General features: G+C 74.1%; 109 protein-coding genes and 1 tRNA gene (1 of these 110 only partly in view). 58 read left to right on the plus strand and 52 right to left on the minus strand.

Annotated features, from left to right (window positions below; genetic code table 11):
• Positions 1-108 precede the first annotated feature (108 nt).
• Both IFT90_RS14240 and IFT90_RS14245 read right to left on the minus strand, forming a co-directional pair.
• On the minus strand, positions 109-708 hold the full coding sequence (locus IFT90_RS14240) for a hypothetical protein (RefSeq protein ID WP_192042891.1): 600 nt from the start codon (positions 706-708) through the stop codon (positions 109-111).
• 93 nt (positions 709-801) lie between these two features.
• Positions 802-1,107, minus strand: a complete 306-nt coding sequence (locus IFT90_RS14245) for a Dabb family protein (protein WP_192042892.1) — start codon at positions 1,105-1,107, stop codon at positions 802-804.
• A 304-nt stretch (positions 1,108-1,411) separates the two neighbouring features.
• Between IFT90_RS14245 and IFT90_RS17660 the strand changes: the two genes are divergently transcribed.
• The 4 genes from IFT90_RS17660 to IFT90_RS14265 all read left to right on the plus strand — a co-directional run bounded on the left by IFT90_RS17660 (position 1,412) and on the right by IFT90_RS14265 (position 4,657).
• A complete protein-coding gene (locus tag IFT90_RS17660; RefSeq protein WP_192042893.1) occupies positions 1,412-1,876 on the plus strand; it encodes a phage holin family protein in 465 nt (154 codons plus the stop codon).
• 82 nt (positions 1,877-1,958) lie between these two features.
• Complete coding sequence (aqpZ, locus tag IFT90_RS14255; RefSeq protein WP_192042894.1) at positions 1,959-2,750, plus strand: aquaporin Z; 792 nt, start codon at positions 1,959-1,961, stop codon at positions 2,748-2,750.
• Positions 2,751-2,878: 128 nt separating this feature from the next.
• A complete protein-coding gene (locus IFT90_RS14260; protein WP_192042895.1) occupies positions 2,879-3,289 on the plus strand; it encodes a hypothetical protein in 411 nt (136 codons plus the stop codon).
• Between the two features lie 336 nt (positions 3,290-3,625).
• Positions 3,626-4,657: a hypothetical protein gene (locus tag IFT90_RS14265; RefSeq protein ID WP_192042896.1), complete on the plus strand. Its 1,032-nt coding sequence runs from the start codon at positions 3,626-3,628 to the stop codon at positions 4,655-4,657.
• Positions 4,658-4,812: 155 nt separating this feature from the next.
• Here the strand turns inward: IFT90_RS14265 and IFT90_RS14270 are convergent, their stop codons facing one another.
• The 5 genes from IFT90_RS14270 to IFT90_RS14290 all read right to left on the minus strand — a co-directional run bounded on the left by IFT90_RS14270 (position 4,813) and on the right by IFT90_RS14290 (position 11,420).
• Positions 4,813-5,658, minus strand: coding sequence for an ATP-binding cassette domain-containing protein (locus IFT90_RS14270; RefSeq protein ID WP_192042897.1), 846 nt, complete (start codon positions 5,656-5,658; stop codon positions 4,813-4,815).
• Positions 5,655-6,686 (minus strand): iron chelate uptake ABC transporter family permease subunit, encoded by a 1,032-nt coding sequence (locus IFT90_RS14275; RefSeq protein ID WP_192043002.1) that lies wholly within the window; start codon positions 6,684-6,686, stop codon positions 5,655-5,657. Before IFT90_RS14275 ends, IFT90_RS14270 begins: the two co-directional genes overlap by 4 nt.
• Positions 6,687-6,781: 95 nt before the next feature.
• The gene (locus IFT90_RS14280) at positions 6,782-7,750 is read right to left on the minus strand and encodes an iron ABC transporter permease (RefSeq protein ID WP_244644989.1); all 969 of its coding nucleotides are present in this window, start codon (positions 7,748-7,750) and stop codon (positions 6,782-6,784) included.
• 52 nt (positions 7,751-7,802) lie between these two features.
• Positions 7,803-8,840 carry an iron-siderophore ABC transporter substrate-binding protein gene (locus IFT90_RS14285; protein ID WP_192042898.1) on the minus strand — a complete coding sequence of 346 codons (1,038 nt, stop codon included), beginning with the start codon at positions 8,838-8,840 and terminating at the stop codon, positions 7,803-7,805.
• Positions 8,841-9,179: 339 nt separating this feature from the next.
• Positions 9,180-11,420 carry a transketolase gene (locus IFT90_RS14290; RefSeq protein ID WP_192042899.1) on the minus strand — a complete coding sequence of 747 codons (2,241 nt, stop codon included), beginning with the start codon at positions 11,418-11,420 and terminating at the stop codon, positions 9,180-9,182.
• A 91-nt stretch (positions 11,421-11,511) separates the two neighbouring features.
• On the opposite strand from IFT90_RS14290, the gene IFT90_RS14295 reads away from it, so the two are divergent.
• From IFT90_RS14295 to IFT90_RS14310, 4 genes are all read left to right on the plus strand, one after another.
• On the plus strand, positions 11,512-12,672 hold the full coding sequence (locus IFT90_RS14295; protein ID WP_192043004.1) for an ROK family transcriptional regulator: 1,161 nt from the start codon (positions 11,512-11,514) through the stop codon (positions 12,670-12,672).
• A gap of 152 nt (positions 12,673-12,824) precedes the next feature.
• On the plus strand, positions 12,825-13,295 hold the full coding sequence (locus IFT90_RS14300) for a PTS sugar transporter subunit IIA (protein WP_192042900.1): 471 nt from the start codon (positions 12,825-12,827) through the stop codon (positions 13,293-13,295).
• Between the two features lie 112 nt (positions 13,296-13,407).
• Entirely contained in the window at positions 13,408-13,680 is a 273-nt protein-coding gene (locus IFT90_RS14305; RefSeq protein WP_123548377.1) for a PTS sugar transporter subunit IIB, read from the plus strand.
• 44 nt (positions 13,681-13,724) lie between these two features.
• Positions 13,725-15,227 (plus strand): PTS ascorbate transporter subunit IIC, encoded by a 1,503-nt coding sequence (locus tag IFT90_RS14310; RefSeq protein WP_192042901.1) that lies wholly within the window; start codon positions 13,725-13,727, stop codon positions 15,225-15,227.
• A gap of 343 nt (positions 15,228-15,570) precedes the next feature.
• Here IFT90_RS14310 and IFT90_RS14315 read toward each other — a convergent pair whose 3' ends face one another.
• A complete protein-coding gene (locus IFT90_RS14315) occupies positions 15,571-16,626 on the minus strand; it encodes a TerC/Alx family metal homeostasis membrane protein (protein ID WP_192042902.1) in 1,056 nt (351 codons plus the stop codon).
• A gap of 187 nt (positions 16,627-16,813) precedes the next feature.
• Entirely contained in the window at positions 16,814-17,335 is a 522-nt protein-coding gene (locus tag IFT90_RS14320; RefSeq protein WP_133738895.1) for an SRPBCC family protein, read from the minus strand.
• A gap of 220 nt (positions 17,336-17,555) precedes the next feature.
• On the opposite strand from IFT90_RS14320, the gene IFT90_RS14325 reads away from it, so the two are divergent.
• The 3 genes from IFT90_RS14325 (at position 17,556) to IFT90_RS17665 (ending at position 20,635) form a co-directional block, all read left to right on the plus strand.
• Positions 17,556-18,479, plus strand: a complete 924-nt coding sequence (locus IFT90_RS14325) for a PfkB family carbohydrate kinase (protein ID WP_192042903.1) — start codon at positions 17,556-17,558, stop codon at positions 18,477-18,479.
• A gap of 368 nt (positions 18,480-18,847) precedes the next feature.
• Positions 18,848-19,477 (plus strand): DUF1992 domain-containing protein, encoded by a 630-nt coding sequence (locus IFT90_RS14330; RefSeq protein ID WP_192042904.1) that lies wholly within the window; start codon positions 18,848-18,850, stop codon positions 19,475-19,477.
• 117 nt (positions 19,478-19,594) lie between these two features.
• The gene (locus IFT90_RS17665) at positions 19,595-20,635 is read left to right on the plus strand and encodes a C40 family peptidase (protein WP_192042905.1); all 1,041 of its coding nucleotides are present in this window, start codon (positions 19,595-19,597) and stop codon (positions 20,633-20,635) included.
• 27 nt (positions 20,636-20,662) lie between these two features.
• On the opposite strand, the gene IFT90_RS14340 is transcribed toward IFT90_RS17665, so the two are convergent.
• Positions 20,663-22,357, minus strand: coding sequence for a SulP family inorganic anion transporter (locus IFT90_RS14340; protein ID WP_192042906.1), 1,695 nt, complete (start codon positions 22,355-22,357; stop codon positions 20,663-20,665).
• 100 nt (positions 22,358-22,457) lie between these two features.
• Here IFT90_RS14340 and IFT90_RS14345 point away from each other — a divergent pair, with 100 nt between their 5' ends.
• Entirely contained in the window at positions 22,458-22,871 is a 414-nt protein-coding gene (locus IFT90_RS14345) for a MerR family transcriptional regulator (protein WP_192043005.1), read from the plus strand.
• Positions 22,872-22,907: 36 nt separating this feature from the next.
• Here IFT90_RS14345 and IFT90_RS14350 read toward each other — a convergent pair whose 3' ends face one another.
• The gene (locus tag IFT90_RS14350) at positions 22,908-24,026 is read right to left on the minus strand and encodes a glycoside hydrolase family 6 protein (protein ID WP_192042907.1); all 1,119 of its coding nucleotides are present in this window, start codon (positions 24,024-24,026) and stop codon (positions 22,908-22,910) included.
• 398 nt (positions 24,027-24,424) lie between these two features.
• On the opposite strand from IFT90_RS14350, the gene IFT90_RS14355 reads away from it, so the two are divergent.
• Positions 24,425-25,774, plus strand: coding sequence for a M23 family metallopeptidase (locus tag IFT90_RS14355; RefSeq protein WP_192042908.1), 1,350 nt, complete (start codon positions 24,425-24,427; stop codon positions 25,772-25,774).
• A gap of 169 nt (positions 25,775-25,943) precedes the next feature.
• On the opposite strand, the gene IFT90_RS14360 is transcribed toward IFT90_RS14355, so the two are convergent.
• Entirely contained in the window at positions 25,944-26,876 is a 933-nt protein-coding gene (locus tag IFT90_RS14360; protein WP_192042909.1) for a LysR family transcriptional regulator, read from the minus strand.
• A 71-nt stretch (positions 26,877-26,947) separates the two neighbouring features.
• Between IFT90_RS14360 and IFT90_RS14365 the strand changes: the two genes are divergently transcribed.
• Positions 26,948-27,985: an EamA family transporter gene (locus tag IFT90_RS14365; RefSeq protein WP_192042910.1), complete on the plus strand. Its 1,038-nt coding sequence runs from the start codon at positions 26,948-26,950 to the stop codon at positions 27,983-27,985.
• A gap of 100 nt (positions 27,986-28,085) precedes the next feature.
• Here the strand turns inward: IFT90_RS14365 and IFT90_RS14370 are convergent, their stop codons facing one another.
• Entirely contained in the window at positions 28,086-28,652 is a 567-nt protein-coding gene (locus IFT90_RS14370) for an N-acetyltransferase (protein ID WP_192042911.1), read from the minus strand.
• A gap of 35 nt (positions 28,653-28,687) precedes the next feature.
• On the opposite strand from IFT90_RS14370, the gene IFT90_RS14375 reads away from it, so the two are divergent.
• Positions 28,688-29,452: a ScbR family autoregulator-binding transcription factor gene (locus IFT90_RS14375; RefSeq protein ID WP_192042912.1), complete on the plus strand. Its 765-nt coding sequence runs from the start codon at positions 28,688-28,690 to the stop codon at positions 29,450-29,452.
• 118 nt (positions 29,453-29,570) lie between these two features.
• Here the strand turns inward: IFT90_RS14375 and IFT90_RS14380 are convergent, their stop codons facing one another.
• The 4 genes from IFT90_RS14380 to IFT90_RS14395 form a co-directional block, all read right to left on the minus strand.
• Complete coding sequence (locus IFT90_RS14380) at positions 29,571-30,521, minus strand: hypothetical protein (protein ID WP_192042913.1); 951 nt, start codon at positions 30,519-30,521, stop codon at positions 29,571-29,573.
• 40 nt (positions 30,522-30,561) lie between these two features.
• Positions 30,562-31,284, minus strand: a complete 723-nt coding sequence (locus IFT90_RS14385; RefSeq protein ID WP_123548391.1) for a response regulator transcription factor — start codon at positions 31,282-31,284, stop codon at positions 30,562-30,564.
• Positions 31,281-32,609, minus strand: coding sequence for a sensor histidine kinase (locus IFT90_RS14390; RefSeq protein WP_192042914.1), 1,329 nt, complete (start codon positions 32,607-32,609; stop codon positions 31,281-31,283). The genes IFT90_RS14385 and IFT90_RS14390 overlap by 4 nt, the downstream gene beginning before the upstream one ends.
• 263 nt (positions 32,610-32,872) lie before the next feature.
• Complete coding sequence (locus tag IFT90_RS14395; RefSeq protein WP_192042915.1) at positions 32,873-33,493, minus strand: superoxide dismutase; 621 nt, start codon at positions 33,491-33,493, stop codon at positions 32,873-32,875.
• A gap of 142 nt (positions 33,494-33,635) precedes the next feature.
• Here IFT90_RS14395 and IFT90_RS14400 point away from each other — a divergent pair, with 142 nt between their 5' ends.
• The 4 genes from IFT90_RS14400 to IFT90_RS14415 all read left to right on the plus strand — a co-directional run bounded on the left by IFT90_RS14400 (position 33,636) and on the right by IFT90_RS14415 (position 36,778).
• Positions 33,636-34,589 (plus strand): hypothetical protein, encoded by a 954-nt coding sequence (locus tag IFT90_RS14400; RefSeq protein ID WP_192042916.1) that lies wholly within the window; start codon positions 33,636-33,638, stop codon positions 34,587-34,589.
• Between the two features lie 85 nt (positions 34,590-34,674).
• Positions 34,675-35,160 carry a hypothetical protein gene (locus IFT90_RS14405; protein WP_192042917.1) on the plus strand — a complete coding sequence of 162 codons (486 nt, stop codon included), beginning with the start codon at positions 34,675-34,677 and terminating at the stop codon, positions 35,158-35,160.
• Between the two features lie 80 nt (positions 35,161-35,240).
• Complete coding sequence (locus tag IFT90_RS14410) at positions 35,241-35,819, plus strand: molybdopterin-dependent oxidoreductase (RefSeq protein ID WP_123548396.1); 579 nt, start codon at positions 35,241-35,243, stop codon at positions 35,817-35,819.
• A complete protein-coding gene (locus IFT90_RS14415) occupies positions 35,816-36,778 on the plus strand; it encodes an FAD-binding oxidoreductase (RefSeq protein WP_371812326.1) in 963 nt (320 codons plus the stop codon). The genes IFT90_RS14410 and IFT90_RS14415 overlap by 4 nt, the downstream gene beginning before the upstream one ends.
• A gap of 119 nt (positions 36,779-36,897) precedes the next feature.
• Here the strand turns inward: IFT90_RS14415 and IFT90_RS14420 are convergent, their stop codons facing one another.
• Positions 36,898-37,617 carry an SDR family oxidoreductase gene (locus IFT90_RS14420; protein ID WP_192043007.1) on the minus strand — a complete coding sequence of 240 codons (720 nt, stop codon included), beginning with the start codon at positions 37,615-37,617 and terminating at the stop codon, positions 36,898-36,900.
• A 152-nt stretch (positions 37,618-37,769) separates the two neighbouring features.
• Between IFT90_RS14420 and IFT90_RS14425 the strand changes: the two genes are divergently transcribed.
• A complete protein-coding gene (locus IFT90_RS14425; RefSeq protein WP_192042918.1) occupies positions 37,770-38,168 on the plus strand; it encodes a MerR family transcriptional regulator in 399 nt (132 codons plus the stop codon).
• A gap of 126 nt (positions 38,169-38,294) precedes the next feature.
• On the opposite strand, the gene IFT90_RS14430 is transcribed toward IFT90_RS14425, so the two are convergent.
• On the minus strand, positions 38,295-38,651 hold the full coding sequence (locus IFT90_RS14430; protein ID WP_192042919.1) for a hypothetical protein: 357 nt from the start codon (positions 38,649-38,651) through the stop codon (positions 38,295-38,297).
• 231 nt (positions 38,652-38,882) lie between these two features.
• Here IFT90_RS14430 and IFT90_RS14435 point away from each other — a divergent pair, with 231 nt between their 5' ends.
• From IFT90_RS14435 to IFT90_RS14445, 3 genes are all read left to right on the plus strand, one after another.
• Positions 38,883-39,341, plus strand: a complete 459-nt coding sequence (locus IFT90_RS14435; RefSeq protein WP_192042920.1) for a DUF3817 domain-containing protein — start codon at positions 38,883-38,885, stop codon at positions 39,339-39,341.
• 96 nt (positions 39,342-39,437) lie between these two features.
• A complete protein-coding gene (locus IFT90_RS14440; RefSeq protein WP_192042921.1) occupies positions 39,438-41,669 on the plus strand; it encodes a heavy metal translocating P-type ATPase in 2,232 nt (743 codons plus the stop codon).
• 241 nt (positions 41,670-41,910) lie between these two features.
• Positions 41,911-42,774, plus strand: a complete 864-nt coding sequence (locus IFT90_RS14445) for a tryptophan-rich sensory protein (protein WP_192042922.1) — start codon at positions 41,911-41,913, stop codon at positions 42,772-42,774.
• Between the two features lie 104 nt (positions 42,775-42,878).
• Here IFT90_RS14445 and IFT90_RS14450 read toward each other — a convergent pair whose 3' ends face one another.
• Complete coding sequence (locus IFT90_RS14450; RefSeq protein ID WP_192042923.1) at positions 42,879-43,916, minus strand: aldo/keto reductase; 1,038 nt, start codon at positions 43,914-43,916, stop codon at positions 42,879-42,881.
• Positions 43,917-44,141: 225 nt separating this feature from the next.
• Here IFT90_RS14450 and IFT90_RS14455 point away from each other — a divergent pair, with 225 nt between their 5' ends.
• Entirely contained in the window at positions 44,142-45,161 is a 1,020-nt protein-coding gene (locus IFT90_RS14455; protein ID WP_192042924.1) for a helix-turn-helix transcriptional regulator, read from the plus strand.
• Positions 45,162-45,472: 311 nt separating this feature from the next.
• Positions 45,473-46,558, plus strand: a complete 1,086-nt coding sequence (gene aroC / locus IFT90_RS14460; RefSeq protein ID WP_192042925.1) for a chorismate synthase — start codon at positions 45,473-45,475, stop codon at positions 46,556-46,558.
• A gap of 68 nt (positions 46,559-46,626) precedes the next feature.
• Here aroC and dcd read toward each other — a convergent pair whose 3' ends face one another.
• Positions 46,627-47,214: a dCTP deaminase gene (gene dcd / locus IFT90_RS14465; RefSeq protein ID WP_192042926.1), complete on the minus strand. Its 588-nt coding sequence runs from the start codon at positions 47,212-47,214 to the stop codon at positions 46,627-46,629.
• A gap of 9 nt (positions 47,215-47,223) precedes the next feature.
• The gene (locus IFT90_RS14470) at positions 47,224-47,961 is read right to left on the minus strand and encodes a FadR/GntR family transcriptional regulator (protein WP_244638795.1); all 738 of its coding nucleotides are present in this window, start codon (positions 47,959-47,961) and stop codon (positions 47,224-47,226) included.
• A gap of 154 nt (positions 47,962-48,115) precedes the next feature.
• Between IFT90_RS14470 and IFT90_RS14475 the strand changes: the two genes are divergently transcribed.
• From IFT90_RS14475 to IFT90_RS14490, 4 genes are all read left to right on the plus strand, one after another.
• Complete coding sequence (locus IFT90_RS14475) at positions 48,116-49,507, plus strand: GntP family permease (protein WP_192042928.1); 1,392 nt, start codon at positions 48,116-48,118, stop codon at positions 49,505-49,507.
• A gap of 29 nt (positions 49,508-49,536) precedes the next feature.
• Positions 49,537-50,307 (plus strand): SDR family oxidoreductase, encoded by a 771-nt coding sequence (locus IFT90_RS14480; RefSeq protein ID WP_192042929.1) that lies wholly within the window; start codon positions 49,537-49,539, stop codon positions 50,305-50,307.
• Positions 50,308-50,361: 54 nt separating this feature from the next.
• On the plus strand, positions 50,362-51,381 hold the full coding sequence (locus IFT90_RS14485) for a zinc-binding dehydrogenase (protein WP_192042930.1): 1,020 nt from the start codon (positions 50,362-50,364) through the stop codon (positions 51,379-51,381).
• 69 nt (positions 51,382-51,450) lie between these two features.
• Positions 51,451-52,431 carry an NAD(P)H-quinone oxidoreductase gene (locus tag IFT90_RS14490; protein ID WP_192042931.1) on the plus strand — a complete coding sequence of 327 codons (981 nt, stop codon included), beginning with the start codon at positions 51,451-51,453 and terminating at the stop codon, positions 52,429-52,431.
• A gap of 104 nt (positions 52,432-52,535) precedes the next feature.
• Here the strand turns inward: IFT90_RS14490 and IFT90_RS14495 are convergent, their stop codons facing one another.
• Entirely contained in the window at positions 52,536-52,988 is a 453-nt protein-coding gene (locus IFT90_RS14495; protein WP_192042932.1) for an Asp23/Gls24 family envelope stress response protein, read from the minus strand.
• A 128-nt stretch (positions 52,989-53,116) separates the two neighbouring features.
• Between IFT90_RS14495 and IFT90_RS14500 the strand changes: the two genes are divergently transcribed.
• The 3 genes from IFT90_RS14500 to IFT90_RS14510 are packed head-to-tail and all read left to right on the plus strand — an operon-like array spanning position 53,117 to position 54,773.
• A complete protein-coding gene (locus tag IFT90_RS14500) occupies positions 53,117-53,674 on the plus strand; it encodes an RNA polymerase sigma factor (protein ID WP_192042933.1) in 558 nt (185 codons plus the stop codon).
• Positions 53,671-54,303, plus strand: coding sequence for an Asp23/Gls24 family envelope stress response protein (locus tag IFT90_RS14505; RefSeq protein WP_192042934.1), 633 nt, complete (start codon positions 53,671-53,673; stop codon positions 54,301-54,303). Before IFT90_RS14500 ends, IFT90_RS14505 begins: the two co-directional genes overlap by 4 nt.
• Positions 54,303-54,773, plus strand: coding sequence for a hypothetical protein (locus tag IFT90_RS14510; protein ID WP_192042935.1), 471 nt, complete (start codon positions 54,303-54,305; stop codon positions 54,771-54,773). The genes IFT90_RS14505 and IFT90_RS14510 overlap by 1 nt, the downstream gene beginning before the upstream one ends.
• 115 nt (positions 54,774-54,888) lie before the next feature.
• On the opposite strand, the gene IFT90_RS14515 is transcribed toward IFT90_RS14510, so the two are convergent.
• The 4 genes from IFT90_RS14515 to IFT90_RS14530 form a co-directional block, all read right to left on the minus strand.
• Complete coding sequence (locus IFT90_RS14515; protein WP_192042936.1) at positions 54,889-55,794, minus strand: NAD(P)-dependent oxidoreductase; 906 nt, start codon at positions 55,792-55,794, stop codon at positions 54,889-54,891.
• Between the two features lie 288 nt (positions 55,795-56,082).
• A complete protein-coding gene (locus IFT90_RS14520; RefSeq protein ID WP_123548416.1) occupies positions 56,083-56,256 on the minus strand; it encodes a CsbD family protein in 174 nt (57 codons plus the stop codon).
• Positions 56,257-56,423: 167 nt separating this feature from the next.
• Entirely contained in the window at positions 56,424-57,428 is a 1,005-nt protein-coding gene (locus IFT90_RS14525) for an aldo/keto reductase family protein (RefSeq protein WP_192042937.1), read from the minus strand.
• 273 nt (positions 57,429-57,701) lie between these two features.
• Complete coding sequence (locus IFT90_RS14530) at positions 57,702-57,854, minus strand: hypothetical protein (RefSeq protein ID WP_158614689.1); 153 nt, start codon at positions 57,852-57,854, stop codon at positions 57,702-57,704.
• 242 nt (positions 57,855-58,096) lie between these two features.
• Here IFT90_RS14530 and IFT90_RS14535 point away from each other — a divergent pair, with 242 nt between their 5' ends.
• Both IFT90_RS14535 and IFT90_RS14540 read left to right on the plus strand, forming a co-directional pair.
• On the plus strand, positions 58,097-58,432 hold the full coding sequence (locus IFT90_RS14535) for a PadR family transcriptional regulator (RefSeq protein ID WP_192042938.1): 336 nt from the start codon (positions 58,097-58,099) through the stop codon (positions 58,430-58,432).
• Positions 58,425-58,997, plus strand: coding sequence for a hypothetical protein (locus IFT90_RS14540; RefSeq protein ID WP_192042939.1), 573 nt, complete (start codon positions 58,425-58,427; stop codon positions 58,995-58,997). Before IFT90_RS14535 ends, IFT90_RS14540 begins: the two co-directional genes overlap by 8 nt.
• 254 nt (positions 58,998-59,251) lie before the next feature.
• Here IFT90_RS14540 and IFT90_RS14545 read toward each other — a convergent pair whose 3' ends face one another.
• Positions 59,252-59,731, minus strand: a complete 480-nt coding sequence (locus tag IFT90_RS14545; protein WP_192042940.1) for a hypothetical protein — start codon at positions 59,729-59,731, stop codon at positions 59,252-59,254.
• A gap of 150 nt (positions 59,732-59,881) precedes the next feature.
• Between IFT90_RS14545 and IFT90_RS14550 the strand changes: the two genes are divergently transcribed.
• The 3 genes from IFT90_RS14550 to IFT90_RS14560 all read left to right on the plus strand — a co-directional run bounded on the left by IFT90_RS14550 (position 59,882) and on the right by IFT90_RS14560 (position 61,553).
• Positions 59,882-59,955 (plus strand) — tRNA-Gly (locus IFT90_RS14550).
• A 159-nt stretch (positions 59,956-60,114) separates the two neighbouring features.
• On the plus strand, positions 60,115-60,891 hold the full coding sequence (locus IFT90_RS14555; RefSeq protein WP_192042941.1) for an alpha/beta hydrolase: 777 nt from the start codon (positions 60,115-60,117) through the stop codon (positions 60,889-60,891).
• Complete coding sequence (locus IFT90_RS14560) at positions 60,888-61,553, plus strand: hypothetical protein (protein WP_192042942.1); 666 nt, start codon at positions 60,888-60,890, stop codon at positions 61,551-61,553. The genes IFT90_RS14555 and IFT90_RS14560 overlap by 4 nt, the downstream gene beginning before the upstream one ends.
• Positions 61,554-61,595: 42 nt before the next feature.
• On the opposite strand, the gene IFT90_RS14565 is transcribed toward IFT90_RS14560, so the two are convergent.
• Positions 61,596-62,231: a TetR family transcriptional regulator C-terminal domain-containing protein gene (locus tag IFT90_RS14565; protein ID WP_192042943.1), complete on the minus strand. Its 636-nt coding sequence runs from the start codon at positions 62,229-62,231 to the stop codon at positions 61,596-61,598.
• Between the two features lie 77 nt (positions 62,232-62,308).
• On the opposite strand from IFT90_RS14565, the gene IFT90_RS14570 reads away from it, so the two are divergent.
• Both IFT90_RS14570 and IFT90_RS17430 read left to right on the plus strand, forming a co-directional pair.
• Positions 62,309-62,779 (plus strand): GNAT family N-acetyltransferase, encoded by a 471-nt coding sequence (locus IFT90_RS14570; RefSeq protein ID WP_192042944.1) that lies wholly within the window; start codon positions 62,309-62,311, stop codon positions 62,777-62,779.
• A gap of 274 nt (positions 62,780-63,053) precedes the next feature.
• The gene (locus IFT90_RS17430) at positions 63,054-63,818 is read left to right on the plus strand and encodes a DUF805 domain-containing protein (RefSeq protein WP_192042945.1); all 765 of its coding nucleotides are present in this window, start codon (positions 63,054-63,056) and stop codon (positions 63,816-63,818) included.
• A 126-nt stretch (positions 63,819-63,944) separates the two neighbouring features.
• On the opposite strand, the gene IFT90_RS17175 is transcribed toward IFT90_RS17430, so the two are convergent.
• Both IFT90_RS17175 and IFT90_RS17670 read right to left on the minus strand, forming a co-directional pair.
• Positions 63,945-65,741 carry an ATP-binding protein gene (locus tag IFT90_RS17175; RefSeq protein WP_371812327.1) on the minus strand — a complete coding sequence of 599 codons (1,797 nt, stop codon included), beginning with the start codon at positions 65,739-65,741 and terminating at the stop codon, positions 63,945-63,947.
• Positions 65,738-66,406, minus strand: a complete 669-nt coding sequence (locus tag IFT90_RS17670; RefSeq protein ID WP_192042946.1) for a response regulator — start codon at positions 66,404-66,406, stop codon at positions 65,738-65,740. Before IFT90_RS17670 ends, IFT90_RS17175 begins: the two co-directional genes overlap by 4 nt.
• A gap of 162 nt (positions 66,407-66,568) precedes the next feature.
• Here IFT90_RS17670 and IFT90_RS14590 point away from each other — a divergent pair, with 162 nt between their 5' ends.
• Complete coding sequence (locus tag IFT90_RS14590) at positions 66,569-67,339, plus strand: hypothetical protein (protein WP_192042947.1); 771 nt, start codon at positions 66,569-66,571, stop codon at positions 67,337-67,339.
• Positions 67,340-67,624: 285 nt separating this feature from the next.
• Positions 67,625-68,476: a GDSL-type esterase/lipase family protein gene (locus IFT90_RS14595; RefSeq protein WP_192042948.1), complete on the plus strand. Its 852-nt coding sequence runs from the start codon at positions 67,625-67,627 to the stop codon at positions 68,474-68,476.
• Positions 68,477-68,573: 97 nt separating this feature from the next.
• Here the strand turns inward: IFT90_RS14595 and IFT90_RS14600 are convergent, their stop codons facing one another.
• Complete coding sequence (locus IFT90_RS14600) at positions 68,574-69,362, minus strand: ZIP family zinc transporter (RefSeq protein WP_192042949.1); 789 nt, start codon at positions 69,360-69,362, stop codon at positions 68,574-68,576.
• Between the two features lie 303 nt (positions 69,363-69,665).
• Between IFT90_RS14600 and IFT90_RS14605 the strand changes: the two genes are divergently transcribed.
• Positions 69,666-69,848, plus strand: coding sequence for a hypothetical protein (locus IFT90_RS14605; protein ID WP_192042950.1), 183 nt, complete (start codon positions 69,666-69,668; stop codon positions 69,846-69,848).
• A gap of 136 nt (positions 69,849-69,984) precedes the next feature.
• Here the strand turns inward: IFT90_RS14605 and IFT90_RS14610 are convergent, their stop codons facing one another.
• The 6 genes from IFT90_RS14610 to otnK form a co-directional block, all read right to left on the minus strand.
• Complete coding sequence (locus tag IFT90_RS14610) at positions 69,985-71,214, minus strand: Bcr/CflA family efflux MFS transporter (RefSeq protein WP_192042951.1); 1,230 nt, start codon at positions 71,212-71,214, stop codon at positions 69,985-69,987.
• A gap of 207 nt (positions 71,215-71,421) precedes the next feature.
• A complete protein-coding gene (gene nhaA, locus IFT90_RS14615) occupies positions 71,422-72,762 on the minus strand; it encodes a Na+/H+ antiporter NhaA (protein ID WP_192042952.1) in 1,341 nt (446 codons plus the stop codon).
• 73 nt (positions 72,763-72,835) lie between these two features.
• Positions 72,836-73,006, minus strand: coding sequence for a hypothetical protein (locus IFT90_RS14620; RefSeq protein WP_192042953.1), 171 nt, complete (start codon positions 73,004-73,006; stop codon positions 72,836-72,838).
• 173 nt (positions 73,007-73,179) lie between these two features.
• Complete coding sequence (locus IFT90_RS14625; RefSeq protein ID WP_371812328.1) at positions 73,180-73,959, minus strand: DeoR/GlpR family DNA-binding transcription regulator; 780 nt, start codon at positions 73,957-73,959, stop codon at positions 73,180-73,182.
• A gap of 10 nt (positions 73,960-73,969) precedes the next feature.
• On the minus strand, positions 73,970-74,767 hold the full coding sequence (locus IFT90_RS14630; protein WP_192042954.1) for a class II aldolase/adducin family protein: 798 nt from the start codon (positions 74,765-74,767) through the stop codon (positions 73,970-73,972).
• Positions 74,764-76,062, minus strand: coding sequence for a 3-oxo-tetronate kinase (gene otnK, locus IFT90_RS14635; RefSeq protein WP_199861886.1), 1,299 nt, complete (start codon positions 76,060-76,062; stop codon positions 74,764-74,766). The genes IFT90_RS14630 and otnK overlap by 4 nt, the downstream gene beginning before the upstream one ends.
• A 178-nt stretch (positions 76,063-76,240) precedes the next feature.
• Here otnK and IFT90_RS14640 point away from each other — a divergent pair, with 178 nt between their 5' ends.
• Positions 76,241-77,617: a homoserine dehydrogenase gene (locus tag IFT90_RS14640; RefSeq protein ID WP_371812329.1), complete on the plus strand. Its 1,377-nt coding sequence runs from the start codon at positions 76,241-76,243 to the stop codon at positions 77,615-77,617.
• Positions 77,618-77,736: 119 nt separating this feature from the next.
• Positions 77,737-79,230, plus strand: a complete 1,494-nt coding sequence (locus IFT90_RS14645; RefSeq protein ID WP_192042956.1) for an SLC13 family permease — start codon at positions 77,737-77,739, stop codon at positions 79,228-79,230.
• Positions 79,231-79,552: 322 nt separating this feature from the next.
• On the opposite strand, the gene IFT90_RS14650 is transcribed toward IFT90_RS14645, so the two are convergent.
• Positions 79,553-80,185: a TetR/AcrR family transcriptional regulator gene (locus IFT90_RS14650; protein WP_192042957.1), complete on the minus strand. Its 633-nt coding sequence runs from the start codon at positions 80,183-80,185 to the stop codon at positions 79,553-79,555.
• Positions 80,186-80,724: 539 nt separating this feature from the next.
• On the opposite strand from IFT90_RS14650, the gene IFT90_RS14655 reads away from it, so the two are divergent.
• Positions 80,725-81,156, plus strand: a complete 432-nt coding sequence (locus IFT90_RS14655; protein WP_371812330.1) for a PLDc N-terminal domain-containing protein — start codon at positions 80,725-80,727, stop codon at positions 81,154-81,156.
• A 47-nt stretch (positions 81,157-81,203) separates the two neighbouring features.
• Here IFT90_RS14655 and IFT90_RS14660 read toward each other — a convergent pair whose 3' ends face one another.
• A complete protein-coding gene (locus tag IFT90_RS14660) occupies positions 81,204-81,476 on the minus strand; it encodes a hypothetical protein (protein WP_123548591.1) in 273 nt (90 codons plus the stop codon).
• Positions 81,477-81,564: 88 nt separating this feature from the next.
• Positions 81,565-82,677, minus strand: coding sequence for an alanine dehydrogenase (ald, locus tag IFT90_RS14665; RefSeq protein ID WP_192042958.1), 1,113 nt, complete (start codon positions 82,675-82,677; stop codon positions 81,565-81,567).
• Positions 82,678-82,799: 122 nt separating this feature from the next.
• Here ald and IFT90_RS14670 point away from each other — a divergent pair, with 122 nt between their 5' ends.
• From IFT90_RS14670 to IFT90_RS14700, 7 genes are all read left to right on the plus strand, one after another.
• Complete coding sequence (locus tag IFT90_RS14670; RefSeq protein WP_192042959.1) at positions 82,800-83,330, plus strand: Lrp/AsnC family transcriptional regulator; 531 nt, start codon at positions 82,800-82,802, stop codon at positions 83,328-83,330.
• Positions 83,331-83,434: 104 nt separating this feature from the next.
• Positions 83,435-84,337, plus strand: a complete 903-nt coding sequence (locus IFT90_RS14675) for a hypothetical protein (protein WP_192042960.1) — start codon at positions 83,435-83,437, stop codon at positions 84,335-84,337.
• A gap of 91 nt (positions 84,338-84,428) precedes the next feature.
• Complete coding sequence (locus tag IFT90_RS14680; RefSeq protein ID WP_192042961.1) at positions 84,429-85,094, plus strand: ANTAR domain-containing protein; 666 nt, start codon at positions 84,429-84,431, stop codon at positions 85,092-85,094.
• Positions 85,091-85,828, plus strand: coding sequence for a GAF and ANTAR domain-containing protein (locus IFT90_RS14685; protein WP_192042962.1), 738 nt, complete (start codon positions 85,091-85,093; stop codon positions 85,826-85,828). Before IFT90_RS14680 ends, IFT90_RS14685 begins: the two co-directional genes overlap by 4 nt.
• A 171-nt stretch (positions 85,829-85,999) precedes the next feature.
• A complete protein-coding gene (locus IFT90_RS14690) occupies positions 86,000-87,277 on the plus strand; it encodes an acyl-CoA dehydrogenase (protein ID WP_192042963.1) in 1,278 nt (425 codons plus the stop codon).
• On the plus strand, positions 87,271-88,986 hold the full coding sequence (locus IFT90_RS14695; protein WP_192042964.1) for a bifunctional PIG-L family deacetylase/class I SAM-dependent methyltransferase: 1,716 nt from the start codon (positions 87,271-87,273) through the stop codon (positions 88,984-88,986). Before IFT90_RS14690 ends, IFT90_RS14695 begins: the two co-directional genes overlap by 7 nt.
• Positions 88,983-89,777, plus strand: coding sequence for a glycosyltransferase family 2 protein (locus IFT90_RS14700; RefSeq protein ID WP_192042965.1), 795 nt, complete (start codon positions 88,983-88,985; stop codon positions 89,775-89,777). Before IFT90_RS14695 ends, IFT90_RS14700 begins: the two co-directional genes overlap by 4 nt.
• A gap of 5 nt (positions 89,778-89,782) precedes the next feature.
• Here IFT90_RS14700 and IFT90_RS14705 read toward each other — a convergent pair whose 3' ends face one another.
• Entirely contained in the window at positions 89,783-90,271 is a 489-nt protein-coding gene (locus tag IFT90_RS14705) for a glutathione peroxidase (RefSeq protein WP_192042966.1), read from the minus strand.
• 119 nt (positions 90,272-90,390) lie between these two features.
• Here IFT90_RS14705 and IFT90_RS14710 point away from each other — a divergent pair, with 119 nt between their 5' ends.
• The 3 genes from IFT90_RS14710 to IFT90_RS14720 all read left to right on the plus strand — a co-directional run bounded on the left by IFT90_RS14710 (position 90,391) and on the right by IFT90_RS14720 (position 94,170).
• The gene (locus IFT90_RS14710) at positions 90,391-91,353 is read left to right on the plus strand and encodes a helix-turn-helix domain-containing protein (RefSeq protein ID WP_192042967.1); all 963 of its coding nucleotides are present in this window, start codon (positions 90,391-90,393) and stop codon (positions 91,351-91,353) included.
• Positions 91,354-91,444: 91 nt separating this feature from the next.
• A complete protein-coding gene (locus IFT90_RS14715; protein ID WP_192042968.1) occupies positions 91,445-91,879 on the plus strand; it encodes a hypothetical protein in 435 nt (144 codons plus the stop codon).
• Positions 91,880-91,995: 116 nt separating this feature from the next.
• Entirely contained in the window at positions 91,996-94,170 is a 2,175-nt protein-coding gene (locus IFT90_RS14720; RefSeq protein ID WP_199861888.1) for a choice-of-anchor I family protein, read from the plus strand.
• A 249-nt stretch (positions 94,171-94,419) separates the two neighbouring features.
• On the opposite strand, the gene IFT90_RS14725 is transcribed toward IFT90_RS14720, so the two are convergent.
• From IFT90_RS14725 to IFT90_RS14735, 3 genes are all read right to left on the minus strand, one after another.
• On the minus strand, positions 94,420-95,343 hold the full coding sequence (locus IFT90_RS14725; protein ID WP_192042969.1) for a diacylglycerol kinase family protein: 924 nt from the start codon (positions 95,341-95,343) through the stop codon (positions 94,420-94,422).
• 371 nt (positions 95,344-95,714) lie between these two features.
• A complete protein-coding gene (locus tag IFT90_RS14730) occupies positions 95,715-96,143 on the minus strand; it encodes a DUF4383 domain-containing protein (RefSeq protein WP_192042970.1) in 429 nt (142 codons plus the stop codon).
• Positions 96,144-96,201: 58 nt separating this feature from the next.
• Positions 96,202-97,587, minus strand: a complete 1,386-nt coding sequence (locus tag IFT90_RS14735; RefSeq protein WP_192042971.1) for an AAA family ATPase — start codon at positions 97,585-97,587, stop codon at positions 96,202-96,204.
• 102 nt (positions 97,588-97,689) lie between these two features.
• On the opposite strand from IFT90_RS14735, the gene IFT90_RS14740 reads away from it, so the two are divergent.
• Positions 97,690-98,688 carry a hypothetical protein gene (locus IFT90_RS14740; protein WP_192042972.1) on the plus strand — a complete coding sequence of 333 codons (999 nt, stop codon included), beginning with the start codon at positions 97,690-97,692 and terminating at the stop codon, positions 98,686-98,688.
• A gap of 204 nt (positions 98,689-98,892) precedes the next feature.
• Here IFT90_RS14740 and IFT90_RS14745 read toward each other — a convergent pair whose 3' ends face one another.
• The 7 genes from IFT90_RS14745 to IFT90_RS14775 form a co-directional block, all read right to left on the minus strand.
• Positions 98,893-104,733 (minus strand): GH92 family glycosyl hydrolase, encoded by a 5,841-nt coding sequence (locus tag IFT90_RS14745; protein WP_371812331.1) that lies wholly within the window; start codon positions 104,731-104,733, stop codon positions 98,893-98,895.
• A 290-nt stretch (positions 104,734-105,023) separates the two neighbouring features.
• On the minus strand, positions 105,024-105,929 hold the full coding sequence (locus IFT90_RS14750; protein WP_192042973.1) for an NmrA family NAD(P)-binding protein: 906 nt from the start codon (positions 105,927-105,929) through the stop codon (positions 105,024-105,026).
• Between the two features lie 201 nt (positions 105,930-106,130).
• Complete coding sequence (locus tag IFT90_RS14755; RefSeq protein ID WP_192042974.1) at positions 106,131-106,892, minus strand: hypothetical protein; 762 nt, start codon at positions 106,890-106,892, stop codon at positions 106,131-106,133.
• Positions 106,889-107,872 carry an ABC transporter ATP-binding protein gene (locus IFT90_RS14760; RefSeq protein WP_192042975.1) on the minus strand — a complete coding sequence of 328 codons (984 nt, stop codon included), beginning with the start codon at positions 107,870-107,872 and terminating at the stop codon, positions 106,889-106,891. The genes IFT90_RS14755 and IFT90_RS14760 overlap by 4 nt, the downstream gene beginning before the upstream one ends.
• On the minus strand, positions 107,869-108,228 hold the full coding sequence (locus tag IFT90_RS14765) for a GntR family transcriptional regulator (protein ID WP_192042976.1): 360 nt from the start codon (positions 108,226-108,228) through the stop codon (positions 107,869-107,871). The genes IFT90_RS14760 and IFT90_RS14765 overlap by 4 nt, the downstream gene beginning before the upstream one ends.
• 202 nt (positions 108,229-108,430) lie before the next feature.
• The gene (locus IFT90_RS14770) at positions 108,431-110,131 is read right to left on the minus strand and encodes a ribonuclease J (RefSeq protein WP_123548473.1); all 1,701 of its coding nucleotides are present in this window, start codon (positions 110,129-110,131) and stop codon (positions 108,431-108,433) included.
• A 440-nt stretch (positions 110,132-110,571) separates the two neighbouring features.
• Entirely contained in the window at positions 110,572-111,081 is a 510-nt protein-coding gene (locus IFT90_RS14775; protein ID WP_192042977.1) for a GNAT family N-acetyltransferase, read from the minus strand.
• Between the two features lie 43 nt (positions 111,082-111,124).
• Here IFT90_RS14775 and IFT90_RS14780 point away from each other — a divergent pair, with 43 nt between their 5' ends.
• Together IFT90_RS14780 and IFT90_RS14785 are read left to right on the plus strand one after the other, a co-directional pair.
• The gene (locus IFT90_RS14780) at positions 111,125-111,439 is read left to right on the plus strand and encodes a hypothetical protein (RefSeq protein WP_192042978.1); all 315 of its coding nucleotides are present in this window, start codon (positions 111,125-111,127) and stop codon (positions 111,437-111,439) included.
• 230 nt (positions 111,440-111,669) lie between these two features.
• Positions 111,670-112,083: the 5' portion of a PadR family transcriptional regulator gene (locus IFT90_RS14785; RefSeq protein WP_228506932.1), read on the plus strand. Its footprint extends 120 nt past the window's final position; the window shows 414 of its 534 coding nt (coding positions 1-414); it begins with the start codon at positions 111,670-111,672; its stop codon lies off the right edge, out of view.

Here is a 112,083-nt window from a genome sequence, read left to right on the forward strand (position 1 = left end):
TTCTCCTTGTCTGTGGTTCCCGGTGGGGAGTTGACAGGGGTTCGCCACCCTCGCTGGATGAGTTTGGTGCGTTACCTGACCGTGACCTCGGCGGTCCGTCTGCTCCGGTCAGGAGTCGAGCAGGACGCGCATGGCCTCGGTGAGCACGCGGTTGCCGACACGGAGCGCGGCGACCTCCGCCTCGAGGGCAGCGATCTCGCCGGTGCGGGGCGCCCGGGCGGGTGCGGCGACGGCGGTCGGGGCAGGAGGCGCGGGTCGCGAGGGGACGTTCAGCTCGGCGAGCGTGTCAGAGGTGCTCGGCTGCGATCGCGGCTCGTCCGGCTCTGCCTCGACCTCCGCGGCCGGCTGCTCCTCGTCCACATGCGCATCCGGCTCCGGCTCGACCTGCGGCTCCATCGCGACGTCCGGCTCCGCGTCCGGATCCGCCTGGATGTCCGACTCCGACTCGCGGTCCGCCTCGGGCGTCACCGCAGGCTCGATCCGCGTCGTCACGACCTGCGAGAACTTGGGGCGGGGCTTCCGGGCCGGCTTCTCGGGCTCAGGTGCCGCCTCCTCGACCCAGGCGCGCAGCGTCTGCTGCGGGATGCCGAACTCGTCGGCGACCACCGTGAGCACGTTGCGGTCGCCCGGCTTCGTGGCCCTGCGCTCGAGGACCCGCGCGGTCGCCGCCTCGCGGGTGTCGTCGTCGTACCACTCGTCGTAGGGCATGCGCCGATTCTAGGGACGGCTGCGCCCCGGCGACGGCCGCCTCTCGGCACGGCCGCACCTCGGCACGGCCGCACCGCCGGGGCCGGCCTCGCCCTACGCCGCGATGTCGAAGACGACGACCCGGGCGGCCGAGTCGCGCAGGAAGCCCGCGACCGGCAGGTGCTCGGGGTGCGGGAGGTACGCGTCGAGGGCGGCACGGTCGCGGAAGCGGACCACGAGCATCCAGTCGAAGCCTCCCTCGAGGCCCTCGCCGCTGACGGTGGGGCCGCTCGACACGGACAGCACGCCGTCGATGGTGGTCAGGTGCTCGTCCGACATCGTGGTCGCCCGGGCGGTCTCGTCGACCCCGTCGTTCCACTCCGCCAGCACCACGTGCAGCACCTCTGTCGTCTCGGCCATGTCGCGTTCCTCTCGTCGCCGACCGGCTCCCGGTCGCTCGTCCCAGCCTGGACCCCGAGGAGGCGCGGCGCCGGGAGCGCGGAGAGCCCGGACACGCAGAGAGCCCGGGCACACACAGAGAGGGGGAGCGACGCACCGGCCGGACGCGGCTGGCCAGGGGGCGAGTCCCGGCCCGCGCGAAGCTGGGAGCCAGCCGGAGGTGCGTGACGGCAGGGGGAGCGGGACACGACTTGATGGGGAGCCCTGCACCGCGCCTCCCCCGGGGAGCTGCGGGCGAGCAGGGCCGAGACCAGGAGGAGCCCCCGTGGCCGAGAAGGACACCACCGACACCGGCGCAGCCGAGCCGCGCACCGAGGACGGCCGCACCGGAGCGCGCCTGCGCGACCAGCTGAGCAGCCGGGCCGACCAGCTGGGCAGCCGCGCGATCGAGCCGATCGTGAAGGCCGTGCGCGGCGAGATCGGCAAGGCGAAGGCCGAGGTCGCCGACCGTGCCCGGAGCGCGCGGACGGGACTCGTCCTCGTGGGGGTCGGCGCCGTGCTGGCCGTCGTCACCGTCGGGCTGCTCGCGGCCGTCGTCGTCGTGGCCCTCGCCGTGGCGCTGCCGCTCTGGGCCGCGACCCTCATCGCCTTCGCCGTGTTCGCGGTCACCGCGGCGGTCGTCGTCAAGGTCGGCGTCTCCGCCCTCGGACGCGGCGTGCCGCCCGTCCCCAAGGACACGATCGCCGGCCTCACGTCGCGCGGCGACGAGTCCGCCACCGGCCGCGACTGACCAGCCGCACGCACCACCGCACCGCCGCGCAGGACAGCACCACCGCACCCGACCGCACCACGCACCCGAGAGAACCGCACCCATGGCACGTCAGACCCCCGTCAGCCGCTCGACATCGGAGCAGCGCACCCAGCACGCCGAGACCTGGTCGAGCGGCGCGCGCTACGCCTCCGAGGCGCTCGGCGCGTTCCTCCTCGTGCTCGGCGGCGTCGGCACCGTCGTGCTCGCCTCGTCGTTCGCCGACGACGGCAACGCGCTCGGCGTCGGGTTCCTCGGCGTCGCCCTCGCCTTCGGCCTGAGCGTGATGGGCGGCATCTACGCTGTCGGCCACATCTCCGGCGGGCACTTCAACCCCGCCGTCACGGTCGGCTTCGCGATCGCCGGACGCACCGAGTGGCGCCACGTGCCCGGCTACGTCGTCGCGCAGGTCGTCGGCGGCCTCGCCGGCGCGGGGGTCGTCGCCGCGGTCGTCGCCGACGGCCCCTCCGGCGCCTTCGCCGCCGCACGCGAGTCGGGCTTCGCCTCCAACGGGTTCGGTGCGCACTCGCCCGGCGGCTACGGCCTCGGCGCCGTGCTGCTGATCGAGGTCGTGCTCACCGCGGTCTTCGTCGGCGTGATCCTCTCCGTGACCGCGAAGAAGGAGTACGCCGCCCTGGCACCCGTCGCGATCGGCCTCACGCTGACCCTGATCCACCTGGTCAGCATCCCCGTGAGCAACACCTCGGTGAACCCCGCCCGCTCGATCGCCGCGGCCGTCGTCGCCGGGCCCGACGCGCTGGGCCAGGTCTGGGCGTTCATCGTCGCGCCCCTGGCCGGCGCGGTCGTCGCGGGAGTCGCCCACCGCCTCCTTCGCCGCCCTGCCCGCAAGGGCTGATCCGGGCCGACCATCCCGACGACGCCCACCCCGCACCGGACGCGCTCGGGGACGCACACCACTGACCACTCACCGCACGACACCCCGCGACACGACGCCCGCACCGCGGGCAGACCAGGAGACACCCCATGAGCGAGTCCTTCAGCGACAAGGCCAAGCGCGCCGCCAGCCGCGCCCTCGACGAGGCCGAGCGCCGGTACGCGGCCCCGGGCGGCCGGGACGGCGGCAGCGCCGGACCCGACAGCGACGGCCGCGGCGGAACCGGCGGGCTGAGCAGCACCGATCGGCTGGTGCAGAAGGCGAAGGAGGCGGCCTCCGAGGTGCTGGACCGCGCCCAGGACCGAGGCGAGCGGTTCGCCGACAAGGCCGGCCGGGCGACCTCGGACGTCGTCGACCGCACCGTCGGATCGCTGGACACGGACGACGAGGGCACGGGGGTCGCGGCGTTCGTGCGTCGGAACGCGCGGCGTCGGCCCGTCGTCACGGTCGTGGCGGCCGTGCTCGTCGGGGTCGCCGTCGGCAAGACGATCAGCAGGTAGCCGGGCACCCGCAGGGGGCCGGGGGCTCGGCTGATCCAGGGCGCCGAGCCCCCGTGCGTGTCGACGACGGGTCGGGTCCGTCAGTCGAGCAGGGGCAGGCGGGGTCTGGGCCTGACGGGACAGATTTTTCCGCATCCTCCCTCTCGTGGCAAGACCCGGGAACGACGGATACGCATTGGTTCGTCACAGGACTTCCCAAGCGGCCGCAAATCAGTGACACTTGCTCAGAACCTTTCTCGATGCGACGGCGCACCCCTGCGCAGACGCCGTGATGGGGGGATCACCGTTCTGCCGCCCCTCACCCGGCGCGGCTCACTCTGAGAAAAAGGATCACCAGTGAAGCAGTCCCGCATCTTCTCCGTGGCCGTGGCGTCCGCCGCGGTCATCGGTTCCGTCGTCGCCGTCTCCGGCACGGCGAACGCCGCGTTCGACCCCGACGCGGCCGACCGCGTCACCACGAACGATCAGCTCGGCGTCGAGGGCGACACCTACCCCGCGACCGGCTGGTTCCTCGGCGACGTGGCGGCTCCCGCCGGCACGGTCACCTTCGACGGCGCGGGCCTCAACTCGACCTTCGGCAACGTGCAGGTGCTGAACGCGTACGACGCCCCGGCCAGCACCTTGACCGACCTCGTGCTCGACGCTGACTTCGTCTCGTTCGGCTCGGCCACCTTCCAGGTGCCCATCTTCGCCAACGGCACCGGCACCGGCACCGAGTTCACGACGCTCCGTCCCGTCGCCGTCGGCAACGAGGGCTTCACCGCCACGAGCCAGTGGGTCACCTCGCAGGCCCTCGGCACCTACGCCGCCGGCGCCGTCGCGACGCTCGCCGAGTTCCAGGCCCAGATCGACGCCATCGACGCCGCCGGCGACCCGGCTGCCGACGCGACGATCCTCGCCTACGGCTTCATCACGCCCAACCCCGCGTCGTCGTCGGTCCAGGCCGTCGCCTTCGGGACCGAGAGCACCTGGTTCACCCCCGAGCCCAGCGGCACCTACGTGCCCGCGACGCTCACCGTCTCGCAGGTCAGCACGACCGGCATCGCGGTCGAGGGCGCCGGGTTCTTCCCCGGTGAGACCCTGTCCGTGCTGTTCGCGAACGAGAACGCCCAGAGCTCGGGTGACCAGGACATCGTCCTGACCGCCGACGCCCAGGGTCGCATCGCCGCGAACATCGTCATCCCCGCCGACCAGCTCCAGGGCCCCGGCACCTACTTCATCACCCTGGTCGGCAACGACTCGGGCGTCCTGCTGCAGGGCACCGTGACGGTCACCGCCGACGCCGTCGTCGCACCCGTGCCCGTGCCCGCCGGCCCGACCGCCCCGGTCGCCGTGCCCGTGCGCGCGAACGCCGCGTTCACCGGCTAGTCAGCACCGCACCACCCGCACCACCTGCAGCATCTGCACCGCCTGGAGGGCCGTCCGACGAGAGATCGTCGGGCGGCCCTCCGTCGTGTCCGGCGCGACTCCGCTGAAGCGGCGAAGGAGGTGCGCGAGCGGCGGGCGGGACGCACCCGCGCCTCCTACGGCGTCGGCTCGGACGAGGACCCGCGGCGCACGGGCCCCTCGCCCACGACGTGGTGCCGTCCGAGCGGCAGCATCATCGGCGCGCCCGTCGTCGGGTCGTCGACCACCCGGCTGTCGAGGCCGAAGACGGCCCGGACGCAGTCCTCGGTGAGCACCTCGTGTGGCGCGCCCGCGGCGTGCACCCGCCCGTCGGCCAGGGCGACGAGGTGGTCGGCGTAGCGCGCGGCCAGGTTGAGGTCGTGCAGCACCATCACGACCGTGGTGCCGCGGCTGCGGTTCAGGTCGGTGAGCAGGTCGAGCACCTCCACCTGGTGGCTCACGTCGAGGAACGTCGTCGGCTCGTCGAGCAGCAGCACGTCGGTCTGCTGCGCCAGGGCCATCGCGATCCAGACGCGCTGGCGCTGCCCGCCCGACAGCTCGTCGACCGAGCGGTCGGCGAGGCCGGTGGTCTCGGTCGCCTCGAGCGCCTCCGCGACGGCGAGGTCGTCGGCGGAGCTCCAGCGCGAGAGCAGGCCCTGGTGCGGGTGCCGCCCCCGGCCGACCAGGTCGGCGACGGTGATGCCCTCGGGCGCGACGGGCGACTGGGGGAGCAGGCCGAGGGTGCGGGCCAGCTGCCGCGCGGGCGTCCGGTGCACCTCGGCGCCGTCGAGCACGACCTGCCCGGCACGCGGCCGGAGCAGGCGCGACATCGAGCGCAGCAGCGTCGACTTGCCGCAGGCGTTCGCCCCCACGATCGCGGTGATGCGGCCGGGCGGCACGACGAGGTCGAGGTCGTCGACGACGACGCGGTCGCCGTAGCCGAGGGTGAGTCGTCGGGCGACGAGCGAGTGGTCGGTGGTCACAACGAGCCTCCGGCACGGTTGGTGCGGACGATGAGGTAGATCAGGTAGGGGGCGCCGAGCACCCCGGTGACGACGCCGACGGGGAACCGGGTGCCGAGCGCGAACTGCCCCACGACGTCGGCGACGAGCACCAGCAGCGCCCCGACGAGTGCCGACGGCACGAGCAGCGAGCCGTGCGGCCCGACGATCCGCGCCGCGATCGGGCCGGACAGGAAGGCCACGAACGCGATCGGCCCGCAGGCCGCGGTCGCGAACGAGATCAGGCCCACGGCCGCGAGGATGACGACCAGCCGCGTGCGGTCGACCCGCACCCCGAGGGCCGAGGCCGTGTCGTCGCCGAGCTGCGTGACCGAGAGGTCGCGCGAGCGCGAGAGCAGCACGGGCGTCAGCACGACGAGCGCGACCAGCACCGGGACGACCTGCGGCCAGCTCGTGCCGTTGAGGCTCCCCGTCAACCAGCGCAGCGCCTCCTGCAGGTCCCACTGCGCCGCGCCCGACAGCACGTACGCCGTCAGGCTGTCGAGCATCGCCGCGACGCCGATCCCGACGAGCACGAGTCGCGTGCCCGCGACGCCGCCCTTCTTCGACAGCAGCCAGACGAGCATCGCGACGGCGAGCCCGGCGACGATGGCGAAGGCCGAGACCTGCGCGTCGTCGAGCGACAGGGTCACGATGGCGAACGCGGCGGCGGCGCTGGCACCCGAGCTGATGCCGATGATGTCCGGGCTCGCGAGCGGGTTGCGGAGCATCGTCTGGAACGTCACGCCGCCGAGCCCGAAGCAGAGACCGGCGGCGATCGCGAGCACGGCCCGCGGCAGGCGCAGCCGGCCGACGGTGAAGGAGGCGCCGGGCACGTCCTGCCCGAGGACCACGCCGAGCACCTCGCCGGGCCCGTAGAAGGTGCGCCCGACCATGAGGGTCAGCACGAAGACGACGAGCACGGCGGCGGCCAGCAGGCCGATCACGGCACGACGGCGGCGGCCACGACGGGCGCGGCCGCGGGCGACGTCGGAGGCGACGCTCGCGATGCGGGCGGCACGGCCGTCGCGGGTGTCGCCCGCGTCGAGGTCGGTACCGGCAGCCGTCGAGGAGGCGCCCCTCGCGGAGCGCAGGTCGGCGCCGCTCACAGCGCCCTCAGCTTCGCGCGCCGGACGATCCAGATGAAGAAGGGGGCGCCGATCAGCGCCGTGACGATCCCCACGTCGATCTCGGCGGGCCGGGCGACGACCCGCCCGATGACGTCGGCGGCGGTGAGCAGCACCGCGCCCCCGACCGCCGAGAAGGGCAGCAGCCAGCGGTGGTCCACGCCGGTCAGCAGCCGGCAGGCGTGCGGCACGACGAGCCCGACGAAGCCGATCGGGCCCGTGACGGCGGTCGCCGCCCCGCAGAGCACCACGGCGCCGAGGGCCGACAGCCCGCGGACGACCGCGACGCGCTCGCCGAGGCCGGCCGCGAGCTCGTCGCCGAGTGCCAGCGAGTTCAGCGCCTTGGCCGAGAGCAGGCAGACCACGAGCCCGACGGCGAGGAACGGCAGCACCTGGCCGAGGCTCGCGAACGTGCCGCCGCCCACGCCGCCGATCTGCCACGAGCGGATGTTCGCCGAGATGTCGCCGCGGGGCAGCGCGACGGCGGTGATGAACGAGGCGAGCGCGGCCGAGGTCGCGGCCCCGGCCAGGGCCAGCTTGAGGGGCGTGGCGCCTCCTCGTCCCAGGGATCCGACCGTGTAGACGAACAGGGCCGTCGCGGCGGCACCGACGATCGCGACCCAGACGATGCTGGTCGCGGCGCTCAGGCCGAAGAACGCGAGGCCGGTGACGACCGCGAGGGAGGCGCCGGTCGTGACCCCGAGGATCCCCGGGTCGGCCAGCGGGTTGCGCGTCACCCCCTGCATCACGGCCCCGGCGACGGCGAGGGCGGCCCCGGCAGCGACGGCGAGCAGGGTGCGGGGGATCCGCTTCGCGACGGAGGCGCGGTCGAAGCCGTCGGTCGCACCTCCCAGGGCGGCGAGGACGTCGTCGACCGACACCGACCGCGAGCCGATGGTCAGCGAGAGCACCATCACCACGACGAGCACGCCCAGCAGCGCGAGCAGCCNTGGTGACGGTCACGCTGGCGCTGACTGCTCTCGACGGCTCGGCTGGTGGCTACTTCTGCGACGCCTCGGCGAGGAGGTCGGCGTACTCGGCGAGGATCCACGAGATCGACAGGGGAGTCGGGTTCGCGGCCGTGCCCAGCGGGCCGGTGCTCGGCAGCGCGACGATCGCCTCGTTCGCGACGGCGGGCATCTGCGACAGGACGGGGTCGCCCTCGAGCGTCTGGACGAGCTCGTCGTCGCCGTACGTGACGATCACGTCGACGTCGTCGAACGTGTCGGCCGTCTCGGCGCTCTGCGTGAGCGAGAACAGGTCGGTCGAGTCGGACGCCTCCTGGATGCTCGCGGGCTGCTTCAGGCCGAGGTCGTCGAAGAACTGCACGCGGGTGTCGTGCGTCGTGTAGAAGCTGACCTCGCTGAGGTCCGTCGTGTCGACGTGCGTGAGGAACATCGCGGTGGAGTCGGTCAGCTCGGGGTGCGCGTCGGCGACCTCCGCGATCTCGCCCTCGAGGTCGGCGACGAGCTGCTCGCCCTCGGCGGCCATGCCCATGCCCTGGCTGTTGAACGCGATCATGTCGCGCCAGGAGGTGCCCCACGCGGTCTCGGGGTACGCGACCACCGGAGCGATCTCGCTGAGCGTGTCGTAGTCCTCCTGCGTCAGGCCGGAGTAGGCGGCCAGGATCACGTCGGGCTCGGTGTCGGCCACGGCCTCGAAGTCGACGCCGTCGGTCTCGTCGAACAGCACAGGGGCCTCGCCGCCGAGCTCCCCCAGCTTCTCGCTGACCCACGGCAGGATGCCGTCCCCGTCGTCGTCGCCGAAGTCCGCACGCGCCATGCCGACCGGGACGACGCCCAGCGCGAGGGGCACCTCCTGGTTGGCCCAGTTCACCGTGGCGATCCGCTCGGGCTTCTCGTCGATCGTCGTCGTGCCGAGCGCGTGCTCGATCGTGACGGGGGTGAAGTCGCCGGATGCTGTGCCGTCGGTGCTGCCGCCGTCGGTGCCGGTGCCGGCTCCGGTCGAGCAGGCGGTCAGGCCGAGGGCGAGGACGGAGGCGGCGCTCAGGGCGAGGAGGCGCGAGGTGCGGGACATGGGGGCCTTCCGGAGGTGGGGCGAGGGGGTGCCTGTCGCAGGCGGCATGCTGCGGGCACGACGGATCGCCCGGTGTCGGGGAGGGCACGCCGGGTGCGTGCCGCGTCGACGGACAGCCCCTCTCGCCGGTGCTGTCCGGTTCGGGGGCCCTCACGGGTGATCGCCGTGTTAGGTGTGCCTTACCTTATCCGGGGCGACCGGTGTCGGCAACCTCGTCACAGCCGCGGATGCCGGCCGGAAGGCCGGGAAGCCGCGCGACACGCCGCGTGTGGAGCCGCATCCCGGGCGTGTCCGGGCGTCACGGTCGGCATCTGCGGAGAAGGGGGCGAGGGGGCGGGGCTAGCGGGCGAGGACCTCGCGGGCGGCCGCGAGCACCGCGGCGTCGTCGACACCGCGGAGGCGCAGCAGCTCCGGGCCCGAGCCCGACTCGCCGAACTCGTCGATGCCGACGCTGATGCCGTCGAGCCCCGCCCAGCGGCCCCACGGCTGCCGGGAGCCGGCCTCCACCGTGACCCGGGCCCGCAGCGACGGCGGCAGCACCTCGTCCCGGTACGCCCGGGGCTCCTGCTCGAACCACTCGAGGCACGGCAGCGACACGACGCGGACGTCGACGCCCTCGTCGGCGAGCAGCCGCGCGGTGCGGAGCGCGACCTGCACCTCGCTGCCCGTGGCGATCAGGGCCAGGTCTCCACCGCCTCCCTGCTGCCAGAGCACGTAACCGCCTCGGGGCGTTCCCTGCTCCGTGGCGTCGCCTCCCTCGAGGTCGGGCAGGGCCTGGCGCGAGAGGACGAGCGCAGTCGGCGCGACCGTCCGCTCCGAGCCCGCGGGCCGGTCGCCCGAGCCCGAGCCCGGGCCGGCCCCAGGGTCAGCACCAGAACCGGAGCCCGAACTCGACCCCGAGCCGAGGAGGCGCCGCCACGCCGCGACGACCTCGCGCGAGTCGGCGGGACGCACGACGTCCAGCCCCGGAACGGTCCGCAGCGACGCGACCTGCTCGACCGGCTGATGGGTCGGCCCGTCCTCGCCGACGGCGACGGAGTCGTGCGTGTACACGTACAGCGCGGGCAGCTGCATCAGGGCCGCGAGGCGGATGCTCGGCCGCGCGTAGTCGCTGAACGCGAGGTACGTCGAGCCGTAGGGGCGCCACAGCCCGTGCAGCGCGACGCCCGACAGGATCGCCGTCATCGCGTGCTCGCGGATGCCGAAGTGCACGAAGTCCCCGCCGGGCCGGTCGGCGCTGACGGCCTCGCCCGTGATGGCGACGTTCGTCGACGACGAGAGGTCGGCCGAGCCGCCCCAGAGCCGGGCGGCGTCGTGCACCGCGCTGAGCACGGCGCCCGAGGTGGTGCGCGTGGCGGCGCCGTCGTCGACCGCGACGGTCGCGAGGGCCGCGGCCACCGCCTCCTCGTCCGCGCCCGCGGCGACCGCGTCGCGTCGGTCGGCCGCGGCCGGGTGCTCACGGCGCCAGGCGGCCTCGCGCTCGTCCCACTCGGCGTGCAGGCGTGCTCCCCGGTCGCGGGCGCCCAGCGCCCAGTTCCGCACGTCGTCGGGCAGCAGGTCCGTCGAGGAGGCGCCCGCCGCGAACCCGAGGGAGGTCGCCACCGCCGCCACCTCGTCGTCGCCGAACCCGCCCGCGTGCGCCGCGGAGGTGCCGCCGCGCAGGGCGGAGGGGGCGCCGATCACGGAGCGGACGGCGACGAGCGTCGGGCGGCCGGCGCGACCGCCGCCTCCCGCGGACCCGTCGGCTCCTGCTCCGCCGCCCTCGCGCTGGCGCGCCTGCTCGAGGGTCGAGCGCAGCGCGTCGAGGTCGGCGGCGTCGTCGACCTCGAGCACCCGCCAGCCGTAGGCGCGGTAGCGGGCGCGGACGTCCTCGCCGAAGGCGATGTCGGTGCCGCCGTCGATGGTGATGCGGTTGTCGTCCCAGATCAGCACCAGCTCCTCGAGGCCGAGGGTGCCGGCGAGGCTCGACGCCTCTCCCGAGACGCCCTCCTGCAGGCAGCCGTCGCCCGCGATCACCCAGGTCGTGCTGCGGAAGAGGCCGGTGCCCGCGCCGTGCAGCGCCTCGTCGCGACGGGCGGCGAGGGCGAGTCCGACGGCCGAGGCGACGCCCTGGCCGAGGGGACCGGTGCTCATCTCGACGCCGGGCGTGTGGTGAAGCTCGGGGTGGCCGGGGGTGCGCGACCCGAGGGTGCGGCTGAGGGCGAGCTCGTCGAGCCCCAGGCCGTAGCCGGTCAGCGCGAGCTGCACGTAGAGCAGCAGGCTGGCGTGGCCGGCCGAGAGCACGAGGCGGTCGCGGCCGGTCCACTCGGGGTCGGCGGGGTCGTGGCGGAGCACGTGCTGGAACAGCGTGTGCGCGAGGGGAGCCAACGCCATCGCCGTGCCGGCGTGGCCGTGGCCCTTCGCCTGGACCACCTGCGCGGGGATCATGATCGCGGCGGCGACGGCACGGGCCTCGAGGGCATCGGCCTCGGCGGCCGCGTCGCCGCGCGAGGCGGCGGGTGCGGCGGAGGCAGCGACGCCGTCGGTCGCGGCCTCACGGCTAGTGTCTGTCGGGGGAGTCGAGGGGACGTCGTCGGCCATGGCCCCACTTTCGTCTACACCTAGACTGAAGTCAACCGAGCTCGGCCCGACGAGTCGACGCCCACCGATCGCAGAGGAGCGCAGCGTGGTGATGACCCCCAGGACGCCCTCCACCGGCTCCGGCGTCGTGCTCGACCTGATCCGCCGGGGCGAGGCGACGACCCGCAGCGACCTGATCGAGCAGCTCGGCTGGTCGCGGGTGACCCTGGCCCGACGGCTCGACGACCTGCTCGAGGCGGGCTTCATCGTCAGCGCCGGCCAGCTCAGCAGCAGCGGCGGCCGCCCGCCCGAGGAGTTCGCGGTCGCCGCGGACGCGGGCGTGATCCTGGCCATCGACATCGGCGGCTCGCACACCCGCGTCGGCGTGACCGACCTCGTCTCGACCGTGCTCAGCGAGGACGAGGCCGACATCGGCCTGCACGACGGCCCCGACGAGATCTTCTCCTGGGCGATCCAGGTCTTCGACTTCCTCCTCGCCGACCTCGGCCGCACCCGCGCCGACGTGCGGGCGATCGGCGTCGGCGTGCCCGGCCCGGTCGACGCGGTCACCGGCCGGCTCGGCAGCCCGCAGCTCGATCCCCGGTGGGAGGAGGTGCGGGTCGACGACTACTTCGCCGGCTTCGACGCCGTCTTCGCCGTCGACCGCGACGTCAACATCCTCGCCGTGGGCGAGTCCCGCCTCAGCTGGCCCGAGTACTCGCACCTCACCGTCGTCAAGGTCGGCATGGGCGTCGGCTGCGCCTTCGTCCTCGACGGGCACGTGTACCGAGGGGCCCGAGGAGGCGCGGGCCAGCTGAGCGCACCGCGCGCTTCCCACGAGCCGCTCCACCGCCTCGAGCTGGAGGCGAGCGGCGCGACCATCCGCAGCGCCCTCCGCGACGCCGGGCACGACGTGGCCACCAGCGCCGACATCGTCGCCGCCGCGCGGGCCCACGACCCGCTCGTGCTCGAGCAGCTGCACGCCGTGGGCACCCGCATCGGCGAGGCGCTCGCCGACGTCGTGGGGCTGCTCAATCCGCAGGCCGTGATCGTCGGGGGCAACCTCGCCGAGACGGGCGAGCGTCTCGTCGCGGGCATCCGGTCGGCGCTGCTCACGGGCACGCACGACTTCTCGCGCCGCGGCCTCGTCGTCGAGCGGGCCCGGCTGGGCGACAAGGCCGGGGTGCGCGGCGCCTCCCTCATGGCGCAGGACGAGCTCTTCGACGTGGCCCGCGTGAGCGCCGCGACGAGCCGGCGCGCCCCGGGCGCGTGACCCGCGCCTCCTGCGCCGCCGACTTTGGAACACGAGTGGTCAAAAGGCTCGATCCGAGCTAGAGTCGGGGCGCGCCCGTCGACACCTGTCGGGTGACCCTGCTCGCGTGAGCAGGCACGCGCCCCCGCGGCGCCGAGCGAAGGAGCCCGCCCATGACCGTCGACCTGGCAGAAGAACTCTCCGTCGAGGCCGTGACCACCGCGGCGCACGCCGCCGACTGGCGCGAGGCGATCCGCCTCGCCGGCGCCGGCCTCGTCGCCTCGGGCGCCACCACCGACGCCTACACGGACGAGATGATCGCGGCGGTCGACGAGCTCGGCCCCTACATCGTCATCGCCCCCGGCCTCGCGCTCGCCCACAGCCGGCCGTCGCCCGCCGTCACGCGCACCGGCCTCTCGTGGGTCGGCCTCGCCGAGCCCGTCGCCTTCGGCCACAAGACGAACGACCCGGTCGACCTCGTCATCGGCCTCGCCGCGCTCGACCACGACGGCCACATCGAGGTCATGTCGGCGCTCGCCGGCGTGCTCGCCGACGACGAGGGCCTCGCCCGCCTCCGTGCCGCGCAGACGCCCGACGAGGTGCTCGCCACGCTGCACGAGCTCGCGCAGGCCGCGGCCGTCTAGCCGACCGGCCTCCCGAGGCCGACGCGACCCGCGCCTCCTCGGGGCGGGCTCCGCACCACGACCCCACGAACACCCGAACACCAGCACTCGACCCCCCGGAAGGGACAGCACCATGAAGATCATCACCGTCTGCGGCATGGGCATCGGCACCTCGGTGCTGCTCAAGATGAACGCCGAGAAGGCGCTCCGCGCGCTCGACATCGACGCCGACGTGGAGGCCGCCGACATCGGCACCGCCCGCGGCGCCGCCCGCACCGCCGAGCTCGTGCTCACCAGCGAGGACCTCGTCGAGGAGCTCGGCCAGGTCCCCGCGAAGGTCGTCGTCATCGACAACTTCACGAACGTCGCCGAGATCCAGCAGAAGATCCAGGACTCGATCGCCTGACCCCCGGTCAGCCGATCCCGAACACCAACAACTAAGGAGTCCCAATGGAGTGGCTGGTCGTCGTACTCGACTTCATCGGCAAGCAGATCCTCAACGTGCCTGCTTACCTGATCGGCATCATCACGGCGATCGGACTGATCGCCCTGCGTCGCAACGCCGGACAGGTCGTGGGAGGCGCGCTCAAGGCGGCCATCGGCTTCCTGATCCTGGGGGCGGGCGCCACCGTCGTCACCGGGGCGCTCGACCCGCTGGGCACGCTGATCCTCGCGGTCACCGGCGCCCAGGGCGTCATCCCCACCAACGAGGTCATCGCGGCCGTCGCACAGGAGCAGTACGGCGCGCAGAGCGCCTACGTGCTCGTGCTGGGCTTCCTCGTGATGCTCGCGCTCGCGCGCTTCACGCCGCTGAAGTACATCTTCCTCACCGGGCACCACATGGTGTTCATGTCGGTGCTGCTCACCGTCGTGCTGTCGGTCGGCCTCGGCGACGGCCTCAGCTGGCTCACCGTCCTGCTCGGCGCCGTGCTGCTCGGCGTGATCATGGTCGTCATGCCCGCGTTCGCGCAGCCCTTCATGAAGAAGATCACCGGTGACGACTCGATCGCCATCGGCCACTTCGGCACCCTCGGCTACGTCGCGGCGGCCTCGGCCGGCATCGCGGTGGGCACGAAGAGCAAGTCGACCGAGGAGATCAAGTTCCCTCAGGGCCTCAAGTTCCTGCGCGACTCGATGGTCGCCACGAGCCTCTCGATGGTGCTGATCTACCTGGTCTTCACGATCTGGGGCCTGATCAGCCTGCCGCAGGCCGAGGCGTTCGAGATCTTCGGGGTCACCGACGCGGGAGCGTTCATCATGGCCGGCTTCGCCCAGGCGCTGCAGTTCGGCGTCGGCGTCGCGATCATCCTCTACGGCGTGCGCACCGTGCTCGGCGAGCTCGTCCCCGCGTTCCAGGGCATCGCCGAGAAGGTCGTGCCGGGCGCCAAGCCCGCGCTCGACATCCCGCTGGTGTTCCCGTACGGCGCGAACGCCGTGCTGATCGGGTTCCTCTCGTCGTTCGCCGGCGGCCTCGTCGCCCTGGGCGTGCTCGCCGCGTGGCTGAACCCGGTGTTCGGCCTCGCGCTGATCCTGCCCGGCATGGTGCCCCACTTCTTCACCGGTGGTGGAGCGGGCGTCTTCGGCAACGCGACCGGCGGACGCCGCGGCGCGATGGTCGGCGGCTTCGTCAACGGCCTGATCATCACGTTCCTGCCCGCGATCCTGCTGCTCGTGCTCGGCAACCTCGGCTTCGCGAACAGCACGTTCGGCGACGCGGACTTCGGCTGGTTCGGCACGCTGATCGGCGCCAGCTTCCTCGGCAGCCCGATGGTGGGCGTGATCCTCAGCCTCGTCATCGGTGCGGCCCTCGTCATCGGCGCCTCGATCTACCAGATCAAGCTCGTCGACGGCGGCTGGGTGCCCGGCGCGAAGCGCGACGAGCGCCTCGCGGCCGAGAAGGCCGAGTCGGACGCCGCGGCGAAGCGCGCCAAGGAGGCGGCAGCCACGTCATGAGCCCGAGCCCCGCGCGCTGCTGCTGAGGCAGGGTGCGCGGGGCAGGTGCGCGCAGGAGGCGCGGTGTCGGTCTGACCGGCACCGCGCCTCCTTCGTCTGTGCCTGTTCCTGTGTCTGCGTCTGCGTCTGCGTCTGCACGCATCTGCACTGCACCCGAGCGGCGGGACACCCCGTTGTGGACGAAACACCTCTTCGTTTCGGGGTGCTCGGTCCACGACGAGGTGTTCCGCGGGGGCATGGCCGCAGGAGGCGGCGGCCCGGGAACGGCAGAGCGCCGCGTCCCCGAGACGGGGACGCGGCGCTCTGCCGCGGTGCGGTGCGAGGAGGAGACGAGCGGTGCGGGCTAGTGCGCCGCGCTGTCGTCCTTCTTCGAGGCGGCCGAGTCGTGCGCGTGCGTGATCGGCTCGCCCTCGATCTTGTCGCGCTTCTTCTTCTCCGCGTCGCCCCGGGTCTTGGCCAGGCTGGCCACGGTCGCGACCGTGATCGTCGCTCCGATGAAGAGCAGCGACAGCCAGATCGGGATCTCGGGCACCCAGAGCAGCGGCTCGCCGCCGTTGATGAAGGGCACCTCGTTGACGTGCAGGGCGTGGAAGACGAGCTTCACGCCGATGAAGGCCAGGATGACCGCGAGGCCCTGCGACAGGTAGACGAGGCGCTCGAGCAGCCCGCCGATCAGGAAGTACAGCTGACGCAGGCCCATCAGCGCGAACGCGTTGGCCGTGAAGACGATGTACGCCTCGTTGGTGAGGCCGTAGATCGCGGGGATCGAGTCGAGCGCGAAGACGAGGTCGACGAAGCCGATCGCGATGACGCAGAGCAGCAGGGGGGTGACGAAGCGCTTGCCCGAGATCTTGACGGTGAACTTGTCGCCGTTGAAGTCGTCGTGCACCGGCAGGACGCGTCGCGCGACGCGCACGAACATGTTGTCGGCCGCGTTGCCGCCGTGGTCGCCCTTGAGCTGCTGGTAGGCCAGCACGAAGAGCAGGGCGCCGAAGATGTAGAAGACCCACGAGAAGTTCTCGATCAGCGCGGCGCCGGCGGCGATGAAGCCGGCGCGCATGATGAGCGCGATGACGATGCCGATCATCAGCACCTTCTGCTGGTACATCCGCGGGATGGCGAACCCGGTCATGATCAGCAGGAACACGAAGAGGTTGTCGATCGACAGCGCCTTCTCCGTCAGGTAGCCGGCGAAGTACTCGCCGCCGAAGCCCCAGCCGCTCGTGAAGCCGATGCCGACGCCGAAGAGCAGCGCGAGGCCGATGTAGAAGGCCGACCAGCGGGCGGACTCGCCGATCGTGGGCTCGTGCGGCTTGCGCACGTGCGTGAAGAACTCGTAGACGAAGAAGGCGATCGTCACACCGATGGTGATGAGCCAGGTGGTCAGGGTGATGTTCACGGGAGGTCTCTCCGCAGAGGTCGGGCTGTGAGGCAGCGGGCCCTGCGCACGCGCGGCGAAGGGGGTCAGATCGACGGTAAGTCGATCGGCGCTGTCAGCGTGCCCCCAAGCTGCCCCGACACTGCTGTGAAGCTGCGGTCGCTGCAAGCTTCGAGCGGTAGGGCGGGCGGTGAGGGCCTGACCCGATTCAGGCGGTGGGAGCCTGGTCCGAGGAGGCGGCGACCCGGTCGATCTCGGCGGTCACGCCCCCGAGGACCTTCGTCATGTACGGCCCCCAGAGCAGCCGGACCACGGCACGCACCAGCAGCCCACGCCCGGGCTTCGCGTCGAACGAGTACTGCCAGCAGACGCGGGTGCCGGAGCCCTCCTCGTCCTGGCGGTCGAGGGGCTCGTACCACCACTCGGCGCGGCCGCGCTCGACGAGCGAGCGGAGCGGACCACGGAAGTCGGTCAGCTCGTAGACGAACAGCGCCGGACGGGCCACGGTCACGAGCGTCTCGACCAGCTGGCCGCCGCCGGAGAGCTCGAGGCGGCGGGTCTGGCCCGGGGCGTCCCAGGGGCCGGTCTGTCCGTGGACGGCGACGACGGCAGGCAGGGGGCCGGAGCGCGGGTAGAACCCGACCGGCGTCATCGGGGTCCCGATCTCCCACGCCCGCTCGAGGGACGCCGTCGTCACTCCCTCGCGGATCGCGCTCGCTGTGGTGGTCATGAGGATGGTTCGGAGTCACCCGCTCGGGGGACTGGTCGGCCTGCGGGGGCCGACAGCGCGCCTCCTCGGCTCGGCCTGCGGGGCTGCCGCGTGCCTCCTCGGCCGAGGTGTCCGCCATCACAGAGCCGCCCGGGAGACTGCTGGGAGCCGCGCACCGCACCACGTGGTTCGTTCTGCCTGTCAGCCGTCGCACCCGCGGGGCCCCACAGAACGGACCACCATGGCAGGCCGAGTCGCCGTCTTCGCCCCCTCTCCCGTGCTCACGGTCACCGTCGAGGACCACGGCTCCGGCGCCGACGTGCACGTGCACGCAGGTGGGCAGGGCCTCTGGCAGGCGCGGATGCTGCAGACCCTCTGCGCCGAGGTCGTCGTGGTCGCCGCGCTCGTCGGCGAGACAGGCGCGGTCGTCGGGCACCTCTGCGACGACGAGGGCGTGCCGCTGCTGTCGGTCCGCCGCGAGGGCCGGGGCGCGGCCTACGTCCACGACCGCCGCGACGGCGAGCGGGACGAGCTCGTCGAGACCCCCGGCGACGCGCTCAGTCGGCACGACCTCGACGAGCTGTACGGACTCGCCCTGCGGGCCGGGCTCGAGTCCGACGTCACGGTGCTCAGCGGCCCGTCCGGCGACGACACCCTGCCCGTCGACGTCTACCGGCGTCTCGCCGCCGACCTGCGGGCCGTCGACCGCGTCGTCGTCGCGGACCTCGCCGGCGAGCGGCTGGAGGCGGTGCTCGAGGGCGGCGTCGACGTGCTCAAGGTCAGCGACCAGGAGCTGCTCGCCGACGAGCTGATCACCGAGAGCACCCCCGAGCAGATCGTCGAGGCGATGCGCGACCTGCGGCTGCGCGGGGCGTCGTCGGTCGTCGTCACCTGCTCGGACCTGCCCACCTTCGTGCTCGACGGGCCCGGCGCACGCGTGTTCGAGGTCAGCGTGCCGTCGATGCAGGTCGTCGACACCCGCGGCGCGGGCGACTCGCTCACGGCCGGCGTCGCCGCCGTGCTCGCCGCGGGCGGCGGACTGGAGGAGGCGGTGGTCACGGGCACCGCGGCCGGCGCGCTGAACGTGACCCGCCACGGGCTGGGCTCGGGCGACCCGGACGCGATCGCGGCGCTGCGTGCGGTCGTGAGCGTGCGCGACCTGTAGCTCGCCTCCGGCCGGCTCCGCCCGACCCGGCTCCGCCCGACCCGGCCCCGCCCGACCCGGCCCCGCCCGACCCGGCTCCGCCCGACCCGGCTCCGCAAATGCCGACCGGGGACGCCCTCGGCGCCTCGTGATACCCAGATATCCCTGTATTGCAGGCCCTGCGGTCGGCATTTGCGACCGAGAGCGACCCGCACGGCTCCGGCTGGCTCCGCTCGACTCGGCTCCGCAAATGCCGACCCTGGGACGCCCTCGGCGCCTCGTGATACCCGGATATCCCTGCATTGCAGGCCCTGTGGTCGGCATTTGCGGGCCGCGGTGACCCCGAGCAGCCTGGGACCGCTCGGCAGGCGCGGCGTACCCTCGACGGCATGTCAGCGGAGGAGGGCGCCCCGGCGGCCCGGGACGACCCGGCACGCAGCGACCCGCGCCGCAGCGACCCGCGAGTCGCCGCAGCCCGCTACCGGGCCGAGGGCGAGCGCCCGCCCGACGACGCCCCGCGCGACACCCGCACCGCCGCCGAGATGCGCGCCTGGGCCCGCACCGCGATCGATCTTGCGGTGCAGCGCGGCGAGTTCGACGACCTGCCCCTCGCAGGCAAGCCGCTGCCCGGCCTCGCCGGCGGCACGGTCGACCCCGACTGGTGGATCCGCGGCCTGATCGAGAGGGAGGGGCTCACCGGCCTGGCGCCTCCTGCGCTCTCGCTCCGCACCGAGCACCAGCAGCTCGACGACGTGCTCGACGGCCTCGGCACCGAGGCCGCGGTGCGCGCGCACCTCGACGACTTCAACTCCCGGATCGTGGAGGCGCGGCGCCAGCTGACCGGCGGACCTCCCGTCGTGACGCCCACCCGCGACGTCGACGACGAGCTGAGGAGGTGGCGCGAGCGCCGCGAGGACCGTCGAGCGGCCCGCGCCGCGGCGGTCCCCCCTGCCTCGCCGACCTGGCGCGAACGGCGCGCGCTGCGCCGTGAGCTGAGGAGGCGACAGCGCGACGGGTGAGACGGCTCACCCGCCGCCGCTGACCCGGATGAACCTGGGAGCGGACTCGGCTCGGGGGACGAACCGCGATACAGTCGAACGTTCCCTCCTGACCGACCTACCGTGAGGACCGCCCGCGTGACGACCACCGCCTCCCCGAGCCCGTCAGGTCACGACGCGCACGGACGAGGCGGAGAGGCTGCCCCGCTGCTGCGTCCCCGAGGTCGTCGTCGTGCCGAGGCCGCCGTGCTGCCGCAGAGCTGCCGGGCCTCGTTCGTGCAGCCCGAGGCGCTCGTCGACGCGTCCGTCGCCGCCGCCGAGGCTGCCGTCGTGACGGTGCCCGGGCTGAGCGGCCGACGCGCGGCCCGCGCCGCGCTGTCGGCCCGCGCCGAGCGTCGCGGGCTGCTCGCGCTGGCCCGACGGGACGCGCGTGCCGGCCGGTCGTCGTCCGCCGGGGCCCCGGCCTCGCCTGCAGCGGCCTCACCTGCTCCCGTCTCGCGCCGGCTCGTCGCCGTCGTCAAGAAGGTCTCCGTCGTCGCGGCGCTCGTGGGCTTCGCCGCGAGCGGCACGCTGCCGCTCATCGCCGGCTCCGACCAGGAGGCGCAGGCCGCGGCCGGCGGCTCGGGCTTCTCCGCCGCCGCTTCCGCGAGCGGCCAGCAGCACCTCTCCGTCGACGCGGCGGTCGTCCTGGACGACGTCGAGCGCGACGAGTACTCCGCGACGTCGATGGTCGACGCTCAGACGCAGCTGCTCCGCAACGCGAAGGCGGCGACCTCGAGCGAGTGGGACGGCCGGACCACCGCCTCCTACCTGGCCGACCCGCTCTACGACACCCTCGACCGCGACCAGGTGCTCGCCGTCGCGATGCAGTACATCGGCACGCCCTACGTGCACGGCGGCGAAGACCCGACCGCGTTCGACTGCTCGGGCCTGATCACGTTCGTGTACGCCCAGTTCGGCATCGAGCTGACGCACTACGTGCCCACGCAGGACACGGAGGGCACGCGGGTCTCGGCCGCCGACGCGGTGCCGGGCGATCTCGTCGTCTTCGACAACCTCGCCCACGACGGCATCTACGCGGGCAACGGGATGATCCTCGACGCACCGAAGCCCGGTGGGTTCGTCAGCGTGCGGCCCATCTGGGACTCGCCGCACCACTTCGTGCGCATCGGCGCGTAGCGCGCCGCCGCGCGGCCCGAAGCGCGCTCAGCCGCCTAGCTGCCCCGTGAGGCGCCCGTGGAACGAGCCGCTGCGCTCGTCGAGGCCGACGAACTCGACGGCGAGGCCGTGCGCCGCGAACTTCGTCCCGACCGAGTCGAGGGCGGCGACGCTCGAGGCGTCCCACACGGAGGCGCGGCTCAGGTCGACGAGGACGGTCGCTTCTGGACGCGCCGTGCGCCGCGCCTCCTCGCCGTCGGGTGACGCTGTCGTGCTGACGCCGGTGACCTCGAGCGACTCGGCGTGCGTGTGGGCGCCGGCGACCCCCGAGGACTCGGCGAGCAGCGCGTCGTCCGCGTACGAGAAGTGCTCGACGAGGTCGTTGCTGCTGCCGAAGAAGAGCGGGCCGACGACGTCGTAGCGGACGCGGGCGCGCGCGCGGTCGGAGCCGTCCGGGTCCGCGACGGCGACCGCGCCGGCCACCGGCTCGACCGCCGGCTCGACGGTCCGCTCGACCCGGATGACGTGCGCGATGCGCCGGGCGAACAGCACCATGGCGAGCAGCACGCCGACGGCGACCCCGATCGCGAGGTTGTTCGTCGCGACGACGACCCCCACCGTGACCACCATGACCAGTGTCTCCGGCACGGGCATGCGCCTCAGCGTCGTCGGCCGGACGCTGTGCCAGTCGACGGTCGTGATCGCGACCACCATCATCACGGCGGCGAGGGCGACCATCGGGATCCGCGCCATCACCGAGCTGAGCCCGGTGACCAGCAGCAGCAGGAACAGCCCGGCGGCGAGCGTCGAGACCCGCGTCCGCGCGCGGCCGATCTTCACGTTGACGACGGTCTGGCCGATCATGGCGCAGCCCGCGATGCCGCCGTAGGCGCCCGCGGCGATGTTCGCGACGCCGAGGGCCCACGACTCCTTGCCCTTGTGCGAGGGCGTCTCCGTGATGTCGTCGACGAGCTTCGCGGTGAGGAGCGTCTCCATCAGGCCGACGAAAGCGACGCTGAGCGCGGTGGGCAGGATGATGCCGAGGGTCTCCGGGCTGAAGGGCACCAGCCACGGGGTGAGTCCCGGCAGGCCGCCTCCCATCGGTCCTTCGTCGCCGACGGTGTGCACGTCGGTCAGGCCCGCGGCCACGACGATGACGGTCACGACCACGATCGCCACGAGCGGCGCCGGGACGACGGTCGTGAACCGCGGCAGCAGGACGACGATCGCGATGGTCAGGGCGAAGAGCGGGTAGACGATCCACGGCACGTCGATCAGGTGCGGCACCTGCGCGACGAAGATCAGGATGCCGAGCGCGTTGACGAAGCCGATCATCACCGAGCGCGGGATGAACCGCATGAGGCGGGCGAGGCCGGCGGTGCCGAAGACGATCTGGATGACGCCGGCCAGCAGCACGGTCGGCAGCACGTACTCGACGCCGTGGGTGCGCACGAGCGGCGCGATCACGAGGGCGACCGAGCCCGCTGCGGCGGTCACCATCGCGGGCCTGCCGCCGAGCAGCGACATCACCACGGCGAGCACGACCGACGCGACCAGGCTGACCACCGGGTCGACGCCGGCGATGACCGAGAACGAGATCACCTCGGGCACGAGGGCGAGGGTGGTGACGATGCCGGCCAGCGCCTCCCGGGTGAGGAGGCGCGGCGAGCGGAGCACCGCGCGCACGCTGTCGTCGGGACGAGCGGGCGCGACGGCGCGGGGCTGGGGGGTATCGGCGGTCACGGCGTGCTCCGGGTGGGGGTGGTGGGAAGATCGGGGGACCGGCGACACTGCCGTGTGATCAACCCTACCCTCACGTGAGGGTAGAGATGGGCCAGTGACGATGACGGACGTCGACGCACCGATGATGCAGATCGGCGAGCTCGCCGACCGTGCCGAGATGTCGCTGCGCACGATCCGGCACTACGACGAGGTCGGGCTGCTCACCCCCTCAGGCCGCAGCGAGGGCGGGTTCCGCCTCTACACGGACGCCGACTTCTCGCGGCTGATGGTGATCCGGCGCATGAAGCCGCTGGGCTTCTCGCTCGACGAGATGGCCGAGCTGCTGCGCGTCGTCGACGCTCTGGGGGCGGCGGAAGCCGACAGCACCGACAGCGCCGAGAGCGGAGGAGGCGCGGTGGACGACACCCGCGCCCGTCTCGACGCCTTCATCGCCGACGCCGCCGAGCGCCGGGCCCGGCTCGAGCGGCAGCTCGCCATGGCCGACGAGTTCCTGGAGCTGCTGCGCAGCCGCTGACGCGGTCCTGCGGGCCCGGCCCGCGCCTCCTGCGGGCTAGTCGCTCCGGCGCTCGACGAGGCCCTCGGCGAACGACGCCCACCACTCGCCGGCGGGCGGCCCGCCGTTGCAGGTGCCGTCGCTGATGCCCGGCGTCTTCACCCAGAGGAACGCGTCGAGGCCCTTGCTGCCGCCGGTGACGTGCGGGTCCTGGCCGAGGCCGGCTCCCTCGGGGTTGCACCAGGTGCCGCGCCAGCCCTGGCCGTTCCGCGAGACGTCGATGACGTAGCGGCTGTCGTCGGTGAGCTCGCTGACCCGCTCGGCGTAGGCGCGCTCGTCGTCGACCGGGTAGAAGCTCGCGACGTTCGTGTAGAAGCCGCGGGCGCGGTCGATGCCGGCCTGCTCGAGCCGCTCCGCCATCTCCCGGGCGGGCACCCAGTTCGAGTTGCCGCCGTCGAGGTAGGCGGGCACCCCAGCGTCGGCGAACGCGGCCACCGACTCGCGGATCAGGGGGATCCTCTCGTCGGCGAGGTCGGGGCAGCGCGTGAGCATGCCGAGCGAGTCGGGCTCGACGATCACGACCGCGCGGTGGCCGCGCAGGGTGTCGGCGACGAGCTGGTTCCAGGCGGGGTAGTCGTCGGCCGCGAGGCCCCCCGCGGAGTAGTTGCCGCAGTCGCGGTCGGGGATCGCGTAGGTGACGAAGACGGGCGTCGCGTCCTGGACCTCGGCCGCCACGAGGTAGTCGGTGATCTCGTCGACGAGCGCGGCGTCGTCGTGCCCGTCGCCGAGCCAGAGGGCGACGGGGCGCTCGGCGATCAGCTCGGCGGCCCGGGCGGCGTCGGCGTCGCCGTCGGCCGTGAGGCGGTCCGCGGCCCGGGCGGCGAGGGAGTTCGGCTCGACAGCCAGGCCGCCGTCGAAGACGAGGGTGTTGGGGGCGGAGCGGATCGTGTCCGGGGTGATCGCGCCGAAGGGCCGCGGGGCTGCGTCCCCGGTGGGGGCGGGCGTGCCCGTCGTCTCGTCGGACGTGTCGTCGGTCGGGCTCGGGCTCGCCGTGGCGCCCGCCGTCGGGCCTGCCCCGTCGCTGTCGGCGGAGGTGCACCCGACCACGCCGAGGGCCGCGGCCACGACGAGCGTGCCGAGGGCGGTGCGCAGGAGGTGCGGCGTCAGGTGCGGCATCGATCCCGTTCCCGGGCGCCGTGGGGAGGGCCCCGACGATGGTGGACCTCCATGACAACACGGCGCGCGCCCGGGCGCAGGGGGCCCTTCGGGGGACACGAGCTGTCCCCGACGCGCGATCCGGTTCCGCAAATGCCGACCTCGCGAGCTGCTATGACGGGAAATCCGGTTCTTGTGCGGCTCGTGCGGGGCTGGCTGTCGGCATTTGCGGAACGGACGGGACGGTCAGGGTCGTCCCTCCACAAGGGCGGGATGGTCCACAGGTGTCGTGTACCGCTCACGGGGGGAGGTGCGACGAGGAGGCGGTCGGTAGGGTGGACGGACCGCCGCGCCCGAGCAGCGTGATCACGACCGGCCCACCGCTGGTCCTGCCGCCGCCACACGACGAACCGAGAACCATGCTCCGCCGCCCTGCCCCCTCGTCCGCCCCGCTCCGCGCCGCTCCCCCCTCGTTCCGCGTCGGCGCCTCCCGCACCGCGTCGCGCGCGGCGATCGCCGCCCTGCTCGTCGTGGGCTTCGCGGCCGTCCCCGTGCTGGCGGCTCCCGCCTCGGCCCAGGCGGCCGGCCCGAGCTGGCAGCAGGTGCTCGACGCCCGCGGCTCAGAGCAGGCGAAGAAGGCGGCGCTCGCCGACGTCCAGGTCGCCCTCGAGGCCGCGTCGACCCGGGCCGCCGACGCCCAGACCGCGGCCGACGAGGCCGGTGCCGCCCTGACGGAGGCGCAGCTCGCCGTCGACGAGGCCACCGGCGAGTACGAGACGGTGCAGCAGGAGGCGGCGGCCGCACGGGCCGACGCCGACGCCGCGCAGGTCGTGGTCGGCCAGGCCGCCGCGCTGCTCGCCCGTCCGGGCAGCGGGGGGCTCACCGGAGACCTGCTGTCGTCGGGCGCCGACGCCGAGACGGTGCTGCGCGGCCTGAGCATGTCGACCAAGATCGGCGAGAACCTGAGCACGCTGCGCGACCGCGCCGTCTCGGCCGAGAACCTCGCGACCTCGCTCGCCGACCAGGCCGCGGTGGCCCTGGCCGAGCGCGACGAGCTGGCCGACGAGGCCTCCGACGCCCTCGACGCGGCGGTGGCCGCGAGCGACACCGCCCAGCGCGACGTCGCGGCCGTCGACGAGGAGAAGGCGACCCTGGCCGCACAGGCCGAGGCGCTGCAGGACGACCGGCTCACGCTCGAGCAGGCCTACGCGTCCGCCCAGGCCAAGGCGGCCGCCGAGGCGGCTGCGGCCGCTGCTGCTGCTGCCCGTGCCGCTGCGGCCGCGCCCGCACCTCCCCGGGGCGGCGGCGGATCGCGCCCGGTCGGTCCCGGCTCGCCCGGCACGTCCGTGCCCGACCCGGGGACGGGCTGGGTCGCGGGCATCCGCTCGTACTCCTCGTACCAGGCGTACGGCTACCGGGTGCACCCCATCACGGGCGAGCACAAGCTGCACGCCGGAGCGGACTTCGGCGCGAGCTGCGGCACCCCGATCTACTCGGTCGCGGCGGGCACCGTGACCTACGCGGGCGTGGCCGGCGGCTACGGCAACCTCATCATCATCGACCACGGCAACGGCATCAGCAGTGCCTACGGGCACATGGAGCGCTCGGGCATCTACGTCGCCAACGGCCAGTCGGTCTCAGCCGGCCAGGACATCGCGGGCGTCGGCACCGCCGGCGGCTCGACCGGCTGCCACCTGCACCTCGAGATCCGTCGCGGCGGCATCGCGACCGACCCGGTCGCTTTCCTCGCCACGAAGGGCGTGCGATAGGCCCCTTCCGCGGGGCCTGCCGGCGGCGTACCGTCATCGTCAACGGGCCCCCGGGCCCGCCGCGCCGGTCCCCGTCCGGCGGCACGGCTCCCGACTCGTTTCCCGTGAGCCGGGGGCCATCCCTCGTCCCGGGTGATGCGACCCGGCCTCAGCGCGACGCGACCCTGCCTCAGGAGGCGCGACGCGCCTCCTCGGAGGCGGCCTCGGTCGCCCGCGCCTCGGCCGCGATCTCCGCGACGACCGTCTGCACGACCGGCCGGGCCGCCCGCTCGGGCCGCATCAGCGCCTCGACGTGACGGCCGGCCTGCACGCTGTCGAGCGTCGCCAGGCGGAACCGTCCCGGAGCCCGCCCGGCCGACGTGTGCCGGGGCACGAGCGCGATGCCGAGCCCCGCGGCGACCATCGCCTCGATCACGGGCAGGTGCACCGTGCGGTGCACGACCCGCGGCACGACCCCCGACTGGAGCGCCATCGAGACGAGCACGCGGTCGATGGGGTACCCCTCGGGCACGCCGACCCAGGGCTCGCCGATCACGTCGGCCACGGTGACGCGCTCGCGTCCGGCCAGCGGGTGGTCGAGCGGCAGGGCGACCTCGAGGGGCTCGCGCAGCAGGGGCACGACGGTGAGGCCGGGGTGCTCGACCGGCACGACGCCGTCGGAGCGGTGCCCGATCACCACGTCGACGTCGGCCGTGAGCTGTGCGAACTCGTCCTCGGAGACGTCCCGGTCGCTGATCTCGAGCTCGATCCCGGCGTGCTCGCGCATCCGCACGAGCAGGCCTGGCAGCAGCAGCTCCACCGCGGAGGGGAACAGGGCCAGCCGCACCACGCCGACCCGGCCGCCGCGGTGCGCCTCGAGGGCCGCCTCCGCCTCGGCGGCCGCCGTCGAGACCGCCACGGAGGCGCGCGCCAGCACCAGCCCCGCGTCGGTCAGCTGCACCCCGCGTCCCGACCGCCGCACGAGCTCGACCCCGAGCTGGCGCTGCAGCGTCCTCAGCTGCTGCGACACCGCGCTCGGCGACCGGTGCACGGCGGCGGCGACGGCGGTGACGCTCCCGCGGTCCGCGAGCTCGCGGAGCAGGTCGAGGTGCTGGATCTCCATGAAGGGACGCTACATCGTCGATGACGAGACCTGCGCTGGTCCTGCATCCGCACCTCCGGCAAGGTGGTCCCATGAGCCCCCGCGACCGCCTCCTCGCCTTCGTCGTCGTGGTGTGCTGGGGCGTCAACTTCCCGATGACGGCGCTGGCGCTCGACCACTTCCCGCCGATCTTCCTCGTGGCGCTGCGGTTCGCACTGCTCGCGGTGCCGACCCTGCTGTTCGTGCCGCGGCCGGCGATCCCGTGGTCGCGGCTGCTGATGGTGGGCCTCGGGCTCGGCATCCTGCAGTTCGGGTTCCTGTACCTCGGCATGGCCGCGGGCATGCCGTCGGGCCTCGCGTCGCTCGTGCTGCAGGCGTCGGCGCCCGCCACCGTGGTCATCGCGGCGATCTGGCTGCGCGAGCGCATCACGCGGCGCCAGGCGATCGGCATCGGCGTGGCCGTGCTGGCGCTCGCGGTGATCGCCGCGCACCGGTCGCAGGTCGCGGCCCTGTTGCCCGTCGTGCTCACGCTCTGCGCGGCGATCGGCTGGGGCCTCGGCAACGTCGCGGTCCGGCGTGCGGCCGCCCCCGACCCGCTGCGACTGACGCTGTGGATGTCGGTCGTGCCGCCCGTGCCGATGCTCGCCCTCTCGCTCGTCGTCGAGGGTCCCGAGCGCATCGGGGACAGCCTGGCCGGGGCGTTCACCGTCGCCGCGCTGCCGTCGGTGATCGGCCTGCTCTACGTCGTGCTCGTCGCGACGGTGCTCGGCTACGGGCTGTGGACCCGGCTGCTCGCGGCGTACCCGTCGAGCACCGTCGCCCCGTTCTCGATGCTCGTGCCCGTCGTCGGCGTGGCCGCGTCGTGGGTCGCCTTCGACGAGGTGCCCGACCTCGTGGAGGTGTGCGCCGGGCTCGTCGTCGTCGCCGGCGTGCTGTTCGCGAGCCGCCCGCCGCGCGGCGGGCGCGCTGCCGCTGCTGCGGCCGGGGCGCCGACCGCCGATGCCGAGGAGGCGCTGGCCGCGGAGGCTGACGGGGTGCTGGCCGCCGACGCCGAGGAGGTGGTGGCCGCGACCGCCGTGCCGGTCCCGTCGGCCCCGTCCGCGCCTGGCGCCCCGCCTCCCGCGCGCTGAGGCACGACGGCCTCGGGGCCGCTGCACCGCCTCTCGTGGGACGCACCGCGTCGGGATCGGGTGCGGTGCACGGAACGCGGTGCCCAGACGTGCGCGGAGACTACGCGCCGCCGCCGCCGCCGCTGCTGCTGTTGCTGCCGCTGCTGCCGACCGGCTTGCGCATCTGCACCGCCGTCGTCTCGTAGCCGAGCGACTCGTAGAGCGCCCGGGCGGCCGTGTTGTACCCGAACACGTTGAGGCCGAGGGTGGCGGCGCCGTGGCGGGCCGCCTCCTCCTCGGCGAGCTGCATCGCCGCACGGCCGTGGCCGGCGCCGCGGTGCCGCTCGTCGATCTCGACGTCCCATACCCACCAGGCGTCGCTGCCCTCGGCGAACGGCCCGATCCACAGGACGCCGACGACGGTGTCGTGGCCGCCACTGCCGCTGTTCTCGCCGGCTCCGGCTACACCGCCGTCGCCGCCGGACAGCGTCACCACCACGTCGTGCACGAGGTGCCCCGGCGCGGGGCGGCCGCCGGGGAAGTTCTGCTCGAACGAGGCACGCGCCGCCTCCGCCGCGATCTCGGCCGGCTCGCCCGACGCGAGCCGCGACTGCTCGTACGCGGCCTGCGAGCGGGCGATCCAGGGACCGAGCCGGTCGTCGGGCATGAGGCGCAGCACGGTCGTCATGCCCAGACGGTACCGCCCCGGGGCCCTACCCTGGGATGACCTCGTCACGGCTGCCGACGCCGACGCCCGCCGACCACGGGCACGCGACCCGCAGCACGCGCGCGACGAGAAGAACGCACGCGACGACCAGAGGGCAGGAGGCGACCGTGGCGCAGCAGCGCAGGGCCCGCGAGACGCGGGCGGCCATCTTGCACGGCGCCTCCTCGGTGTTCCTCGCCCGGGGCTACGCCGAGACGTCGCTCGACCAGGTGACGGACGCAGCCGGGGTCACCAAGGGCGCCCTCTACTTCCACTTCCGCTCGAAGGCCGACCTGGCCGGTGCGGTCGTCGCCGAGCAGCAGCGCCTGTCGGGGGCGTGGACCGAGCTCGCGATCGCGGGTGCGCCGTCCGCGGCCGGTGCGCTGATGCTGGCGTGCGCCTCCTTCGCGACGCAGCTCTCGACCGAGCCGATGGTCGCGGCCGGCCTGCGGCTGTCGACCGAGTCGATCGGCGAGGTGCCGAGCCGGGCGCCCTCGGCGCTCGCCTGGGTCGACGAGACCGCCGGGCACGTGGGGCGCGCGGTCGCGGAGGGGACGTTCCGCGACGACCTCGACGTCGACCGCGCGGCGCGCTTCGTCGTCGGCGCCTTCAGCGGGGTGCAGACATTCTCGGCCCTCAGCACCGGCCACGCGGACGTCTTCGAGCGGCTGCAGGACATGATGCGCTTCGTGCTGCCGTCGTTCCTGTCGCCGCGGTCCGCCGGCCTCGCCGACGAGCTCGCCGCGCTGATCAGGCCGACGGACCGTCCCCCGATCGACTGACCAGCGTCAGCCGACCGGCAGGCGCCCCCGCCCCGTCAGTGTTCCTCTGTACCCCATCATGCATACTCCACGACCCGTTTCGTAACCCCCCGTCGGAGGGCCGAGGCATCCTCGCCTCCTAGAGGCCGGTCGGCCGCTCGGGTCCGAGCCGCTCGATCGTGCGGTCGACGAGCTGCTGCGCCGCGACGAGGGGGCCCGTGTCGATCTGGGCGAGGCGCTCGCCGTAGTCGTGCGGCACGGTCAGCTGCTGCTGCCACTCGGCCTCGTAGAGCGCGTCGAGGTAGCCCGAGGCGGCACGGCAGGCGGCGTCGGTCTCGGCGAGGTCGCGCTCCTCGTCGCCGACGGGGGTCGCGGGGTCGTACGAGGTGAAGGTCTGGGCCATCCGCGTGGTGGGCATGTCCGCCGGGTCGTCCGGCAGGTCGTCGGCCCAGGGCCCGGCGTCGACGCCCTGGTCGAGCATGCAGGCGTGCCACGCGTCGGCAGCCCGGCGCACGGAGGCGTCCTGCCGGGCCTCGAGGAACGCCGCGTTGCTCAGCCGGATGGCGACGTCGCCCACTGATCCTGTGGTCGACGACGCGGAGGCGCCCGTCAGCAGCTCGGGGTGCTGGCGGTAGGCGCGCTCGAGGCAGGTCGCGCGGTCGGCCGCCTCGTCGGGCGAGGTCTCCCGGTACTCGAAGGCCCGCCAGGCGTCGGCACCGGCGTCGACGGTGGGAGGCACGTGGTAGCCGCGCTCGCGGGCGGCGGCGAGGTCGAAGGCGCGGAGCGGCTGGCGCTCGGTGGCGTTCGTGGCCGCGTCGACGTCGCGCCAGGGCACGACCGCGTCGTCGTGGCCGGCGTCGACCATGCAGTCCTGGATGAGCAGCTCGGTCGCGTAGTTGAGGCGGACGACGCCGACCCCGACGTACTGGTCGAGGGGCATCGTCCACGACGCCTGGTCCTTCTCGGGCAGGTCGGGCAGGGTCCAGGCGGCGTTGGCGGGGATGCCGACGGCCACGACCCCGGCGACGAGCGCGGCCACCGCGACGACGGTGACCCGCTTCGCGACGCGCTCCCGGCCGCCGGCCCTCACCGGCCGGCCCCTCACCGACCCGCCCCTCGGCGACCGGCCCTCACCGGCGCGGCCTCGGCCCGCCGTCGGAGGCGGGCACGAGGCCGTTCTCGTAGGCGAAGACGACGATCTGCACGCGGTTGCGCATGCCGAGCTTCTGCAGCACCGACCGGACGTGGCTCTTCACCGTCGCCTCGCTCAGGTACGCCTCGCCCGCGATCTCGATGTTGCTGAGCCCCCGGGCGACGAGGGTGAACATCTCGCGCTCGCGAGGCGACAGCGGCTCGAGCGGGTCGACGCGGGGGGCCGGGGTCGTCGGCACGGCGAACTCGTGCACGACGTCGAGCGCGGCCGCGGCGGTCGGCACGGGGTCGCCCGCCCACGCCGCGCGGATCGTCGTGAGCACCTCGTCGGGCGTCGCGTCCTTCGTGAGGAACGCGTAGGCCCCGGCCTTGAGGGCCCCGAACACGGCCTCGTCGCGCTGGATGGTCGTCAGGGCGACCACCCGGGGCAGGTCGTCGGGCGAGACCCCCTCGAGGATGCGGGCCGTCGCCTCCAGCCCGTTCATCACGGGCATGCGGAGGTCCATCAGCACCACGTCGGGGTGCTCGCGCTCGACCAGCGCCAGCGCTTCGCGCCCGTCGACGGCGGTGCCGACGCAGCGCAGGTCTGGCTGCGCCTCGATCAGCATCCGCAGGCCGGAGGCGAAGAGCGGCTGGTCGTCGACGACGGCGACGGTGATGACGGCCGGGCTGGCGGTGCCGGCGGCGGGCGAGTCGGTCATGGGGAGCTTCTCTCGGTGGGGGCAGAGGCAGAGGCAGAGGCAGGTGCGGGGGCAGGGGCGGAGGAGGCGTCGGGCGAGACGACCGAGGAGGCGCCGGTCGTCGGCACGAACGCGGTCACCTCGAAGGCGGTCCCGTCCGCCGAGGGCTGCGCGGTGAGCCAGCCGCCCGCAAGGCGGGCGCGCTCGGTCATGCCGCGGACGCCGGCGCCGCGGTCGGCCCCGGTGCGGGCCGCGACGAGCGGGGCTCCGCGGCCCCGCGACGTGACCTGCAGCGTGAGCCCGCGGCCGCGCCAGTCGAGCTGCACGGCGACGCGGCTCGAGGTGCCCGCGTGCTTCAGCGCGTTCGTCAGGCTCTCCTGCACGATGCGGTAGACGGCGAGCTCCTGCGAGGGGGCGAGGGCGCCGGCCGGCCCCTGGGGCCCGGGGGCTCCCTCGGTCGTGACGTCCACCTCCATCCCGACCTCGCGCATCGCGCCGACGAGGGCGTCGACGTCGGCGAGCGTCTCGCGCGGAGCGGTGACGTCGTCGTCCTGCGTGATGCGCTCGACCAGCCGCCGGACGTCGAGCAGGGCCGTGCGGCCGACCTCGGCGATGGTGCGGAGGGACTCCTCCGCGACCTCGGGGCGGGTCGCCTGCAGGGCGAGCCCGCCCTGGGCCTGCGAGACCACGACGGCGAGGGAGTGCGCCAGGGCGTCGTGCACGTCGCGGGAGATCCGCGCCCTGTCCTGGGCGAGCCGCAGCTCGAGGTCGGTCGCCTCGAAGCGGGTCTCGGTCGCCTCCAGGGCCTGCCGGATCACGAGCACCCGTCGGATGCTCGCGAACGCGACCCCGATCGCCCACGCACCGGCGAAGACGCCGAACAGGGCGGCGGTGAGCAGCGAGAACTCGATGCGGAGCCCCGTCGTGCCGGCGCCGACCCAGGTGCTCCAGCTCTGCGGCCGCGTCAGGGTCGGCACGGCCAGCAGCCACGCGGCGAGGCCGGCGGCGACGCCGGCGACGAGCAGCGCGGCGAGCCGGAGCCAGGGCGACGGCTTCACCGCCACGAAGGCCATCACCAGGGCGATGGCGACGTAGGCCGTCCAGGTGTCCTGCGACGGGGCCTCGGCGAGCCCGAGCAGCTGCAGCACCGGGACGACCACGACGAGCGCGAGCGACGTGGTCGGGATCCACCAGGCGAGGGCGATCGCGATCGCGAAGAGGCCGAACACCACCGTGTTGTCGGCGACGCCGCCGCGGCCCCACGAGCTGGCGACCCAGAAGACGAAGTAGACGAGGGCGGCGGCCGGCGCGACGACGTGCCGCCCCCACCGCCTCGCGTCAGCCATGTGCGCCAGGTTAGGTGCAGGGCCGCGTGCGGCGCGCCTCCTGCCCCGGGTTTTCATCCCGAGGTCGGACGCGTCGTCGCCTCTCCTCATTCAGGAAGATCGGTCCTGATCCTCGCGAGGAGGGGACGCATCGTCCTGAGTCGTGCACGGATCAGGAACCCGAGGCGGCGACTTCCTGAATTCCGAGGATCGAGGAGGAGGAACACGAAGGAGGCGCGGTGCAGGAGATCCCGCACTGCGCCTCCTCCGAGGACGGGCTGCTGCTAGAAGGTCAGCAGGCCCTGCGTCTTGCTGGTCGCGGCGGCGTAGCGCTGGCCGACGTTGTCCCAGTTCACGATGTTCCAGAAGGCCTTGACGTAGTCGGCGCGCACGTTCTGGTAGTCGAGGTAGTAGGCGTGCTCCCAGACGTCGAGCATCAGCAGCGGGACGAGGCCGAACGGCACGTTGCCCTGCTGGTCGAAGAGCTGGAAGACGCTGAGGCGCTGACCGATCACGTCGTACGCGAGCACCGACCAGCCGGAGCCCTGCACGCCGAGCGCGGTGGCGGTGAAGTGCGCCTTGAACTTCTCGATGTCACCGAAGTCGCGGCCGATGGCCTCGAGCAGGTCGCCGGTGGGCTCGCCGGTCTCGGGGGTCAGGTTCGTCCAGAAGATCGAGTGGTTGACGTGGCCGCCGAGGTTGAACGCGAGGTCCTTCTCGAGCTTGTTCACGTTCGCCAGGTTGCCGGTCTCGCGGGCCTCGGCGAGGGCGGCGTTGGCCGTGTTCGCGCCGGTGACGTAGGTGTTGTGGTGCTTGGAGTGGTGCAGCTCCATGATCGTCGCGCTGATGTGCGGCGCGAGGGCGCTGTAGTCGTAGGGGAGATCGGGGAGGGTGTACTCAGCCATGTGGGAGTCCTTTCGCAGTTGACCTCCGTCCACCGTACGACTCCCGTGGGGTGCTGTGTCGAGCAACTCCCAGCAGGGACGCAGCCTCGCGGGCTGGTGTCCGGCTGAGCGTGCAGAGTCTGCAACGATCTGGACCGTGCACATGCCGATCACCCGAGTCGAGGTCTTCGAGGCCGCCCGTCGTCGGCAGCTGCCGATCAACGTGCCCCTCGACCCGTGGCGTCGGGCACTGCGGCGTGAGCTCGGCACGCAGCGCTTCGCGCGGTGGTTCACCCTCGCGATGTCCGGCGTGCTGCCCGCGGTGCTGGCCGTGGGCATCGTCGTCACGAGCGCCTCCCTGTCACGTGCGCTCGGGGACCTCGTCCCGCTCGTGCTGTTCTGGTCGATCGCCGCCGTCGTCGTCCGCCTGACGGGTCGGCGTCGCCGGGGCATGCGAGCCCTGCTGGCCGTGCTCGACCACGCGCCCGTGCAGAGGCCGCGCGAGGAGGGACGCCTGACGGACCAGGAGCGGCACCTGATCCGCAGCCTGCCCGAGCCGATCGCCGCCGACGACTTCCTCTTCTGGTTCGGCGCCCCGGACGGGCGTGACCTCGGGCTCGAGCTGCTGGGCGAGGTCGTGCGGTCGCGGGTCGACGACGACCTGTGGGCCGCGCTGCGGGTCTGCTTCGTCTTCGGGCTCGACGGCGACCACGTGCCGCTGCTCGCCGAGCTCTGGGACGGCGACTGGCACGAGGAGCACCTCGACGTCGTCGCCGCCCTGGGCGCCACGGGGGCGGCCTCGGCGGTGCCCGTGCTGCTCGGCGTCGTCGACGACGTCCCGCGGCACCTCGAGGGGCTGGACGCCTGGCGCGTGCCCGTCGCCGTGGTCGACGCGCTGGGCACGCTCGACGTCGAGGGCGACGGCGACCTCGACGGCGACCTCGACGGCGGTGCCGACGTCGGCGACGCGCGCGAGCTTGCTCTTGCCGAGCTGACGGGGCACGTCGACCGCGTCGTCGCCGGGTACGCCTGGGTCCGCCTGGTGGACCTGCACCCCGACTGGTGGCAGCAGATGGTCGACGAGGGCTCCGAGGCCGACCGGGCCACCGCCTCCTGAGGCTCGCCTGCTCCTGGACTCGTCCCGACCGCGGTCGGGCACGGAGGAGGCGCGCGGCCGTGGACGGCCCTGGCACCATGGGTGCATGGCCCAGACGACACCCCGCCGACGAGCTGCCGCCGTCCGCGCCGCTCGCCTCGCCCTCGTGGCGGTCGCGGCGACGTTCCTCCTGGGCGCGTGCGCCCAGGCCGGGCCGGGCGAGGCACACGACGCGGGGGCGGCGCCGACCGGGTCGTCGAGCCCGTCCGTCCCGGTGGACGACGGCGACGGCACGGACGACGGCGCCGCCGAGGGCAGCCCCTCGGTGGTCTGGCTCGACGAGGGGACGTCGTTCTCCCTGACCCTCTTCGGCAGCTCGACCTGCCCGCCGGTCGTCGAGTCGGTCGAGGCGGCCGGTGCCGACGCCGTGACCGTGCGGCTCGCGCCTGCCGACCCGGGCATGTGCACGATGGACTTCGTGCCGGCCGTGTCCGAGCACGCGCTCCCCGCCGGCGTGGACGGTCGCCCCGTCACGGTCGACGTCGTCCCCGCGGAGGAGGGCGCCGAGCCCGTCTCCCTCGAGCTGCCGTAGGGCCTGAGTCGCCGACCGTTCGTCCCGACCAGGTGTCGGTCGGGGCGGCTAGCCTGGCGTCGACCACGAGGAGGCGCACCATGGCAGGTTTCACGGGCTTCGGCCGACGTCGCGAGGCCGACCCGCGCCTCCCGCCGGGGCAGCACCTCGAGAAGGGGTTCCCGGTGCTGTCGGCCGGCCCGACCCCGAACATCAAGCGGTGGGAGCTGCAGCTCGGCACCGAGCAGGGCAGCCGCTCGCTCAGCTGGGCCGACTTCCAGGCGCTGCCGCACGAACAGATCGAGACCGACATCCACTGCGTCACGAGCTGGTCGAAGCTCGGCACGCACTGGTCGGGCGTCTCGCTCGACACCCTCTTCGACGGCCTCGACACCACGCACGAGTTCGCGATGACGACGAGCTACGGCGGCTACACGACGAACCTGCCGCTCAGCGAGCTGCTCGGCGGCAAGGCCTGGGTCGTCGACACCTACGAGGGCGAGCCCCTGGGGTCGGAGCACGGCGGTCCGGCCCGGCTCTTCGTGCCCGGCCTCTACTTCTGGAAGAGCGCGAAGTGGGTGCAGGGCATCCAGACGATGGCCTCCGACCGCCGTGGCTTCTGGGAGAGCATGGGCTATCACGCGCTCGGCGACCCCTGGCGCGAACAGCGCTACGCGTGAGCTCGTCGGACGACGGCGCGCCTGCCTCCTCGTCGGCGTCGCTGCCCGCTGACCCCTTCAGGTGGATGCCGGCGACGATCGTCGCCGCGGCTGGGCAGACACCGACCGGGCGCTCGATCGTGCTCGAGGTGCCGGGGCTGCGACCGGCCCGGGCCGGTCAGCACGTCGACGTCCGCCTCACCGCGGACGACGGCTACCAGGCCGTCCGCTCGTACTCGTTGTCGGACGTCACGCTGTCGGACGTCTCGTCGTCGGACGTCTCGCTGTCGGACGTGCGGGCGAGCGCAGGAGGCGCGGGCCGGGCACCGCAGATCGAGCTCACGGTCGAGGAGCTCCCCGACGGCGAGGTCTCGCCCTACCTCGTCTCGGTGGCCGAGGTCGGCGACCCCGTCGAGGTGCGCGGCCCGATCGGCGGCTGGTTCGTCTGGCCGCCGACCGAGTTCGACCCCGACTCGGCGGTGCACGCCGTGCTGCCCGAGCCGGACGGGGCTCCGGCACCGGGTCGGTCGCCGGTGCAGCTGATCGGCGGAGGCTCGGGCATCGCCCCGCTCGTCGCGATGGTGCGTGCCCGGGCCGCGGGGGCTGCTGCTGGTGCTGCTGACGCTGCTGCGGCCGGCGCCGCCGGCTCGCTCGGCGGGCCGCCGCCGATGCGGCTGCTCTGCTCGGTCCGGACGCCGACCGACCGCTGGTTCGGCGACGAGCTGGCGGCGCTCGCCGAGGAGTCGGCGGGCGAGGTGCGGGTCGACTGGGTCTTCACGCGCGAGGCTCCTGCAGGGTCGACCCGCGCCTCCGGCAGGCTCACCCGCGACGAGCTGCTCGACCTCGTGCTGCCCGCGTCCGCGCACCCGCTCGTCTACGTCTGCGGCACGAACTCGTTCGTCGAGACCGTCGCCGGCTGGCTGGTCGACGCCGGCCACGACCCGACCCGCGTCCGCACGGAGCGCTTCGGCGGCGTCTGACCCGCCCGCACCGCCCGCGCCTGCCTCGAGTGGTCCGAAGGGGTCGGTCCCGGCTCGATCGAGGACACGTCGTGACCACTCGGCGCGGGGCCGGCCGACGGGCCGGCCGAGAGGGCAGCTCAGCCGAGCAGCTCGCGCATCTTGGCGTAGAACTCGGCCGGGTCGCCGGCGAGCGACGCCTTCACCATCGCGCTCCAGTCGTCGACGACGACCTCGATCGCACCGGCGGCGAGGCCGTCGAACGAGCTGCGGGGCACGTCGCGCGGGTCGATCTTGGGCCCGTCGTAGTTCGCCGTGATGTCGGTGTCCGCGGCCCCGAGCATCACGCCCTGCACGAGCGTCCCCTGGGCGGCGAGCTCGAGCCGGACGGCGTTGGTCATGTTCCACTCGGCGGCCTTGGCGGCGGCGTAGGCCCCGCTGCCGGTAGCGGCGAACCACGAGAGGGCGGAGAGGACGTTGACGATCGCCCCGCCCCCGTTGGCCGCGAGCACGGGGGCGAACTCGCGGATCACGTCGAGGGTGCCCCAGTAGTGCGTGTCCATCTCGCGGCGGGCGTCGACGAGGTCGCCGGTGATCAGCGACGCGCCGGTCGCGATGCCGGCGTTGTCGACGAGCACGGTCACGTCGTGGGCCGCGGCGGCGGCGGCCACCACGGAGGCGTGGTCGGTGAGGTCGAGCTGCAGCGGCACGACCCGAGGGTCGGCGAAGTCGAGGGTCTCGGTCCGGCGAGCCGTGGCCCAGACCTTGGCGGCTCCGCGCTCGAGCGCCTCGAGGACGAACTGGCGGCCGATGCCGCGGTTGGCCCCCGTCACGAGGACGGTCTGGCCGGTGATGTCGATGTTCATGCGTGGTGTCTTCCTGGTCGTGGACGGTCGGCCGGACAGTCTCGGCTGGCCCGGCGTCGGCTACGCTAGGACTTCACGTTGACGTCAAGGGCAAGTCCGACACGCGGACCAGGCCGAGACGCCTTCCAAGAAGCACAGGGGCACGGATGCGCATCGGCGAGGTGGCAGAGCGAGCGGGCGTCAGCACGCGCGCGCTGCGGTACTACGAAGAGCAGGGCCTGCTCGAGTCCGACCGCACGAGCAGCGGCCAGCGCAGCTACGCGGAGGCGGCGGTCGAGCGGGTGCAGCTGATCCAGCAGTTCTTCACGGCGGGGCTCCCGAGCCGCACGATCCTGCAGCTGCTGCCCTGCGTCGACTCCGGCACGAGCTCGCCCGAGGTCTTCGCCGTGCTCGAGGCGGAGCGTCGGCGCATCACCACGGCGATGGCCGACCTCGCCGCTGCGCGCGACGCCCTCGACCGCATGGTCGAGATCGCGCGGCACCCGACCCCCGAGCACTGCCCGGCGCTGCGCGAGCCCGCCGAGCCTGCCCGCGACGCGGCCTGACCTGCCCGGGCTGCCCGGTCGGCGAATCGAGTGGTCAGTTCCGGTCCTCCCGAGCGGCGTCGACGACCGTTGCTGACCACTCGTTCCTGCGTGTTCGACGTCGCCCCGAAGGAGGCGCGGGTCGCGTCAGGCGCGCGGGTCGCCCTCGTCGAGCCACGACGGTCGTGAGGGGCGCGGGTGCCGGAGCGTCTGCACGACGCCGATCAGGCAGACGACGAACACGACCGCGACCAGCACCAGGAACACGATGCCGAACGGCGTGGGAGCCTCGCCGCGGCCGAGCGAGACGGCGGCCGTGACCAGGTGCAGGAACAGCGGGAACGCGAGCACGCCCCAGAGGAACGGCGACCCGCGGAAGGTCGGCCACTGCGGGCGCAGCCTGCCTCGCGACCGACCGTCGGAGGCGGGGCGCGTCGCACCGGGGCGCTCGGGGCGCTCGTGTCGGTCGTGCGTGCGGTGCTGCTCGGCGTCGCGGTCGCTCATGGAGTGCCCTTCGTGGTCGTCGTCGATCGGTCCACCGTACGCCGCGCCTCCCCCGCCCCTCGGGTCGGGTCGAGAGGCCTCGGATCGACGTCCGGAGGTGCTCCGAGGTCGATCCGGGGCCTCTCGTGGTCGCGAGGACGGGCGGCGGTGCAGGCGCTGCACCGGGGGAGGCGGCGTCCAGGGCGGTGCTGCGACCATGGAGGCCCACCGACCCCCTCACCAGGAGCCGCCATGTCGCCCCGCGCCCTCTTCCGCTCGTTCGCCGTCGCCGAGGTCGTGACCTGGGCCCTGCTGATCGGCGGGATGCTGCTGAAGTACGTCGCGAAGGTGGGCGACTGGCCCGTCAGCGTCGCAGGGCCGATCCACGGGTTCGTGTTCCTCGCCTACCTCGTCGCGGGAGTCGTCGTCGCCGTGAACCAGCGCTGGTCGCCGGGGGTGACCGTGCTCGCCCTCGCGAGCGCCGTCGTGCCGTTCGCCTCGCTGCCCGTCGAGCGCTGGATCGACCGCCGCGGCGGGCTCGACGGCGACTGGCGGCGCGAGGCGACCGGCGACCCGCGCGACCGCCGGCCGCTCGACCGCCTCCTCCGCTGGGTGCTCGGGCACCTCGCCCTCGCGGTCGTGCTGCTGCTCGCGGCCGTCGTGGTCGTCTTCGTGCTGCTGCTGATCGTCGGCCCGCCCGTCGGCGGCTGATCCGTCAGGGGGCTGACAGCGAAGGGGCTGAACAGTCGAGGAGGCGGTCGCCTCGAGACCTGGACGTCCCGTTCGATACCCCCCTAGGGTATGGGGATGAGCACCCCGCACGACCACCACGCCCCCGTCGACGACGAGCAGGTCGGCGCCGACCACTCCGGACTCGCGACGGCCGACCACGGCCAGGCGGCCGCGGGCGGCGGCACGGGGCACGACGCGCACGCGGGCCACGACGCGCACGCCGGCCACGACGCGCACGCAGGGCACGACGCGCACGCGGGCCACCACGGTCACGGAGGCCATGGCGACCACGCCGCGCAGTTCCGCGACAAGTTCTGGGTCAGCCTCGTCGTCGCCGTGCCGGTGGTCGCCTTCAGCTCGATGTTCGCCGGGCTGCTCGGCTACGACGTCCCGTCGTTCCCCGGCTCCGAGTGGATCTCGCCGGTGCTCGGCACGTTCCTCTTCGCGTGGGGCGGCTGGCCGTTCCTCAGCGGAGGCGTCGCGGAGGCCCGGGCGAAGCAGCCGGGCATGATGCTCCTCATCGCGATGGCCATCACCGTCGCGTTCGTCGCGAGCTGGGCGACGACGCTCGGCATCGGCGGCCTCGACCTCGACTTCTGGTGGGAGCTCGCGCTCCTCGTCGTCATCATGCTGCTCGGGCACTGGATCGAGATGCGGGCCCTGGGCGCCGCCTCCGGCGCCCTCGACGCGCTCGCCGCGCTGCTGCCCGACACGGCCGACCGCGTCGACGGCGGCTCCGGCGGCTCCGGCGCGGACGCAGGCGCAGGCCCCGGCTCCGGCGCGACGACCGAGGTGGCCCTCGCCGACCTCGTCGCGGGCGACGTCGTGCTCGTGCGCTCGGGCGCCCGTGTGCCCGCCGACGGCGTCGTCGTCGACGGCTCCGCCGAGATGGACGAGTCGATGGTCACGGGCGAGTCCCGGACCGTCGCGCGCGGCGGGGGCGACCGCGTCGTCGCCGGCACCGTCGCGACCGACGGCGCCCTGAGGGTCCGGGTCACCGCGGTCGGCGACGACACGGCCCTCGCGGGCATCCGGCGGCTCGTCGCCGAGGCCCAGGCCTCGTCGTCGCGCGCCCAGGCGCTCGCCGACCGCGCCGCCGCCCTGCTCTTCTGGTTCGCCTCGGGTGCCGGGGTGGTCACCTTCGTCGTGTGGCTCCTCCTCGGCGACCTCGACCAGGCGATCACGCGCACCGTGACCGTGCTCGTCATCGCCTGCCCGCACGCCCTCGGGCTCGCCATCCCGCTCGTGATCGCGATCTCGACCGAGCGCGCCGCCCGGGCGGGCGTCCTCGTCAAGGACCGCCTCGCCCTCGAGCGCATGCGCACGGTCGACACCGTGCTGTTCGACAAGACCGGCACCCTCACGAAGGGCGAGCCCGGCGTGACGGACGTGGCCACCGCCTCCTCGTCCGGGGGGCTGACGGCCGACGAGGCCCTGCGCCTCGCCGCGGCCGCCGAGCGCGACAGCGAGCACCCGGTCGCCCGGGCGCTGGTGCGTGCCGCGTCGGCGGCGACCGAGGCTGCCCCGCAGGAGGCGCGGGTCGAGTCGTTCCGCTCGCTGACCGGCAGCGGCGTCTCGGCCCGGGTCGACGGGGTCGACGTCGCGGTCGGAGGCCCCGGGCTGCTCCGCGACCTGGCGCTCGAGGCGCCTGCCGACCTCGCGGCCGCGACCGAGCCGTGGCGCGGTGACGGCGCGGCCGTGCTGTGGCTCGTGCGCTCGGGCAGCGTCGTGGCGGCCTTCGCGCTGCGCGACGAGGTCCGGCCCGAGTCGGCCGAGGCGGTGCGCCGGCTGCACGGCGCCGGGGTGCGCGTCGCGATGGTGACGGGCGACGCGCGGCAGGTCGCGGACTCGGTCGCGCGCGAGCTCGGCATCGACGAGGTCTTCGCCGAGGTGCGCCCGGACGAGAAGGACGCCCGCGTCGCCGAGCTGCAGCAGCGCGGCCAGCGCGTGGCGATGGTGGGCGACGGCGTCAACGACGCCCCCGCGCTGGCCCGGGCCGACGTGGGGATCGCGATCGGCGCGGGCACCGACGTCGCGGTCGAGTCCGCCGGCGTCGTGCTGGCCTCGAGCGATCCGCGTGCCGTGCTCTCGGTCATCTCGTTGTCCCGGGTCGGCTACCGCAAGATGATCCAGAACCTGGTCTGGGGCGCGGGCTACAACGTGCTCTCGGTGCCGCTGGCCGCGGGCGTGCTCGCGCCGGTCGGCTTCGTGCTGTCGCCGGCCGCCGGAGCCGTGCTCATGAGCCTGTCGACGGTGATCGTCGCCCTGAACGCGCAGCTCCTCCGCCGCTGGCGCCCCGCCGCCTGAGCGCAGCGCCTCCTCGTCCCCCCTGAGCGCACTTCCGCGCCTCCTCGCTCCGTGTGACCCGCAGATGCCGACCGAGGTCGCTCCAAAAGTGGAGAATCCGGGGGTTGTGAGGCCGTTCGCGCGTTCACGGTCGGCATCTGCGGCGACGAGGATTCCGGGAGGGGCGGGCGCAGGAGGGGCGGGCTGGGAGATCGCTGATGATTCAGCTGCTAAGAGATCGGGCGGGGATAGCGTCGGCGGCATGAGCACAGCAGCGACCCGTCCCGCCTCCGCCACCGCACCTCCCGCGTCCGTCGACGTCGTCCGTCAGGTCGTCGTCGTGGTGGGCGCCGTGCTCGCGATCGTCCTGGCCGCGATCGGCTCGGGGGCCTTCGGCGGCACCTCCGTGTCGGGAGCCTCGGGCGGCGCGCTCAGCGCCGACGCGACGCCGATCGCCCCGGCGACGACGGCCTTCTCGATCTGGTCGGTGATCTACGCCGGCCTCGTCGCCTACGCCGTCTACCAGGCGCTGCCCGGCCAGCGGGCCGTCGACCGTCACCGCCGCCTCGGCTACTGGGTCGCCGCCTCCATGCTGCTCAACGCGGGCTGGCTGTTCGCCGCCGTGCAGCTCGGCCAGGTCTGGCTCAGCGTCGTCGTGATCGTCGCGCTGCTCGCCGTGCTGGTCCGGATCTTCCTGCTCGTCGTGCACACGCCCACCCGCAGCCGGGTCGACGCGGTCGTCACCGACGGGACGATGGGCCTCTACCTCGGCTGGGTGTCGGTCGCGACGGCCGCCAACATCGCCGCGGCCCTCGTCGAGTCCGGCTTCGGCGGGTTCGGGCTGCCGAGCGGGCTCTGGTCGACGCTCGTCCTCGCGGTCGCCGGGCTCTCGGGCGTCGCGGTCGCCGTCGTCGGACGGGGTCGCATCGCCCCGATGCTCTCGCTGGTCTGGGGCCTGGCGTGGGTCGCCGTCGGGCGGTTCTCGGGGCAGCCGCTCGACATCGCTGCGGGAGTCACCGCGCTGGTCGCCGCCGCCGTCGTGCTGGTCGTCGTGCTCGTGCTGCGGGTGCGCGCCGACCGGAGCGGCTCGGCCCTCGCTCCCGGGGAGCCGACGCGCGCCTCCTAGAGGCCCTGTCCCTCCGCCAGGACGACGAACCGACGTGGTCTCCCCCGTCGGTTCGTCGTTCTCGCGTCGCTCAGGCGCCAGCGCGGGTCACGCGGCTCAGCGGCTCAGCGGCCGCCGGTCAGCTTGCGGTCGCGCTGCGCGACGCCGGCGGTCCCGTACGGGTAGTCGTCGACGCGCGGGCTGCTCGACGCGTCGAGGCGGGCCAGCTCGTCGTCGGTGAGCAGCTTCGCGAGGTCGGAGGCGCCGAGGTTGTCGTCGAGCTGCGCGACCGTGCGCGCGCCCAGGATGACCGAGGTCACGGCCGGCTGCCGCAGCAGCCACGCGAGCGACACCTGCGACGAGGAGGCGCCGTGCGCGTCCGCGACGGAGGCGACGGCCTCGATGGCCGACCAGGTCCGCTCGTCGCCGTTGCGCGCCTCCCACGCCTCCATGCCGCGCCCCGGGTCCTCGCCCAGGCGGGTCGCGCCGGTGGGCGCCTCGTCGCGACGGTACTTGCCGCTCAGCCAGCCGCCGGCGAGGGGCGACCACGGCAGCAGGCCGATGCCGGCGTCGAGCGACGCGGGGACGATCTCGTGCTCGATGTCGCGGACGAGCAGGTTGTACTGCGGCTGGAGCGTGACGGGGGGCGCGAAGCCGAGCGCCTGCGCCCGGGCGACGGCCTTCGTGAGCTGCCAGCCGAGGTAGTTCGAGAAGCCGTAGTAGCCGATCTTGCCCGCGGTGATCGCGTCGTCGAGGAACCGCAGCGTCTCGTCGATCGGGGTGAAGGAGTCCCAGGCGTGCATCTGGTAGAGGTCGACGTGCTCCACGCCGAGCCGGCTGAGCGACGCGTCGAGCGCCGTCGCGAGGTGCCGGCGCGAGAGGCCGACGTCGTTGGGTCCGTCCCCCATCGGGAACCGTCCCTTCGTCGCGAGCACGACCTGGGCCGCCTCCGTGGGGTGCGCGGCGAGCCAGCGCCCGATGATCTCCTCCGAGGTCCCCGCCGAGTACACGTCGGCGGTGTCGACGAGCGTGCCGCCGGCCGCGACGAACGCGTCGAGGATCTGGTGAGAGGTGGTCTCGTCGGCTTCTGCGCCGAACGTCATGGTGCCCAGTGTCAGCTCCGACACGGAGGCACCGCTGTTCCCGAGGGTCCTGTAGTCCATGCCCCGACGCTACGCCGCGAGCTCGGGGCCGTGCCCGAGGAGGCGTCGGCCCGGCACCCGGGAGACGCTCGATACCAGGCGGTCGGGTGAGAGTCGCCCGAGACGAGCCTGCGAGGTAGCATCGCGGCATCGGTGGATCAGGCCGATGCGTGCGAGGTGCGTCGACCACCGGCCTCGCCGCCCACGAGAGCACCTCGTGCTCCGCCGCACCGCCTGGAGGGGCGCATGGCCAGTCCTGCGACGCCCACGGCCTGGACCCGCGCGGGCTCCCGTCGCCCGGACTTCGACGACCCTCGGGTGCGCGGCGTCGAGACCTCGGACCCCGCGGTCGCGCACTCCATCATCAGCCGCATCTACCGTCTCCGCGACCTCACTCCCGAGGCCGGCCACGACTTCAGCTTCGGCCGGGTCGTCACCGGCGACGACCGGTTCGCGATGGGCCAGATCCACTACAGGGGACAGCTGCACGCCGTCAGCGAGCCGCTGCCCGAGTTCTTCTGCATCAGCCGCGTCCTGGGCGGCCGCTACGGCCTCGCGGACGGCAGGGCCGACCTGCGGGCACAGACGGGCGACCGCTTCGTGTTCCCCAGCGACCGCGTCAAGGAGCACCGCTGGGACGACATGCACCTCGGCCAGGTGATGCTCGACCGGGCCGCGGTGGAGCGCGAGCTCGCCGGCCTGTCGCTCACGACGCCGCCGGAGGGGCTGCAGACCCTCGCGATGGAGCCCGTCTCCGAGGCCCTGGGCGAGCACTGGGGCAGCACGACCCGGCACGTGCTCGACGGGGTGCTCTCGAACGACGCCGCGATGGCGAGCCCGCTGGTGCGGTCGGCCGCGTTCCGCTCGCTCGTGACGGCGTTCGTCGAGGCCTACGACACGAACGTGGTGGGGACGGGCCGGTCCTCCGACGCGCGTGCCCTGCCGTCCACCGTCCGTCGAGCGCTCGCCTTCGTCGAGGAGCACGCGCACGACGACATCGGGATCGTCGAGATCGCGGAGGCGGCCCGCCTGACCCCGAGAGGGCTGCAGCTGGCGTTCCGTCGCCACCTCGACACGACCCCGATGGCGGCCCTGCGCGCGGCTCGCCTGCGCGGTGCGCATGCCGACCTCGTGCTCGGCGACCCCACGCTCGGGCACACCGTGGCCGGGATCGCGCTGAGCTGGGGCTTCGCCAACCCCGGGCGGTTCGCCGCGCTCTACTCGACGCAGTTCGGCCGGACTCCGCGCGAGACCCTCGAGTCCTGAGCCGCCGAGTCCTGAGGCCCGGTTCCCGGCCCCCTCTGCAGGAGGCGGCCGTCGCGATCCCGATCCGGCGCCTCCTTCGCTCCCTGTCCTCCTCCTTCGTTTCGTGACCACCTGGTGGTCAAGAGGGCCCGACACGACGCAGAATGAGAGTGCCTCGCGATTTGGGTTCAGGATCGCGAGTCGTCACGCGGCACGCTGAGGGACGTCGGGTCCCGTTCGCGGCTGCGAGGGGTGCGGGTGAGGGCGTCGGGTCCCCGCCCGCACCCCCTTCTCGTTCCGCCCTCCCTGCCCGCGGGCCGTAAGGTCGTCCCATGTCTGGCAGCACCTTCGGTGAACTCTTCCGCGTCACGAACTTCGGCGAGTCGCACGGCGTCGCCATCGGCTGCGTCATCGACGGGTGCCCTCCGGGCCTGTCCCTGAGCGAGGCCGACATCCAGGGGGAGCTCGACCGCCGCCGCCCGGGCACCTCGCGCCACGTCACGCAGCGCAGGGAGCCCGACGCCGTCGAGATCCTGTCCGGCGTCTACGAGGGGCAGACCACGGGCACGCCGATCGCCCTCATGATCCGGAACGTCGACCAGCGCAGCAAGGACTACGGCAACATCCTCGACACGTTCCGCCCCGGCCACGCCGACTACACGTACTGGCGCAAGTACGGCGTGCGCGATCCTCGTGGCGGCGGTCGCTCGTCCGCCCGGCTCACCGCGCCGATGGTCGCCGCGGGCGCCGTCGCGCGAAAGTGGCTGCAGGAGCAGGGCGGCATCTCGTTCACCGGCTGGATGAGCCAGCTCGACGACATCGCCGTCCCGTTCACCGACGAGTCGCAGATCTCGCAGAACCCGTTCTTCGCCCCCGACGCCGCGATCGTGCCGCGGCTCGAGGAGCGCATGGACGAGCTGCGCCGTGCCGGCGACTCGTGCGGCGCCCGCATCGACGTGGTCGCCCGCAACGTGCCCGCGGGCCTCGGCGAGCCCCTGTTCTCCAAGCTCGACGCGGACATCGCGGCCGCGATGATGGGCATCAACGCCGTCAAGGGCGTCGAGATCGGGGCGGGCTTCGACAGCGTCTCGCAGCGCGGCAGCGAGCACGGCGACGCCCTGACCGCCGACGGCTTCGAGACCAACGACGCGGGCGGCGTGCTCGGCGGGATCTCGACCGGGCAGGACCTGAGGGTCTCGGTCGCGATCAAGCCGACGAGCTCGATCCGGACGCCCCAGCGCTCGATCGACCGCGAGGGCAACGAGACGAGCGTCGAGACGTTCGGGCGGCACGACCCGTGCGTGGGCATCCGCGCGACGCCCATCGTGGAGGCGATGCTCGCCCTGGTCGTGATGGACCACGTGCTCGCGTTCCGGGCCCAGATCGGGCCCGTGCCCTTCACCCCTCCCGGGGCCTGATCGGCGCTGCTCGGCCGAGCGTCCTGCTCAGCCGAGCCGCGCCTCCTGCAGGGCTGAGCCCCCGGGGGTCAGCCGCGCGCGGACACGTCCGTGTGGACGAAGTTCGTGGCCGAGCGGCTCGCGGTCGGTCCGCGCTGGCCCTGGTACCGCGAGCCGTACTCGCCCGAGCCGTAGGGGTGGTCGGCCGGCGAGCTGAGGCGGAAGAAGCAGAGCTGCCCGATCTTCATGCCCGGCCAGAGCTTGATCGGCAGCGTCGCGACGTTCGAGAGCTCGAGGGTGACGTGTCCGGTGAAGCCGGGGTCGATGAAGCCGGCCGTGGAGTGCGTCAGCAGGCCGAGGCGGCCGAGTGAGCTCTTGCCCTCGAGGCGGGCGGCGACGTCGTCGGGCAGCGTGACGCGCTCGTACGTGCTGCCGAGGACGAACTCGCCCGGGTGCAGGATGAACGGCTCGTCGGCGGGCGTCTCGACCAGGCGCGTCAGCTCGGGCTGCTCGGCGGCAGGGTCGATGAACGGGTACTTGTGGTTGTCGAACAGCCGGAACAGGCGGTCGAGCCGCACGTCGATGCTCGACGGCTGGATCAGCGAGGAGTCGTAGGGGTCGAGGCCGATGCGCCCGGCGTCGAGCTCGAGCTTGATGTCGTGGTCGGAGAGCAGCACGCGGTCAGCCTAGTCAGCCGCCCCGTCCGCCTCGCTGCCCGGCGCCTCCTGCACCTCGTGGCTGACGATGGCGATGTGGGTGCGCACCTGGTGCTCGGCCGCGTCGCCGTCACCGTCGGCGACCGCGCGCGCGGCCGCGACGTGGGCGTCGAGGGTGCCCGGCCAGGGGACGGCCGGCGTGAGGCCGAGGTCGGCGCGCCCCTCCAGGATCTCGCGGACCGGGGCGGCGAGCTCGGCGTACAGGAGGTTGCCGCTGGCGGTGAGCAGCAGCGAGTGGAACGCGACGTCGACCGCGAGGTACTCGGACGAGTCGCCCCGCCCGGCCCGGCCGAGGTCGTCGAGCTCGGAGGCGAGGCGCACGAGGCCCGCCCGCTGGTCGTCGGTGGCGTTCCGGGCCGCGAGCCGGGCGGCGGCCGGCTCGAGCGCGGCGCGCAGCTCCATCAACTCGACGAGGTGTCGGTGCCGCAGCGGGCCGGCCAGGGTCCAGCGGATGAGCTGCGCGTCGAGCACCCGCCACGACGCGCGCGGCTGCACGGTCATCCCCACCCGTCGGCGCGACCGGATCAGGTCGAGCGACTCGAGGACGCGCACCGCCTCGCGCACGGCGGTCCGGGAGGCCCCGAACTCGAGCTCGAGCGCGGCGAGGGTGAGCACGGTGCCCGCGGGCAGGTCGCCCGAGGCGATGCGGCCGCCGAGGGCGTGCACGAGCCGGGCGTGCGTCCCCTCGGCCCCGGGGCGAGATGTCATGAGGGTCATCCTGTCGTAGGCCGAGAGCTCGGCACGACTTGAAAAGTACTACCTTTGATGGCACCCTGGCCTTCACCGCGGTCGCGCACCTCCTGTGCGCCTCGACCGCGGACTCGACGGGCGCAGCCCACGGTATTCAACGGAGAAGATCGACATGGACGACTGGACACAGACCCTGGGGGCGGCTCCGCTCCTCGCGATCGCCGCGGGGGCGATCGCCTTGATCCTGGTGCTCGTCATCAAGTTCAAGCTGCACGCGTTCCTCACCCTCGTCATCGTCGCGGCGCTCACGGCCCTCGCGACGGGCATCCCCACGGGCGCCATCGCCGACCTGCTCGTCACGAGCTTCGGCAGCACCCTCGGCTCCGTCGCGCTGCTCGTCGGGCTCGGGGCCATGCTCGGGCGGCTCGTCGAGTCGTCGGGCGGCGCCCGGGTGCTCGCCGACCGCATGGTCGACGTCTTCGGGGAGAAGCGCGCGCCCTTCGCCCTCGGCCTCGCGTCGCTGATCATGGGCTTCCCGATCTTCTTCGACGCCGGCCTGATCGTCATGCTGCCGATCGTCTTCGCCGTGGCCCGCCGCATGGGCGGCAAGTCGCTGCTGCTCTACGGCATCAGCTCCGCCGCGGCCTTCTCGGTCATGCACGTGTTCCTGCCGCCGCACCCCGGCCCGGTCTCGGCGACAGAGCTGCTCGGCGCCGACCTCGGCATCGTGCTCGTGGCCGGCCTCGTCATCGTGTTCCCCGTCTGGTACGTCTCCGGCTACCTGTGGGCCAAGTACGTCAACAAGCGCATCCCGCTGCCCGTGCTGTCCCTCTTCGGCAGCGAGAAGGACGACGTCCACGCCGCGAACCCGCCCAAGGCCGGCACGGTCATGGCCGTCCTCGCGGTCCCGCTCGTCCTGATCCTGCTGAACACCGGGCTCAGCTCGCTCGGCTCCGTGGGGGTCGTCGACCCCGACGCCACCTGGGTGCAGGCGCTCGTCCTGATCGGCACCAGCGGCATCGCGCTGCTCATCTCGGTGCTCGTCGCGGCCGTCGTCCTGGGCCGGGCCCGTGGCGTCGGCGGCAGCGCGCTCGAGAAGGTGCTCGACAGCGCGCTCGGCCCCATCTGCTCGGTCGTGCTCATCACCGGCGCCGGCGGCATGTTCGGCGGCGTCCTCCGCGCCTCGGGCATCGGCGATGCGCTCGCCGACGTGCTGGGCGACCTCGGGCTGCCCGTCATCGTGGCCGCGTGGATCATCGCCGCGATCCTCCGCCTCGCCCAGGGCTCGGCGACCGTGGCCCTCGTGACCGCCGCGGGCCTCGTGGCCCCGGCCGTCGCCCTGGCCGACCTCAACCCCGTCCAGCTGGCCGCCGTCGTGCTCGCCACGGCCGCGGGCTCGGTCTTCGCCGGCCACGTCAACGACTCGGGCTTCTGGCTCGTCGGCCGCCTGATGGGCATGGACGTGAAGACCACCCTGCGCGTGTGGACCGTGCAGCAGGGCGTCGAGTCCGTGCTCGGCTTCGCCGCGGCGCTGCTCGTCTTCGCCGTCGGCTCGCTGGTCTGACCGACCGCCCGGAACCACCAAGGAGAACCATGACCTCGTCCCTCTTCGACCTCACCGGCCGGCTCGCCCTCGTGACCGGCTCCTCCCGCGGACTCGGTCGCTCCTTCGCGCTGGCGCTGGCGGAGGCGGGGGCCCAGGTGGTCGTGCACGGCCGCGACGCCGGGGCGCTGCGCGAGACCCAGGACGCCCTCGAGGCGGCCACGGGGACCCGGCCCGCGACGACGGTCTTCGACGTCACCGACGCCGCGTCCGTCGAGGCGGCCGTCGGGGAGCTCGTGGCCGAGCACGGCGTGCCCGACGTCCTGGTCAACAACGCCGGCGTGCAGAAGCGCGCGCCGTTCACCGAGTTCCCCGTCGAGGACTGGGACGCCGTCGTCGCCACCAACCTGTCGAGCGTGTTCTACGTCTCGCGGTTCGTGGCGCCCGGCATGGTCGAGCGCGGCTCGGGCAAGATCGTCAACGTCGCGAGCGTGCAGTCGATGCTGGCGCGCGAGACCATCGCGCCGTACTCGGCGAGCAAGGGCGGGGTCGCCCAGCTCAGCCGCGGCATGGCGGCCGACGTGGCCCGGCACGGGGTCCAGGTGAACACCCTGTCGCCCGGCTACTTCGCGACCGAGATGAACACGGCTCTCTGGCAGGACGAGACCTTCGACTCCTGGCTGCGGCAGCGCACGCCGGCGCGTCGCTGGGGCCGCGTCGAGGAGCTCACGGGGACGCTGATCTACCTCGCGTCGAGCGCGAGCGACTTCGTCTCGGGGCAGAACATCTTCGTCGACGGCGGCATGACGAGCGTCGTCTGACGTGCGTCGTCCGACGAGCACGCAGGACCGGCCCGCCCACAGAGGAGAACGACCGTGAAGACCATCCAGATCGACTCCGCGACCGTCCTGACGGAGCGCGAGGTCCCGACGCCCGAGCCCGGAGAGGGCGAGGTGCGCATCCGCGTCGACTTCGTCGGCATCTGCGGCTCCGACCTGCACTACTACTTCGAGGGCGCCAACGGTGCCTTCGTCGTCGAGGAGCCCCTCGCCCCCGGCCACGAGCTGTCGGGACGCGTCGACCTCGACCCGAGCGGCGAGTGGGCACCCGGGACCCCCGTCACCGTGCACCCTGCCCGGTTCGGCACCCCGACCGAGGGCACCGAGGAGGCGCCGCACCTGTGGCCCGGCGGCTCCTACCTGGGCAGCGCCTCGACGCACCCGCACACGCAGGGCGCCCTCAGCGAGTACCTCGTGGTCGACGCGGGCATGCTGCGGGCGCTGCCCGCCACGCTGCCGCTCGAGCGCGCGGCCCTGGCCGAGCCCCTCGCCGTCGCCCTGCACGCGGTGAGCCGGGTCGGCGACGTCCGGGGCGCCCGGGTGCTCGTCTCCGGGGCCGGGCCGATCGGCCTGCTCGCCGCCGCCGCGGCCCGTGCCCGCGGCGCGGCGCGCGTGACCGTCGTCGACGTCCTGCCCGAGCCCCTGGCGCGGGCGCTCGCCGTGGGCGCCGACGAGGTCCTCCGCCTCGGGGAGGACGCCGTCCCCGCCGACTCGTTCGACGTCGTGCTCGAGTGCTCGGGCGCCGCGCCGGCCGTCAGCGCCGCCTTCGTCGCCGCCCGTCGCCTCGGCGTCGTCGCGCAGGTCGGGATGGTCCCCGACGTCGCCCGTCCGGTCAACCTCGCGCCCGCGATCTCGAAGGAGCTCACCGTGCTCGGCGTCTTCCGCTTCCGGGACGAGATCGACGAGGCCGTGCGGATGCTCGACGCCGACCCGTCGCTCGGCGCGGTGGTCACGCACGTCGTCGACAGCGCCGACGCGGTCCGGGCCTTCGACGTCGCCCGGGACTCGTCGGTCAGCGGCAAGGTGCTCGTCGCCGCCTGGCCCGACAGGCCGTAGGAGGCGCCGGCCGTTCCACGGGACAGGGCCGGCGAGCCTCGTCCCGCCCCGTGGGGGGAGGATGGGGGCATGCGCGCCGTCACCGTCCCCGTCCCCGGAGGGCCCTCCGCCCTCGTCGTCAGCGAAGTCCCCGAGCCCGTCGCCGGCCCTCACGAGGTCGTGATCGACGTCGCCGCGGCGGGTGTGAACCGCGCCGACGTCTCGCAGCGCGAGGGGCACTACCCGTCGCCGGCCGGGGCGCCCGCGTGGCCGGGGCTCGAGGTGAGCGGCACCGTCGTGAGCGTGGGCAGCGAGGTGACGAGCGCCTCCCTGGGCGACTACGTCCTGGCGCTGCTGTCCGGCGGCGGCTACGCCGACCGCGTGGCCGTCGACGAGGGCCTGCTGCTGCCCTACGCGAAGGGGCTCGACCTGGTCGAGGCGGCCGGGCTGCCCGAGGCGCTCGCGACCGTCTGGTCGAACGTCTTCATGTCGGCCGGGCTGCAGCCGGGCGAGACCCTGCTGGTGCACGGCGGGTCGAGCGGCGTCGGGTCGATCGCGATCCAGCTCGCCGCGGCCCTGGGCTCCACCGTCTACGCGACCGCCGGCTCGGCCGAGAAGACGGCGTTCTGCGAGCAGCTCGGCGCGGCCCGCGGCATCGACTACAAGCAGGAGGACTTCGTCGAGGTCGTCCGCGAGCTCACCGGGGGCCGCGGCGTCGACGTCGTGCTCGACCTCGTCGGCGGCGACTACCTGGCCCGCGACGTCGAGGCGGTGGCCCCCGGGGGCCGCGTCATGGTGATCGCGACGCAGGGCGGCACGTCCGCGACGATCGACGTGGGGCGCCTGATGGCCGCGCGCGCACGCATCTGGGGCACCACCCTGCGTGCCCGTCCGCTCCCGGAGCGCCGCGCGATCATGGCCGAGGTGCGCGAGCACGTGTGGCCGCTCGTCTCCGCCGGGACCGTGCGCCCGGTGCTCGACAGCGTCTACCCGCTCGAGTTCGCCGCGACCGCCCACAAGCGGATGGAGTCGGGGCAGCACCTCGGCAAGATCGTGCTCGCGGTGCGCTGAGGGCCGCGCGCCCGGCCGACACGTGAAGGAGGTGCGGTGCAGGCAGACCTGCACCGCACCTCCTCGACGTGGTCTCGTCGCCGGTGCGTCGGCGGCGCGTCGGCTCAGCGGACGCGGGCGTCCGACTGGTCGTCGTCCTCGTCGTCGTCGCCGGGGATGTGCACGTCGGCGACGGCCACGTTGACCTCGGCGACGTCCATGCCGACGAGCTGCTCGATGGCGGCCGCGACGGACTCGCGGACCTGGTCGGCGACCTGGCTGATGGCGACGGGGTACTCGACGACGATGGTGACGTCGGCCGCGACCTGGGTCTCGCCGACCTCGACGCGGACGCCCTGGCCGAGGTCCGTGCTGCCGACGACGTCGCGGAGGGCGCCGAACGCTCTTGCGGCACCGCCGCCGAGGGCGTGCACGCCGGGCACCTCACGGGCGGCGATGCCCGCGACCTTGGCGATCACGGCGTCCGCGACGACCGTTCGGCCGGGCGTCGTGCCGTCGGCCGGGAGGCCGTCCGGGGTCGTGACGGCGGCGGGGGAGGTCTGCGTGGTGTCGGCCATGATGGCTCCGTTCTGCGTGAGGCTGGTGTAGTCATGGATGAGACGCGTCCCGCGACACGATCGTCACGGAATCCGTCGAACTCGTCCCACCCACGCTCCTTCGAGAGCCGCCGCGCAGAGGAGGCAGCATGCCGATCGACCTCTCGGACGCCGCCGACGGCACGCTCGCGTCCCGTGCCGCGGAGGGCGACGAACGGGCCTTCGAGGTGCTGCTGCGGCGTCACCTCGGCCTGATGACGGCGTACGCGACGCGGCTCACCTCGTCCCGGGCCGACGCCTCCGACGCGGTGCAGGAGGCGTCGATCACCATCTGGCGTGAGCTGCCGGGCCTGCAGACCCCCGACGCCGTCCGCGGCTGGATGATGACGATCGTGTCGCGCAAGGCGTTCGACCTGATCCGTCGTCGCCGTCCCGCCGCCGACGTCGACGAGCTGGAGGTGCCCTCGACCGACGGCGCCCACGACGACCCCGAACGACGGGCGCAGTCGTCCGACGCGATGGTCGCGCTGCGCCAGGCGCTCGGCCGGCTGCCCGCCGCCCAGCGCCGCGTCTGGACCATGCGCGAGGTCGGCGGCGAGTCGTACGCTGACATCGCGGAGCGGACCGGCTCGTCCGTGACCGCCGTGAGGGGCCAGCTCGCCCGTGCCCGAGAGTCCCTGACCCGAGAGATGGAGGCCTGGCGATGAGCGACCCGACGCACGTCTCGCCTGCCGTGCAGCCCGCCGAGAGCCCTCGTGAGAGCTCGGAGCCGGACGGCGGCTCGGTCTCGACCGAGCGGCTCGCCGACTACCTCGACTCCGGCCGGGAGCCGTACGACCCGCTCATCGAGGACGACCCCGAGTGCCTCGCCCAGCTCGTCGCGCTCGAGCGGCTGCGGGCGCTGTCGTCCGAGCTCGTCGAGAGCGACGTCGAGACGGCTCCCGCGCCCGACCCGTCGTGGATCGCCGGCGTCATGGACCGCGTGCGTCTCGAGTCGCGCACCGGCCGCGACATCCCCCTGGCGTCGCCCGACCCGCGCAGCACGGTGCACATCACCGAGGGCGCCGTGCGCTCGCTCGTCCGCGAGGCCGGCGACTCGGTGCCCGGCGCCGTCGTGGTCTCGTGCGGGCTCGCGGGCGACGTGGGCATCGCGGACGCGCCGATCCGGGTCGACGTGGCGATCAGCGTCGTCTACGGCGCCGACCTGCGGAGCGTGGCCGACCTCGTCCGCGAGGCCGTGGCCCGGGCGCTCACCCGCCAGACCGAGATCGTCGTCGAGGCGCTCGACGTGACCGTGCGCGACGTGCACCTCGGTGCCCGAGAGGCAGGACTGTGATGGACGAGGCGACGAAGGACGACGCGACGACGGACGACGCGACGACCGTCGAGGAGGCGCCCGTCGCCTCCCCGGCACAGGCGCGGCTCGACGACCTCGCGCTCGAGCTCGGGGCACTCGCCGCGGAGACGGACGGCGTCGCCCGGGTGCAGGCCCGGCCCGGCGCCGTCGAGATCGCCCGCCAGGCGCTCGACGGACTCGCGGCGGCGGTCGCCAGCGTGACCGCGCGCGTGGGCACGGGTGCCGGCGCCTCCGAGTCCGCGCCGCCGCCCGCGGGGCGCTCGCAGCCCCTCGTGACGCTGGTCGTGACCGACGACGAGACCCGGGTCGTGCTCGACCTCGCCGTGGACGAGGCCGGCTCGGGGCCGGCCGTGGCCCGCGACGTCGCGGCGCGCCTCCTCGTGCACCTCGCGGAGCAGCAGCTGCCCGACCCCACGGTCGACGTGCGGATCGTGGGCGTCGCCTCCTAGCCTGCCGTCGGCCCGGCGGGGCGGGGCTCGAACGTCGGCACCCGCCGGACCCGCGCGGACCCTCGTGCGCGCCGAGGGGTGTGCGCGGGTCCCGAGGGTGTCGACGAGCCGGCTGTCAGCGGGTCATGCGGTCGAGCGAGAAGGCCGCCGAGGCGAACGGGCCGCCCTGCGGGCCGGCGACGGTGCCCGGGTCCGTCGGCGCGACGCCCTCGGCAGTCGGCTCGGGGAGGGGGCCTTCCGCCGCTACGGACGCGTCGTCCAGCGGGTGGTACCCCACGGCCTCGCCCGCCGCGAGGTCCCACCACCCCTCCGCGTTCGCCGACACCGCGTAGAACACGGCCTCGTGCACGTCTGTCGTCATGGCGGCGACGAAGGCGCGCACGGCGTCCGGGCGGCTGAGCCAGGTGTGCAGGTGCCGGGTGTCCTCCGGCGCCTCGCCCCAGCTGCCGATGCGGAGCGCGACCGTGCTCAGGCCGAACTTGTCGGAGTACAGGCGGCAGAGGGCCTCGCCGGCGACCTTCGAGACGCCGTAGAACCCGTCGGGGCGCGGCGTCATGCCGACGTCGACGTGCGTGTCGGTGTCGTACGAGCCGGTGAGCCGGTTGCTGCTCGCGAAGACCACGCGGCCGACGCCTGCCCGTCGCGCCGCCTCGAGCACGTGGTAGGTGCCGACCACGTTGACGGTCGCCAGGTCGTGGAAGTCGGCCTCGTCGCTGAGTCCGCCGAGGTGCACGACCCCGACGCAGCCCGTGAGGAGCTCGGTCAGGGCCTCCAGGTCGGCGACGTCGACGACCTCGCGGCGCTCGGCGGAGGAGGGGGACGCGGCGTCGGTCGCGAGTTCTGCGCCGGCTGCGCCGGTCGCGGTGACCGGCGGCACCTCGACGACGTCCGTCGAGACGAGCTCGACCCCGAGCTCGTGCAGCGCGGAGCGGAGGTGCACCCCGATCCGCCCGGCCGCGCCTGTCACGGCCCAGCGGGCTCCTCGGAGGCGGGCGGGGTCGGGCTCGGCGTGGTCGCTCATGCCCCCACCGTAGAGCCGACCCCCGACCCCGACCCCCGACCCCGAGCTCGGGCCGCACATGCCGACCGCAGGCGGGGATGCGCCCCCGCAACACAGGGATTTCCCGCTACAGCAGCTCGCGTGGTCGGCATTTGCAGGCACCACCGGCTGGAGGAGGCGCGATGGGCGGCCTGGGGGAGGGGACGGGGCGGGCGCGCACGGCGCCGACCCCGGACAGCAGTCGAGCCCGGCACCTGTGCAGGTGCCGGGCTCGGACCGGAGGGCGCGACGTGTCGACGCCCGGGTGGATCAGTGCTGGTCGCCGTCCTTGGCGCGCTCGGTGGCGAGACGGTCCTCGCTCATCGACTTGTCCTTCTGGCCCTGAGCGGTGAGCTCGGCGTCGTCGGTCTTCTTGCCGACGGCCTCCTCCACGTGTCCGGCTGCCTTCTGCACTGCGTCCTTGGCCTTGTCTCCGATGGACATGCGGTTCCTCCTCCTGCTGAGTCCCGGGATGTCCCGGCTGTGTCGTGGACGGTAGGCCCGCCCGGCAGCCCGCGACCGGCGTCCGGCAGATGTACAGGGAAGACACACGAGCCCAGGAGGCGCCACGCAGGCAACCCGGACCGGTCCCGTCACGCCGGCCCGGCGGCCTAGACCTCGCGGCCGGCGGGCATCTGCGTCTTGCGGGGGTCGGTCTCGGCGAGCCCCTCGAAGATCGACTCGATCTTCGCGAGCACGTCGGCCTCGAGCACGACGCCCGACGCCTTCGCGTTCGACTCGACCTGCTCCGGACGCGAGGCGCCGATGATCGCCGACGCGACGTTCTCGTTCGACAGCACCCAGGCCAGCGACAGCTGTGCCTGCGTGAGGCCGAGGTCGTCCGCGACGGGCTTGAGCTGCGCGACGGCGTCGAGCACGTCGTCGCCCATCCAGCGCTCGATCATCGCGGCGCCGCCCTTCTGGTCGGTGGCCCGGCTGCCCGAGGGCAGCTCGCCGCCCTTGGTGTACTTGCCGGTCAGCACGCCCTGCGCGACGGGGGACCAGACGATCTGCGAGATGCCCAGCTCCTTCGAGGTCGGGACCACCTCCTCCTCGATGACCCGCCAGAGCAGGGAGTACTCGGGCTGGTTCGAGACGAGCTGGATCTTCAGCTCACGGGCGAGCGCGTGCGCCTCGCGCAGCTGCTCGGCGTTCCACTCGGAGACGCCGATGTAGAGCACCTTGCCCTGGCGGACGAGGTCGGCGAACGTCTCCATCGTCTCCTCGAGGGGAGTCTCGACGTCGTAGCGGTGCGCCTGGTAGAGGTCGACGTAGTCCGTCTGGAGCCGCTGCAGCGAGCCGTTGATCGACTCGGTGATGTGCTTGCGGCTGAGGCCGGTGTCGTTGTGGCCCTTGGGGCCGGTCGGGCCGTAGACCTTGGTGAAGATCTCGACCGACTCGCGACGCTCGCCCTTCAGGGCCTCGCCGAGCACCACCTCCGCCTGGGTGTTCGCGTACACGTCGGCCGTGTCGAAGGTCGAGATGCCGACGTCGAGCGAGGCGCGGACGCACGCCGTCGCCGTGTCGTTCTCGACCTGCGAGCCGTGGGTGAGCCAGTTGCCGAACGTGAGCTCGGAGACCTTGAGTCCTGAGTTGCCGAGGTACCTGAATTCCATGGGGTTCTCCTTGTCGGGGGCGCTCCGCTGCGCACCGCCGTCGACGCTACGCCCCGGCGGCGTGAACGTTCACGCTCGGGGTACGGCGGCCTGGCGGCCTCGAGTGGTCAAGAAGTGTCCTTCCCGGCGCCAGGAGCGACAGGAGCTGACCACTCGACCCCCGCGTGCACGGGCAGGAGGCTGTCCGCCGGCGCGACGAGAGGCCCCGATCCGACCCCCGCAGGTGCGGGCAGGTCGATCCGGGGCCTCTCGAGGAGTCTTCTGGGTCGGGGCTCAGGCCTTGTCGGCGTCCGAGTCCTTGTCGTCGTCGACGAGGCCGTCCTTCGAGCCGTCGGCCAGCTGCTCGGTGTGCTCGGCCTGCTCATCGGTGACGTTCGTCGAGCCGTCGGGGGCGGTGTCCGGTGTGGTGTCGTCGTGATCGCTCATGCGGGCGACGATACGCCGCACCGCGCCGGGCAGCCCGGTGCACCGCAGTGCGAGAGGAACCGGCTCGGCGGACATCGGCTCCCTCCGGGTCTCAGCTCGCCGATCGGTGGACCACTCCCGGATCCGAGATCGACCACCGCACCGTACGGAGGAGGCGCGGTGCCGGTCGTCGAGGTCGAGGCGCCGCCGGTGTCCGCCCTCCGACCTTGACCTGTCTTGCACCGCAAGGTAGCTTGTGACGCATGACAGCGGACGTGGGCGCGCAGCTGCGCAAGGGCGTCGTCGAGTACTGCGTCCTCGGGCTGCTCGACCGCGAGCCGATGTACGGCTGGCAGCTCTCCGAGCAGCTCGTCCAGGCTGGGCTCGTCGCCAGCATCGGGACGCTCTACCCCGTGCTCGGCCGTCTCCGGGCCCAGGGCCTCGCCACCGCCTTCGATCAGCCCTCGGCCACCGGCCCCGTCCGCAAGTACTACCGGCTCACCCCGCTCGGCCGGGCCCAGCTGACCGCCTTCCGCCTCCAGTGGGGGCCCTTCACCGCGTCGGTGCACCAACTCATCGGAGAGGACACCCATGACTGACACCACCCCCGAGGTCACCACCGCGTATCTCGCCCGGCTCGACTCCGAGCTCGACCAGCTCCCGGCAGACCTGCACCGCGACATCGTCGCCGGCGTCGAGGAGGAGCTGCAGGGCCTCGACGCCGAGTCGGCCGCTGCCCGCATCGAGCAGCTCGGCGACCCCGCGTTCATCGCCGCGGAGGCGCGCGCCGGGTCCGCGACGGAGGCGCGCGCCGAGTCGCCTACCGGAGCTCCCCTCGGGGCCCCGGACGCGCCTCCCCCCGGCCGGGCGTTCTCGATCACCGCCGCTGTCGTCCTGATCGCCGGCTCGCTCCTGGTGCCGGTCGTCGGCGCCCTCGTCGGCCTCCTCTTCGTCAGCCAGGCCCAGGCCTGGACGCGACGGGAGAAGGCCGCGGTCTGGCTTGCGTCCGTCGGCGTCGCGCTCCTCGCCCTCGCGGCGGCGGCCCTGATGTCCTCGTCGGGTGTCGGCGGCGGCCACCTCGCGCTCCTGGTCGGCTACCTCGTCATCCCCGTCGTGGGCATCGTGCTCGCCGTCCGGGCGCACCGTCGCGGCTGGCGCGCCTGACCGATCCCCAGGCCGAAGGCTCGCGCCGGCGCGCACGACCGTCGGCGCGAGCGACAGTCGGTGTGCGCACCCGCCGGCGGGGGCACTCGCTGGCTCGCGCGACCGTCGGCCGACGCACCCGCCGACTCGCGCACCCGCCGGCCCGCGCCTCCTGCGCTCGCCCCCTGCGCACCACACCCCCTACGGTGCACCGCACCCCTGATCTCAGGGGTGCGGTGCACCCGAGGGGGTGCGCCAGGTCGGGCGGCCGCGGGCTAGCGCGCGGTCTCGCCCGCGTCCGCGATGCAGCTGAGCGCCTGCTGGCCGGCGTCGGACTGCTCGGCCGACGAGTCGGAGGAGACGGGCCAGGTCGACGACGACTGCGCGTCCTCGTTGACCGACTCGAAGGTGCCGTCGAACTCGTCGGACTCGACGTCGCCGGTCGTGGTCCAGAGGCCGACCGTGTCGCTCAGCACGTTGTTCTCGCCGACGGGGGCGGCGACGTACCAGGTGCCGTCGTCCTCGCGGGCGTAGGCGAGCAGCACGTCGTCGTCGACCTCGTCGCCGAGGGCGTTCAGCGCGCTGTCGAGCACGCGACTGCAGTCGACCTGGTTCGACTGGGCGGGGCTGGTCGCCGTCTTCTCGCTGCCGGGCACGTCGCCGGCCGGGTCGGTGACCTGGGCGCCGCCGGTGCAGCCCGTCAGCGGCAGCAGCATGAGGGCGGCGAGGGGCAGCAGCGTCTTCTTCGTGATCATGGGGCGACCGTACGGCGGTGGCGCGCGGGCCGTCCGCATCCACAGGAGATCGTGCCCTGCGAGCACGGCCGACGCTCTTGCCCGGTGCCGCGGACGACCCGAGGAGGCGCGGGTCGGTATAGTAGGAGACACCTGCCTCAGAGCGGGTTCGCGAGTGTAGTTCAATGGTAGAACTCCAGCTTCCCAAGCTGGTAGCGCGGGTTCGATTCCCGTCACTCGCTCCACTTCCCCGTCGACGCGCCGTCGTCGCCGTCTCCGTCGCCGTCTCCCGTGTGACCGGGGCCCCTACCGCGACGTCGGCGGTCTCCCATAGGTTCGAGCCAGGCCGTCGGCGTCCCCGGACGACGCGGCCGCAGCTGCTCCGCCTCCCCGGAAGGACCACCATGGACATCCTCTTCGTGCACGGCGCCCTGGTGCGCGACGGCCAGTGGTGGTGGCGGCCGACGGCCGACCTGATGGAGGCGGAGACCGGCATCCGGAGCCGCTCCCTCGCCCTGCCCTCGTGCGGGGAGCGCCCGGCCGACGGCCGCGACGACGTGCGGGTCGGCTCCGATGCTGGCGGCGGCGCCGGCGTTGCCGGCGGTGCAGATGGCCCCGCGACCGGCCTCGTCGCCGACGCCGCCGCCCTGCGCCGCGCCCTCGACGAGGCGAGCGGGCCCGGCGAGGTGATCGTCGTCGCGCACTCGTACGGCGGCACCGTCGTGGCCGAGGCCGGTGCTCACCCGGCCGTGGCGCACCTCCTGCTGGTCTCGTCGTACCTGCCCGACGTCGGGCAGTCGCAGGGCGCCGTGATGAGCGGCGAGGCGGACCCGGTGCCCCTCGGCGACGCCGGCGCGGGGCGGCTCGGCCTGGTCGGCGACCTCGACGCCCCGTGGTTCGGCGCCCGGTTCCTGCAGGACGGCTCGCCCGAGCAGCAGCGCGAGGCGTTCAGCCGGGTCACGCCGCAGGACGCCGCCGCCTTCACGACGCCCACCACCCGGGCCGGCTGGCAGGGTGTCGACTCCGCCTACCTCGTCTGCGCGGACGACCGCAGCACCTCGGTCGGGCTCCAGCGCGAGCACGCGGCCCGGGCGACCCGGTCGGTCGAGCTGCCGACCGGGCACCACCCGTTCACGACGCGGCCCGAGCTCGTCGTCGAGCAGCTGCGGGCGTTCGCGTGAGCGCGCCGGGCGCGTCGGGCGCGACGGGCGTGCCGAGCGTGCCGAGCGCGTCCAGCGCGATGTCGGGCTCGACCCGCACGACTCTGGTGGCGGGCGTGCTCGTGGGGCTGTCGGCGGCGACCGCCCTCGTCGACCTGGTCGTCGCCTCCTCGTTGCTGCGCACCGCGGGTCCGCTGCTCGCGCTCACGGGCGCGGTGCTGCTGGTCGTCGGCGTCCGGGACGAGACCGGACTCGGGCGGGTCTCGGCCGTCGCGTCGACGGGCGTCGTCCTGCTGTTCGTGCCCGACGTGGTCGACCAGGCGCTCTCGTCGACCTGGAGCGACCTGGCGACCTCGGCCTCCCCGGGGGCCCTGACGCTCGGCACGGCGCTCAGCGTGCTGCGGCTCGTGGCGGTCGGGCTCGCGGTCGCGGCCGCCGTCGTCGTGGTCCGCCGGCGCCTCCTCGAGCCGTGGGCGCGACGCGCCCTGGTCGCCGTGGTGGTCGCCGCGGCGTTCTTCGCGCTGATGCCGCTCATCCCGTCGTCGACGCTGGGCCTGATCGTGATCGTCACCCGCCTGTACCTGCTGCCGCCGGTGCTGTCGCTGCTGCTCGGCGTGGCCCTGGTGCTGCACGGGCGAGGTGGCCGGGTGCGCTCGCGGGTGGGGCGCGGCCTCGAGGCGTAGCGCTCGAGCACGGACGTCGTGCGCCGGTGAGCGCCGTCGGAGTCAGGCGGGGGCGAGCACGGCCGTCAGCGTGACGGCGAGGGCCGCGTGCTGTCGCTCCGCCGGCCAGGCGCCGGGGTCCCCGGCCGTGAGGGTGGCGATGCCCTCGATCGCGGCGACCAGCGCCGACGCCCGCGCGGCTGCATCCGCGGCTCTGTCGGGGTCACCGGTGCCTGCGTCACCGTCGACGTCGGTGCCGGCCGGGCCCCGGGCGGCCTCGAGGAGGCGCGAGAGCCGGGCGACGAACGACCGGTTCGCCGCGGTGTGGCGTTCCGCCAGCACGGGGTCGCCCAGCGCCGCGGCGACGAAGCCCACCCACACGCGGGCCTCGGCGAGCCCCTCGGCGTCGGTCGGCAGGGAGGCGCTCGCCACGGCCCGCACGGCGGCGGCGGGGTCGGCCGCGGTGTCGGCCTCGAGCCGTTCGGCACGCTCTCGCGACCGCTCGTGGAGCACGTCGCGCGCGTGCAGCAGCAGCGCCTGCTTGTCGCGGAAGGTGTGCAGCACCAGCCCGGTCGTGCAGCCGGCCCGCTCGGCGACGGCGCGCAGGGTCAGGCCGCCCGGCCCGAGCTCGGCGAGCGTCGCGAAGACCGCCTCGGAGAGCTGGAGGCGTCGGGCGTCGTCGTCGCGGAGGCGGGGCACCCCAGGACCGTAGCATCTGTTACCGTAACGCTTGCTACGGACGCCGGACGAGAGGGCATCCGCGAGAGGAGCCGCACATGACCTGGCAGATCGAGGTCGTCCCCTACGACCACCCCGAGGCCGACGAGCTGCGCCGGGCCCAGCGCCGCGAGCTCGACGAGCGCTACGGCAGCGACGACCACGAGCCGGGCACGCCGCCCAGCGCCTCGGACGTGCCCGTCTTCGTCGTCGCGCGCACCGCCTCCGGTGCCGCGGTCGCGTGCGGAGGGCTCCGCCCGCTGCCCGACGACGTCGCCGGGCCCGGCTCGGTCGAGGTGAAGCGCATGTTCGTCGATCCGTCCGCTCGCGGCTCGGGGGTGGCCGTCGCGGTGCTCCGAGCGCTCGAGGAGGAGGCGCGCGGCCTCGGCGCCCGCCGCGTCGTCCTCGAGACGGGCACGCGGCAGCCCGACGCGATCCGCTTCTACGCCCGCGAGGGGTACGGCGAGGTGCCGCTGTTCGGGGCGTACGTCGGCAGCGCCGAGTCGGTCTGCTTCGCCCGCGAGCTGTAGGAGGCGCGGCGCGCGTCGCCGAGGGCGGTCGCGTCTTCGTCCGGCCCGGCTCAGCTCGGCTCGGCTCTGCTCGGTGCGGTTCTGCTCGGTGCGGCTCTGCCTCGTGCGGCTGGCTCTGCGCCGAGGGCGGGTCTTCTGGCTCGAGGGCGGGTCGCGGGCGACCCGCCCTCGGCCCGGAACGCCCGCCCTCGGCAGGGGGCGCTGCCGCTCGCATGCTGGCCGGCTGCCGCTAGCCTGGGCAGGTCGCGAGGGGCGACGGATCGAGGGGGACGACATGAGCGACGCACGAGACGACGAGCAGGGCCGGGCCGAGGGGCAGCAGCCGCAGCCGTCCGGGCCGCCGCCCTACGGGCAGCAGGCAGGCGGGGAACAGCCGCCCTACGGGCAGCCGCCGCAGCAGCAGCACGGCGGGCAGCCCTACGGCCAGCAGCCCACTGGTCAGCCGCCCTACGGGCAGGCGCAGTCGGGTCAGCCGCCCTACGGGCAGTCGCAACCGCCCTACGGCACGCAGCCGCAGCAGCCCTACGCCCAGCAGTCGTACGGCCAGCCGCAGCAGCCGTTCGGCGCGCCTCCCGGAGTGTCTCCGCGCCTCGCCGACGGCTCGGTGCCGCTCTGGGCGCCGCTGTACGGCGCCGGTCCGCTCGAGTCGGTCACGCGGTTCTTCCGCAAGTACGCCGACTTCAGCGGCCGCGCGAGCCGGAGCGAGTACTGGTGGGTGGCGCTCGCCACGGTCGTCGTCTGGTTCGGTCTCGGCCTCGTCTCCCTGCTGGCGGCGCTGCCCGGCATGGAGGTCCACGCCGACGGCTCGTCCGACCCGGGGCCGGGCTTCTACCCCTTCGCCCTCGTCTTCACGGTGCTGCTCTTCGGGACGATCGTGCCGTATCTCTCGATCGGGGTCCGACGCCTGCACGACGTCGACCTGAGCGGGTGGCTGCTGCTGATCAACCTGTTCCCGTACCTCGGCGGCATCGCGCTCACGGTGCTCGCGATCCTCGGCCCGAAGCCCGGCGGCGCGCGCTTCGACCGCCCCCGGCCCTAGGGCCCGCCGGCCCGCCCGACGTACCTGCCGTCACGCACCCCTGAACGAGCAGCACACCCCCGAATTCGGGGGTGTGCTGCTCGTTCAGGGGTGTGACGTCTGCCCGGGCGGGCGGGCGGGCGGGCGTCAGCGAGGGAGCGTCAGCCGGAAGACGGCGCCGCCGGGGGCCGCACCTCCGGGCTCACAGACGAGGTCGCCGCCGTGCGCCCGCGCGATGCCGCGGGCGATGGGCAGGCCGAGGCCGGCGCCTCCGTCGCCCGTCCGCCGGGCCTCGTCGAGCCGGACCAGCCGGTCGAAGACGCGTTCGCGGTCGGCCTCCGGCACCCCGGGGCCGTCGTCGGCGACGAGCACGGCCGCGACCTCCGGCGACGAGCCGTCGACCGTCAGCACGACCGTGCCCGTCCCGTGCGTCGCCCGCGCCGCGTTGTCGACGAGGTTGCCGAGCACCTGCGCCAGCCGGCCGGCGTCGCCCAGGACGACCAGCCCACCTGCGCCAGCGCCGCCGCCTGCACCAGCGCCGCCGCCTGCACCAGCGCCAGCGCCAGCGCCGACCCCAGCGCCCGCACCAGCACCAGCGCCGCCACCGCCGTCGACCCACGCCCCGGCCGCGGCGCCCGCCCCCCGCACCTCGACCCGCAGCTCCAGCCCCGGCCGACGCAGCCGCTGCCCCTCCACGACCGAGGCGACCAGCGCCTCCACGTCGACGGGCGCGACGTCGAGCTCGAGCCCACGGTCGACGCGGGCCATCAGCAGCATGTCGTCGATGAGGCGCGACGCCCGGGCGGCCTCCCGGACGACGTGGACGGCCAGCCGCTCGCGCTCGTCGGGCCCGACGTCGGCCGACGAGCGGACCAGCGTGTCGGCGGCCGCGCGCATCCCGGCGACGGGCGTGCGCAGCTCGTGCGCCGCGTCGGACACGAACGCGCGCACCCGCTGCTCGGCCTCCAGCGCGGTGCGCTCCGCGGCGAGTGCCGTCCGCTCGGCCTCGAGCGCGGCCTGCTCGGCGCCCTCGACGCCGTCGAGCATCTCGTCGAACGCGGTGGCGACGCGGCCGATCTCGGTCGACTCCTTGGCGGGACGCAGCCGCCGACCCCGGTCGCCGTGGGCGATGGAGCGAGCGACGGCGGTCATCCGGTCGAGCGGACGCAGGGTCGCCCGCACCACGAGCACGAGCCCCGCGGCGGCCACGACCAGGAACACGCCCGACGCCCCGAGCATCACCCAGCGCAGCTGCGTCAGCGTCTGGCCGACCGAGCTCGAGTCGGCCGTCAGCGTGATCGTCGACCCGTCGCTGAGCTCGCTCACCAGCGTCGTCACCTCGTCGTCGGCCGTGACGCTCGAGGCGGTCACCGTGACGGCGTCGGAGTCGGCCGCGGTGTCGTCGGACGCACCCGGAGCCGAGGAGGTGCCCGTCGCCTCCTCTCCCGGGGCCGCGGGGCCTGCGGTCGCGTCGCCGGTCGGCGTGTCCGTGCCCGCGCCTCCTGCGCCCCTGCCCGGTCCGGCCGGCAGGCCGTCCCCGAGCGCGGGCGGGCCCTCGCGCAGCTCGTCGGGTGAGGGGCCAGCGACGATCGCGCCGCCGTCGGCGTCGCGGATCACGACGGAGAGGCCCTGCGCCGACAGCCGGTCGGCGAGGTCGTCGCCGTCGACGGTGCCGACGAGCGCGGCGGCGGCCGAGGCGCGGTCGCGGAGGCGGTCCTCGACCTGGGCGCGGAGGCGCTGGCCCAGCGTCGCCTCGACCGCGACGGCCAGCCCGGCGAGCAGCAGGGCGAGCAGCACGAGCACGGCGACGACGGTGCGCGCCCGGAGCGACCCGGTGCTGAGCCGCGGCCCGTCGTGTCGCGGGGTGCCGTCCCGCACCGTGTCGACCCGCGGCGCGTCGTGTCGGGCGTGCTCGTGTCGCGCCGTGTCGTGCCCGTCGCTCACGCGCTCATCCGGTAGCCGAGCCCGCGGACGGTGTGGATGAGCCGCGGCCCCTCCCGCTCCATCTTCTTGCGGAGCGAGCTGAGGTGCACCTCGACGAGGTTCGGGTCGTAGTCGTCGTAGCCCCACACCTGGGTGAGGATCTGCGTCTTCGACACGGTCCGGCCCCGGCTCTCCGCGAGGAACGTCAGCAGGCGCTGCTCGGTCGCGGTGAGGTCGAGCGCGACCCCGGAGCGGGTGGTGACCGCCGCCTCCGGGTCGACGACCAGGTCGGCCACCTCGATCACGGCGGGGATGCGCCCGCGGCGCCGAAGCACCGCGCCGATCCGGGCGAGCAGCTCGGCGACCGAGAACGGCTTCACCACGTAGTCGTCGACGCCCTCGGCGAAGCCGCGGAGGCGGTCGTCCAGCTCGTCGCGCGCGGTCAGCATGACCACGGCCGCGTCGCTGCTCGTGCGGACCGTCGCCGCGAGGCGGATGCCGCTCGCCCCCGGCAGCATCCAGTCGAGGACGACGAGGTCGGGGACGAACGCGCGGAGCGCCTCCGGCAGCTCGGAGCCGTCGGGCAGGCCCTTGACGGCGAAGCCCTCCGCGCCGAGGGCGGCGACGACGGACGAGAGCAGGGCAGGGTCGTCGTCGATCACGAGGACGCGGGCGGGGGAGATCACCGGCTGGACGGTACGGGGCCGAGATGCGCCGTCGCCGCCGGTCGCCTATGGAACTGCTGGACGCCCCGGCGACTTAAGCGCGGCTTCAGGTGCGCTCCCGAGGTTGGTCACAGCGGCGGACGACCGGTCCGCACCACCACCACCCCCTCGTCAGGAGACGACATGAACGACCAGCAGAACCCCTTCGACCGTGACGGCGACCTCGGCCGTGACGGCAGCGGCGCCGGCGACGGCGACCGTCACCGCGACCAGCGCGACGCGTTCGGCGCCCCCCGGCAGGACTCGACGGCCGACGACGCGACCCGCGAGCTGCCCCTCTCGCCCCGCGTCGCGTCGGAGCAGGGCGTGCCCGCCGCCCCGCGCCGACGGGTGACGAAGCGGCTCGGGATCGGCCTCGGCGTCGCCGCGGTCGGGCTCGCGCTCGTCGGCGGCACGGCAGCGGTGGCGTCGTCGGGCGGCGCGAGCACGCTCACGGCGGCGACGTCGAGCGCGTCGCCGAGCCCCAGCGCGAGCTCGGACGCAGGAGGCGGCACGGACTCCGCAGACGAGACCGGCCCTGCGGCCCCCGGCTCGGACGCCTCGGGGTCGCCGACGCCCGCCGCGCCGGGTGCGACCGGCGACGAGGCCGACGGCGACGCTCCGGCCGGTCCCCTCGCGGGCGGCCCCGGCTGCGCGCCGGGCGCTGGCGCCGAGGGCGCCCCGGCCGCACCCGCGCCGGGCGATGCACCCGCGCCGGGCGACGCGCCCGCGCCGGGCGCGAAGGGCGCCGACGGCGCCGAGCGCCCGACGCCGCCGGCCCCGCCGGCCGGCGCCCCGGCCCCCGGTGAGGAGGGCTCCGGCAGCGGCGACCGCCCCACGCCGCCGACCGACGCGCCCACCCCGCCGACGGACGCTCCGTCGGCCCCCGCCGACGAGTCCGCCACCGGCAGCTGACCCGCATCTCCTCGTGCACCTCGATGTGGACGATGCACCCCGTCGTGTCGGGGTGCATCGTCCGCTCCGGGGTGCCGGGCCGGCCGCACCCGGCCGCGCCGCACCCGGCCGCCGCGCTCAGCCGTCCCGGCAAGCACAGCGCCGCGGCAGACCGCTCGGTCTGTCCGCAACGCGCAACCTCGGCGGCCGGCGCTGGCGCGTAGATGCGGCCGCATGTACCGTCGGCGAGCGCCACCGCGCCACCCGACCGGGACGGATCCCGGCACCGCACCGCCAGGACGGCCCATGCACACCCTCCGAGACCGCACAGCAGCGACCCTGCACACGCTCGCGCGCCCCTACCTCGCCCTCCACCTCGGGGTGCTCGGCCTCAAGATCCGCAGCGCGCCGTTCCCCCGGGACGAGGTCACCGCGACCCTCCCCGGGCCGAGTGCCGCCCGCCTCCTCGTCGTCGGCGACCTGGCCGCCTCCGGGTACGGAGTCCTCCTGCACGGCATGGCGTTCCCGGCGCAGCTCGCCGGCGTCTGGTCGACCCGCACCGGCCGCGGCTGCAGCTGGCAGACCGTCGCCGACCCGCTGCTGACCGTGCGCCGGGCGGCCCACCACCCCCGTCTCGGCTCGTCGGCGGCGGGTGCCGACGCCGCCGTCGTCGCTCTCGGCATCCCCGACGTGCTGAGGATCACGCCCAGCGCGGACGTCGTCGCGTCCGTCTCTCGCCTCGTCGCCCGCGTCCGCTCGGCTGCGGGCAGGGACGTGCCCGTGCTGCTCGCCGGGCTGCCCCCGATGACGCAGTTCCAGGGCCTGCCGCCCGCCGCCGCGCAGCTGATCGGGTCGCAGCTGCGCCGCGTGGACGCCGCCCTCCGCCAGGTCGCCGCCGAGCACGTCGGCGTCGAGTTCGTCTCGTTCCCCTCCTGGGACACCGACGGCACGACCCTCCGCCGCGCCTTCTCGTTCCGCGCGATGCACCGCGGATGGGCGCTCGCCGTCGCTGCCCGGCTCGCCGCGGTGCTGCCGGGCGCGGGACCCGATCCGGCGCCCGAGCCGACCGACGACGTCGTGCGGCAGGCCGAGCAGGTCGCCGAGGAGGCGGCGGTCGCGCCCGACGCGACCGACGGCCCCCTGACGCTGGCCGCGTAGCCCGCCTCGGGGTCGGGCCGCTCGTCGGCGGTGTACTCCTCACCGAGCGCCGCGGGGCCGAGCGTCGGCGCCGACCACCGCGGGGCCGGGCGTCGGCTCAGCCGACCTGGTGCACGGCGTAGCTCGCGACGAAGCCGAGCACGGTCACCAGCCCGGTCAGGGTCTGCGCCTTGCGGAACGCCTCCGGGATCATCGTGTCGCAGATCATCGCGAGGATCGCTCCGGCCGCGAAGGCCATGACGAACGACTGGGCTGCCTCCGGCACGCCGCCGAGCAGCACGTAGCCGCCGATCGCCGACAGGGCGCAGACCACGGCGATGCCCGACCAGAGCCCGAACACGTATCGGGCACCGCGCCCCGACTCCTTGAGGTCGGCCGTGCTCGACATGCCCTCGGGGAAGTTCGAGATGACCACTGCGACGAGCACGGCGACGCTCAGCGTGCCGCCGCCCGTGAGGCTCACGCCCTGCACGGCGGTCTCGGGCACGCCGTCGAGCAGGGCGCCGAGCGCGATCCCGAGGCCGGTGCCGCCGCCGGCCGCAGCGGCCTTCGCGCCGCCGCCACCGCCGCCGGTGCTCGCGTCGTCCTGGTGCCGGCGGTGTCGCTTGTGCCGGGACCCGCCGTGCTCGAGCAGCTGGTCGAGCACGACGTAGACGACAGCCCCGGCGACGAAGCCGGAGATCGTCGGCACGAAGCCGCCGCTGCTGGTCGCCTCGTCGACGAGGTCGAACGCGAGCGCCGAGATGAGCACGCCTGCGCCGAACGCCATCACGAGGGCGACGAGCTCGCGCGGCACCTTCAGGAACCAGGCGACGAGGGAGCCGACGACCAGCGACAGGCCGGAGAGCAGGCCGGCGAGGCCGGCGAGGAGGAGCGGTGAGGTCACGCGGTCCGGTGTACTCCGTGGAGGAGGCCTCCGTAGGGGAGGCCTCCGTGGGGCAGGCCGCCGTCCGGGGACGGCCGAGGTCGGTCGTCGAGGCGGACGGTCTCCGCCGCGGGGCCGGGCCAACTCCGTCGTGGAGGCGGGACGTCCCTCCGGACCTGTCCCTCCCGTACCCCGTTCCCGTGCTCCGCGACTTGTACCGCACCCCTCGTTCGGGGCGCAAGCCCCTGCCCGAGGTCGGTCTGCCGTCCTAGCCTCAGGACAGGACGAGACGGGTGTCCTCGACGCGGAGGGAACGGAATCGACATGAGCCTGTACGAGACCGACCCGCGGGTCCGACCTGCGGCGATCGAGGCCTACCCGAAGCGCCGGCCCCCCGTGCCGGCTCTGCCGCCGATGCGCTCGGTCCGGCCGCCCGAGCCGGCGTACGCCGACTTCTTCGAGGTGGAGCACGCGGCACTCGCGGTCTCTGCTGTCGCGACCCGCTGAGGTCGCGCGCCTCCTCAGCTCTGCCGGGCCGCGCCTCCTCGGCCCTGCCGGGATCGCGCCTCCTCAGCAGGACCGAGACCGCGCCTCCTCGGCCCACCGGCATCGCACCTCCTCGGCCCGACCGCATCGCACCTCCTCAGCCCGGCTGGGCCTCCGCCTCGGGCTGCGGCCGTGACCGCACCGCCAGCTGCACCGCCAGCCCGATGCCGACGAACGCGACCATGAGCCCGCCCATGACGAGGGCGGTCCCGCCGAGGGCTCCGGCCAGCGGCGTCGCGAGGCCGCCGAGCCCGAACTGCAGCCCGCCCTGCAGCGCGGCCGCCGAGCCGGGCCAGCGGTGCCCGAGCGCCTGCGTCAGCGTGATCGACCCGGGGATGACGAAGCCCCAGCCCGCCGTGACGAGCGCGAGGGCTGGCCAGATCAGCGCCGGTCCGACGCCGGTCGCCGCGCCCGCCAGCACGAGCGCCGACCCCACCGTGCAGGTGACGAGGCCGGCCGTGTAGAGGGAGTCCTCGGCGAACCGCCCCACCAGCCGCCGGAACAGCAGCGTCGACAGGATCATGCACGACGCGTTCGACGCGAAGACGAGGGTGTAGCCGAGCTCGCTGAAGCCGTACTGCTCCTGGAACACGAACGACGACGTCGAGATGTACGAGAAGAAGCCGATCGTGGCGGCACAGCCCGTGACGAGGTACCAGCGGAACCGCGGGATCCGCAGCAGCTCGCCCATGCGGCGACCCGCGGCACCGAGCGAGGCTCCCGACCGGGAGGCGGCGGGCAGCGTCTCGGGGAACCGCACGGCCGACAGCAGCGTGAGCACCAGGCCGAAGACGGCGAGCACCACGAAGAGCGACCGCCAGGCGGCGACCGTCAGCACGACGCCGCCGACCAGGGGCGCGACGACCGGCCCGAGCGAGTTCACGACGGCGAGCGAGGCGAAGAGCCGGCTGCGGCGCGTGCCCGTCGTGGAGTCGCCGACCATCGCCCGTCCCGCGATGCTGCCCGCCGCCCCGCCGAGTCCCTGCAGCACCCGCGCGACGATCAGCGTCGTCGCGTCGGGCGCCAGGGCACAGCCGAGGGAGGCGACGGTGAAGACCGCCGTGCCGATCAGCAGCACCCGGCGTCGGCCGATGCCGTCGCTGAGCGGGCCGATCACGAACTGGCCCAGCGCGAAGCTGACGAGGAACGCGGTCAGGCTGAGCTGCGCGACGGCCGTCGTGGTGCCGAGGTCGCGGGCGATGGCCGGCAGCGCCGGGACGTACATGTCGGTCGCGAACGGCGAGATGCCGACCACGAGGGCGAGCAGGGTGATCGACGACCGCCGACGGGTCCACGAGGAGGCGGGGGTCGCGTCGTCGTCGTCCACCTGACCGACGCTAGTCGTTCATCGTCCCGGCCTGCGCCTCCTGCGGGGTGCTCGTCGCGGCGGCGCGGTGAGCGTCGTGCAGATCTCAGGAAGTCTCCCCGCGCCGATCCTGCATGGTGCACGGTTCAGGAGCTCGGCTCCCCCCATGGCGAGGATCAGGACCGGACTTCCTGAATGAGGAGCGGAACCGACATCGGCGCGGGCCGGCTAGCGCCCGGCGTCGGCGCGGGCGTCGGCGCGGGCGCGTTGGCGGACGCACACCGTGAGGACGGCGGCGCCGATCAGCGCCGAGACCAGCGACCCGACGAGCACGCCGACCTTCACCACGTCGTCGCGTTCGCTGCCGCTGCCGAACGCGAGCTCGCCGACGAGCAGCGACACGGTGAAGCCGATGCCCGCGACGAACGAGAGGCCGACGATGTCGGGCCAGCGCAGGCTCGGGTCGAGGCGGATGCCGGGGAGGCGCGTCACGAGCAGCGACGACACGGTGATGCCGATCGACTTGCCGAACACGAGGGCCAGGACGATGCCGAGCGCGACGCTGTCGGTCAGCGCGTCGCGCAGGCCGGTGAGGCCGCCGACCGTGACGCCCGCCGAGAAGAACGCGAAGAGCGGGACGGCGACGCCGGACGAGACGGGGCTCCAGCGCTCGGCGAAGTGGTGCGTGAGCGGGTGCCGCTCGACGTGGCCGTCGGGGCCGGTGTGGTCGACGCCGGCCCGTCGGGTCGCGATCGCCGGCACGAGCAGGCCGAGCACGACCCCGGCGATGGTCGCGTGGATGCCCGAGGCGTGCACCAGGGCCCACGCGACGACGCCGAGGGGGATGAGCAGCCACCACGAGCGGACCCCGCGACGGACGAGCAGCGCGAACGCCGCGAGCGGGACGAGCGCGGCGAGCAGCGGCAGGAACAGGATGCCGGAGGTGTAGAAGATCGCGATGATCGTGATGGCGAGCAGGTCGTCGACCACGGCCAGGGTGAGCAGGAACGTGCGGAGCGCCGGCGGCAGCCGCTTGCCCACGACCGCGATGACCGCGACGGCGAACGCGATGTCCGTCGCGGCGGGGATCGCCCAGCCCTGCAGGGCGTCGCCGCCCGCGTCGAGGTTGACCAGCGTGTAGATCACGGCGGGCAGGGCGACGCCGCCGACCGCCGCGGCGATGGGGAGGGCCGCCGCGCGCGGGTCGCGGAGCGAGCCCGCGACGAACTCCTGCTTGAGCTCGAGGCCGACGACGAAGAAGAAGATCGCGAGCAGGCCGTCGGCGGCCCAGGCCCCGACGCTGAGGTCGAGGTGCAGGGCTGCAGGCCCGAACGTCGTGTCGCGGACGGCGCCGTACCAGTCGGCGGCGGGGCTGTTGGCGAGCACGAGCGCGAGCACGGTCGCGCCGAGCAGCAGCAGGCCGCCCGTCGTGTCGCGGCTGACGAAGCGGGCGAGGCGGGCCCCGCGGCCGAGCGGGCCGGGGGCGTGCGCGGGCGGCGCGGGCGTGGAGGGGGCCGGGCCCGTCGGGGCGGGGGCAGACGAGGAGGCGTCGGGGACGTCAGGGGACACGGTGGCTCTCAGAGGGGGTCGGGGAACGGCGGGCGCAGGGAGGCGCCCGGGTCGTCGACGATCCCGGGCGCGGTCACGCCGTCGGCGGTGGGCATCCCGCGATCTCGCCGTGGGCGTTGCTGCCCCAGAGGCTCATCCAGCCGTTCGTGCCGCACGTGCGCTTGGTCAGCACGAGCCGGTTCGGGAACGCCTGCCGTGCCGCGCGCTGGCGGCGCGTGCTGCGGGCGATCGGGTGGCTGGTCACGTCCCGATGGTACTAGTGCCTGCAGAAGCCGACCGGGGAGGCTGCAGAACAGGGATCTCCCGCTTTTCTGGTGCTCCACGCGCGCCTCCGGTCGGCATCTGCGGGGCCGGGCCGGGCCAGGTTCAGGGCCAGTAGCGGGGGCGCGGGCGCGAGCGCAGGGGCAGGGGGCGGCGTCAGCGGGCGGCGAGGCGCAGGTCGACGCCGGCGTCGCGCAGCGCGGCGGCGGCCTCGTCGCCGAGGGCCTCGTCCGTGATCACGCCGTCGAGCTCGTCGAGCCGCAGCGCCCGGTACCGGCCGAAGCGCCCGTACTTCGAGCTGGCGGCGACGAGCACGGTCCGCTCCGCGACCGCGAGGGCCGCCCGCTTGGCCTCGATCTTCGCCTCGACGGGGGTGGTGACGCCGTGGGCGAGGTCCCACGAGCTCGACGAGACGAACGCGAGGTCGAGCGACAGCTCGGCGAGGGCGACGCCGGTGAGGCGCCCCATCGTCGACTGGTTGGCCCGGTCGACGCGTCCGCCGACGCAGATCAGGTCGGCCGTGGGGTGGTCGAGGAACGCCTGCACCGTCGCGAGGTCGTTCGTCACGACGGTCAGGTCGGAGACGTCGTCGAGGTGCCGGCGCATCGCCTGCACCGTGGTGCCCGCGTCGAGGTAGACGGTCATGTGGTCGTGGACGAGGGCGGCCGCCTCGCGGGCGATCGCCTCCTTCTCGGCGACGTCCGCCTCCTGCTTGACGGCCCGGCTCGGCTCCTCGACCAGGCGCGAGGCGAGCTTGGCGCCGCCGGCGGTCGCGCTGACGCGGCCGGCGTCCTCGAGGGCGGCGACGTCGCGGCGCACCGTCATCTGGCTGACGCCGAGCAGCTCGGTCAGCTGCCGGTAGCTCAGCACCCGCTCGCGCTGCAGGTGCTCGACGATCGACTCGCGGCGCTGCTCGGGGATCAGGGGGGTCGACACGCGCGCCAGCCTAGTTGTCGCGGCCCTCGCCGGCGGCGGGCGGGACCGGGGCCGAGGAGGCGGGCGAGACCAGGGCCGAGGAGGCGCCGCCCTCGTCCGCGGGACCGGTCCAGGGCATCCCCCACGCGGCCGTGATCGCCCGCACCTGGTCCGGCGCGATCAGCCGGCGGGCGGCTCCCTGGGTGAGCAAGGCGATGCGGCACGCCTCCTCGAGCTCGATCGTGCTCTGCACGGCCCGGTCGAGGTCCTCGCCGCTGACGACGGCGCCGTGGTTCGACAGCAGCGCCGCCCGGAACGGCAGCGGGCTGTCGCCGACGAGCGCGCCCATCGCCGGGTCGCCCGGGGCGACGAACGGCAGCAGCGGCACCTGGCCGACCCGCATCAGCGCGTACGGGGTCAGGGGCGGGACGGCGCTGTGGGCCGACCACGGCTCGAGGCACGACAGGGCGACGGCCGACGGCGAGTGCACGTGGACGACGGCGGTGTGGGCAGGGTCCTTGGCGTACATGGCCAGGTGCAGCGCCACCTCCTTCGACGGCGCGGGGCCGCCGAGGTGCGCGCCCGCGAGGTCGAGCACCGACAGGTCGTCCGGCGCGAGGTCGCCGAGCTGCGTGCCGGTGCCGGTCATCAGCAGGCGGTCGCCGTCGCGGACGCTGACGTTGCCCGAGCTGCCGGGGCTCAGCCCGGCGGCGACGAGGGCGCGACCGGCGGCCACGAGGAGGCGGACTGCCGTCGCGTGCTCCGCCGCGGTCTCGAGGCGGCCGGGCTCCGCGGCCCGCGTCGTCGTCCCTGCGTCGGCGCCGCTCATGCCAGTGCCTCCCAGGCGCTCGAGAAGAGGTCGACCGCGCCGAAGTTGCCGCTCTTGAGGACGAGCGCCACCTCCCGGCCGTCGTCGGTGGTGGCCGCGCTCCAGCAGACGCCGGGGGCGAGCAGGGGCCCGATCGTGAGCAGGCCGACACCGAGGGAGCCGACGACGGCACCGCTCGTCTCGCCGCCCGCGACGACGACCTGGTCGACCGTGCCGTCGGCGACGAGGTCGAGCACGAGGCCCGACAGGACCGTCTCGACGACCTCCGAGGCGCTGACGGCGGCGCCCGCGCCTCCTGCGGGCAGTGCCCCTGCGGGCACGACGTCCGACGGCTGGCCGACGGAGTACACGACCGGCACGGAGACGTCGTCGAGTCCGCGCACCCACTCGGCCAGCGAGGCGGTCTCGGCCTCGGGATCGGCGAGCGCCTGCGCGATGTCGACCTTGCGGGTCGGGTGCCCGGCGGCGACCGCGGCCGCGACCTGCGCCTGCGTGGTGGTCGAGGCCGAGCCGCACACGACGAGGCGACGACGGGAGAAGGAGGGGAACGGGGCGGCGGCGGCTGCGCGCGTGCCCGCAGTGCCTGTGCCCGCCGCGTCCGTCGCGACCGGCTCGAGCCCGAGCGCGAGGCCGGCCCCGCCGCTCACGAGCCGGTGCCCGGCCGTCGCCTGCGCGATGGCCCTCAGGTCGTCGTCCTCGACGGCGTCGACGACGAGGTAGCCCGCGGGGGCGGCGTCGAGCGCCTGCCGCAGCGCGTCGGCCCCGCGGCGCACCACGTCGAGCCCGATCTCGGTGACCGTGGCCGTGGTCTGCGGCGCGAGCAGGTCGCGCAGCCGCGACCGCGTCATGGGCGTGAGCGGGTGGTGCCGCATCGACGAGTCCTCGAGCAGGTCGTCGCCGACCCACAGCGAGCCGTCGCGCACGGTGCGGCCGGTGCCGGGGAACGCGGGCACGACGACGCTGCGGTCGGTGCCGAGGCGCTCGCGGAGCGCGTCGAGCACCGGCCCGATGTTGCCCTCGTCGGTCGAGTCGAAGGTCGAGCAGTACTTGAGGTAGAAGCGGTCGGCACCCCAGCCGAGGAGGCGGTCGGCGGCCCCCAGGGACGCGCCCACCGCCTCCTCGACGGGGGCGGTGCGCGACTTGAGGGCGACGACGACGGCGTCGAGCCCGGCCACCTGCTCGTCGGGGACGGGCCGGTCGCCGATGACGACGGCGGTCCGCAGCCCACGCGAGTGCAGGGCGGCGGCGAGATCGGTGGCTCCTGTGAAGTCGTCGGCGACGGCACCTGTGAGCATGGGGACCTTCCGGTGGAGACATGTCGTCCGTCGTCGGACGCGACGGAGCCATCTCAGCATATGTGACTATTTGGTGCGATCTTTGACAATCTGTGAAGTCAGGCTACGGTTGCCCACGAAGCCCCGGCCGACCGATCCCTCTCGGACGACAGGCCACCTCGAACGAACGGGAACAACGGTGATCCTCCACTCGACGTCGCGCCGCGCGACCCAGGCCCGCGAGACCCCGGTCCGCGTCCTCCTCACCGGAGCGAACGGCGGGTACGGCCGCACCCTGCTCGACCAGCTGCGCCGGCTCGACGACATGGTCGCGACCCAGCTCGTCGACCCCGACGTCGCGGGCACCACGCGGATGCTCGACGAGCTCGGCGTCCCCGCCGACCGCGTCGCGACCCCCTCCACCGTCGCCGAGACGGCCGCCGCGCTCGCCGCCGGCCAGGTCGCCGTGATCGCCGACGGCGCCGCCGTCGACTGGAGCGCCGCCGACGTGCTCGTCGAGGCCACCGGGCGCATCGAGGCCGGCCACGGCTACGCCGACACGGCCCTCGACCACGGCGTGCACGTCGTCATGGTCAGCAAGGAGATCGAGTCCGTCGCCGGCGTCGCCCTCAGCGCCAAGGCCCGCGCCGCCGGCCTCCGCTACCTGCCCGGCGACGGCGACCAGCCCGCGAACCTGCTGCGCCTCGTCGCATGGGCGCTCGACTGCGGCTTCGACATCGTCGCCCTCGGCAAGTCGAGCGAGTACGACCTCGCCTTCGACCCCGCCACCGGCGTCGTCGACCAGGCCGGCACGACCGTCGACGCCCCCGGGCTCGCCGACCTGCTCGAGCTCGGCGACCGCCCCCTCGAGACGGTGGAGGCGCGGGCCGCCCAGGTGGCCTCGCTCAAGCGGTCCGCCGCGGCCGACCACTGCGAGATGACCGTGGTGTCGCTCTACACCGGCGCGCACGCCGACGTCGAGGGCATGCACTACCCCGTCGCCCGCCCGCACGAGCTCGCCGACCTCTACGCCACCCGCGAGGACGGCGGCCTGATCGGCCGCACCGGCAGCGTCGACGTGTTCTCGATGCTCCGTCTGCCGGGCGAGGCCAGCTTCGCCGGCGGCGTCTTCGTCGTCGTGCGCACCGGCGACCCCGTCACCTGGGAGACCCTGCGCGGCAAGGGCCACGTCGTCAGCCGCGACGGCCGGTACGCCTGCATCTACTGGCCGTACCACTTCATGGGCGTCGAGACCCCGCTGACCATCGCGGCAGCCGTCGACGGCGGGTCGCCCGTCGCCGAGCCCCGGCAGCACACGGTGCTCGCCGCACGGTCGAGCTCGGCGCTCGCCGCGGGCACGACGTTCCGCGTCGAGGGGCACCACCACGAGATCGCCGGCGTCGCACCCGTCATCGTCGATCCCGACGACCACGGCGTCGCGCCGTACTACCTGCTCAGCGGCGCACGGCTCGTGGCCGACGTCGCGCCGGGCGAGCTCGTGCGCCTCGACGACCTCGCCGACGTGCCCGCCGCCGCGCTGGCCGCGTACCGGACGGGCCTGGCCCTCGGGGCCTGACCCGCTCCTCCTTCTCGCTCCACACCCCTGCAGCACCCACCGCCCCCACCGCACAGGAGATCGACGACGATGCCCCTCAGCCCGACACCGCCCGCCCCCGCCCCGATCGAGGTGACCTCGTGAGCGTCGAGATCATCGCGCTGATCGTCCTGGTCGCCGTCTTCACGATCTCGGCCGTGCGCAACATCCACATGGGCGCCCTCGCGCTCGTCGCCGCCCTCGTGGTCGGCGTGCTCGTCGTCGGCGAGAGCCTCGACGACGTGCTCGGCGGGTTCCCCGTCGACGCCCTGCTGATCCTGCTCGGCATCACGTACCTGTTCGGCATCGCCCGGGTCACCGGCACCATCGACTGGCTGGTCGACCGCTCGGTGCGCCTCATCGGCGACCGCGTCGCGCTCATCCCGTGGGCGATGTTCGTCATCGGCACGCTCGTGGCCTGCCTCGGCACGTCGCACGCCGCGTTCACGATCGTCCCGATCGCGATGAGCCTCGCGCACAAGCACAAGATCCACTCGACGATGATGGGCATCGTCATGAGCTCGGCCATCGTCGGCGGCGCGCTCGCTCCGACGAGCATCAACGGCATCACCGTGATGACCGTGGCCCGCACCGCGGGCATCCCCTACAACCCCGCGCTGATGTTCGGGCTGTCGATCGGCATCAACACGCTCGTCGTGCTCGTCGCCTTCTTCCTGTTCGGCGGGCGCGAGCTGATCGCCCGGACGCGCGCCGCAGGTGCTGCCGCCGCCGCGGGCTCGGGCTCGGGCTCGGGTTCTGGCTCGTCGCGTCGCCGTGCCGGCGGCCCCGGGATCGGCGGCTCCGGCCTCGCGACGACCGTCGCCACGAGCGAGGGCGCCGTCGGCACCGCCGCCACCGGTGCGGACCGCGCCCAGGCGGGCGCCGCCTCCTCGGCCACGACCGCCTCCGCGACCTCGACGGCCACCGCGACCGCCGCCTCCTCGGCCGTCTCGCTCGACGACGCCCCCGCCGAGAAGCTCAGCGGCTACCAGCTGCTCGTGCTCGTCTCGATCCCGGTGCTGATCGTCGGCTTCTTCACGATCACGCTGCTCGACGTCGACCTGAACCTCGGCGCCGTGGCGCTGACGATCGCGGTGCTGCTCGCCTTCGTGAACCCCGACGTGGGCCGCCAGGCGCTCGGCCGCATCGACTGGGGCACCATCCTGCTGCTCGGCGGGATCATCACCTACGTCGGCGTGCTGACCCGCCTCGGCGCCATCGACCAGCTCGGCGAGGCCGCCCGCTCGGTCGACTCCCCGCTGCTCGCCGCCCTCGTGATCTGCGTGATCGCCGGGCTCGTGTCGGCCTTCGCGTCGACGATCGGCATCCTCGGTGCGCTCATCCCGCTCGCCGTGCCCCTGCTGATCCCCGGCGGAGGCCTCGAGATGACCGGCTTCATCTACGCGCTGGCCATCTCGGCGTCGCTCGTCGACTGTGCGCCGTTCGGCACGACGGGCGCGACGATCGTCGCCTCGGGCGTCGAGGAGGAGCGCCCGCGCCTCTACCGCCACCTCATGTTCTGGGGCCTGTCGATGGTGATCATCGGGCCGGTCGTGACGCTGCTGCTGTTCGTGGTGCCCTTCCTCTGGGCCTAGCCCCGCCTGGCCCTGGTCGGGTCTGGTCTGGCCGGGCCGGGCCCGGCCCGGCTCGGCTGACCCGTCGGCCTCGAGTGGTCCGAATCGGTTCCCCTTAAGCACCAGGAGGACCGAACGTGACCACTCGGCGACGTGAGCGGCAGGAACGAGGTGCCCACGCCTCCTCAGCCGGCCCGGCTGGCCCGACCGGCCGGCTGGCCTGGGCGGTCCGGCCGTAGGGCTCGAGTGGTCCGAAGTAGTTCCCCTCAGGCACGGGGAGGACCGATCGTGACCACTCGACGGGTCGGCGCCGCGAGCGGCGACGGCAGGCAGGAGGCGCGGGTCAGGCCGCGGGGGAGCCGCCCGTCACGGGACGCAGCAGCGCCGCGACGACGTCGCCCATCAGGTCGCCGGGCGCGACGTCGCCGGTGGCGGGCGCGTCGAAGGCGGAGCCGACCGAGATGGTGATGAGGAGGCGCGCCAGCTGGTCGGAGGAGAGCCCGGTCGCGTCGGGCGTGCGTCCCTGGAACACCTGGTCGACGAGGCCGCGCAGCGTGTCGAGCACGGCCCGGCGCTGCTCGACGAAGACCTCCATGACGCGGGGCTCGGCGAGCGCCTGCGATCGGAGCTCGGACATCAGGCTGAAGTCGTCGGCCGTGCCCGGGCCGTAGGGGGCGAACGCCGCACGGATCGCGGCGGGCAGGTCGGGCAGGTCGGTGCCGGGCACGCGCATCTCGTGCAGGGCCCGGAGCGCGCCGTCCGTCTCCCGACGCAGCAGGGTCACGACGAGGTCGGCCTTCGAGTCGAAGTTGGAGTAGACCGCGCCCTTGCTGAACCCGGCCGCCTTGGCCACGTCGTCGAGAGTCGTCGTGTGGACGCCGTGACGCGCGAAGAGCCGGCTCGCCGCCTCGATCAGGCGCTCGCGCACCTCGGCGCGCGGCGGGCGCTTGGTGGGGGCGCTCCCGGTCGTGGACATGTCGTCACCCTAACGTCCGGGCGACGGCTGTCGTCTGCGGCGCGCAGGGCCGGGATCCGTTGCATACTCACGGGTATCCACCCGCTAGGATCGTCCTGCCTGGTGGACCCGAGACACCAGGAACGACCGAGCGCGCGTCGAGCGAGGCCGCCCGAACGAACCACCGCCCCGTGCGCTCGGTCCCGTCCTTCCTCCAGGCCTCCCCCGGTGCACGGCCCGCCGCGAGGCCGTCTCGCCTGCCCGCCGGGCGCGGACGGCCCAGCTGTGGATGAAGGAGGCGCCGCACCTGTGCACTTATCCACAAGCGACAGCGCTAAAAAAGTCCTGATCAGGGGCGAGTGGTTGAGTTACAGCCGTGTAATTTCCACACAGTAGTCCACAGCTTCCCTCGGTTATCCCCCGAAAGAGTCGCTCTCGACACACGTTTTCCACATGTCTCTCCACACGCTGTGGGGAGGCGCGCGCCCCCGACGATCACCCCCGGGCTGGGTGCAGCTGCCCCTCGCGTCGAGGCCGGGGCGATCGCTAGGCTCCCGACCGTGTACGTCCTCTTCACCGTGGCGATGTTCGCCGTCAGCCTGATCGCCCTCGTCGACATCGTGTCGCGCGACGACTCGCAGGTGCGCGGGCTGCCCAAGCTCGTCTGGGTGCTGCTCGTCGTGTTCGTGCCCCTGCTCGGCAGCGCCCTGTGGTTCATCGTCGGCCACGACTGGAGCGCCGCCCGTGCGGCAGGGTCGTTCGGGGGGCGGTCGTCCGAGAACGTCTCGTTCGGGGACCCGCGTCGATCGGAGCGGGCCGGCTTCGGGAGCTCGCATCGCGCCTCCTCGTGGTCGTCGCAGCCGACAGCCCCGCGGCAGAAGACGACCGAGGAGCAGCTCGCCGACCTCGACCGCGAGATCGAGTTCCACGAGCAGCAGGCCCGCCTGCGCGCCCTCGAGGTCGAGGTGGAGAAGCGCAAGCGCCTCGAGTGACCCCCGGCGCGGCCTGACCCGGCGACGGGCTCGGCCGTGGTCGGGCCTCAGTCGTAGACGCGCCCGAGCACCCACTGCCCTGCGCCGTCGCGCAGCACCTCGAACATGTGCGTCGTGCCGACGCCGTCGGTGGCCTGGAACCGCCACCCCACGAACTGCTGCGGCGGGTGCGTGATCAGCGCGGGCACGAAGGCCGGCTCGTGCCACATCTCGGTCGGGGTGTCCGTCACGCGCCACCGGGTGCCGTCGTGCACGAGCCGGTCGGGCGTGCCGTCGACGAACCAGAGCGCGACGGCCGATCGGGTGGTGGAGATGTTCATCGGGGCCGCCTCTCTCTCGAACACGTGTTCGAACAGGAGGCGAGTGTAGGCAGGCCGGATCGGCTCGCGCAACCGCTCCGGCGTGTCGTCAGCGGCGCGCGGGCAGCGCCCCGAGCGGCATCCCGAGCGCGGCGGCGACGCCCGGCGCGACGACCGCTCCCGCGACGACGTTGAGCCCCGCGGCGAGGGCCGGGTCCGCCGCGGTCGCCGCCTCCCAGCCCTGGTCGGCGACGGCCACGACGTACGGCAGCGTCGCGTTGGTCAGCGCACGCGTCGACGTCTCGGGCACGGCGCCCGGCATGTTCGCGACGCAGTAGTAGACCGTGTCGTGCACGGCGAAGGTGGGGTCGTCGTGGGTGGTCGGCCGCGACCCCTCGAAGCAGCCGCCCTGGTCGATCGCGATGTCGACGAGCACGGCACCCGGCTTCATCGTCGCGACCATCTCGTCGGTGACGAGCTTCGGCGCCGCCGCCCCCGGGATCAGCACGGAGCCGATCACGAGGTCGGCCTCGCGCACCTGCGCGGCGATCTCGAACGGCGACGAGTGCCGCGTCGCGACCCGGCCGTCGAAGCGCGACTCGAGCGCACGGAGGCGCGGCAGCGACAGGTCGACCACGGTCACGTCCGCGCCCAGGCCGAGGGCGTTCGCGGCCGCGTGCTCGCCGGCGACCCCGCCGCCGATCACGACCACCTTCGCGGACGGAGTGCCGGGCACGCCGCCCAGCAGGGTGCCGCGACCGCCGGAGGCGCGCATCAGGTGGTACGCCCCGACCGTGATCGACAGGCGCCCTGCGACCTCGCTCATCGGCTGCAGCAGCGGCAGCGAGCGGTCGGGCAGCTGCACCGTCTCGTAGGCGATCGCGGTCGTGCCCGAGGCGACCAGCGCCTCCGTCAGGGGCCGGTCGGCGGCGAGGTGCAGGTAGGTGAAGACGACCTGGTCGGCCCGCAGGTGGCGGTGCTCGGACGCGATCGGCTCCTTGACCTTGAGCAGCAGGTCGGCGGCCGACCAGACCTCGTCGGCGGTCGCGACGATCGTCGCGCCGACCGCGGCGAAGTCGTCGTCGTGGATGCGCGAGCCGAGCCCGGCGCCCGCCTGCACGAGCACCTCGTGGCCGCGACGCACCAATGCGTCGGCCCCGGCGGGCGTGAGGGCCACCCGGTTCTCGTTGTTCTTGATCTCGGTGGGGACTCCGACGCGCACGGTTGCTCCGATCTTCGTCAGGAGCGCCTCGTCGCGACCCTGCTCATCCAGTGTGACCCGATCGTGGCGATCGTTCGTTTCGGACCTGTTTCGACCGAAGGATCTTCTGCGAAGATGCCCCCATGGCTGCATCCGACCCAAGGGAAGACCTCCCCGCGAGTGCGGGGCCGAACGATCTTCGCGCCTCTGGCCCGCTCGACGAGCTCGACCTGCGCCTCCTCGACGTGCTCGGGACGGACGCCCGCATCTCGAACGCCGCGCTCGCCGCGGCGGTGGGCGTCGCGCCCTCGACGGCGCACGTGCGGCTGCGCTCGCTGATCGACCGCGGGGTGGTGACGGGGTTCTTGACGAGCATCGACCAGCGGAGCCTCGGGCTGCCGCTGCAGGCGATCGTCGGCGTGACCCTGCGGCCGGGGTCGCGGCAGGCCGCGATCACCGCCTTCTCGGAGGCCGTGCGGAGCCTCCCGCAGGTGCTGCAGGTGTTCTTCCTCGGCGGGCACGACGACTTCATCGTGCACATCGCCGTGGCCGACTCGAGCGAGATCCGCACCTTCGTGGTCGACCACCTCTCCGCCCAGCCGTCGGTCGCCTCGACCCGCACCAGCATCGTGTTCGACTACCACCGCAACGGGGTCGCGGCGTCGTTCCGCTGAGGTCGGGCACGAGGAGGCGCGGGTCACGACCCGGCAGGAGGCGCGGGTCACGGTCCCCTGGGAGTCGCGGTCGGCCTCCGCCCGCCTCGCCTACCGTCCGCCCCATGAGAACGACACGAGCAGCCCTCATCACCAAGACCCCTGCCTGCACACCCTCCACCCGCGCGGCGTCACCCCGCACACCGTCGGCCCGCGCGACCCTGACCGGTGCCGCGCTCGCCGTCGCGGTGCTCGGGGCCACGGCCGGCTGCACCTCCGCCGAGGCCGAGGGCACGACCCCCACGGTGACCGTCACCTCCGCACCCGAGCCCGTCCCGTCCGAGTCGGCGACCTCCGCCGCCTCGCCGGCGGTCGAGGTCGTCCGCGAGTACCTCGACGCGGCCGCGGCCGGCGACGCGGCCGCCGCCTGGGCGCTGCTCACGCCCGAGGCGCAGGCCTTCTACCCGTCCGAGCAGCAGTTCGCGTCGGCGTTCGGCCGGGACGGCACGGTCACGCCCGAGGCGGCCGGCCAGCTCGCCGGTGCGACCTTCCAGGAGGTGGAGGCCCTCGAGGGCGCCGTCACCGTCGTCAGCGCGACGACCGAGGCCGAGGCCGACGCGTGGGTCGTCCGCGAGTCGTCGGCGGGCCTCCGCCTCGACGACGCCGGGGTGCCCTCGACCGGCGACTCCGTCTACGAGTGGACCAACCCGGCCGCGGGGGCGGAGGACGTGCAGTCCGACGCGGGCGCCGCCTCCTTCGACGACTCGGCGCCCGCCTCCCTCTCGTTCGCGTCGCCGGCCTCGGCCGATGCGACCGGGCCGTCGACGGTCGGCTACCCGACCGGCCTGTTCGCCTTCGTGGACGGGGTCGAGACGCCCGTCGACGAGCCCGTCTCGGCCGGCTCGGGCAGGGAGTTCACGATCCCGGTGGGCTCCGCCTCGACCGACGCCGCACCCCGCGGGCTGACCGTCGTGTGGCAGGTGGGCGACGCGCCGGCGTCGTTCCGCAGCAGCACGGTGCTGCTCTGACCGCGGCCGCTGCCGTCGCTGCCGCGCCCGCCGATGTCCGTCCGGCGCACTGACCTCCGCCCTGCCCGCCGGGGCAGGTAGCCTCGCCCTCATGGACGACAGCGACCTCGCGGGATCCCTCCTCGCGGCCCTCCCCGTGTCGGGAGTGTCCGTCGCGACGATGGGCGGGCTGCTGCGCACCGAGACGGTGTCGGCGAGCGACCCGGTGGCGGCACGGCTCGACGAGCTCCAGTTCGACCTCGGCGAGGGGCCCTGCTGGGACGCCGTCAGCGAGCGTCGCCCCGTCTTCGAGGCCAACCTCAGGATCGCGCCGCGACGCACCTGGCCCGCCTTCTCGCGCGCCCTGCTCGACCACGACGCCGTCGAGGCCCTCCACGCGTTCCCCCTGCTGCTCGGCCCCCTCGCCCTCGGTGCGATGGAGCTCTGGTGCGACCGCCCGGGCGACCTCCCCGACGCGAGCGCACGCCGCGCCTCCGCCCTGGCCGGCCAGGTCAGCCGGCACCTGCTGCGGCGCGCGGTCAGCGACGTGGCCGACGACCAGGCCGAGGAGGTGCGGGTCGACAAGTACTCCCGGCGTCGCATCCACCAGGCGACCGGCATTGTGCTGGCCCAGGCCGACCTCTCGGCCGAGGACGCCGAGCTGCTGCTCCAGGGCCACGCCTTCGCGCAGGGCGTGCCGATGCGCGAGGTCGCGGACGCGGTCCTCGACGGCCGGCTCAGCTTCGCGTCCGGGGCCGACGGGATCGTGGAGCGATGAGCGCCGACGGCCGCGACGCCCACGGCGAGGCGAGCCGCGAGGCCGTCCTCGTCGACACCTTCGCGGCCCTCGCCGACAGCCTCGTCGCGGGCTTCGACGTCATCGAGCTGCTGCAGACGCTGGTCGAGACCTGCAGCCGGGTGCTCGACGTCGACGAGGCGGGGATCCTGCTGGCCGACGAGGACGGCGACCTCGAGGTCGTCGCCTCGACCAGCGAGTCGAGCACGCTCGTCGAGACCATGCAGCTCGACGCCCGCTCCGGCCCGTGCTGGACGAGCTTCGCGACCGCCGCGCCCGTCTCGCTGCCCGACGTCGACGTCGACCGGGAGCGCTGGCCCGAGTTCGTCGAGGTCGCACGGGAGCAGGGCTTCCGCTCGGCGCACGCCGTGCCGCTGCGCCTGCGGGGCACCGTGATCGGCACCCTGAACCTGCTCCGGAGCTCCGTCGGCGAGCTGAACGACCGCGACGTCCGGGTCGCGCAGGCGCTCGCCGACGTCGCGACGATCGGCATCCTGCAGGAGCGCACCCTGCGCGAGAGCGCCGTCGTGCAGCAGCAGCTGCAGGGCGCCCTCGACACCCGCGTCGTGATCGAGCAGGCCAAGGGCGTCGTCGCGCACGTGCGGGGCGTCAGCACGGACGAGGCGTTCGTGCTGATCCGCCGCCACGCCCGCGAGAACCGGCTGAAGCTGGCCGACGTCGCCGCGCAGCTCGTCGAGCGCCGCCTGACGCTGTAGCGCTGGGCGCCCGCGGTCTGCTCCGTACCCCGTGAACCCGCGCGCACCCCTCGGCGCGCGCGCGGGTCTGCGCGGGTCCCGAGGGTGCGGACGCCGCTCGAAGGGCGAACGGAGCAGCTGCTGCGCGCGCCTCCGTGAACCGCGACGGCGGCAGCGCCGTACATTCAGCAGATGCACCTCTCCCACGAGGTCGACCCCCAGTCGGCCACGGCTGTCGTCCGCGCCCGCCTGCCGCGCTCGGTCGCCGACTCCCTCGCCCTCGCCGCCGACCTGACCGGTCGAGGAGGTGCGGCGCCCGTCCCCGGGGCCGGCTCCACCGCTGACCTGTGGCTGGCCCTCGCCACCCTCGCGGCCCACGACGTCGGAGCGGCCCGGGCCGTCGAGCCGCACCTCGACGCGACCGCGATACTCGACCAGGCGCGGGAGGCAGGCACGGTCGTGCTGCCGGCCCGCGCCTCCTCGGCGGAGGGGTTCACCTGGGGCGTGTTCGCGGCCGAGGGCCCGGGTGCGAAGCTCGTGGCCGAGCCCGCCGAGCCCGCCGAGCCCGCCGACCGCGTCGACCCTGTCGACCCTGCCGCCGCCTCCACGACCGGCGGGGGTGCCGGAGACGCGGCCCGCACCTCCTGGACGCTCAGCGGCACCAAGCCGTGGTGCTCGCTCGCGGGCGTGCTCGACGGCGCGCTCGTGACCGCCTGGGTCGGCGACGAGCGTCGCCTGTTCGCCGTCGACCTCCGCCAGGCCGGCGTCGAGGTCGTGCCCGGCGCCTGGCACGCGCGCGGCCTGGTCGAGATCCCGTCGGGCCCCGTGACGTTCGCGTCCGTGCCCGCGACGCCCGTCGGGGAGCCCGGCTGGTACCTCCGCCGCCCCGGCTTCGAGTGGGGCGGCATCGCCGTCGCCGCCTGCTGGTACGGCGGGGCGGTCGGCGTCGCCGGCGCCCTGCTGAGGTCCGCGGTCGCCCGCGACCCCGACCCCTGGGTGCTCCGTGCGCTCGGCGTCGTCGACGAGCGCCTCGGCGACGCACGTCGCGCACTCGAGGAGGCGGCCGTCGCCGTCGACTCCGGCCGGGCGGTCGGGCAGGAGGCGCGGCTCCTCGCGAAGAGGACGCGCGCGACGGTCGCCCACGCGGCCGAGGACGTGCTCGCCGCCGTCGGCGGTGCGCTCGGCCCGGCGCCGCTCGCCTCCGACCCGGAGCACGCCAAGCGCGTGGCCGACCTCGAGCTGTACCTGCGGCAGCGTCACGCGTCGAAGGACGACGCGTCGCTCGGCGGCGCCGTGCGCGACGCGGCCGTCGCCGCGGCCATGCCCGAGGCCGTCGAGGTGACGCTCCCCGGGGGTCCCGCGGCGCCGGACGCCCCCGGAGCGTCACCTCGACGAGCCGCCGACGTCGGCGGAACCGTCGCCACCGCCAGCTCCGGCGGCACGGGCACCGCGGGGATCGCCCCGTGGTGAGCTTCGACGCGCGCGAGCCCGGCACCTCCGTGGCGACCTGGCGCTCCGACCCGCGCTGGGCGATGATGCCCGCGCCGCGTCCCCTCGACCCCGCGATCGTGCCTGCCGTCGCCGAGCCGGACGCGCCCGGCGCGTTCGACCTCGTCGGCGCCTCCGGCCCGGTGGTGGTCCTCGCCGCGCACCCCGACGACGAGACGCTCGGCGCCGGCTCGCTGATCGCGCAGCTCGTGCGGCACGGCCGCGCCGTGACGGTCGTCGTCGTCACCGACGGAGCGGCGTCGCACCCGCGCTCGACGTCGACGCCGGCCGGGTCGCTCCGCGAGCTGCGCCTGGCCGAGGCCCGCGCCGCCCTCGACGAGCTCGTCGGGCTCGGCGACCCTGCCGGACTCCGCCACCGTGCCGAGCAGAGCGCGCAGAGCGCCCCGAGCGCCCAGAGCGCCCAGAGCGCCCAGAGCGCCCTGAGCGCCCAGAGCGCCCTGAGCGCCCTGATCGAGCTGGTCGCCCTCGGCGTCCCCGACGGCGGTCTCCGCGAGGCCCGCGACGACGTCCACCGGCAGCTCGCCGACCTTCTCTCGGAGCGTCGGCCCGTGCTCGTCCTCGCCCCGTGGCGGGGCGACGGGCACCGCGACCACCGGGTGCTCGGCGAGGTCGCGGCGGAGCTCGTGGGAGGCGACGGGTCCGCGCTGCCGGACGCCCGCCTCCTCGAGTACCCGATCTGGATGTGGCACTGGGGCGGGCCCGACCACCCCGACGTGCCGTGGGACGCGCTCGTGCGCGTCGACGGAGGCGAGGAGGCGGGCCTCGCGAAGCAGCGGGCGCTCGCGCGGTACTCCTCGCAGGTGCTGCCGCTGAGCGACCGGCCCGGCGACGAGGCCGTGCTGCGGCCCGACTTCGTCGAGCACTTCGTCGGCGGCGCGGAGGTCTTCGTCGAGGCGCCCGCACCCGCGCCCGAGCCCGAGCCCGCGCCCGAAGATCCCCTCGAGGGCGGGCATTCCGGGTCGAGGGCGGGTCGCGCGGAACCCGCCCTCGACGCGACCGACCCGCCCTCGACGGACAGCACGCTCGCACTCGCACCTGCGCCTGAGCACGTGCCCGCCGACACGCTCGCGCCGTCGTTCGACGCGACGCACGCGCGCCGAGACGACCCCTGGGGCGTCACGACGCGCTGGTACGAGCGCCGCAAGCGCGCCCTCGTGCTCGCCTCCCTGCCCGACGAGCGCCTCGGCCGGGTGCTCGAGATCGGCTGCTCGATCGGCGTCGTCACCGAGCAGCTCGCCCTGCGCGCGGACTCCGTGCTCGCCGTCGACGTCTCGTCGGTCGCCGTCGAGCGGGCCCGCGCGCGCCTGGCCGCCCAGCCGCACGTGCGCGTGGAGGTCGCCGACGTCTCGGCCGGGCTGCCCCAGGGCGACCACGAGCTCGACCTCGTCGTGCTCGGCGAGGTCGGCTACTACCTGTCTCCCGAGGCGCTCGGAGCGCTGCTCGTCGACGTCGACCGCGTGCTCGCGCCGGGCGGCTCGCTCGTCGCCTGCCACTGGCGGCACGGCGCCGACGACTTCGCCCAGGGCGGCGACGAGGTGCACGAGGCGCTCGCCGCCTGGGCCCGCGACTCCGGCCTGACGCGCGTCGTCGGCCACGTCGAGGAGGACTTCCTCCTCGACGTCTTCTCGCGCGACCCCCGGTCGGTCGCGAGCCGGACGGGCCTCCGATGACCCCGCAGCCCGTGACCCCGCAGCCCGCGACCCCGCCGCGGATCGCCGGCGTCGCGGTCGTCGTCCCCGCGCGCGACGAGGCCGAGCTGGTCGCCCGGTGCCTCGCCTCGATCCGCGACGCGCGCCTCCTGCTGGCCGGTCGTGTCGCAGCGAACGGCTCCGCACCAGACGGCGCCGCAGGGCAGGGCCCAGACGAGGAGGTGCGGGTCGTCACCGTCGTCGTGGCCGACGACTGCTCTGACGACACGGCCGCGATCGCGGCCGCCGTGCCCGACGTGACGGTGGTCGAGACCCGCCTCCGCTCCGTCGGCGCCGCGCGCTCGGAGGGCGCCCGGGTCGCCTTCGCCCGGCTCGCGGAGCTCGGCGTCGCCCCCGACGCCGTCTGGCTGGCCGCCACGGACGCCGACTCGGCCGTCCCGCCCGCGTGGCTGACGTCGCAGCTCGACCTCGCCGACCGCGAGGGGGCGGACGTCGTCGTGGGCACGGTGCGCCCGGACTTCGCCGACCTCTCGGACGCGCAGGTCGCGGCCTGGTTGTCGCGGCACACGCCCGGTCGGCCGAACGGACACGTGCACGGCGCCAACCTCGGCCTCCGTGCGACGGTCTACGAGGCGGCCGGAGGCTTCGGCGAGCTCGACCTGCACGAGGACGTCGAGCTCGTGGCCCGCGCCCGCGGCGCCGGGGCGGTCGTCGTCGCGTCGGAGGCCGGTGAGGTCCTCACCTCGGGCCGCCAGGTCGGCCGCACCCGCGGCGGCTACGCCGGCTACCTCGCGAACGACCTGCTCGCGTAGCGCCGTCAGCCCTGCGGCAGAGCCGCCTCGATCACGCCGACGATCGCGGGGTCGTCCGGCTCGGTCGTCGGGCGGAAGCGGTGCACGTCGCCCGAGGGCGTGACGACGAACTTCTCGAAGTTCCACTTGACCTTCCCGGCCTTGCCCTCGGCGTCGGCCGTCTTCTTGAGCTCCGTGTAGAGGGGGTGCTCCGAGCGTCCGTTGACACGGACCTTCTCCATCATGGGGAACGTCACGCCCCAGGTCGCCGAGCAGTACTCGTCGATGGCCTCGGACGAGCCGAGCTCCTGCAGGAACTGGTTGCTCGGGAACCCGACGACGGTGAAGCCGCGCTCGCCGTAGGTCTTCTGCAGCTGCTCGAGCTTCTCGTACTGCGGTGCGAGCCCGCAGCGCGACGCCACGTTGACGACGAGCACCACCTTGTCGGTGAAGGCGCCGAAGCGGGTGTGCTCGCCGCGGAGGGTGGTCAGGTCGATGTCGTCGAGGTCGCTCATGGGCGCGACGCTACTCGCACACCTGACGAGCGACCTGCACCGCAGCACGACGCGCCTCCTCCCGTCAACCCCCTCTCGGCGACTTGTCCCGGCCTGTGTCTCCGGCCAAGATCAGAGGGATGTCCGCCGATCCCCGACGCCGTGTCCTGGTGGAGGCGCAGGGCGACGACGTCGACGGGGCGGCCCGGTTCTTCGGCTCGGGCTACGGCGAGGTGGGCGGCCTCCGGTTCGTCGCCTCCGACAAGCCCTTCCACTGGCGGCACACGACGCGCGGCGACGGCGAGCTGACGCTCCGCACGACGCACTTCTCCGGCGAGGTCACCGGCACCATCCAGCCGCGGGGCGAACGGATCATCCAGTGGATCGGCCGTGGCTCCGCCCTGATGGACATCGGGCGCGACGAGGTGACTCCCGAGCTCGGGCAGCCGATGCCGTTCCCCTGGGGCCGGCCCTTCTCGTTCCGCGTGACCGACGTCGAGCAGAACCTGCTGCACCTCTCCGACCGCGTGCTCGACGAGGTGGCGTCCGAGCGCGAGGACGCCTACCCCGGCTCCGTGCGCTTCGACCACACGGCCGTGATCGACGACGAGGGGCGCACCCGCTTCAACGCCGCCCTCCGCCACATCGCGCGGACCTACCTCGACGACGCGTCCGACGACGCGGTCCGGGCCGAGACCGCGCGCTACGCGGCGAGGGTGCTGCTCGACACGTTCCCGCACACCTCGCGTCGCCTCCCCGACGAGGTGCTGGCGCCGCGCAACGCGTCGCTCCGCGAGGCGGTCGAGTACGTCCACTCGCGCGCCCACGAGCCGATCACCCCGAGCGGCGTCGCGAAGCACGCCGGCCTCACGCCGCGCGGGCTGCAGCAGGCGTTCAGCCGGCACCTCGACACGACGCCGTCCGAGTACCTGCGGGCCGTGCGGCTCGACCGCGTGCGGGAGGAGCTCGTCGAGGGGTCGGCGGACACCGTGACGGTGGCCGAGGTGGCCCAGCGGTGGGCGTTCGCGCACCTGGGACGCTTCTCCGCCTCCTACGTCCAGCGCTTCGGCGAGTACCCGCGCGAGACGCTGCACCGGGCCTGACGGGCCTGCACCCGGCTCGCAGGAGGTGCGGGCGCGTACCGTGGGACGCTCAGCCCGTGGGACTTTCCCCCGAGTGAGCCGGAAGAGCCGCATGAAGCGCATCAGCTACGCCGAGGACCACCTGGTCACCGGCGACGACATCGCCGACGCGGTCCTGGCCTACGCCCAGGCCCTGGCGATGAAGGGGCGGTCGGACTCGATCGACGTCCCGGCGATCGACCGGAACGGCGCACCCCGGGTCTTCAGCATCCTCGTCGGGCCGGCGAGCCAGATGCTGACCTCCGACTCGCTCAGCGTCGACGAGGCCCGTGGCGACGAGATCACCGACGAGGGCCTCGTCGCCGACCTCGCGAGCCGCACCGCCGCGCTCGCCGGCCCGTCGCCCGTGTCGGTGCCGCAGGGCACCGACGCCGTCGACCTCGAGACGGAGCAGTTCGGCGTCCCCGATCTCGGCGGCGACGCGCCGGACGAGGACAGCGAGGGCGCCGAGGGCGCCGATGACGAGGGCGACAGCCCCAGCCGTTAACCCGACGGCCATCTCTGCGGCACGTGTCGTGCATATGGTCGTGGCGTCCCGACGCCCGACCGTCCCGAACGCACGACCTACCCGGTCGACCCGACCGCACCAGAGAGAGCTCCCGCATGCGCGCACGCCGCCCGGCCTCCCGCCCCACGACACCGACCTCCACACCGGCCGCCGCCTCGACCTCCTCGCGGGCCGCCCGCGTCCGGCGCCCGCTCGGCGCCGTCGCCCTCACCGGCACCGCGGCCCTCGCCGCCGCCGGCCTGATCGGCCTCTCGGCGCCCGCGAGCGCGGCCGTCGTCGCGGCCCCGATCGAGGTCTTCGCCGACCAGGAGGCCTTCGACCTCCAGCCGGTCGGCTCGTACGAGACCGGCACCTTCGACGCCAGCGCCGCCGAGATCGTCGAGCACTGGACCGGCCCGGCGCGGGACTCCTCCGGCACGACGCTGCACCGCCTCCTCGTCGTCAACGCGGCGGAGGCGGTCGTCGAGGTCCTCGACGTCGGCAGGCCCTCGGCTCCCGTCTCGGCCGGCTTCACCGTGCAGACCACCGGCGTCACGGCCGCCGACGGCTCCGTCGTGCCCGCGGGCGCCGTCGCCAACTCGGTCTCGGTGCGGGCCGACGGCCTCGGCGCCGTCGCCGTCGAGAGCGACGACAAGACCGACCTCGGCTGGGTCGTCTTCTTCGACGCAGCGGGCGACGGAGGCGCCCTGGGCGCCGTGCGCGTCGGCTCGCTGCCCGACATGGTCGCCTTCAGCCCCGACGGCGCCCGGGTGATCGTCGCGAACGAGGGCGAGCCCGCCGAGGACTACTCGGTCGACCCCGAGGGCACGATCAGCGTCGTCGCCGTGCCCGCGACCGTCTCCGCGCCCGCGCAGTCGGCTGTCAGCACGGCCGACTTCCACGACTTCGAGGTCGGCGGCAGCGCCGTCCTCGACCCCGAGGTGCGGATCTTCGGCGGCCGTGAGGACGCCGGCACGGTCACGCCCGAGTCGCCCCTGCTGTTCCCGGTGAGCGAGAACCTCGAGCCCGAGTACGCCACGTTCTCGGCCGACGGTGCGACCGCGTGGGTCTCGCTGCAGGAGGCGAACGCCCTCGCGATCGTCGACGTCGCCTCGGCGACCGTCACCGAGGTCGTGCCGCTCGGCACCGTCGACCGCGCGGTCGTGCCCTTCGACCCGTCCGACCGTGACGGTGCCGGCGGCGGCCCCGCGATCGCCATCGGCACCTGGGCCGGCGTCGAGGGCTACCTGATGCCCGACACGATCGCCAGCTACGAGGTCGGCGGCTCGACCTACGTCGTCACCGCCAACGAGGGCGACTCGCGCGACTGGGACGGCTACAGCGAGGTGTCGCGGGTCAGCGCCCTCGGCCGGGGCGGCGTCCCGCCGGTCTGTGCCACGTCGCCTGCCGCCGGCTCGCTGGCGCCCGCCGCGCTCGGTCGCCTCAACGTCACGACGGCGAACGGCCTCAGCGCCGACGGCTCCTGCTACGAGACGCTCTACACGTTCGGGTCGCGGTCGTTCAGCATCCTCGACGCGAGCGGTCAGCAGGTCTTCGACTCGGGCTCCGACTTCGAGGAGGTCACCGCGGCCGCCGCGCCCGAGTTCTTCAACTCGAACCACACGGAGTCGAACCTCGACGGTCGCAGCGACGACAAGGGCCCCGAGCCGGAGGGCGTCGCCCTGGGCGAGATCGACGGACGCACCTACGCCTTCATCGGCTTCGAGCGCGTGGGCGGGATCGCCGTCTACGACGTGACCGTGCCGACCGCCGCCTCCTTCGTGGCCTACGTGAACGACCGGGACTTCACGGCGCCGCCGGCCGACGCCTCGCCTGCCGCGCTCTCGGCGGCGGGCGACCTCGGGCCGGAGGGGCTCGCCTTCATCCCCGCCGACGACTCGGCGACCGGCGAGCCGATGCTCGCGGTCGGCAACGAGGTCTCGGGCACGACGACGCTCTTCGCGATCACGGTGCCCGCGGCGGTCGAGCCGCCCGTCGTCGTGCCGCCGGTCGACCCGCCCGTCGTGGTGGACCCGCCGGTCGTCGCACCGGGTGACGGCGCCGGTGCTCCGGGTGCGGGTGCGGGTGCGCCGGGCGCGGGTGCTCCCGCTGCCGGTGCAGGCGCAGGAGGCGCGGGCACGTCGACCGCAGCCGGCGCGACCCGGGACGGCCTCGCCTACACCGGCTCGGAGCTGGCCGCCTGGGCCCTGCCCCTCGCCGGCGGACTCGTCGCCCTCGGCGCCGTGCTGCTGGTCCGCGCCCGTCGCAGGGCGGCCCGCCTGCGCGGCTGACGCCTCCCCGGCTCTCACGAGAGGCCCCGGATCGACCTCCCCTCGCGGGCGACGGTCGATCCGGGGCCTCTCGCCGGTTCCCGGCCGAGGATCAGGGTCGTGCGTGCCGAGTGGTCCGATCTGGTCCCCCGCGACCGACAGGAGGACCAGATCGGACCACTCGTTGGACGGACGGACGGACTGGCTGGCGGACAGGAGGGGACGGCGCGAGGCCCCTCAGGCAGGAGGCGTCAGGCGCGAGGCGCGCCCTCAGGCCGAGGCGGCCGGCGCGATGACGTGCAGCACGCCGGGGGCGACCTCGACGGTGACGGGCAGCGGCCCGATGCGCTCGCCGTCCGCGTAGGCGACGATGCCGTCCCCCGACTCGATGACGACCTTCCGCACCCGGTGCACGTGCACTCGGGGGTCGGCGAGGTGCGTGCCCTTCGCGACCTTGAGGAACAGCCGCAGGAACTGCAGCCGCCCGAGCCGCTCCACGATGAGCACGTCGAGCAGGCCGTCGTCGAGGCGCGCGTCGGGCAGCACCGTCATGCCTCCGCCGAACGAACGCCCGTTGCCGACGGTCACCAGCGTGCCCCGCACCTCGCGGGAGTCGCCGTCGAGCTCGAGCCGGTACGAGAGCGGCCGCAGCCGCAGCAGCTCGATGAGCAGGGCGAGGTCGTAGCGGCGGCGGCCCTTGGGCCAGCGCAGGGCGTTCGTCCGCTCGTTGACCACGGCGTCGAAGCCGGCCGAGACGATGCAGCCGAACCAGGTGGACTCGTCACCGCGCGTCACCGTGCCCGCGTCGATCACGAGCGGTGGTCGGTCGAGCAGCGAGACGAGGAGGCGCGTCGCGGCCTCAGGGTCGTCGTGCGGGATCCCGAGGGTGCGGGCCATGTCGTTGCCGGTGCCCGTCGGCACGATCCCCAGCGCGACCGGCACCCCCACGACGAGCTGCACGCCGAGGTTGACGACCCCGTCGCCGCCCACGACGACGAGCGCGTGGGGCAGGGTCAGCACCTGCGCGCGCCCGGCCGCCGCGAGGGCCTCGACCGTGGGCTCGCGGAGGGGGACCACGTCGTGCCCCGCCGTGCGGAGCGCGGCGACGACGGCGTCACCGACGCCGTTCCCGCTGCCGGCTGACGCGGACGGGTTGATCAGCACGACGACGCGGCGGCGGGGAGTCGGTTCCATGCCCCGATCATGTCAGCGCGGGCGCCGCGCCGCCCCGGCGGCTGCGCCGTGCGGCTGCGCCGTGCGGCCCGCCCGGCGGCCCGGCGGCCCGGCGGCCCGGCGGCCCGGCGGCCCGGCGGCCCGGCGGCCGCGCCCGGCGGCCGCCCGGCGCGGCGGCTGGCCGCCGGGCCGAAGCGTCAGCGGGGCTCTGTAGGCGAGAAGGGACGCAGGAGGCGTGGGCCCACACCGTCCCCGTCCCTTTTCCCCGTCGCTCCAGGCCCGCGTCGGCGGAAGCACACTGCACCGGGAAACGAACACTGCACCGGGTCTAGACCCGGTGCGGTGTACGAAATGCGGTGCGGTGCCGCGCGACAGCGCAGCGGTGCCGCGCGTCAGCGGCGGCGGCGCTCCGCACCGATCGCGGTGAGCAGCAGCACGCCGCCGGCGACGAGGTGGGTGATGTCGTCGCCCAGGTTGAGCGCGAGGAAGTTGACCTCCGTGTCGCGCACGAGGAACCCGGCGACGCCGAGCACCACGAAGAGGAGGCCGACGGCCCCGTTGATCGTGCGGGCGGGGGCACTGCCGGAGGCGCCCGCGATGAGCAGCGCCGCGCCCGAGAGCACCCAGATGACGACGAGCGCGGGGTTGACGTTGAGGAACCCCAGCTCCGCTCCGGTCGTGTCGAAGAACGAGCCCATGTTCTCGGCGAAGAACCCGCAGGCGCCGACGAGCAGGATCAGCGTGCCGATGGTCAGGGCTGCGGCGCGGTTCGGCGACTCGCGGATCGTGGGCTCGTACGCGGCAGGGGTCGTCGTGGTCATCCCCCGATCATGCCAGAGCACCCGCGGCCGAGGTGCGGAGCGGCTCGCGCCGCGGCCCCTAGCTGGCGGCGTCCGGCGCCGCCGCGCCCGCGCCGTCAGCCGCGACGCCGCCGTCCGCCGCACCCACACCGCCGTCCGCCGCCGCGGCCGCGTCCTCCGCCGCGCGGATCGCGGGCACCCGCGTCGCCTGGCTCATGAACCGCCGCACGTCGAGGTCGACGATGATGTCGGCAGGCCGCAGCGGGCGGGTCAGGTAGAGCCCGTCGAGGGCGGTGATGCGGCTGAGCGCGACGTAGGTCTGACCGGCGCTGAACACGCGGGTGCCCAGGTCGACGATGGCGCTGTCGTACGTCTTGCCCTGCGACTTGTGGATCGTCACGGCCCAGGCGAGGCGCAGCGGGAACTGGGTGAACTCGGCCACCACGTCCTTCCGCAGCTGCTTGGTCGAGGCCGACCACGAGTAGGCGAACTTCTCCCACACGGCGGGCTGCACCTCGTGCTCCTCGCCGTCGACCTCGACGAAGACGGTGTCGCGCACCTTCGTCACGGTGCCGGTGGTGCCGTTGACCCAGCGCTGGTCCTGGTCGTTGCGGAGGAACATCACGCGGGCGCCGCGCTTCAGCTCGAGCGCCTCGTCGGCGGGGAACGTGCGTCCGCCGAACTCGCCGCTGACCTCGGCCTTGGCCGTGAGCACGCGCCCGGGCAGCCGCTCGAGCTCGACCTTGTTGATGCGGGTGACGGTGTCATTGCGGGTCGCGAGCGTGATGGCGGTGCCGTCGGTCGGCGCGGGTCGTGCCCCTGCTCCGTTCAGCGCGCCGGCGATCTCGGCGGTGACGCGGCCGTGGCGCACGGCGTTGAGCATCTCCTTGAAGTCGCCCTCGGTCTGCCGGTGGATGAACGCCAGCTCGTAGATGCGCAGCGACGCCTCCTGCCAGACGTGCGCGTCGAAGAACCACATCGACCGGTAGTTGTCGCGGAAGTACGCCCGCTCCTCGGCGTCGCCGGGCACCGGGGGCAGCTGGTACGGGTCGCCGAAGAGGACGACCTGCACGCCGCCGAACGGCTCGGACCGGCGCTGGCGGGCCTGGCGCAGCGAGCGGTCGATCGCGTCCATCAGGTCGGCGTTGACCATCGAGACCTCGTCGATCACGAGGGTGTCGATCGTGTTGAGCAGCTTGCGCAGCTCGCTCTTCTGCTCGATGTCGTGGTCGGCGATCAGCCCGATCGACAGCCGGAAGAGCGAGTGGATCGTCTGCCCGCCGACGTTGAGGGCGGCCACGCCGGTCGGCGCGCAGATGACGACCTGCTTCGACGTGTTCCACGACAGGTGGTTCAGCAGGGTCGACTTGCCGGTGCCGGCGCGGCCGGTGACGAAGATGTGCTCCTTCGTGTCCTCGATGGCGTCGAACACGGCCTGCTGCTCGGCGGAGAGGGCGACGGACACGGGCGGCACGGACCTTTCGGGCGGGGGAGGCGGACACCCAATCTACCCGCGCCTCCTAGGCTGCACGGCTGATCGTGACCTCGGCCGACCTATGCTGTGGACATGTCTTCGTCCGTGGGGGAGAGGAGGCGACCGTCGTCGTGGTGGCCCTTCGTCGCCATCTGGGGCGGCGCCGCGCTCTTCGTGGTCATCGGATTCGCCGTGACCGTCGTGGCGCTGAACGCGACCGTGTACAGCGCCGGCGGCTTCGCGCGCGGCTACCTCGACGCGATCGACCGTGGCGACACCGCCAGCGCGCTCACCCTCGCCGGCATCGAGCCGACGGGCGAGCTCGAGGACGCCCTGCTCACCGTGCCCTCGCTCGGCGGCCTCGCCGACGTGCAGGAGGAGAGCGAGCTCGACCTCGGCGACGGCACCCGCACCGTGACGCTCTCGTACACGCTCGACGGCACGCCCGGCCAGTCGCAGTTCGTCGTGCAGCAGGCCGGCACTCGCCTCGGCTTCTTCCGCGCCTGGAGCTTCGCGCAGACCCCGACCGCGACCCTCGACGTCACGCCGATGAACGACCCGCGCTTCACGGTCGACGGCCGTCTCGTCACCACCGAGAGCGGCGACGTCGCGACGCGCTTCGAGGTGCTGGCCCCCTCGCGGTTCGTCCTCTCGCACGAGAGCGCGTACCTCGAGGCGCCGACCGTCCCCGTGACGGTGATCAGCGCGGGGGCCACCTCGTCGGCCAGCGTCGCGACCGTGGCCCGCGCCTCCTTCTCGCAGGTGCTGCAGGAGCAGCTCGACACGATGCTCGACACCGACTGCGTGACCCAGCCGGTGCTGCTGCCCGCCGGCTGCCCCTTCGGGCGGCAGGTCGACGACCGCGTCACGGGCGAGCCCGCGTGGAGCATCGTCGCCTACCCGCAGGTGGCCGTGCAGCCCGGCACGGTGTCGGGACAGTGGCTCGTCACCGAGGCCGCGGGCACGGCGCACCTCGTCGTCGACGCGCAGTCGCTCTTCGACGGGCGCCGCTACGCGATCGACGAGGACGTCCCCTTCACCGTGAGCTACACGATGAGCATCGGCACGGACGACGTCCTGACCTTTCAGTAGGTCAGCCGCTCTCGACGATCAGGAACCGACTGGTCGGATCTCCTGATCCGTGCACGATCCAGGACGCTGGCTCCCCCTCCCGCACCAGGCAGGACGCATCTTCCTGAATGAGGAGAGAGCAGGACCGGACACGAGGAGGCGGCCCCCGCCCCGGTGGGGGAGGGGGCCGCCAGGTGGTGCACCGGCCGCGCAGGCGGGGTCGCCCTACCGCGCGGCGACCTCGTGCCGACGGCGTCGGCGGCGGGCCGCCTCGAGGGCGAGCACCAGCCCGCCGGCGGCGAGCAGCACGCCCGCGACCAGCCCGGCGTCGACGGCGGACTCGCGGTCGCCGCCCGTGTAGGCGAGCGAGCCGTCGTTCGAGCCGGGCCGCAGCGGGGCGCGTCCGGCGTCGGCGGCCGCCGTGTCGACGACCCGGAAGGCCGCCCGCACCGCCACCTGCGACGTCGCGCCCAGGGCCTCGACCTCGTGTGCCCCGGTCGTCGCGGCGGCAGGCACCGTGAACGACCCGCGGACGATGCCGTCCGCGTCGGCGGTCAGCGTGCCGAGCGCGATCGGGTCGCTGAACAGGGTCAGCGACACCTGCTCGCCGGGTGCGAAGCCGTCGCCGTCGACGGGGACGACCGTGCCCCGCGTCGCCGAGTCGGCCAGGACCCGGATCGACGGTGTCCACGCCCCCGGGGTGCCGGGGTCGCCGGGCGTGCCGGGGTTCCCGGGCGTGCCCGGGTTCCCGGGGTTCCCGGGATTCCCGGGGTCGCCGGGGGTTCCCGGCTCGTCCGGGCCCGGGTCGACCGGCGCGGCCGCGATCACCGCGGTCGTCGTCGTGGCCGAGCTCGAGCGTGCGTCGTCGGCCGTGATCGTCACGGTGTAGCTGCCGGGCAGCGCGTAGGTGTGCGCCCCCGAGACCACGCCGTCGACGATCGTCCCCGGCGTGACGACGGTGCCGTCGCCCCAGTTCACGAGCGCGGTGACGCCAGCACCAGCACCAGCGCCGTCACCGGCACCAGCGCCGTGACCGCCGCCGACGCCGCCCGTCACGGTCGCGAGCGCGCCCGAGACCTCGACGCCGGCCGTCCCGGCCAGGCCGGCCTCCGCGCCCGTGGCGACCAGCGCCTCCGGCGGTGCGAGGCGCGTGCCGTCCGTGGCGATCGCGAACACGTGGATCCGCCCGGCCGACCGCGGGTCTCCCGTCTGCGTCGGCATCGTGAGCGACACGGCGCGCCTCCCCTCGGGCAGCGTGACGGGTGCCGTCGAGTAGATCCCCGCGACGGCCGTGTCGGAGCCGTTCGCCCCGTTCGTGCGGCCGTCCGACGTCGCGACGACGACGTTCCCGAACGAGGGCGTGGTCACGCCGCCCGTCCAGTCGCCGAACTCCATCGGCAGCGGCTGCGTCGTGCCGTCGTCGAAGGTCAGCGTGCCGACGGTCTGCTGCGGCTTCTCGGTCGCGGTGCCGATCACCGACAGCTGCGTCACGTCGTCGCCGAGGTCGAGCGGCAGCACCTGGCCCTGCCCCGTCGCGTTGTCCGGCTCGCCCGCGGGGACCGCCGGCAGGTCGAACGTCAGCTCGGTGCCGGGCACGGCCACCTCGGTCCCCTGCACGAAGCCCCCGCCCGCCAGCGACGGCCGCGAGAACCCGTTGCCCAGGTAGTCGCAGTTCGCGGCCTGTCCGGGCTCGCCGAGGCAGACGCTGTCGAAGGCGTCCTCGAACGCCGGAGCGGTCCGCGAGACGACCACCGAGGTCGTCGTGCTCGCGGAGTCGGTCCCGTCGGTCGCGGTCACGATCGCCGTGTACGTCGCCGGGGCGTCGAAGACCCTCGCCGGTGCCGTGACGTCCCAGCCGCCGAGGGCCGTCGGGGTCAGGGTCGCCTGCTGCGGGCCCTCGCCGTCGAGCCAGTCGACCGTCGCGACGAGTCCGTCGGGCACGGCACCGGCGTCGCCGCCGCCGGCCTCGGGCGACCCCGTCGAGGAGGCGCGGGTCACGGTGGCGACCGCGCTCTCGAACGAGGCGCCCGCCTCGCTCGTCAGGCCCGGCTTGCCGCTGACGGTGAAGGCTCCGGCCGGTGCCGTCGGGTCGGCCATGAGCTCGATCTCGCTGAGCGTGGCCGCGCGTCCGTCGGTGGTGCCGGTCGTCGCGATCCGGTACCAGGTGAAGGGCCGCGGGTCGGTGACGGCGAAGGGCCGGGTCTGCAGCGCGGAGGGGAACGTCTGGGCCGCGCGCTCGTCGAGCGGCAGCCAGGTGGTGCCGTCGGTCGAGCCCTCGAGCGTCCAGCCCGTGGGGGCCGCGGAGCCGCCCGGCCCGTTCGTCAGCGTGTACCGCGACACGGTGACCGGTCCGGAGGCCGAGCGCCAGGTGACGTCGGCATCGGGCAGGTCGAACGTCGCGGCGGTGCTCGCGGAGTCGTCGGCGAGGCGGGCGACGTCGGTGCCGTCGCTCGCGCTGAGCACGCCCTGGCCCGCCGTGGTGGCGTCGACCAGCGCCGCCGCCGGGTCGGCGGGGTCCGGTGCGTGGGCCGCCCAGCTGCTCGGCTGCTCGCCCATCTCGAACTCGAGCACGCCTCCTCGGCTGATGCTCTGCTGGCTGAGCGACGCGGTGTCGATCGCCTCGCCGTCGAGGGTCGCCGACTGCACGTAGACAGCCTCGGTCGAGTTGCCCTCGGCGCGGACCGTGAAGTCCTTGCCGTTCTCGAGGTGGATCGTCGCCTCGTCGAAGAGCGGCGAGCCGATCGTGTACGAGTCGGTGCCCATCGCGAGCGGGTAGAAGCCGAGCGCCGAGAACAGGAACCACGACGACATCTCGCCGTTGTCCTCGTCGCCGGGGTAGCCCTGCCCGATGTCGCTGCCCACGAAGAGGCGCTGGGTGATCTCGCGGACGACCCGCTGCGTCGTGGCGGGGTCGCCGTTCGCCGCCGAGACGTAGGGGATGTGGTGCGAGACCTGGTTGCTCATGCCGAGCTGGCCGATCCGCACGTCGCGGGCCTCGACCATCTCGTGGATGACGCCGCCGTAGCCGCCCGGCTTGTCCGCCTCCTCGGGCGTCGCGTAGAACTCGGCGAGCTTCGCGTCGAGGCCCTCCGAGCCACCGTAGAGCGCGGCGAGGCCGGGCACGTCGAACGGGGCGTGGAAGGCGAAGTTCCAGCCGTTCGTCTCGGTGTAGGCGCCGCCCCACGACTCGGGGTCGTAGGTCTCGGCGGGCTCCGCGAAGGCGCCGTCGGCGTCGCGCGCCTGGAAGAACCCGGTCGCCGGGTCGAACAGCGTGCCGTAGTCGCGGGCGCGGTCGAGCAGCCAGGCCGACTCCTCCCTCAGCTGCGCACGCCGCGCCTCCGGGGTGGCCGGGTCGTCCGCGAGCTTGGCCGCCATCTGGCCGAGGCCGAAGTCGTTGATGTGGCCCTCGAGCCCCCACGACACGCTCTCGCCCGTGCTCGACGGCGTCCAGCCGAGGAACAGCGACTGGTCGAGGCCCTTGCGGCCGACGCCGCTCTGGGTCGGCTGCACGCTGGCGTTCTTCAGCGCCGCGTCGTACGCCTCGAGCGCGAGGTCGCCGTCGACGGCGCCCTTCACGTAGGCGTCGGCGAACGCGACGTCCGAGCTCGTGCCGGTCATCAGGTCGGCGTAGCCGGGGCTCGACCAGCGGGCGATCCAGCCGGCGTCGCGGTGCTGCTGCACGAAGCCGTCCATCAGCTCGCCCGCGATCTCCGGGTAGAGCAGCGAGTAGGCGGGCCAGACCGTGCGGTAGGTGTCCCAGAAGCCGTTGTTGACGTACACCTTGCCGTCCTTCACGGCGGCGTTCGTCGTCGTGTCCGTGGCGGTGCCGACGGTCGGGGCGACCGGGCTCGCGTAGCGGTAGGTCGGCGCGGCGGCCGTGCCCGTGTTCTCGAACTGCGAGTTCGGGTACATGTTGAGGCGGTACAGGCTGCCGTAGAGCGTCGCGAGCTGGTCGTCGCGGGCGCCCTCGACCGTGATCACGCCGAGGCGGTCGTTCCACTGGCGCTCGGCGTCGTTGCGCACCTCGTCGAAGCTGCGACCGGTGAGCTCGAGGTCGCGGTTGTGCGCCGCCTGCTCGGACGAGATGAACGACGTGGCGAGGCGGAGCTCGACGACGCCGGCGGCGCTGCCGGCCCCCGCGGCGGAGACGTCGAACGAGGCGTACCGGGCACCCTTCCGGTCGCCCGCGGCCGCGCCGACGGAGGTGGGCGTGCGGTCGAACTGGCCGCTGACGAACATGCGGGTCGCCCCGGTCGACAGGCCCGAGCCGCCCTCGACCCAGCCGGAGACCCGGCCGTCGGCGGAGACGGCGAGGGCGGAGTTCCCGGCGACCTGGTCGACGAGCACGCTGCCCGTGCGGGTGCCCGCGGCTGCGCCGTCGGTGCCCGTGCCCTCGGGGGCTGTGCTCTCCGGGAAGGCGAACCGCAGCACGGCGCCGTGGTCGGTGGGCGTGACGGCGGCCTCGAGGCCGCTCGTCGTGTCGACGCTGTAGAGGTCAGGACGCGCGATCTCGGCGCCGTGGTCGAACTGGAGGGCCCGGGCGGCGAGCGAGGCGTCGGGCGCGGTGCCGCCTCCTGCGGCTGCGTCCGCGGCGGTCACGGCCGTCGTCGAGGGCAGGATCGCGAGCTGGTTCCGGTCGCCCATCCACGGGCTCGGCTCGTGCGAGACGCCGATGCCCTGCAGGCGGGGCAGGTTCGCGTCGTCGTTGCCGCGCTGGTAGTCGTAGAGCCAGGTCTGGCTCGACGCGTTCGTCATCGGGGTCCAGAAGTTGAACCCGTTCGGCACCGTCGCCGCGGGCACGTTGTTGCCCCGGCTGAAGCCGCCGGTCGAGTTGGTGCCGCGGCGGGTGTCGACGTGGTTCACGAGGCTCGAGCCGTCGACCCGGGCGGGGGCCGGGTCGAGGTCGAGGTCGTCGACCCAGCCCTGGAACGTCGTGCCGACCGCGCCGCCGGCGTTGTCGTAGTCGAACAGGACGCGCGTCACGGTCTCGCCGGCGAGGTCGCCGAGCGGCACCCGCACCGAGTTCCACTGGTCGGCGTAGAGGATCTTCGACGAGCCGCGGTCGGCGGCCGAGGTGCCCTCGCCGTGGGCGTCGACGACGCCCTCGACGCCGCTCACGACGCGGCCGTCGGCCAGTTCGAGGTCGATCGCGGCGTAGGTGGCGGGGTACTGCAGGTCGCCGCCCAGCTCGGGGAAGATCCGGTACGAGAACTCGGTGTCGTCGCCGATCTCGAGCTCGAGGCCCTCGAACAGGACGTTCGTCGCCCGGCCGGCGGCGGCCGTGTGCTCGCCCGCGTAGCGCAGCGACTTGGTGCCGCTGAAGCCCGCGCCGGGCTTCATGTTCGGTCCGCTGACCGGGCCGCCGCCGACCACGGTCACCATCGGGCCGGACTCGGGCACGGCCTCCGTGCCGTCGCCGAGCGACCAGTCCGCGAGCTGGGTGAGGCCCGCGCCCGCGTTCTGCGTGATGTCGAGCCGGTACGCGTCGTAGGCGCCCGGTGCGGCGACCGCGTACTCGTTCGTCGCGCCCCGGCCCGTGAACGCCACGGCCGGCTGCGCGTCGAGGTCGACCCAGTTCGCACCTCCGTCGGCGGAGCCCTGCAGCGTGACCGCCCGCGGGTCGCGCTCGGGGGCGTCGTTGCCGCTCGTCAGCGACCACTCGGTCGCGGTCTGCGGCGAGTCGAGAAGGTAGGTGATCGTCGCGGTGCGCTGGAAGGCGAGCCACTTGCTGGCGGGGTTGCCGTCCGTGAGGTTCACGGCGATCTCGCCCGGGGCGTTGTCAGCGCTCGCCGAGGCCTCCGTCACGTGGCCGAGCAGGCTGCCGGGCGGCAGGCCGTTCGAGGCCTTCACGGTGCCGAGGTCGTCGGGCGTCGCGGGCGTGCTCGCGAGGGGCTGCGCGTCGTCCGCCTCGAAGCTGGTGCGCCAGTCGCTGCCGAGCACGGCTGCGGCCGCGCGCGCGTCGGTGCCGCCGCTGCCGCCCGCGGTGCCGTCGCCGCTGCGGCCTGCGGCGCTCGCGGCGTCGACGCCGACGAGGGCACCGGTCGCCGCCAGGGCCGTCGCGGTCACGATCACCCCCGCCCGCTGTGCTCGCGTGCGCCAGGTCGCCCCGGATCGCTGTGGTCGCTGATCGGTCTGTGAACGGCCTGACGCCATCGTCGTGCTCCTGCGGGTGATCCCGTGATCTGGGTGAGGCCGCTCGGGAGCGGCCGTGCATGACGGGGTACACCTGTCGTCGATGACAGCGCCGTCAGCTCGTCATTCCTATCGGCACCGTGGCCCCCGGTCAAGGGGCGTCCACTGGTTGCGGGGTACAGGCGACGGGTCTCGGGGGCGGGGCGGCGCCTCCTCGGCTCCGGTCAGGCGCGCGAGGCGACGTGCGCGGCGAGGACGTCGCGGGTCGACGTCCAGTCGCGTCCCTCGCCCCAGCGGTCGTTGTCGACGCGGCGCAGCTGGCCGTCGCCGGTGTACATGCTCACGAGGTACTGCATGCCCTGCCAGGCGGGGAACGCCTCGTCGGTCTCGCGCGAGAACCGGCGCATGCCCTTGCTCATCGCCGAGAGCAGGCCCGTCGTGCCGGCCCACTGCACGCGGAACGGCTCGCCCGTCAGCGACGACATCGTGCGGGCGAGCTCGCGGGCGGTGACGCGGTCGCCGGCCACCTCGACGTAGCGCGGAGCCGTGGGGTCGAGCGCGACGGCGGCCGTGACCGCGGCGGTGTCGTCCTTCGAGGTGAAGTCGAGCACCTGGTCGGCGTCCGACCAGAACAGCACCAGCTTGCGGTCGGCCAGCACGATGGGCGCCTGTCCGGTGAGCATGTCGGCGAACGCCCCGTTCAGCACCGAGGAGGCGCGGATCGGAGAGGCGTCGAGCACGCCCGCGAACTCCCGCCGGAACTCGAGGTTCCGGTTCGACCGCGGCGGCAGGGACCGGTAGTCGGCCGAGTAGTCGGACGGCACGAAGCGCGGCACGCCCTCGGCGACCGCGGCCTCGAGCAGCGCGGTCTGAGCGTCGACGATCACGTCGCGCACCCCGCTGACGGTCGACACGACGACGTCGACGCCACGGACCGCGTCGCGCAGCGCCGCCGGGTCCCCGTAGGAGGCGCGGGTCACGACCACGCCCTCCGTCCCGTCGAACAGGCGGTCGGCCGAGCTGCTCGCGGGGCGGGTGAGCACGCGGACGTCGGCGCCCCGGGCGAGCAGCTCGCGGACGACGCGGCGACCGAGGTCTCCGGTCGCTCCGGCGACGAGGACTGTGGGCATGGAGGGCTCCTGACGTGGGTCCTCCATCAGTACGCGCCCCGCGCCTCCTCCGCCTGTGCGCGCTGCGCCGCGCCGCGCCTGCGGCTGCGGCTGCCGCCCGCCGGAACCCGCGCACACCCTCGAGACCCGCGCACACCCGCGCTCGCGCGGAGGGGTGTGCGCGGGTGCGGCGGGTGTGCGCGGTGCGCGGCGCGGCGACGGCTATCGGACGGAGGCGCGGCGCAGGAACGCGAACGTCCCCGCGATCGACAGCCCGGTCAGCGCGACGGCCGCGACGGCCAGCCACCAGGGGCGGAACGCCTCGGCGACCGCGGCGAACGAGGGAACCGTGGCGAGCACGACGACCGCGATCACGGCGACGGCGGTCACGCTGATCGCCAGCGGCCCGCGCGGCCCGAACCGCAGCCAGGAGGCGCCGAACACCCCGCCGACGGACAGCGCGAGCCACGACCCGAGGAAGGCGACCACGGTGAGCACGAGCGGGTCGGCTGCCCCCAGCACGTTCACGTCGAAGACGTAGAACCCGCCGAACCAGTGGCCCGTGAGCAGCTCGAGCCCGAGCATCCCGACGAACACCGCGGTGAGGAACAGCGCGGTCAGGGCATGCGTCGCGGCCGTGCCGAGCGCGAAGTCGCGCCGGGTCGTGCCGAGGGCGGCTGCCAGCGGGAACGTCGACGCGACCGTCGCGACGCCCATCGCGACGAGGTAGCCGCTCAGCGCCCAGGCGACGCCCGGGTTCTGACGTGCTCCCGCGGCGTACGTGATCGTGCCGACGTCGACGCCCGCCCGCTGGATCGCGAGCTGGATGACGATCGACACCACGAGGGTCACGCCGATGACGAACAGCGGCACGAGCAGCAGGTTCAGGCGGCGGGCGAAGTGCAGGCGGACGACGGGCGCGATGCGGGAGGCGGCGCGCGCCTCCTCGGGTCGGCTGCGGGCGGTGAGCGGTGCGGTGGTCACGAGCGGGCTCCTTCCGGGGCGGTGCGGGGGGCGGCGTCGGCGGTCGGTCCGCCGAGGCCACCGCCGTCGAGGTCGTCGCCGTCGTCGGCGTGGTGGACGGCCGAGGAGGCGGCGCTCGCGGCGCCGAGGGCGGCCACGACCTGCTGCAGGCCGACGGGCGAGAGCTCGACGCCCGCTGCTGCGGCGTCGGCGCGGACCCGCTCGTCGGCGGCCCCCTCGACCACGGCCGTGGTGAGCCCGCCGATGCCGTGGCTGCTGAGCACGGTCCGCCCCGCGAGGAACGCGGTGACCGACCGGGTCGTGCCGGCGACCGAGTACGCCGAGGCGCGGGCGTCGTCGACGTCGCAGTCGAGCCGCACCTGCCCCTGGTCGAGCACGACGACGTGCTCGAGCAGCGACTCCATCTCGTCGATGAGGTGCGTCGACAGCAGGATCGTGCGGGGGTGCTCGGAGTAGTCGGCGAGGAGGCGGTCGTAGAAGAGCTGCCGGGCGGTCGCGTCGAGGCCGAGGTACGGCTCGTCGAAGATCGTCAGCGGCGCGCGGGACGCGACGCCGATGACGATCGCGACGGCCGAGGCCTGTCCGCGCGACATCTTCTTCACCGGCGTCTTCTCGGGCACCCGCAGGTCGGCGGCGAGGGAGCGGGCCAGCTCGGCGTCCCAGCCGCGGTGGAACGCGGGCCCGACGGCGAGCACCTCGCGCAGGCGGAAGTCGTCGGGCCAGCGCTGGTCGTCCTTGACGAACGAGGTGCGGGAGGCCACGCGGGAGTCGTCGGCGGGGTCGTGCCCGAAGACGCGCACCCGGCCGCCGGAGGGGCGCTCCTGCCCGGCGACGACGGACAGGGTCGTGGTCTTGCCGGCACCGTTGCGGCCCAGCAGGCCGCAGATCGTGTCCTGCTCGACGTCGAACGAGACGTCGGTGAGGGCGTCGGTCGATCCGTAGCGGCGCGAGAGGTCGGTGATCTCGATCGCAGTGGTCATGGTGCGGTCTCCTGATCGATCATGCGCCGCAGGTGGGCGGCGTCGATGCCGAGGGCGGCTGCCTCGAGCACCAGGGGTCGGACGTACTCGGCCGCGAACGCCGCGCGGCGCTGCTCGGCGAGGCGCTCGCGGGCGCCCTCGGCGACGAACATGCCGATGCCGCGGCGCTTGTAGAGCACGCCGCGGTCCACCAGCAGGTTGACCGCCTTGCCGGCGGTGGCGGGGTTGATCCGGTAGAACGCGGCGAACTCGTTCGTCGAGGCGACCTGGTCGCCCTCGGCGTACGTGCCCGAGAGCACGTCGCCCGCGATGCGGTCGGCGAGCTGCTGGAAGATGGGCGTCCCGTCGTCGAACACGTCGCCTCCTTCGTCCCGGCTGGTGCATTGGTTAATTGGTTCAGTAATGAACCTAGGAGGCGCCGCTCCCGCTGTCAAGGGACCATCGCCTCCTCGTCCCGTCGGTTCCCTCTCCCGCGTCCACGGATCGACGAGAAATGCTCCCTGCAGGGGTGCAGGGAGCATCTCTCGTCGGTTCACGGCCCGTCAGGGCCGGGGCGGGTCAGTCGGCGTCGATGACGACCGTCGTGATGACGGGCGTGCGACGGTGGCGACGGAAGAACCAGCGGCTCAGGCCGTCCTCGATGGCGCGCTCGGCGGCCTCGCCGTCGACGTGGCCGCGTGCGGTGGCCTGCTCGAGGGCCTTGGCCGCGACGTCCTCGGCCTGGTCCTCCCAGCCGACGGCCTCGACGAAGCCGCGCGGGATGAACTCGACGGGCTCGACCAGCTTCTGCGTCGCGAGGTCGAAGATGCCGAGCACCGTGATGTGGCCCTCCTCGGCGAGCGACAGGCGGTCCTTGAGGGCGTCCTCGGTGGCGACGCCGATCGTGGCTCCGTCGACGAACACGTAGGGCGCGGGGATGCGTCCGGCGATGCTGGCGCGGCCGCGGTCGAGGTCGACGACCACGCCGTCCTCGACGACGAGCACGCGGTCCTCGGCGACGCCGGTGGCGATCGCGAGGTCGGCGTTGGCCGTGAGGTGGCGCCACTCGCCGTGCACGGGGAGGACGTTCTTCGGCTTGACGATGTTGTAGCAGTAGGTCAGCTCGCCGGCGCTGGCGTGGCCCGAGACGTGCACCTTGGCGTTGCCCTTGTGCACGACGGTCGCGCCCCAGCGGATCAGGCTGTTGATGACGCCGTAGATCGCGTTCTCGTTGCCGGGGATGAGCGAGCTCGCGAGGAGGATCGTGTCGCCCTCGCCGACCTTGATGATGTGCTCGCGGTTGGCCATGCGCGACAGCGCCGCCATCGGCTCGCCCTGCGAGCCGGTGCAGATCAGGACGATCTTGTTGTCCTGCATCTTGCTGAGCTGCTTGAGGTCGACGACCAGGCCCTTGGGGATGTTCAGGTAGCCGAGGTCGGAGGCGATGCCCATGTTGCGGACCATCGAGCGGCCGACGAAGGCGACCTTGCGGCCGTGCTTGTGGGCGGTGTCGAGCACCTGCTGGATGCGGTGCACGTGGCTGGCGAAGCTCGACACGACGATGCGCTTCGGCGCCTCGCGGAAGACGCGGTCGATCGCGGCGCCCAGGTCCTTCTCGGCGGTCGTGAAGCCGGGGACCTCGGCGTTGGTCGAGTCGGTCATGAACAGGTCGACGCCCTCGTCGCCCAGGCGGGCGAAGTGGTTGAGGTCGGTGATGCGCTTGTCCATCGGGAACTGGTCCATCTTGAAGTCGCCCGTGTGCAGCACGAGGCCGGCGCTCGTGCGGAGCGCGACGGCGAGGCCGTCGGGGATGGAGTGGTTCACGGCCACGAACTCGAGGTCGAACGGGCCGGCCTGGTGGTGGTCGCCCGCGGCGACCTCGTGGGTGATCGGCGTGATCTTGTGCTCCTGCAGCTTCGCCGTGATGAAGGCGAGCGTGAGCTTCGAGCCGACCAGGGGGATGTCGGGGCGCTCCTTGAGGAGGTAGGGCACGCCTCCGATGTGGTCCTCGTGGCCGTGCGTCAGCACGATGGCCTCGACGTCCTTCAGGCGGTCGCGCAGCGGCGTGAAGTCGGGCAGGATCACGTCGATGCCGGGCTGCGTCTCTTCCGGGAAGAGCACGCCGCAGTCGACGACGACGAGCTTGCCCTTGTGCTCGAAGAGGGTCATGTTGCGCCCGACGTCGCCGAGGCCGCCGAGCGGGGTGACGCGCAGGGCGCCGCGCTTCAGGGGCTGGGGCTTCTTGAGGTCGAGGGAGTGCTTGGTCGCTACGTTCGGCATGCTGGCCGCTTTCTGTGGGGGAGTCGCGCGAGGTGTGCCCGCACGGAGGTGTCGGTGTTCTGCCGGCGTCGACCCGCTCGGCGGGCTGCCCGGCCCGCTGTGGCGGGACCGGCGAAGGAGGCTCAGGTCTCGGTCGGCGACTCGCTGTCGAGCGCCGTCGAGATCGACCACGTGGCGATCCGCCTCGCCGCCCGTGTGGGTTTCGGCGGAGGCGTCCGTTGCGTCCACTGGCGTGGTCGCGTCGACCACAGAGAGCGTGGCCAGACGAACTGTCGGACCGCAGTCTAGGCCACCCGGCTCGACGCCCGCCTCCTGCTCTCCTCGCTCTCCTCATTCAGGAACATCCGTCCTGATCCGCGCACCGGGGGGACTCGCCGTCCTGACCCGTGCACGACTCAGGACCCGCGCCCCGCGACTTCCTGCACGCGGCACGGCCGGGGTCACTCGACGGCGCGCAGGTCCCGGCCGTAGGTCCGCATCGGACGACCGAGCAGCGAGTGCTCGAACGGCTCGCCGACCGCCTCCCAGCCCTCGCTCTCGTAGAGGCGGAGCGCCGCCGTGTTGTCGAGCAGCGCGTGCAGCACGATGCGCGGGTGCCCGAGCTCGGGGAGCTGATCCGTCACGTGACGGATCAGCGCCCGAGCGAGACCTTGCCCCTGCGCAGCCGGTGCGATGGCCAGCAGCCCCCGGACGGCAGCATCCGTCGGGTCGGACGGCAGGCCGCTCCCCGGCGCCGTCGCCAGGACGAACCCGCCGAGCGTGCCGTCGATCTGCTCCGCGACGAACCAGCTGATGCTGCGGTCGAACTTCGGGCGCGCCCGCTCGGCGACGCCCGGGAACGCCTGGCCGTCCCGGGCCGCGCACGCCGCGACCCAGAGCGCGACGCACGCCTCGGCGTCGGCGCTCGTGGCCGGGCGGAGGGAGGGGCTGATCGCACGGGTGTCGTCCACAGGTCGATCATGCCGGGGACGACCTCCTCGTAGGATCGCGTGCATGGGGGGCCAGAGCAGGAACGTCGACGTCGTCCGTGCGGAGATCCTCGGCGCGGTCGACGAGCTGCGGAGAGCGGCGGTCGCCGACGGTGACGACGCGCGCCTCTCGGTCGCCCGCCAGCTCAGCGACCGCTTCGCCGGCCTCGTGACCGCGCAGGAGGTGCGCGTCGCGTCCCGGGACGCGCTCGCCCTGTGGCGAGGCGGCATGGGCTCGTTCCAGGACGTCGGCAACGCCGACACGGAACACGCCGTCGAGCGGCTCCGTCGGGCCCTGCGTCGCGGCCGGTGGTCCCGGCCGACCCGTCCGCGTCGCTGACTGCCGCCTCGAGTCCCCGGGCGACCGCGTCGAGTGGTCAGGTCCTGTCCCTCAGGGCGTCGGCACCGGCCGGAACGGACCACTCGGCGCACGGAGGCGCACGGAGGCGCGCGGACGCGCACGGAGGCGCGCGGACGCGCACGCTCGCCGACCCTGGGCGCCAGCCCCGCTCCCGCCGAGGCCCGAGGTATATCGTTCGGGCATCGCTCGACCCTCGACAGGAGATCATCATGGGCACCTCGCGCACACCCGGCACCTTCGGCATGGACCTCGACGGGATGTGGCAGGCCATGGACCAGCTCCGCTCCACCTTCGACCGTCGTGACGGCGCCCGCGCCCCGCGCGGCGAGGTCCGCGCCGCGATCCTCGCCCTGCTCGGCGAGCGGCCCATGCACGGCTACCAGATCATCCACGAGATCGACGAGCGCAGCGGCGGCGACTGGAAGCCCAGCGCCGGCTCCGTCTACCCGACGCTGCAGCTGCTCGCCGACGAGGGCCTGATCGTCGCCGAGGAGACCGACGGCCGCAAGGTCTGGTCGCTCACCGACTCGGGCCGCGCCGCCGCCGGCGTCGACCCCTCCGACCCGTGGGCCGCCCCGCGCTCCTCCGGCGACCGTCGCACCGCCCTGCCCAAGGCCGGCGTC

The organism is Frigoribacterium sp. CFBP 8766, from assembly GCF_014841435.1.
GTDB lineage: Bacteria > Actinomycetota > Actinomycetes > Actinomycetales > Microbacteriaceae > Frigoribacterium.

Coding starts and splice junctions, on each gene's coding strand:
- IFT90_RS14300 (WP_192042900.1), top strand. CDS start 12,825: ATGACCGTCGACCTGGCAGAAGAACTCTCCGTCGAGGCCGTGACCACC.
- IFT90_RS14305 (WP_123548377.1), top strand. CDS start 13,408: ATGAAGATCATCACCGTCTGCGGCATGGGCATCGGCACCTCGGTGCTG.
- IFT90_RS14455 (WP_192042924.1), top strand. CDS start 44,142: ATGGCCAGTCCTGCGACGCCCACGGCCTGGACCCGCGCGGGCTCCCGT.
- IFT90_RS14675 (WP_192042960.1), top strand. CDS start 83,435: ATGAGAACGACACGAGCAGCCCTCATCACCAAGACCCCTGCCTGCACA.
- IFT90_RS14720 (WP_199861888.1), top strand. CDS start 91,996: ATGCGCGCACGCCGCCCGGCCTCCCGCCCCACGACACCGACCTCCACA.
- IFT90_RS14595 (WP_192042948.1), top strand. CDS start 67,625: ATGCACACCCTCCGAGACCGCACAGCAGCGACCCTGCACACGCTCGCG.
- IFT90_RS14670 (WP_192042959.1), top strand. CDS start 82,800: ATGGCTGCATCCGACCCAAGGGAAGACCTCCCCGCGAGTGCGGGGCCG.
- IFT90_RS14535 (WP_192042938.1), top strand. CDS start 58,097: ATGACAGCGGACGTGGGCGCGCAGCTGCGCAAGGGCGTCGTCGAGTAC.
- IFT90_RS14590 (WP_192042947.1), top strand. CDS start 66,569: ATGAACGACCAGCAGAACCCCTTCGACCGTGACGGCGACCTCGGCCGT.
- aroC (WP_192042925.1), top strand. CDS start 45,473: ATGTCTGGCAGCACCTTCGGTGAACTCTTCCGCGTCACGAACTTCGGC.
- IFT90_RS14750 (WP_192042973.1), bottom strand. CDS start 105,929: ATGCCCACAGTCCTCGTCGCCGGAGCGACCGGAGACCTCGGTCGCCGC.
- IFT90_RS14725 (WP_192042969.1), bottom strand. CDS start 95,343: ATGGAACCGACTCCCCGCCGCCGCGTCGTCGTGCTGATCAACCCGTCC.
- IFT90_RS14450 (WP_192042923.1), bottom strand. CDS start 43,916: ATGGACTACAGGACCCTCGGGAACAGCGGTGCCTCCGTGTCGGAGCTG.
- IFT90_RS14365 (WP_192042910.1), top strand. CDS start 26,948: ATGAGCCCCCGCGACCGCCTCCTCGCCTTCGTCGTCGTGGTGTGCTGG.
- IFT90_RS14545 (WP_192042940.1), bottom strand. CDS start 59,731: ATGATCACGAAGAAGACGCTGCTGCCCCTCGCCGCCCTCATGCTGCTG.
- IFT90_RS14295 (WP_192043004.1), top strand. CDS start 11,512: ATGACCCCCAGGACGCCCTCCACCGGCTCCGGCGTCGTGCTCGACCTG.
- IFT90_RS14360 (WP_192042909.1), bottom strand. CDS start 26,876: ATGGAGATCCAGCACCTCGACCTGCTCCGCGAGCTCGCGGACCGCGGG.
- IFT90_RS14325 (WP_192042903.1), top strand. CDS start 17,556: ATGGCAGGCCGAGTCGCCGTCTTCGCCCCCTCTCCCGTGCTCACGGTC.
- IFT90_RS14760 (WP_192042975.1), bottom strand. CDS start 107,872: ATGACCACTGCGATCGAGATCACCGACCTCTCGCGCCGCTACGGATCG.
- IFT90_RS14740 (WP_192042972.1), top strand. CDS start 97,690: ATGTCTTCGTCCGTGGGGGAGAGGAGGCGACCGTCGTCGTGGTGGCCC.
- IFT90_RS14385 (WP_123548391.1), bottom strand. CDS start 31,284: ATGACCGACTCGCCCGCCGCCGGCACCGCCAGCCCGGCCGTCATCACC.
- IFT90_RS14690 (WP_192042963.1), top strand. CDS start 86,000: ATGCACCTCTCCCACGAGGTCGACCCCCAGTCGGCCACGGCTGTCGTC.
- IFT90_RS14705 (WP_192042966.1), bottom strand. CDS start 90,271: ATGAGCGACCTCGACGACATCGACCTGACCACCCTCCGCGGCGAGCAC.
- IFT90_RS14780 (WP_192042978.1), top strand. CDS start 111,125: ATGGGGGGCCAGAGCAGGAACGTCGACGTCGTCCGTGCGGAGATCCTC.
- IFT90_RS14245 (WP_192042892.1), bottom strand. CDS start 1,107: ATGGCCGAGACGACAGAGGTGCTGCACGTGGTGCTGGCGGAGTGGAAC.
- IFT90_RS14500 (WP_192042933.1), top strand. CDS start 53,117: ATGCCGATCGACCTCTCGGACGCCGCCGACGGCACGCTCGCGTCCCGT.
- IFT90_RS14390 (WP_192042914.1), bottom strand. CDS start 32,609: ATGGCTGACGCGAGGCGGTGGGGGCGGCACGTCGTCGCGCCGGCCGCC.
- IFT90_RS14630 (WP_192042954.1), bottom strand. CDS start 74,767: ATGAGCGGCGCCGACGCAGGGACGACGACGCGGGCCGCGGAGCCCGGC.
- IFT90_RS14320 (WP_133738895.1), bottom strand. CDS start 17,335: ATGACCACCACAGCGAGCGCGATCCGCGAGGGAGTGACGACGGCGTCC.
- IFT90_RS14510 (WP_192042935.1), top strand. CDS start 54,303: ATGGACGAGGCGACGAAGGACGACGCGACGACGGACGACGCGACGACC.
- IFT90_RS14480 (WP_192042929.1), top strand. CDS start 49,537: ATGACCTCGTCCCTCTTCGACCTCACCGGCCGGCTCGCCCTCGTGACC.
- IFT90_RS14650 (WP_192042957.1), bottom strand. CDS start 80,185: ATGTCCACGACCGGGAGCGCCCCCACCAAGCGCCCGCCGCGCGCCGAG.
- IFT90_RS14445 (WP_192042922.1), top strand. CDS start 41,911: ATGAGCACAGCAGCGACCCGTCCCGCCTCCGCCACCGCACCTCCCGCG.
- IFT90_RS17430 (WP_192042945.1), top strand. CDS start 63,054: ATGAGCGACGCACGAGACGACGAGCAGGGCCGGGCCGAGGGGCAGCAG.
- IFT90_RS14660 (WP_123548591.1), bottom strand. CDS start 81,476: ATGAACATCTCCACCACCCGATCGGCCGTCGCGCTCTGGTTCGTCGAC.
- IFT90_RS14715 (WP_192042968.1), top strand. CDS start 91,445: ATGAAGCGCATCAGCTACGCCGAGGACCACCTGGTCACCGGCGACGAC.
- IFT90_RS14285 (WP_192042898.1), bottom strand. CDS start 8,840: ATGTCCCGCACCTCGCGCCTCCTCGCCCTGAGCGCCGCCTCCGTCCTC.
- IFT90_RS14345 (WP_192043005.1), top strand. CDS start 22,458: ATGACGGACGTCGACGCACCGATGATGCAGATCGGCGAGCTCGCCGAC.
- IFT90_RS14495 (WP_192042932.1), bottom strand. CDS start 52,988: ATGGCCGACACCACGCAGACCTCCCCCGCCGCCGTCACGACCCCGGAC.
- IFT90_RS14685 (WP_192042962.1), top strand. CDS start 85,091: ATGAGCGCCGACGGCCGCGACGCCCACGGCGAGGCGAGCCGCGAGGCC.
- IFT90_RS14370 (WP_192042911.1), bottom strand. CDS start 28,652: ATGACGACCGTGCTGCGCCTCATGCCCGACGACCGGCTCGGTCCCTGG.
- IFT90_RS14475 (WP_192042928.1), top strand. CDS start 48,116: ATGGACGACTGGACACAGACCCTGGGGGCGGCTCCGCTCCTCGCGATC.
- IFT90_RS14400 (WP_192042916.1), top strand. CDS start 33,636: ATGCCGATCACCCGAGTCGAGGTCTTCGAGGCCGCCCGTCGTCGGCAG.
- IFT90_RS14355 (WP_192042908.1), top strand. CDS start 24,425: ATGCTCCGCCGCCCTGCCCCCTCGTCCGCCCCGCTCCGCGCCGCTCCC.
- IFT90_RS14520 (WP_123548416.1), bottom strand. CDS start 56,256: ATGTCCATCGGAGACAAGGCCAAGGACGCAGTGCAGAAGGCAGCCGGA.
- IFT90_RS14435 (WP_192042920.1), top strand. CDS start 38,883: ATGTCGCCCCGCGCCCTCTTCCGCTCGTTCGCCGTCGCCGAGGTCGTG.
- IFT90_RS14505 (WP_192042934.1), top strand. CDS start 53,671: ATGAGCGACCCGACGCACGTCTCGCCTGCCGTGCAGCCCGCCGAGAGC.
- IFT90_RS14350 (WP_192042907.1), bottom strand. CDS start 24,026: ATGCCGCACCTGACGCCGCACCTCCTGCGCACCGCCCTCGGCACGCTC.
- IFT90_RS14555 (WP_192042941.1), top strand. CDS start 60,115: ATGGACATCCTCTTCGTGCACGGCGCCCTGGTGCGCGACGGCCAGTGG.
- IFT90_RS14770 (WP_123548473.1), bottom strand. CDS start 110,131: ATGCCGAACGTAGCGACCAAGCACTCCCTCGACCTCAAGAAGCCCCAG.
- IFT90_RS14525 (WP_192042937.1), bottom strand. CDS start 57,428: ATGGAATTCAGGTACCTCGGCAACTCAGGACTCAAGGTCTCCGAGCTC.
- IFT90_RS14410 (WP_123548396.1), top strand. CDS start 35,241: ATGGCAGGTTTCACGGGCTTCGGCCGACGTCGCGAGGCCGACCCGCGC.
- IFT90_RS14430 (WP_192042919.1), bottom strand. CDS start 38,651: ATGAGCGACCGCGACGCCGAGCAGCACCGCACGCACGACCGACACGAG.
- IFT90_RS14700 (WP_192042965.1), top strand. CDS start 88,983: ATGACCCCGCAGCCCGTGACCCCGCAGCCCGCGACCCCGCCGCGGATC.
- otnK (WP_199861886.1), bottom strand. CDS start 76,062: ATGCTCACAGGTGCCGTCGCCGACGACTTCACAGGAGCCACCGATCTC.
- IFT90_RS14710 (WP_192042967.1), top strand. CDS start 90,391: ATGTCCGCCGATCCCCGACGCCGTGTCCTGGTGGAGGCGCAGGGCGAC.
- IFT90_RS14240 (WP_192042891.1), bottom strand. CDS start 708: ATGCCCTACGACGAGTGGTACGACGACGACACCCGCGAGGCGGCGACC.
- IFT90_RS14425 (WP_192042918.1), top strand. CDS start 37,770: ATGCGCATCGGCGAGGTGGCAGAGCGAGCGGGCGTCAGCACGCGCGCG.
- aqpZ (WP_192042894.1), top strand. CDS start 1,959: ATGGCACGTCAGACCCCCGTCAGCCGCTCGACATCGGAGCAGCGCACC.
- IFT90_RS14515 (WP_192042936.1), bottom strand. CDS start 55,794: ATGAGCGACCACGCCGAGCCCGACCCCGCCCGCCTCCGAGGAGCCCGC.
- IFT90_RS14470 (WP_244638795.1), bottom strand. CDS start 47,961: ATGACATCTCGCCCCGGGGCCGAGGGGACGCACGCCCGGCTCGTGCAC.
- IFT90_RS14680 (WP_192042961.1), top strand. CDS start 84,429: ATGGACGACAGCGACCTCGCGGGATCCCTCCTCGCGGCCCTCCCCGTG.
- IFT90_RS14310 (WP_192042901.1), top strand. CDS start 13,725: ATGGAGTGGCTGGTCGTCGTACTCGACTTCATCGGCAAGCAGATCCTC.
- IFT90_RS14605 (WP_192042950.1), top strand. CDS start 69,666: ATGAGCCTGTACGAGACCGACCCGCGGGTCCGACCTGCGGCGATCGAG.
- IFT90_RS14530 (WP_158614689.1), bottom strand. CDS start 57,854: ATGAGCGATCACGACGACACCACACCGGACACCGCCCCCGACGGCTCG.
- IFT90_RS14440 (WP_192042921.1), top strand. CDS start 39,438: ATGAGCACCCCGCACGACCACCACGCCCCCGTCGACGACGAGCAGGTC.
- IFT90_RS14730 (WP_192042970.1), bottom strand. CDS start 96,143: ATGACCACGACGACCCCTGCCGCGTACGAGCCCACGATCCGCGAGTCG.
- IFT90_RS14570 (WP_192042944.1), top strand. CDS start 62,309: ATGACCTGGCAGATCGAGGTCGTCCCCTACGACCACCCCGAGGCCGAC.
- IFT90_RS14375 (WP_192042912.1), top strand. CDS start 28,688: ATGACCTCGTCACGGCTGCCGACGCCGACGCCCGCCGACCACGGGCAC.
- IFT90_RS14260 (WP_192042895.1), top strand. CDS start 2,879: ATGAGCGAGTCCTTCAGCGACAAGGCCAAGCGCGCCGCCAGCCGCGCC.
- IFT90_RS14540 (WP_192042939.1), top strand. CDS start 58,425: ATGACTGACACCACCCCCGAGGTCACCACCGCGTATCTCGCCCGGCTC.
- IFT90_RS14330 (WP_192042904.1), top strand. CDS start 18,848: ATGTCAGCGGAGGAGGGCGCCCCGGCGGCCCGGGACGACCCGGCACGC.
- IFT90_RS14290 (WP_192042899.1), bottom strand. CDS start 11,420: ATGGCCGACGACGTCCCCTCGACTCCCCCGACAGACACTAGCCGTGAG.
- IFT90_RS14395 (WP_192042915.1), bottom strand. CDS start 33,493: ATGGCTGAGTACACCCTCCCCGATCTCCCCTACGACTACAGCGCCCTC.
- IFT90_RS14490 (WP_192042931.1), top strand. CDS start 51,451: ATGCGCGCCGTCACCGTCCCCGTCCCCGGAGGGCCCTCCGCCCTCGTC.
- IFT90_RS14405 (WP_192042917.1), top strand. CDS start 34,675: ATGGCCCAGACGACACCCCGCCGACGAGCTGCCGCCGTCCGCGCCGCT.